Raw genomic sequence first — 81,527 nt, 5'->3', positions numbered from 1 at the left:
CATAGTGGCTGTGCAATACAATATTGTCGCATCCCAGCGCTTTACATACACGCAGGCCGGAAAGCATACGCTGTTTTGACAGATTACGGATACGCGTATCAGAACTTGCCGGGGCAAGGTCAAGAAAGGGCCCGTGTATCCTTTTTGCGGCCTTGACCTTTGCGAATTCCCTGTTTATCAGCTCTATGCTATCCTGGTTGTGGTTATCAATAAAATCTGAATTTATATAGATTTCAAAATTGACGCCTAAATCCAGATAATACCTTATATCTTTTATAAGACTGTGAACAGGCACGTGATAATAAATACTTCTTCCGTTCATATTCATGCGCTTTGTCCGGGCCTCTGGCTCATAAATATATCCCGTATATGATTAAATACGCTTACATATTCCGAACAGGCATAATCAGGATATGTCCACGTACGCGGCCGAAAAGAATGTTTTTGGTAAGAAAGCGTGGTTTCCGCATATATGCCTGACGAAAGATATATACGATGGCTGTAATCCTTTGTAGAGGCAAGCACAAGCTTGGCATCGGTTATATAACCTGGATCTATGTTCACTGTGCGTTTTAATACAAGCGCCTTCTTTGCCAGCCGTCTTTCCAGTTTATTTGTAATTACTTTTATACCGGCGAGCTGGCCGGGCTGTATAAGCCTCTTGAAACTTAAAAAAAACCTGCGTAAACCATGGCCCATCTCATTAGTATAATAATCCGTAAAGTTAAAATCCATCGGGCCGGTCCTGTAGTCAATCTTACCAAAAAACCTGATAAGCTGTTTTTCGGCAAGGCAGAATGAAGCATCGTGAGCAGACAAGATGCCGACAACCAGCTTTACAGGCAAAACAGGCTTGATGTTACCCATGGCCTATAAACTTTTTACCTCCCAAACCTCTTTATCAATAAGATGAGCAATATTGTCTATTTGGGCGATGGCGTGCTCAATAACCTTTCTGAAGTATTCCGCCTGCATATGAGACCTTTCCAGCTCATATAACCTGGCCTCCATCTCCTTAAGCTGTATATACATTTTCTTGAGCTTGACAGCGTGCCGGTAATTACGTAATCTGGCGCGCAGAAAATCCCGCAATCTCTTACTATCGCCTCTCCTGATGCTGACAATAGATACGCCCATGCCCGGATAATATCCCTGCTGTGACGGTTTGGCCCTCCAGGCGACTTTAGCATCAACGACAACAGGCGTATTACTGCCTGGAAGCCCAAACTCAAGGCGAAGTCTGGTGCCGAGAGGGAACGTGATATTACCACGCAAAAAGACCCCCTCCCTTGTCATGTTTTTAGTGTCAAGAAGATAAGCGCTTACGGTATGCTTGGTTTTTTTGTCAAGCCTATATACTTTAATATTTATGTTGACCGCCAGCCTCTTTAAATACCGCCTGTCTCTTCTGTCCATATGCCCTCTAATGCAAAAACACGCCTTAGGTCTTTTGCGCGGCGGGACTATCAACAACCAAAGGGTATCTGACCTTTAGCTCTCCATCCAATAATACCTCAACAGCATACTCTCCCGGCCGGTCAAAGCATATATTATTAAACTGCGCGACTATCCGGTGCTTGGATTTCAGATCAGCCAGGCAGAATTCAGTCTCTTTATCCTCAATAAGCCTCGTATTATCAGGGCGTATCAACCTTGTTCTTTGTCTAAACTTTCCCGTACCGCTGCACCAGCAGTTCATAACGAAAAGCCTGGGATGTGTGGCGGGAAAAACGCTTGAGGCTATGGTCTCAAAAAGCCCAAGCAGCATGAATTTGCCGTTATCTTCACGCCTTACATCATCGCAAAGGATGGAAAAAAGTAATGTCGGTTCTATGCGTTCCATATCCATAAACATCCTTTAGGCGGTTTTAGAGTTAACCGGGCCGCCTGACAGAACAAATTTTACTGTTTCATTATTTTCAAAAATGCCCGGGCAACAACAGGATCAAACTGGGTGCCGGCATTGCGCCTGATCTCATCAATAGCTTTTTGCCTGAACATGGATTTCCTGTAAGGCCTGTTTGATGTCATTGCCTCAAAGGCGTCAGCCACGGCAATCACTCTTGATTCAATGGGAATAGCATCACCCTTAAGGCGTGAGACATAACCCTGACCGTCAAAACGTTCATGCTCATGGTATACTATAGGAACCACGTCTTTGAGCCTGGGCAAATGCTTAAGTATGTTTACCGCGTAGATAGGATGCTTTTTAATAATATCAAACTCCTGGCTCGTAAGCCTTGAGGGCTTAAGCAACACGCTGTCAGGGATACCGATTTTTCCTATATCATGAAGCATGCTGGCAAGCCTGATCTTCTTAAGCGTGTCTTCCGGCAGTTTTAACTTCTTGCCTATTTCAACGGCGATATCGGTAACCCTGCTTGAATGTCCATGGGTATAATGGTCTCTGGCGTCAATCGCGGCCGCGAGCGAAAATATACTCCCCTCGTATAATTCATGCATCTCCTGGAAAAGCCTGCAATTGCTGATTGCCGTACCGGCTTCGTGGGCAAGTATCATAAGAAGCCCGGCATCATCCTTATCAAAGAGATGCTTGTTTTTATACTTACCCAGGTTTAAAACACCCAGCAAAAACCCGTTAGACATGATAGGCACGCTTAACGCGGACCTTAATTTCAACCCGCGCATATACCTTTTAACACCTTTTGGTATTTCGTGGCCTTTATTTATAATAATAGGCTCTCCTGTCTTAGCGACCATACCCGAGATGCCAGAGCCTATCCTGACCCTTGCCTTGGCCGCTATATTCCTGGGTATGCCAACAGAACTTTTAATACGCATATAATCGTCTTTCTCTACCAGCATAAGCGAGGCCCTGTCCGAACCGCTTTCCATAACAGCCGCTTTTAATATAAGCTCGCACAATTCATCAATATCCTGCATCCTTATCATCTTCTTACCGTACATCATTATGGTCTGAAGCCTGGCAAAATCCCTCTTTTTATAAATGTCGGAAACGCAGACGATATTATTACCCATAGCTTCTATAATTATCTTATTAGCTGTTTTTAGTTTTTCAATGTCATCACCGCAATGTGATGAAACCAGGTCAAGGAGCATGGAACGCAGGAGCATGAGCGCTTGTATGACATCAGCGGCGTTTGAGGCGCTAAGATAATCCTTGAGTATGAGCCTTTTAAAAACATATTCGCATCTTTTTAGTTTGGGGTTCATAATATCGCTGATAAGGTTTTTAAAAAACACACGCATGCCTTCGGTGTGGGCCTTTTTTGTAATCATGTCCTTGTCCCTTAAGAAACCCGGAACATTGAATACCGATTCGGACCATTTTTCTACAATAGCTGCCGACATGTTCTTCAATAAACGGCAGACCTCTTTTTTGGCATTTTTATACTGCATATACGCTTCTTTCTCCTCTCGCGGGTTTCTTTGACAACAAGCGCCTTATCCTTTCCTATTGCATCAATAGTCCCGATAAGGATATAAGGGTAGAATGCTGGTAGCCAAATTTAAAAAACTGCCTTACGCTAAAAAAAATACAAGATCTCTCTGCCGCGGCGGGCATTGTCACGCCTGCCTGAATAATAAACTAAAAAAATAATCTACCGGTAATGCCGCGATCATAACAAACCTCTTGCAAGATCCTTATCTGATTAAGCTAAGTTTTTTTAGGCCTGCTCTCGGACCTTCTGCGCTTGGAGAAAACGCATTTTTCATAGGCCGCCGCTTAAATTACCTAAAAAAACCCTTTATGCCAAAGCATCTTTCAAGGCCTGCGGGATACGTCTGGGCTTACCTAAAACATCCGTGCACACATGAACAGTACTGCCCTCGGCAAGCAAATCATCGCCGCGAAAAATATTGCAGGCAAATGTCACGCTGGTATTTCCCACTTCAGGTATAAAACAGTCAATGTCCAAAAGGTCATCATAACGCGCGGGCATCCTATAACAGCACTGGGCGCGGACAACCATAAGCCTCAAACCCATATCGCTCTCTATGCGCGTATAAGGACAGCCCGCTTTTCTTAACAGCTCCGTCCTGGCAACTTCAAACCAAACGAAATAATTAGAGTAATAGGCAACGCCCATCCGGTCTGTCTCTTTATAGCGAACTCTCAATTGCGCGGTATGCTTGGCCATCTAAATTATTTATATCCTATCAGCATATTTTATAATGAAGCATTACTATCTCAATATCGTTCAACATCAGCCGTTCGCTTTCCACAAAATTTTTCTTTTTTGTCAAAAGTTTTATGGCAGAGGCCATACCGGCAGTCGCCCTGAAAACGACAAGCTTGTACTTATTCATCTTACAAAAATCCAAAGCCGTATCAACAAGCATAAGGCCGATATTCCTGCCTCTATGGCTGGGGTGCACGAACAGCCTCCTCAAGAGGGCCGTCGTTTCGCTGTCTTGTTTTATCCCGACAGTGCCTATGATCTGACCGCCTTCTTCCATCACGAGAAATTTCTCTTTCAGGTTCCCGTATGCATGGGCAATGTTTTCCAGATCGCCATACTCATATGCCTTCTCATCCCCCGGGTATTCCTTTTTCATGACAGAACTTATAAGCGTTTTTATGTCCGGCGAATCCGGCGCCTGATATGATCTTATATGCATATAAAACTCCTTACCGTTTACCGGCAGGCTGTCCCAAAATACCGGTAAAACAAACGCAATCTCCGTTTATTTTTGGAGATTGCCGGGTTTAATATAGCCCCAGGACAGACCGGTTAATTATATCTTCGGGCACATCATGGCAAACAACCGCGTGGCCTATTCTTGCAGGCAGTATCCAGCGCTTTTTGCCTTTTATAGTTTTTTTGTCATACAGCGCCGCGGACAATATAGCTTGCGCCTTCACACCCTTTATCCTGACCGGCAGGCCGGCGCGGGATAATATACCCCTTAACCTGTCATAGGAGGATTTATCTGCCATGCCGAGTGAAACCGATATTGAAAACGCCGCAAGCATGCCTATCGCGACAGCCTCTCCATGATTGATTGAATTATCATAGCCTGCCGCCGCCTCTACGGCATGGCCTATAGTGTGGCCGAAATTTAACAGACTGCGGTAACCGTTCTTTTCGCGTTCATCAAGGCTGACAACCCCGGCCTTGAGCTTGCTGCAGCGCATTACTATATATTCAAGATGTTTCATGTCAAGGGCCAGTATGCCCTTCAAGTTTTTTTCAAGATACCGGAACAGCCGCTGGTCAAATATTACCGCGTACTTTATAACCTCCGAAAGGCCGTTTATTATCTGGCGCGCGGGCAGGCTTCTCAAAACGCTGATATCGCTTATAACAACCGCGGGCTGATGGAAGACGCCTATCAAGTTTTTGGCAAAATCCGTATCTATGGCGGTCTTACCGCCTATAGCCGCGTCAACCTGGGCGAGAAGAGTGGTCGGAATTTGCGCAAAACCGATTCCGCGCCGGTAGGTTGAAGCCGCAAAACCGCTAAGGTCGCCTGCAACGCCCCCGCCCAGCGAGGCCACGATGCAAGAACCTCTTGCCTTGTCAAAGTCCGCCAGCGCCCTGATTATTTTAATCCAGCTTGCCTGCGACTTGGCCGACTCCGAATCAGCGATATCAAAAAAAATAAATCTCAAGCCTGACTTTTCAAGCGCTCTCTTCAGCAAGGCCCCGTAAAAAGACCTTACCCTTTTGTTGGTAACAATAAAACAGCTGTCATAACCGTTTATCGCGCGCATAATATTTCCGGCATCCGCCAAAATGCCCGCGCCGATACGGATAAAATAACTTCTTGGGCCGAGGTCAACCTTTATCCTTGTCATAAAACCAATCCTCTGATTTTGTTTGAGTATAACAGTAAATATGAAAACTGTCAACACCCTAAGAACATTTGCGAAGACATTAAAAGGCGCCGGAAAGACAGCTTTTGCCGTCGCGAGGCATACGGCTGGACAGGCAAACACGTGCGGCATCACTTTTTTGCGGCCCGGCTTGAAACCATTTTAACGGGGCAGGGGTGTTTTTAAAAATAAGATGAAAATTGATATTTTATTAAAACATGGATATGGGAATATCAAGAAACCTGACCATGAAAAGAATTATACCGTAAAAAATCTTTCTGAACATACCGCTCCAGATTACGAGTATAACCAGCAAAAAACCATAGGGCTGAAGGCGGTCGTACAAGGCAAGATATCTGTATGGCAGGATAGAACTTATGATTCGGGAGCCGTCAAGGGGCGGAATAGGCAAAAGATTAAACGCGCACAGGAAACAATTTATTATCGCCGCCAACAGTATTACCTGGCCGGCAACTGTAGACGACAAAACCGGAAAAATTTTAAGCAGCGCGATAAGCGCGCACGCCACGGTAAAATTAGCCGCGGGCCCCGATATCCCAACCCAAAACATATCTCTTTTGGGGTTATTGAGGCTCATAAAATTTACCGGCACAGGCTTGGCCCATCCGATCGGGGGAAGCCGCAGGAAAAAAAGCATAAGGGGCAGTAATATGGTCCCGACAGGATCAATATGGGCTATGGGATTTAACGTAAGCCTGCCCATATATTTGGCCGTAGGGTCGCCTAATTTATACGCGGTCCATCCATGCGCGAATTCATGCACGGTAATAGCGAACATGAGGGTAATAAATTGCAGAACAATATAAAAAACCATATCACCTACCTGATCATAGCTCCCGCGGGCAGGTCTTTTTCAATTGTCAATATTGATAATTCATTCCCGCTTGACGCCGCCAAGAGCATGCCGTTTGACTCAATACCCCGTATAAGCGCCGGCTGAAGATTACAAACTACTGCTATATTCTTGCCTATAAGCTCCTGGATGGCGTAATGGTTCCTTATGCCCGCGACGATCTGCCTCTTTTCCCCGCCTAGGTCAATATCAAGGATGTACAACCTGTCGGCGGACGGATGTTCTCTGGCATCTATTATCTTTGCGATTTTAAGTTCAATTTTGCTAAAATCTTCATATGTAATCATTGAGCCCGGCCTTCTTGTTGGCAATTATTTTTTGTCTTTGCCTTTTGCCGCAGGTTCTTTTGCCTTGCTATCGGCGGCTTTGGCAGGAGCCGTTTGCGCCGCGCCCGGGGCGGCGGCAGAGGCGGCCTCGCCTTCGGCGGCTTCTTTCTTTTCTTTCTTTATTTTCATCTTGACTACTTTAACCTTAGGCAGGCCAAAAACCGAATCTTTATCCTCATGCCATTTGTCTTCTTTTTTAAGGACAAGTATCCTTGCCAGCCTTTTTAGCACACTCTTTTGCTGCTTGTTTTTACCGCTTTTAAAGCTCGGGTGAACTGACATTTTTTCCTCCTGAATATAACAGCCGGAGCTGTCGTTTGACCTGATAAACTGTGTTTACGGTATCATCAAAAAAACAGGCGGACCTCATTGCTTAAAAGGTCATATCTTTCTTGATATGCAGTCGGCGTATACTTTGCGCATTGTTTTTACCCGCGCATCCGCGTCCTGTTTATTCTTAAATCTGCCGACACAAACTATATAGTAATCCCCTTTTTTTAGCACAAAGGCCTCATTGCCCCTGGCCTTCAGTATGCCTACTTGTTTAACGGCGGTGTCTTCTCTGGCGTATGAAGCTATCTGGACAGTAAACAAAAAGACATCTTCGGGCACGGCAGGCCCGGACAAGGCGGAGGCATCTTCACGTATCTTTAAGCGCGGCGGAACAGGCTCGCCGGAAACGGCATTTTCCTCAAATTGAACTTTGCCGCCAGAAGACGGTAAAAGCTGGGTATCCACCGCTCCCAGAGGCGATAACGATTTGCCCTTCTCAACCCCTATTGAAAAGACGATTGCCGATAATACGATAAACCCTATAAAAACAAAGGTGATATGTTCAAGGCAGAGATTGATTGAAAATTTGGGTTTTTTTCCAAAAAACCCCTTTAAAGAGGCCTTTTTGCCTTCACTGACGAAATCATCAAAAAGTTCTTTTTGCACAAATTTTTTATCATCCATAGACAAACCGGTATCTTGAAATTAAATTATTATAGCATGAGAATCCAGCATTGCAAGCTAAAAAACCAAGCTGTTTTTAGCCGGACGCTCTTTAGCGGACATTTAATGAAAAAAGTTCTGTTCTGAAATTTATTGCAGGTTCTGAAAGGCTGCCGGTAATCTCTATATCCGCCTCAAACCAATCACCCGACTGCTTAAAAAAAACCTTGCTTATCACTTCAGGGATACGCGCTACCAAAAGCCTGGAAAACAATAGTGTTATCCTGTAGTCTGCGAGTTTTTCGTCCATGACGCCGTCCGCTTTTATCCTGATAAGCTCTCCATCGGCGTTAAACGAGCCTACCGTAAACCGCCCCGGCCTTTTATATAGCGTGCCATTGACCGAAGAAAATTCCAACACGCCGGTATCGGGAAGCGAGACGGCATTTAAGATTTTACCCATAATCCCGCAGCGGTCGCGCGGGATGCTGACATCGCGTAAATCAAATTTAATCCGCAGGCCTTTTTTCCAAAAATCTTTGAATTCCAGTTTTATGTTCCCGCCGGAGGCATAAAAACCTATATTGCCTTTGCCCTGCGCATCAAGCCCCTCAAGCCATATGCTTAAATCAGGGTTTATACCGGTTTTTTTTACCACGGCACTGCAACCACCGCGGGCCAGGGCGGATTCAATGGCATATTTTAACAAGGCGGACCTAAAGACAAATACGGCGCAGATAAAAGCAAGGAATACGACAATAAGGGTCGCCGTTTTTTTCATTAATATCATAATGCCTGTTTGAGTTCCTGGGCATACCTGCTTACGATAAGTTCAAGCCTGCCGTCTTTGGCTATAGCTACGAAAGAATCAACTATGTCCGGATCAAACTGCCTGCCGGACTGCCTTCTTATCTCCGAAACAGCCATCCTGAACGGCATGGGTTCGCGATACGGCCTGTGGCATATCATTGCCTCAAAGGCATCCACCACGGCCATGATCCTTGAGCCCAACGGGATATGCCGGCCCCTAAGCCGATCGGGATAGCCTGTCCCATTATATTTTTCATGGTGATGCAGTATTATAGGCACAACCGGTTTTAATACCCCTATATATTTAAGAACTTCTATGCCCCTGACAGTATGGGTTTTGATCATTTTTCTTTCTACTTTATTAAGGGCCTTCTTCTTTTGCAGTATCTCGGTAGGCACGACAAGCTTTCCAAGGTCAGGTAAAAGCGCGGAATAATAAAGCATCTTCAACTCCCTTTTTGCCAGGCCTATCTGCTTGCCTAATTCAAGCATAAGATCTTTAAAAAGGCCCGTGTGGGTATAGAGCCCGGGGAATTTGGCATCCAGAAGATATCCGAGTGATTTTATGGTTCCGGCAGTAAGGTCTTCCTGTTCTTTATATAATTGGGCATTCCTTATGGCTATCGCCGCCTGCTCGGCAAGCGTGGTAATGATCTCATGGTCAAATATGGAAAATTTTTTCTTGTCCGCCTTGTCCCTGACCGCGATGACACCGCATATTTCCTCGTCAACAAGAGGAACGCACAGGATATTTTTTTTATAGACAGACCTGCCTGTCTTAAAGACCCTGCTCTCAATCGGCGTCGGATGGGCATTAAGCTTGAAAAGGTCATTGCTCTTGCGATAATCTATTGAAGCGACGCACTCTAACTCTTTTGAATCCTGGTTCAAAATGCATATCCGCACTCTTTCTGCTTTTAATATCTGCAGGCTTAATCGCGCAATCTTTGGGAACAACTCTTTTATATCAAGCGTGGAGCTTATAAGCCTGTGTATGGTATGCACCGTTGAAAGCGCTATGGCCCTTGGCCTTACAAGTTCATATAATCTGGCCAATTCAGCTTCTTTGTCTATCAGCCCGGTTATTGACCTGCTATAAGCCAGCAGTAAGCCGAGCAATGAATCGCTTAATGGTGACTTGAGGCCGGACAAACCAAAAAACCCCGCGAGTTTTGAGCCCCTGACAACAGGTATGGCAACACCAAAAGCGGCGTCTTTGGGCAATTCAAAACTTACGGCATTCATAGACCTTGCAGCGCGCGCTATGGCACGTAATATATCGCTCTTGTAGTCAGCTAACCGGAGATAATCCTGCGCCTCCTTCGGCCTTTTAGCGCTCAAAAAAGGCTTGATATTAGACTGGGCCTTCTTTTCTAAAAACCACCACATCGGCCTTGCCAATAATCTGTCAAATAAAAACTGTAGTTCTTTAAAAGACCTGTTCTGGGTCAGGCTTTCCATAAAACCCGTATTTTTATCGCGCATATTCTTTTTTATCATCACACCCTCTCATATGGCTGAAAAAGCTTCTTATACTCGTCAAGAGCGTATCTGTCCGTCATGCCGGCTATATAATCGCATATCACCGCGCGCCGTAAGGCCTGATCCATAGCCTTTTTCGCGTATATACCGGGCAGAAGTACCGGATTGTCGCAATAAAGCTCAAATAATTTTTCAATAAAAAATTTTGCCTTGTTTGCCATGCGCATAACACGGTAATGCCTGTAAAAATTTTCAAAGAGAAAATCCCTCAACTCGGCCCTTTGCCTGTTTATGGGCGCCGAAAACTGCACTATCTTTTCAGGGCACTGCCTGGCCTTTTCGTAGGTGGATATATTAAACTTACTTATGCGGGTGTTTGTGTTATCAACAAGATCAGACACGAATGCGTTGATAATACCCTTGGCTAATTGGTATCTCTTCTGTTCGCTTTGCGTGTAAGAGTCCTGGCCTTTTACGTTAAAGTTTACCGACTTGCATATCTCCAGTTCTGAAATAGCCTGTTCGGACAATATCCTGCTGCGCAGGCCGTCATCTATATCGTGGCTGTAATATGCTATCTCGTCAGACAGATCAACTACCTGCGCTTCCAGGGTAGGCATGGGCGAACAGGCGAACTCTTCTTTCACCGGCGGATTATCAAACGAACTATTATGCCTTACAATACCTTCGCGGACTTCAAACGTAAGGTTTAAACCTTCAAAATCAGGGTATCTCTGTTCAAGGACGTCAACCACCCTTAGGCTCTGTATATTGTGATCAAAACCGCCGCAGTCTTTCATAAGCCGGTCTAAGGTCTCCTCGCCCGAATGGCCAAAAGGCGTATGTCCGAGATCATGGGCTAAAGCGATGGCTTCAGTAAGGTCTTCATTAAGAGAAAGCGCGCGGGCTATTGTCCTGGCTATTTGAGAGACCTCAATAGTATGCGTAAGCCTTGTGCGGTAATAATCGCCCTCATGGTTTACAAAAACCTGCGTTTTATATTCAAGGCGCCTGAAAGCTGTGGTATGTATTATCCGTTCGCGGTCTCTCTGATAAAAATACCTGTATCTGTGCTCGTCCTCTTTATGCCGCCTGCCTCTGCTCGTCGCGTAACTAGCGGCATAGGGGGCAAGGCGGCTTTCTGATAAAACCGTTATATCAGCTTTTTTTGACATTCTTCCTCAATCTGCAATAAAGCGCTTCAAGAGATTCGGATATCACCTTGGTATCAGACGAGACAGGCATAAAATTCGTGTCCCCCGTCCACCTCGGCACTACGTGTATGTGCAAATGCCCCGGAAAGCCCGCGCCCGCGGCCTTGCCTGTATTTATGCCTATATTAAAACCTTCGGGGAAAAGCGTCTTTCGCAGAAGGGCTATTGTCTTTTTCAATAATCCCATAATGTCCGTAAGTTCTGCGGGGGAAAGCTGTTCAAGACCTGGTTTGTGGGATTTTGGGGCAACCATCATATGGCCATTATTATAGGGATAAAGATTGAGCATGGAGAAAGAATATCTTGAACTGTCCACAATAAGATTTTTTTTATGATCCTTTGATATCGCCGCGCGGCAGAAGATACAGGCTTTTTTTTGCCTGCCGGCGCATATAAACTTGCTTCTCCACGGGGCCCATATCTTTTTCATGTAATACCTCTTTCACGTTCAATTTTCGCGCGGGCTTCATCAAAAAAAGGCTGGGCAAAACCGCTCTCCCATACCCTTTGGCTAAAATCGCGTTTTCGCGTCAGCTGGAGAAATCCTTCAAAACTGTCATAATAACTGCCGTAAATATGAAAACTGTCGGTTATGTCCGCGTAACGGCCGAGGCCTATCTTATTACCGGTTTTGTCCGATATTTTCTCGGCAATAATCCTTTGCAGGTCCGTCAAAGCGAACATATTCATAAAAGCCGCCTTGAAACCGTCCCTTGAACGCCAATGCGTATTCATATTAAGAAGAAGCTCCCCTTTATCTTCCGTTACCCTGAACCACACCCTCTGCAAGCACGGCGGATCGTCTGTTGATACATCCAATTCAGGATCCCATGTGATGGCCTGGGCCCTGCGGGAATGGCCGTTTTTGCTTAATTTCTCAACTATATAATCCATTTGATCAATAAAACCGCTTTCGCTTTTATATGAAAAAAGCCTTTGATGATAGGTATATGTCCACTTGCCTTCTTCCGGCGCTATCCAATGGTCGTGTATGCCGTAAACAACCTCTTGGCGATAGACTTCAAGGCTGTCAAGCCCTCCCGGGAAAGCCCTGTGTATACGCGGCTCCTTAAATGGGGCGTTGACGACAATCACCATTGTGCAATCTCTGCTCAACGGATCATTCGGCTTATCATACTCTGTCCTGACGGAAACGCCCTCCTGCCATGTCCTGATAACAGCCTCTTCCCACGCTTCGGGAAGAGTTTCCTTTTCAACCAGTATTATTGGTATGCCTTTTACGGTCATGTCAAAGCCTTATTATTTTAGGGTTAATCTGGCTTCCGAGCTCAAGCACGATATATGAATTGTAAGGCGCGAATACCTGATCCGTAGGACTGCCGGGGCATACATACAGCGCGTTACCGATACTTTCAATAGCCGGAATATGCGAGTGCCCGTGCACAATGCAGTCAAGATTTTCGCCCTTAAATATTTCCATAGCATAATCTATGACCTTGTCGGGGGCCCCGCAGCCGTGGATAAGGCCCAGCCTGAAATTGCCTATGTTGACTATTCTTTTTACAGGATATTTTCTTTTTATCGCGGGCGAATCCATGTTACCGGCTACGCAGATAAGAGGAGCAATTTTTTCAAGCTCTGTGATAACATATTCCTCTGTAAAATCACCGGCATGCAATATAAAGTCAGCGCCTTTAAGCGCCTCGGTTAAAGGCGCGGGTAAAGCCGGCGCATTCGCCGGCATGTGCGTATCCGATAATACCGCTACTTTCAATATGCCTGAATTGTCCATCCCTGCGGCTTTTCCTTGTGTCAAAAATACCCGTATCAAGCTATAAGATAATTATAACCTTTATAAAAATTAAATAACCTGGAGATGTCCGGTTTGTCCCAAACGCAAAACAATCTTTGCTTTGCCAAAAGCCGCGCGGCAGGCTCTATGCCCCAATACGCTATCAAAACAACTTTCGGCCTGCCGGTTTTGTCCTCTCTAAGAGTCTGCGCTATTTCCATGACAGCTTCTTCGTCTATTATTTTATAAAACAAGGCAAACACGCAGGCTTTTTTCATGGTCCTGGCCTTAAGCATATCATACCCTTGACGTTTTTTCAGGCCGATCTGTTCAATCCTCGGCAATAAACGAACTCTCTCGTCAATAAAAAACTGGTCATTATCAAATAAGCGCAATAACTCTACGACCCTGCTGCCGATGCTCTTTTGTTGTTCAGACCTAAAAACCGCTATCCTGTTTTCAATCTGTGCCGGGCAATCGTCCCATTCCTGTCTGGGCACAAAATCAAAACAAAGATTACGCGGGTTTGATTTGACCTCAACCCACACCCTGAACATCGGGTCTGTTATAGCGTAGAGACTGCCGCTTTTCTGCATAAAACCCAATTCCATAAAATTATCAACAATAGCGCAGAGTTGCGAAGCGGAGACTGTGTTTCTGTTCAAGATCTCTGAGAAACATCCGGTCTTGACAAATGTCCTTAATACATCCATGACGCTGATATCCGACTCTGCCGGAGCGGCTCTTTTTACAGTCTCATGAAAGAACTGATTAAAAAGTCCGGCCGGGGAAAAAAGTTGTTCGGAAATAATACTGCTTAAGGTTTTGGCCGTTATACTGCCAGCTCCGCAGGTATTGGCAAAACGTATTTTATCAATAATTATGCTTAAATAAAACGGATGGCCTCCGGTAAATAAAACAATAAAATCCACTAAGGTTTTAGGTATCTTTATGCCCTTGGTCATGGTAAGGATAAAGTCTTTGGACTGGGCCGTGTTAAAAGGGCCTATGTCAATTATCTTAAATCCGCCAAAGAGAAGTGAGAGTTTTTGATCTAATATCTTTTTGGCGCTGACGGAGGCTGAACTTGAAAACACAAAAAGTGTCTTCTGCTGGACCATTATCTTGCGGCCAAGTATTTGATACGGCCTGTCAATTCCGAAATAGGCGAAACGGTCAAACTCATCCACGACTATTACGATAAAACAACCTGACTCGGCGGATAAAAAAGCCGGGATATCCCATACCTCCGAAAAAGCGTCGTCAATATTACCCTCACCGGCAAGAGCAAATATCCTCTCCGCCAGGTCGCAACTCTTGGGGAATGCGCATCTGGATGCGGCAAGTATGCCGTCAATATCCGCGGACTGAATTATAACAGCTCGTTTTTTAAGCGCGTTGTAAAAAGCGCTTTTTATAAAATTCGCTATAAAATCCTTCGTGCCGCCTGAATGCAGGTCAACGTATACCGGCAATATGTCCCTGTCAGCACTTAATCTGTTTAAAAAATTGAGCAGTAGGGAACTCTTTCCAATAAGGCTCGTGCCAATAATAGAGATATTCTGCCTATAACCCATCTTAAGATTATGCGCGCTTTTCTCAAGATTGGATAAGATATCTTCTCTGGCGAAAAATTCCCTGCCTATGACCGGTTCGGTATAATGTTTCATGGCAAATAATAATAAGGGTTTACGGGTTCATGGCCTTTGCGTACCTGAAAGTGCAGGCTCGGTCGTCTGGATCTGGCCGAGCATCCGGACCTGGCTATCACCTGACTCTGCCGGACATTTTCTCCTGAACATACAAGATTTTCCGTATTGTAAGCGTAAAGGGTGGAGTAACCGTCACCATGGTCTATGATAAGCGTCTTGCCCATACCCTTGACTTTATCGTCAGAAAATACAACCCTGCCGGCGCGGGAGGCCACGACAGGGCTATTATGGTCTGCGGCTATATCAATACCTTTATTCTTCACATGGTTTGCAATTGAGCCAAAATACGATATCACGCCGCCATAGACAGGCCATACATAACCCGTCTTACTGACGCGGCCGGGAGAAACAACAGGTGAAGCCGTAATATGCTTTTTAGCGCCCGGTATAAATATATCCTGGCCCTGCCTAATAAGCGAAGGGTTATTGATTCCGTTGGCATCAACAATACAGTTTATATCAACATCATACGCCTTAGCGATACTCCACAATGTTTCGTTCCTGGCTGCGGTATGATATATGCCGCTTGGATACAATTCCAAAGAAGACAGTGTGCGCCCTGAAGAACTTGTTGAAGCGCATCCACTGCATAATATTGAAATGAATATGAACGCAGAAATATTATTCAGCATAAATTTTTCAAACGACATAATAAACTAATAGAATGCTTAAAAAACCTCTCTCCTAAAAATCAATGGAGCGGGGAACGGGACTCGGCGCCCTTTACTCACTTCGTTCGTTCCGGGTCGGCCATTCGCCCTTAAAATGCTTCTATTGTCGCATTTTATTACAGGGCTCTATTCGAGTCCCTTAAAAAACCTCTCTCCTAAAAATCAATGGAGCGGGGAACGGGACTCGAACCCGCGACGTCAAGCTTGGGAAGCTTGCATTCTACCACTGAATTACCCCCGCCTAAGATAGCGGATTCTTAAAAAGAACAACTCTTGATAAAAAACTTGTATCTTGCCGATATTGCCGTCTTATCCTGACTGCCGAGGCTTTTGACATCATAGTCCTCAACGGCAAACGAAGCCATGACACTGCCGTAAGCAAGCGACCTTTTGACCGCGGAATCATTAAACCTGTTCTCTCTGGCAAGATAACCCAGGACCCCTCCCGCAAATGTATCGCCCGCGCCGGTTGGATCTATCACATTTTCCATAGGAAATGCTGGGCATGAAAATGAGCAATTTTCCGATATGAAAAATGACCCGTTAGAGCCCTTTTTTATTATGACCCTGCCGGCGCCTAATGAAATGATCTTTCGGCCGGCTTTGAGCAAGTTGTTTTCCAATGTAAGCTGGCGCGCCTCGTGTTCGTTGATAAACAACATATCAAGCTTCTTCAAAACTTTCAGCAGGGCTTTAGGTTTATTCTTTATCCAAAAATTCATGGTATCAGCGGCAACCAACCTTGCCTTCGTCTGTGCCAATACGGACAATTGAAGTTCCGGATCAATATTTGCCAAAAAAAGAACGCTTTCATTTTTATAGGAATTGGGTATTTTCGGGTCAAAACTATTGAGAAGGTTTAAGTGGGTCGCTATGGTCCTTGCTCCATCAAGGTCTTTGTCATAGGCGCCCTCCCACCTGAAGCTTTTGCCGGGCATTGCTTCTAACCCTTCGGTATCAATATTCTTTTTTCGGAAAAGATTCAAATATTTACCGGGGAAATCATCTCCGACAACAGCTACCAGTTTCACTCCCGCAAAATAAGACGCGGACAGTGAAAAATAAGTCGCAGACCCTCCAGGGGCATTTTTATTCCTGCCATAAGGCGTTGTGACATTATCAATAGCTACTGTCCCTATTACCACAATAGCCATCAAATATCCTCCAATATCTTAAGCGGGCAATATTCTCCGCACATAGTACATAAGTCCGTCTTCCTGGTATAAAACCTCTTATGGAGCTTATCCGCTTTATCGGGATCAAGAGATAATTTTATATGCCTTTTCCAGTCTCTCTTCCTGCGGAAAACAGATATCGCCTTGTCCCATTCCATGGCCCCTTTTACCCCTTTGGCAATATCAGCGCTATGAGCGGCAATCTTATAAGCTATCAGGCCCTCTTTGACATCCTCAATCGTAGGAATACTTAGATGCTCGGCCGGAGTTACATAGCAAAGAAAATCAGCTCCATAATAACCTGCCATAGCGGCGCCTATCGCTGATGATATGTGGTCATAACCCGGCGATACGTCGGTCACAAGGGGCCCAAGCACGTAAAACGGCGCATTGTTGCATATCCTTTTCTGCATCTTCATGTTAAACTCAATCTGATTAATGGGGACATGGCCCGGGCCTTCTATCATGACCTGGACGCCGCAAGCGAGGGCTTGCCGGGCCAGAGCGCCTAATGTTTTCAATTCCGCGATCTGCGCCTTATCGGAGGCGTCGCATACGGAACCGGGCCGCAGTCCGTCACCTAAACTTAAGCATATATCAAATTCCTTTGCTATCGCTATAACCCTGTCAAAATGCTCATAAAGAGGGTTTTCTTTTTTATTCGCTGACATCCAATCGGCCATCAAAGCGCCGCCCCTGCTGACAATACCGGCGATACGCCTGTTTTTTTTCAGGATATTTATCACAGCCCTTGTGACCCCGGCATGGATGGTAAAAAAATCAACTCCTTCTTTGGCTTGAGATTCTATAGCATCAAGAATATCGCTTAAAGAAGCGTCGGAAAACCTAAGCCCTTTTGCTTTCATGTTCACTGCGGTTTCATAAATAGGCACGGTGCCGACAGGTATGGCGGACCGGGCAAGGATAGCGTTTCGTATACTGCGAAGGTCGGAGCTTGTGCTAAGATCCATTACAGTGTCGGCATAGTATTTGAGGCAGATATCCAGTTTTTTAAGCTCCTCTTTAACCGAACCCACATAGGAAGAGGCCCCTATATTGGCATTTATCTTTGTACGCAGTCCTGCGCCTATGGCGCAGGGACTCTTAAGGCGGCGTTTCTTATTGCACGGCATTACAATGGTGCCATTTTTAAGGCCGCTGGAAATAAACCTTCCGGAAACGCCCTCTCTTTTCGCTGCCAACCTGACAAGGTCTGTTATCTGGTTCTTTTTCGCGCGCTCAATCTGTGTCATTTAAAATATTTTTCCGTTAATCTCTTTTCTTCGGCGTAAAGTTCAAATCTGACGGATTTAAAACGCCTGCCGGCTGAAGTCTTATATAATTTCAAAAACTCCTCAAGAACACGCAATGCCTCCTTGGCCCTTTGCATATTAGCAAAAAAAACTCCTTCGCAAGACCGTCTGTTTTCAAGAACGGAAAAATCGCTACCGCAGTCACCCTTGGCATCTCGTGAATTATGCAATAAAGACCTGGATATGCCGGAAGAATTAATTATATCCAATACGCGGTGCCTTAATCTTTTCAAACCCTTCGTTAAGGCCGCGTCATTGAACATAAAACGTATAATGTCCTCACAGACCCTCAAGCCTTCGGCGGCCCTATTGATATTGGCGTCAATAATACGTAAAACATTTTTATCAATCACGATAATTTGCCGTAACGGGCCAATATCCGCTTGATTATGCCGCTGGCGGAGCATCCCTTTAGGTATCTGATCCTTTGGACTTTTCCGCCGTAGGATTTCACAAACCCGGCGCCGGCTATCTCTTTAATCTTATAGTCAGCGCCCTTCAAGATGATATCGGGCCTTAAATATTTGATTATGTCGCAGGGAGTATCCTGGCTGAAAGATGTCACAAAATCCACGCTTGACAAACCAGCCAGAACACCCATCCTTTCTTTCAATGGGCATATCGGGCGTTCAAGGCCTTTTAACCTTGTTACCGAGCCGTCATCGTTTACGGCAACTATCAATATATCAGCGTTTTTTTTTGCCTCTTCAAGATATTTTATATGCCCATAATGCAATATGTCAAAACAGCCGTTCGTAAAAGCCGTTTTTTTGCCTTGAAGTTTTAACCGCCTTATTATCGCCTTTAAGCTTTCGGCGCTTTTGATCTTTGCATCCGACATACCGGAAGGCCCATCCACGCTTTGTGACAAATCTGAATTTTTTTATTTACCGAACAGGTTCTGCTCGGCAAGTTCGCATATGATATGCCCTATTACTATATGCGCTTCCTGTATCCTGGCAGTATTATCGGAAGGCACTATTAATGCCAGATCGGCAATGGTCGCCATCTCCCCGCCTCCAGAGCCCGTCAAGGCTATGGTCTTAAGCCCCATTTTCTTAGCCTCTAAAAGGCCGGCGATAACGTTTCTGGCATTTCCGCTCGTTGATATGCCGATAACCATATCATCATCAGAGCCCACCGCCTCCATCTGCCTTGAAAATATTTCCTCATACCCGTAATCATTGGCTATAGACGTGATAATAGATGTATTGGTGGTAAGGGCTACCGCCGCCAACCCCTGCCTTTCAAGTTTAAAGCGGCCCACAAATTCCGCGGCAATATGCTGCGAATCAGCGGCACTGCCTCCGTTTCCAAACAATATAACCTTGCCGCCCTTCTTAAGGGTAACTGCTATCATACCGGAGGCCGTCTTTATCTGTTTTGACATTTTTTGCAAAACAGCTTCTTTTACCCTGATGGACTCCTTAATAATTTCTTTTATTAAATCAGCCATACAAAACTCCTGTCATATTTAACAATCCGGACCCCGAGCAATACAAAAATTCGCTTCAGCCGGATCAAAACTGTATCGTATAAACAATACCTGCTCTTTAAAACCAAACCGGAATATACCGTTTGGCAGAGTGAGTATTACCCAAAAAACACCTTGGCCACATCATAGAGGTCCATATCAACGGTCTTGAGCTCGGCAACGCCTTTGCTTAAAGGCACTGCAACAATTTTGCTTCCGCTCAAACTGACCATATTGCCAAACTTTTTACTATGGACAAGCTCCATGGCCATAACACCAAACCTTGTTCCTAAGACCCTGTCCATGGCCGTTGGGGATCCTCCTCTTTGTATGTGTCCGAGCACCGTGGCTCTTGTCTCAAAACCTGTTTGCTTTTCTATCATCTGGGCAAGCTGGTTTCCTATACCGCCAAGCCTGACATGGCCAAAGGCATCAAGAGCATTTTCCTGAAGCACCATATCGCCTTCTTTGAACTGCGCGCCTTCAGCTACAACAACAATACTGAACTGTTTGCCTTTCTTGTGCCGCTCATTAAGTATGGCGCAGACCTCTTTTATATCAATAGGCTTCTCGGGTATTAATATAACATCGGCGCCGCCGGCTATACCGGAATACGTGGCTATCCAGCCCGCGTGACGGCCCATAACTTCGCATATAATTATCCTGTGATGGCTTTCGGCCGTTGTATGGAGCCTGTCAATACATTCCGTGACTATATTAATCGCCGTGTCAAAGCCAAAAGTAAAATCAGTGGCATTCAAGTCATTATCTATTGTTTTCGGCACGCCCACGACATTGAGCCCTTCCTTGTTGAGCTTATTAGCTACGCCCAGCGTATCTTCTCCGCCCACGGCAATAAGAGCATCCAGTTTTAATTTTTTATAGTTTTCTATGACCTTTTTAACGTCTTCGGGTTTTTTGTAGGGATTGGTCCTGCTCGTGCCTAATATCGTGCCGCCTCTATGTAATATGCCGGAAGTGCTATTGGCATCAAGCGATATTGTGCTGTTTTCAATCAAACCCTTCCAGCCGTTTTTTACGCCCAAGATATCATAACCCAACTGCAAGCCTTTTCTTACAACCGCTCTTATAACAGGGTTAAGCCCGGGGCAATCCCCGCCTCCTGTTAATATTGCAACTTTCTTCATTCTCGTCGCTCCTTTGTTTTTGCGTCCGGTACCGGTCCTTATGGACTGCCGCGTTTGAAACGCGCGCGGTATAATATACCGCTATACAGGCCCAGTCTGGCAAGCCCGCGCTTTACGTTGTTATTAACTTTCGTTTTCGCCTAAAAGCTTTTCAACATAGCTCGTATCTATCCTTCCCCGGAGAAAGGCATCGTCAGACATTACCTTTCTATGGAATGGGATGGTTGTCTTCAACGGAGCTATGGAAAATTCATCAAGGGCCCTTTGCATTATATAGATGGCATCGTTACGCGTCTTGCCGTATGCTATTATTTTGGCAATCATGGAATCGTAAAAAGGAGGTATCACATAGTCCGTATATATATGGCTGTCTACCCTGACCCCTTTTCCGCCGGGAACGTGGAACCTTTCAATCTTGCCGGGCGAAGGCATAAAATTATTATCAGGGTCTTCCGCGTTTATTCTGCACTCTATCGCGTGGCCTTCAATCCTTATATCTGACTGGTCGTAGCCTAATTTTTCGCCCGCGGCAATCCTTATCTGCTCCTTGATAAGATCTATACCCGTGGTCATCTCCGTGACGGGGTGTTCCACCTGAATGCGGGCATTCATCTCCATAAAATAAAAATTATCATGTTTATCAAGCAGGAATTCCATCGTTCCCGCATTCATGTAACCGACCGACTTGGCCCCTTTGACAGCCATGTCTCCGATCTTTTTCCTCAATTTAGAGTCCAACGACGCGGAAGGGGATTCCTCAATAAGCTTTTGATGGCGTCTCTGTATGGTGCAGTCCCTTTCACCGAGATGAACAACATGGTCGTATCCGTCAGCAAGTATCTGGAATTCTATGTGCCTCGGGTTTTCTATGCACTTTTCAATATAAACATCAGGTATCCCGAACGCGGCCTCCGCTTCCGACTGGGCCATAAAAAAAGCGCTTGCCAGCCTTATATCGCTGTGCGCTACCCTCATACCCTTGCCCCCGCCGCCGGCGCTCGCCTTAATTATAACGGGGTATTTCATGTCCTTGGCAATTTTCAACGCTTCATCTTTTGATTTTACCACCCCTTTACTGCCGGGAATAATCGGTATGCCCGCCTTTTTCATGGCAACCTTGGCCGCCATTTTATCTCCGAGAAGTTTCATGCTTTCAGGCCTGGGACCTATAAATTTGATCTGGCACGATTCACACACCTCGGCAAAATGAGGATTTTCGGCTAAAAATCCATATCCCGGGTGTATGGCTTCAACATCCGTGATTTCCGCGGCGCTTATTATTGAAGGGATGTTCAGATAGGATTTTGAGGACACGGCGCTGCCGATACATATGGCCTCATCCGCGAATTTGACGTGAAGAGAATTAATATCAGCTTCGGAATAAACGGCAACCGTTCTGATACCGAGCTCTTTGCACGCGCGTATAATTCGTAAGGCGATCTCGCCTCTATTGGCAATCAATATTTTTGAAAACATAATTTTAAGATGGTTCTATCAGCATCAGTATCTGTCCGAATTCAATCGGATCGGCATTCTCAACCAGCACATCCACCACCTTGCCTTTTACTTCGGACTTTATCTCATTCATAAGCTTCATGGCTTCAATTATGCATACGACCTGGCCTACCTCTATCTCCTGGCCTACCTCAACAAACGGGGCCGCGTCAGGCGACGGGGCGCGGTAAAACGTGCCCACTATCGGGGCCTTTATCTCAATAACATTTGCGCTCTTTTTTTCCTGAAGATATTCCTGCCCGGAAGGCTCATTGGCCCTGGCGGGACCCGCTGCCACAGGGCTTTGTTGCGCCGCCATGAACAATTCAGGCTTAAGGGTCTTGCGCAATTTTATCTTTTGATCCCCTTTCTCTATCTCTATTTCGGCCAGGCCGTGTTCCTCCATCAAGCCTATAATTTCCTTGATTTCTTTTAAATTCATATGATCTCCTGATTTTTTTTAAAACCGGCAGAGGCTTCTAACTGGTTTGCAAAAATCACGCTAAAACCATGGTAAAATTTTTACGTCACGGCAAGGCTACGCTCTTTCCAGATACTCGCCTGTCCTCGTATCTACTTTTATGCTGTCGCCCTGGTTGACAAAAAGAGGCACCTGGACCGTTGCGCCTGTCTCTATAGTAGCCGGCTTGAAAGCTGACTTTGCCGTATCGCCTTTTATGCCGGGTTCGGTATGCTCAATCTTAAATACAACCGCGGCAGGCAATATCGCGTCAACAATCTGGTCGTTATGCCATAAAGAATTAATTTCAAGCCCTTCTTTTAAAAATTTACTATTATCACCCAAAACTTCACCGGGTATAGAGACCTCTTCGTAATCTTCGCTGCCCATAAAAAAATACAGGTTACCGTTTTTATAAGTAAACTGTATTTTTTTGGCTGTAATCCAGGCGTCCTGGACTTTTTCCCCGGCCCTGAACGTTCTCTCCAGCACCGCTTTTGTGCGCAGGTTTTTAAGCCTTGTTCTTACGAAAGCCCCTCCCTTACCGGGTTTTATATGCTGAAACTCAATAATCTGATAAAGCGCGCCGTCTAATATTATCGCTATGCCGTTTTTAAAATCACTCGTATCAATCATATCCCGCCAAAACCTCCTCTTACATATTAACAACTAAAGCCCTATCGCGTCAAAACCTCGCACCCCGCGCCGGTTACCATGACCATGTCCTCTATCCTGATGCCAAACCTGCCTGGCAGATAAATGCCCGGTTCTATTGAAAATACCATACCCTGCGCCAATCTTGAGTTATTCTTAGAACTTATACGGGGCAATTCGTGAACATCTATGCCTATTCCATGCCCGGTTGCGTGGCCAAAATATTTTTCAAAACCCTTACCGGCGATATACGACCTGGCCGCCTTATCAATATCTGATATCTTTACGCCCGGCCTGATCTTCTCTATGGCCTTTAACTGGGCTGTTTTCACTATATTATATATAGTATTAACAGATTTGGATATTTTACCCACAAAGAACATTCTTGTCAAGTCAGAACTATAGCCTTTCGCCCTAGCGCCAAAGTCAACCATTATCATGTCTGATACCTCAAACACCCTGTCCGAAGGCCTGCCATGAGGCAGGCTTGAATTTGGCCCAGATAAGACAATGGTGTTAAATGACGGCATATCGGCCCCAAACCTTGACATATAATAATTAACCCGTCCCGCCGTCTGCCTTTCACCCCTGCCGGGTATTATCTGGCTGGAAATTAATTCAAGCGTTTTCCTGGCTATAGACGCTGAACGCTTTATAGCCGCTATCTCATGGGCATCTTTAACCGCCCGTAATCTTTCAATAATATACGAGGTCTTGCGCAACTCAAGGCAGGAAGCACAGCCAAGCAGTTCGCTATCCCTTACCGGCATATAATGGGGTTCAAATCCCACCCTGCCGGCTTTTGACTTTTTAATAACATAAGCGAATTTTTCATAGATACTCGGGCCCTCTGATATTATCAAAAAGCCTTTTGCAGCGGCGAAAGCCTCTTCCGCATACCTGAAATCAGTAAGAATATAGCAATCGGAAAGAGTCAAAACAAGAAGCGAATCGCATCCTTCAAATCCGCTTAGATAAAAAATATTGGCCGGATTTGAAACAAGCAAAGCGTCCAGGCCGAGGCGTTTCATCGCTCGTCTGACTTTATCTAATCTGTTAATCATAATTGTATGCCGGTATTTCTTGAGGCAAGATATGCCGTTACCATAAATTAAGACGTAGTTTCTTGCAAACGTAACATTAAAACCAGGTTTACGCGAGGCGCGGGCCGGTTGTCTTTTACGGATTTCTTCAACAAAATACCTTATCTAAATAAGGCCCGCGGCGGCCTCTAAACCAAGAATATAACTATTTACCCCGAATCCAGATATCTGGCCTGACGCGACGGGGGCTATTACAGACTTATGCCTAAATTCTTCGCGCGCGTAAATATTTGATATATGCACCTCCACGACCGGCATATCAACAGCGCTTACCGCGTCTCTAATGGCCACACTTGTATGCGTATAAGCGGCGGGATTTATGATTATGGCTCCAAAATCCGAGGCCTTGGCGTCCTGTATCTTCTGGACAAGCTCTCCTTCGTGATTAGACTGAAAAAAATCAACCGCTACTCCCAGCGCCTGGGCTTTTTCGCGTAATAACTGGTTTATCTGTTCAAGGCTCATCTGTCCATAAACGGACCTTTCTCTGTCACCCAATAGATTCAGGTTCGGCCCATTAATCACCAGTATCTTTTTCATAAAAATCATCTCCTATCAGCTGTTATCCTGTTTTTTTATTTACCAGCCAAATATCACTGCGCCGGGCGCGCAGTATCTGCTGAAAATACCTTCCTCTGAAACCCGTATATCAGGCCCCCTATAAGGCTGTACATCAATAGTGAGGCAAGCACGAGGATAGACAGGGCCAGGGCTTTTTCAGCGGACATATAAGGGCTAAGAAGATAAACATAACCGCCCTCACGCACTCCCAGGCCGTTTAAAGATGGTATCAATGTCAATATGCCTACAATTGGAACAACGATAAAAAATACTCCCATACCCGCATCGTGTATGCCAAGGGCTCTGGCCAGAACATATGTCGCTATCACCGATAATACCTGCACTACGATTGACAAGGCGAGACTATGCAAAAGTATCGTCTTGCGGTTAGAATAGATATTTAAAAAATCATACCCGCTCTTTACTTTGTCATACCAGTATGTTTGCCTAAACGGCGACAATATAAACGACACGTATCTGGCCGCCTTTCTGCATAATAGCATCCAGACAAATACCGCGCTCGTCAGAAATATCAAATAAACGGCGGCAATGACCGGACGGGCGGATATCCTATGGTTAAAAAAAGTTATTGTGACTACCGGTATAAGCGTAAACGGTATCATCGCCAGGATCCTGTCCATAAAGACTCCTGCCAGGGCCGCTGTCTTCATACCGGTTTTTTTTCCGATATAATAGGCCTTAAAAACATCGCCTCCAAACGAGGTGGGCAGGAAATTATTGAAAAAATAACCGGCAAATGTCAGGCAGGCCGCTTCCTTCGCGCTGATACTTATTGACTGCGCGGATACCACGACCTTGAGCCTTAAGGCTATAAGATACGCCGTGACAAGAAAAAGCAGCATGGCACAACAGATCATGACCTTGTCCGCGCCAATTATAGCGGCATACATATCCGATAAACCCCGACGCATGAACCAAAACAGCAGGCCTAACAGGGAAAGGCTTACGAACATACGCAAGAGATTAAGGAATCTGGTTTTCACAAATTAATAGTATAGCAAATAGAGGCTTTAAAGTAAAGAAAATACAACCGTGGCAACACAGCGGTGGGACAGTTTACCTAAGAGTCTTTAAAAAAAACACAAGCAGCGCCTTTTTTACAGCCCTGCCGTTATATCCTGTCATTTGCATTCAGGCACCTGCCGCGTACGCGGTTTCTGCGTTTCCAACAGCGAAACCGAGCCCTTGAGAGAGCCGAGTATTTGGCGGTATTCGTCGGAAGCGCTTGATAGCAGGGCCCTTGCCCTTTCTATCCTGTTTTCAAGTATACCGGCCATCTGTTCAATATTTCTTTTGATATCAATAAGATAATGAGTAAGGTGTTCCGCGTCCACGGAAGAGGCATACTGAAGATGCAGGCTGAAAAACATGAGTATATACGGCAAAAGCATGCTATATGAAATCAATATAACATTTTTTGAATAGGCGTCAATGTGCGCCTGCCTGCAAAGAGAATACATTGAATCAGGTATCGCGCCTATGGCCCATGGCGTAGTGATGTTCGGGTCAAGGTACTGGCTGATTTCCGCCACCCTTCTGCCCACCTCTTTCTGCGCCTGATGCATAAGCCTTTCAAGTCTGGAGGGGTCCTGTTCATTTGAAACAGCTTCAAGTAATTCGGTGGAAGGCCACTTTGAGTCTATGGGCATGACCTTTTTATCAGATAATACGAGACCGAACTCAACCTCCTTGCCTTTAATTTTGAAATTGGATTTTATCATATCGGGCGGGAACACGCCAAGGGTCTGCCTTAGAATGTTTTCACCGGCAATACCTTTTTGCTTGGAACCTGCGATAATACCTTCAAGCCTCTTCAGGGATTGAAAATTTTCAACCTCCCTTTTTTTAGACTCCTCATACTGCTGTCTAATAATATCAACGGCGCGTGAAGTGGCCTCAAGATTGCGGTATATGGAATCTGACGTTTTGCAATCATCCCTGACCGAATCCTTGAGTTCCTGCACGGTCTGCTGATGCATTTTCTGGTTGTTTTCAATGGTAGCTATCAATGATTTTAAAGCGCCCACATCCGAAACAAGGCTTAAGCCTTCATGCCAAAAATTATCCTTTTTCCCTGCCGCTGAAACCCTGTACAAGACAATGCCCATAACGGCAATGCCCAAAACGGACAACAGCGCGATCGCCGCGAGTATCATATTCATTTCAAAGGCCCTTTTCCGGACGCTTCCACATACTGCATCCTTAGATTGCAAAGCATATCGGCTAAAACCTTGCCTTCGTTAGCGTCAAGATTGTTCTTTGTCTTACGGCTGATCATATCAAGCGTATCAATCATATATTTTGCATGAGTGAGGTTTTGCTCTTTCTTGTTATCCGCCGGATTAGGTATGTGCCCCAGGGCTATCAATACCTGCATGCCGAGGCCTGTTATAAAGAATACAAAATCCTCGCCTTTATCTTTTAAAAAATCCTGCATATCCTGTCCCGTTTTATCCATGGTAAATGTCCTTTTTAAGGTTAAATCTATACTATCAAAAAACGCCTTAACAGGCGTAACCGCGTTTTTTCATCAAGCCTAAGATATCGGGCACGGCGGCCTCGGCCGCTTTTTCTCCTTCCGATATAATGTACGCGGCCTTATCAAAAGCCATCTGGTCTATATCCTCCCCAAGGTCAACACGGATAACCACATCGGCAGACATGGTCTCGTGCCTGTTTAATTCGCTGCCGATGATTTGTATTGACTGGAAAAGCACCTGGAATATATTCGTGATCCTGCCTTTTCTGACGCAATAGCCGACATCAACGGCAACAATAAAATCAGCGCCCATAGCCCTGGCAACCTCTGAAGGCACGGTATTTCTCAATCCGCCGTCAACAAGAAGCCTTCCGTTGACACGCGCCGGGATAAACACTCCCGGTACCGAACAACTTGCCCTTATGGCCCTGACAAGATTCCCGGATCTTATTATTACTTCATCGCCGTTTTCAATGTCGGTAGCTATCACCGCAAACTCTTTCTTGACGTCAGGGAAGCTCTTCCCGTCTAAAAGTTTTTCTATTATACGCTCAAGGCTTCTGCCCTCAAGAAAGCCTGTTTTGGAAAGAGCGAAGTCGCTTAAGTCCTTCCATGTTGTCTTGAGAGCGGCCTCTTCCACCGCGTCAAAGGGTAGATCCAGCGCGTATATGGCGCCCATGAGAGAACCTATACTCGTGCCGGCTACTATATCAAAGGGTATATTGTAACGCCTTAAAGTTTTTAAAACACCTATATGCGCTATCCCCCTTGCCGCGCCTCCGCCCAGCACAAGGGCTGTCTTTGCTTTATTCATACGGACACCTTCTCCACTACCACGCCGGCATAACCGACAACGCTGTCATAATCGCCCGTGGCGTCTGCGCTTGTGGCATACCTTATAAGCCTTGCTAAATTAGCGCCCATCTTTTTGGCCGCGGATAAAGCTACGGCAACTCCTGGACAACCGCACATACTTATATCATAACGGCATACCGATTCATAAAGCAGGTTTTCGTCAAGCTTTAACATGGCCTCTATCGCGATACCATCCTTTCTGGCGGCGGTGTCATAGGACTCGTAATGTGTCATGTCACTGCTTGCTATTATCAATATATCCGTGCCGGTTTTCTCTTTCGCGTTTACTATAGCTTCAGCGATTTGTCTGCATTGCCCGAGACTGCCGCCTTGCAGGATAATAGGCACTATCTTGAAATCACGCCTGAAATACTGCAGTATTGGAAGCTGTACCTCTATGGAATGCTCGCGGCAATGGGCCGTCTTGTCATCCATTATCAAACCGCAGGCCCGGCATATGGCACAAGACATCTTCTCGTCAACAGCTATATCACCCAACGGTGTATGCCATTTACCGCTTCCGTAAACGGCAAAGGGACTGCCGATAGCGGCATGATTCGGGCCTATGATTACAACCGTATCGGCAATACGAATACCGGAAATAGTTTGCACTGCTATCGCGCCTGAATATATATAACCGGCATGGGGAGAAACTATTGCCAGCGCGTCTTTTTTACTTTTGGAAATTGGCCCTGTCCCGGACAGGAAAATCTCTATGCCTTTTTTATCAGCCGGATAAAACCTGCCTGCCGCAACAGGCTGCCTGTTCATTCAGCCACGCTCCTCTTCGGCAGTATTTTAGAAACCACGCATGAGCCGGGGGCCAGATACAGGTTGGACGATTGTATAACATCGTCTCTTGTGATATTATTAATGATATCGGGGTAAAGCAGATAGTACTGGAATCCTAACCCGTAGAGCTCATCGAGCGCCATCTTCTGGGCGAACGCCCCTGCCGTCTGTAATTCAATATGATATTGAGACAATAATAAGTTTTTCGCAGAGTCTATTTCCGCCGCGGTAATATCGCCCTGGCTAACCGACTCTATTTGAGCGAATATGCTTTCAGTTATCGTATCCGTATGTTCCGGCAAAGAAGCGGCGTAAAATATAAACGAACCTACGTCCATGCCCGTCATACCGAACACTCCGAGCGTGTATGCCATGCCCTGCTGGGTCCTTATCTTATTATACAATCTGCCGGAAGGCCCTGAAAATACCGACGATAGCACCTGGAGCGGGTATCTTTGCGGGTCTCTCATGCCGGGGACCCTAAAACCCGTCATTACTACCGCCTGTTCCTTGTCCATAACGGCAGACACTTCAACTTTTTTGTCAATAGGCTTTAAAAGATTTTGAATCACGCTTGAGTTGGGCCTGGGATTTACCCCCCGCAATTTCGCATCCATAAGAGAATAAACCTCGTCTTTGTTAACGTCTCCGCATACGGCAACCACGATATTAGGGCCTGTGCAAAAATCCCTGTAAAAGTTAAGCACCTCTTTGCGTGTTATTCTTTCAAGCGACTTGGGGCTGCCAAGCTGGTCCATCCCGTAAGGGCCGCCTTTAAATAGATTATGCCTTAGAGCTTTTTCGGCGGCAAAAAAGATATCGTCATTCTTTAAACTGATCTGTGCCAGGATTTCATCTTTAAGGGCCTTTAATTTGTCTTTTGGAAACGCGGGCCTTAAGATGATATCGGATAATATGTCAACCCCTTTTTTAAAATCCTCTTTCATAATCTCAAGAGACAGCCCGATGCTGTTATTACCGCTGTAAGATGTCAGGCTCCCGCCGGCCGATTCAATGGCAAAAAACAAATCAGCCTGGCTGCGGCCGGCAGTCCCCTTTAGCAGCATGCGTGAAACAACGTTTGATATACCGTTATTTTCTTCGCGCTCCACGTATAGGCCGGCTTTCATGCAGACCTGCATTGAAACGATGGGCAGGCTTTTATCTTCAGCCACAATAAGCCTGACACCGTTTTTAAGCGTCTGCATGGAAACCTTTCTCGCCTCAAGCTGCGCCAAAGCTTTTTCGCCGCGCGCCCCATCCTGCCCCGCGCCCGCCGGCTTAAGGCTAAGTTTCGTCATACTCGGCCTGTTAATATATTTATTTGCGACATAAGCCAGGTCCTCGGGCGTTACAGACATTACCCCTTTTACGTAATGAGCGGAAAAATCCACGTCCCCTGTCAACAGCTGGCTTGTGCCTAAATCAGCGGCCTGGCCCGACTGGGTTTGTTTACCAAATATATAAGAGCTTATAACTTGTTTTTTTGCCCTGTCAATGTCCTTTTTCTTGATTGGACTTTTCTTTACCGTTTCAAGCACGTTAAATATCTCATCTATCACCTTCTGCTCATTGTCAGGTTCCAGTGTCGCGCCTATCAAAAAAAGTCCCGGATGAAACGGTGTGTAATTGCAGACATCAACGGCATATACGAGGTTTAACCTGTCATGCAATGCCTCATACAATAAAGATGACTTGCCCGTGCCCATTATAACAGCCAGGGTATCAAGGGCAAATATATCGGGTTCTGACATGGATACGGAATGAAAACCGATAAGCAGTAACGTCTTTGACACCGGGTATTCTATGCTATTAAGCCGCGCGGTAATCTGCGCGGGTTCGGTGGCAATAGGCGCTATCACAACCGGCCTGCGTTTGAGTTTTCCAAAACTATTCTCTACCGCCATCCGCGCATTATCAAGTTCAAAATCACCAACAACGACAAGAACCATGTTATTAGGGACATAAAATTGCTGATAATAACCAATAATGTCATCTCTCGTAATCGTATCAAATATATCTTCGTAACCGATTATAGGGTTACGGTAGGGGTGTATCATATAAGCCTTCTGCCAAAATTGCGTTGACAGATATTTTTCAGGGTCATCATTGGTATAACGCATCTCGGTCCTGATGACCTCTTTTTCTTTCTCTAATTCCGAAGCGTCAAAACACGGGTCAGATATGATATTATAAAAAATCTCAAGCAGAGCCGCTATATTGCCGGAAGACCCCTGCATCTTGAAGGCTGTGTAATCAAGAGCGGTATAAGCGTCTATATCGGCACCGAACGATTTTACGCGGGCCAATAGTTCCTGCGAAGACATGGCAGAGGTGCCTTTAAATACCATATGCTCTATAAGATGGGTTATACCGGATCCGGCGTATTTTCCTTCTGTTGCCGAACCTGCCCGCACATAGACTTGCGCTGAAAAGGTCGGTGTTTTTCTGTCGGGTTTAAGCACAACGGTAAGGCCGTTGGCTAAAACGTATTTCGTAACTCCGGATGAGAAAAACTCATGCTCCTGGGGATAACAGGCGGGACAAAAAAACAGGGCCGTATATACCAAAAATAACAAGCATGATAATATAATGGCCCTGTATTTCATGAATGGTTAAAATCTTCTCTTTTTTTTACGCGCCTCTCTTATCTTGCGGCGCTTTTTGACGCTCGGCTTTTCATAATGTTTACGCGATTTGACCTCTCTGATAATACCCTCGCGCTCTATTTTTTTCTTGAACCTGCGCAGGGCCCGCTCAAGAGGCTCATTATCTTTAATGTTTATTTTTGGCACAGCCTGATTCACCCCCCTTGCTTTCGCTTGTAAAACGAATTTAAAAATACGCGGATTATGCGGCGCGATTTTAAGCACACGCGGAACAATTGCGCGGTATAACTTTGTATTAATGGTAAGAATTATCTAAATTATATCACAAGAGGGCCAAATTACAAGCATATTTTTAGTGTCTGTATTTCTGCGCGGTATCGCAAGAATTTGCGCGAAAAAAATTGTCAGGGTTAATCCGCGTGAAAAATTTTTCTTTTAAAAATTCGTAATATTGACGGCAGGCTTCAAACGGAAATCAAGAAGCTTAAAAACTATTTTTCAAAAGATATGCTGATTCTTAAGGTAAGCCTTTGTTCTTTCATGGATCCGTGAAACGCGGGAAAAGGAGACGATCGCTCTATGCTGGACAAGGCGTGTCTTTGGAGTATTGGGTTTCTCGTTGATTTTTCAGCTATAACGCCCGCGTCTAAAAGCTTTCCATCCCTGGACAGAATAAAAACAAGGCAAACCTCTCCCTCTAAAAAATAATCCGGCTTATTGGCCTGCGCGGTCTTATATATGCATGACCTTACAGCATTATAATAACTAAGATACACGGGTTGCGACGAAAGGTCCCTTTTGTCATCAGCTATAAGCATGGAGGCGGCATTGCTATAAGCTGTCCGGGACCGGTCAGTTCCTGATACGCGCAAAGGCCTGTCTTGGGCAGGATTAGCCGGCATGGGCGCTTTCTGCTTTACCGTATTGACAGGTTTTTCTATCAATAATTGCTGTTTGGCCTGATTTGATGAAGAGGCTTCAGGCAGGCGTTTTACGGCAGTATCCTGTCTTGGCGCGCCGCCATGAACTGTTTTTTGGCGCTCGGCAATAAGCCTTGAATCTATAGGCGCTTTCTTTTCGGGGCCATACACAAATTCGGTCTTTATATCAGGCTTCTTTACCCTTATAGCATCTTTTTCAAAAGGCAGAGGCGCCATCATAAAAATATGAAAAGCCAGCGAAACCGCTAAAGCATTTATAAAAACTTTATCTTGCAGCATTTTGACTTTATTATAATACCGCGCATTCATGCCTGTCAAGGCGTCACTTAAAACTCAAACTTTAGCCCGGCAACAAAATTCCTCTCCGGCGCGGGATAATAATTACGGGTATCATACATCGTGCTCCTTACCCCGTATTCCGAATATTTTTCATTAAACACATTATTCACTTTGCAAAACAGGGTAAGCTCTTTATGTGTAAATGCGGCGCCGGCATCCACTACCATATAACCCTTAAGGTAGCCTTTAAGATTGTCCTGATCGCTTATAAGCCTGCTTTTACCCGTATCTCTGCAGTCTATGTTAAATGAAAACTGCCCCAGGCGCAGTCCGGCTCCGGCGGCAAAAATATGCCTTGGAACAGCGGGCACATCATTACCGTCAAAACGCCCGCCGCTGAAATTCGCCTTTGTAAACGTGTAAGAGGCGTAAAGGCTTATGTGCTTATTGATAAACATATCCAGCCTTGTTTCAAACCCCTTTCTTTTCGTATCATCGTCATAATTTCTGTTTTCATACAAATACGGGTCAAAATATATTTCGTCTTTCATTTCCATCCAAAAACCCGACGCCTTGACGACGGCTATGTCCGCAAAAGCAATGTCAAGTCCGGCTGTGTAAGAATAACCTTCCTGCGGTCTTAAGGCCGTGTTTATAAATCTGCCGGCTGGCCAAATGGTCCAGTCGTACAAGAGAAATTCGTCCGTTGCCGGAAGCCTGAAACTTTTACTGAAATTCATATAGGCCTTGTTCGTCTCAAAAAACACATACGATAGGCCGGCATTTAGAGCCTGGGCGTCCATGGTCTTTTTATCATCAACATTCGTATAATAACCCTGATAGTCCTTATAGATAAACACGTATTCCGCCCGTTCATACCTGTAGCCGGCATTTACAAATAACGGTTTTACCGGATTGGCTTCAGCCTGGACATAATAACCCGTTGATCTTTTCTTAATATCGCTTTCTCCGGTAAGAGAGCCGGCGGTCCTGGCATAATCACGCGCCTCGTTTGCGTCTTTATAATAATCAAGACCGGCCACAACCTTGTATTTATCATAAATATTCAGCGCCATATTGGGCGTAATATTATACGTTTCTATTTCAGTTTTACCCGTGTCCTTGTTTGATGACGCCCAGTCGCTGGTGCTATTTTTCTGCCTCATTCCAAAACCGCTGGCAAGAAGTATGTTGTCATTTATCTTCACCTGAGGATAAGCGTAAAGATACCAGTCCTCCTGGTTTAAGCTGTCATCTTTGTATTTTGAGTCCCTGCGGGAACGGCTTTTCAAATCATCTTCGGAAAACGCTCCGGGAAACCCCAGGTCAAGCTCATTGTAATGGGCGTCAAAATCGCACATAATATTATCATTCATACTATACCTTAGAGAGCCGAAAAAATCAGTGCCTTTAAGACGCGAATTCTGTCTGTAGCCGTCTGTTTTGTCCCTGCGGGCATTTACCATGATACCGATATTGTCTTGCAGCAAACCAGCCTGGGCCAGACTGGTAAAACCGCGATAACTGGCAAACCTTTGTTCTAATTTCACGCTATACGGTTTAACGGATTTTTTGGTTATTATATTTATGACTCCGCCGGCGGCATTGTCCCCATAGAGAACAGACCCGGAGCCTTTCATTATCTCTATTCTCTCTATGACCTCTTTGGGTATCTGATACCAGTCAACACCGCTTAGATCCGATGAATTTACCCTCCTGCCGTCAACAAGGACAAGCGTGTTCATCTGCGCGGTTTCGCCAAAACCCCTCAAATCAACCGAGGCCTTGGCGCTGTTTCCATAGTAATCACTCACGTGCACGCCTGCCTGCCTGCGCAGTATATCAAGGACGGAACCGTTATCATTATTAATCTCATCACCGCTAATAACCGAAAAAGAACTCGTAATACCGGTCACTCCTGTCTCAAACCTGGAAGGCGTTACCACGATGGGTTCAAGCTGGATTGCCGGTGTTTCACCGGACGCGGCATTACCCGCGTAAACAATCAAAAAAAATACTGCAATCAATGTCCTGCGCATTGTCTTTCTCCTCCTTTTTAGGCATTCGGGCTTTAACCGCTGCGCGACAGCCGCGGAATTTCACCGCAGTTTCCCCTTGTTATTAAAAAACCCCGATACGGATACGCCTGTTTCAAACAGGCATATCCATACCGGGGTCAAACCCTGTCCGCCCCTTAATATTATCAAAGGGGCTATAACCCTGTATGCGAAAGACTACCTTTTCTCCGAGGCGTCTATTCATTATTATGCGGGCAGGTCTTCTGACTTATGGCCTTCTACTCACCATTCCTTCCCGGCATCAAGCCAGTGGATTATCATGGTTTTCGTTCCATACACAGCGGCGGGACCGTATCCGATTTAAACGGAATTCCCTTTTAAAGCTTTCGCAACCCGCATATCAAATTTTATCTCATTATAAACTTTATGGCCTTATTGTCAACTATAAAATCCTGATCCTATTATTTAAGCCAGGCAGTCCTATCGCGCCCGTCGCGAGAAAGGAACAATTAGAGGCCTTCCCGGTAATATCGTGTTATTAACCAGGCACGCCGCGTGAAAAACACTTTCAAGGACACCGCGCTTTAGGACACGTTCGGGAATATCAAAACCGGCGGCCCTGCCTTCGTCTATAAGAAGAAGCTTATCGCAATATTGGGAGGCGAGATTAAGGTCGTGCAAAACGCATATTACGCTAATCCCGGACTCCTGCTGAAGAGACTTGATCAAGTCAAGAATATCGGTCTGATAACCAATATCAAGGTGCGCGGTCGGTTCATCAAGCAAAAGCAGTTTGGCTTCTTGAGCAAGGGCGCGGGCTATTAACACGCGCTGGCCTTCCCCGGCGCTTAAACAATGAACGGGTTTATTTCTTACACGCGTCAAACCTGTCTGCTCCAGAACAAGCCTGACCTTTTGAAGATCTCCTTTTTTTTCGTGCCCGAAGAAACCGATATAAGGGTTTCTGCCCATGAGCACTATCTCTTCAACGGTAAAAGAAAATACGCTTAATATGTTCTGGCCTGCTAAGGCTATACGCCTTGCCAGGACATTTTTGCTTAGCCGGTGTATATTCTGCGACTCTAATAAAACCGTTCCCTTAAACGGTTTTATTATATGAGAAATGGTCCTTAAAAGCGTTGTCTTGCCTGAACCGTTAGGCCCTATAATACCGACAAACTCTCCCCTATCCAGGTTAAAGGACATGCTATGTATAACCGCCTTATCGTTATAACCGCTGTCTATGTCTTTAACCTGTAAAAAAATCATATGAAATTTTACCTTTTTTTTATAATCGCACGCCTTTAAAACTATACGCTGGCCCGCGGCCGGTCTATAGCCAGGCTGTAAAAGCCAGGCGCGAAAAACCCGGCTTAATCGGGGACTTTTGAGCGTTTAAGAAGTAATATAAAAAAGGGGCCGCCGCATATGGCCGTTATTATCCCAATAGGCAATTCCATTGGATACGCCAGTCTTCTTGCCGCGATATCGCACAACACAAGATATACACTGCCGCATAAAGCGCTGGCAGGTATAAGCTTTCTGTGGTCAGGGCCTGTTATCTTCCTTACAATATGGGGAACTATCAATCCGACAAAACCTATCATCCCGCACACGGATACGACGACGGCCGTCATAATGGATGAAACTATAAAAAAAAGCGCTTTAATTTTTTCCACATCAAGCCCCATTGTTATTGCCTCTTCTTCTCCGATACTCATAATATTAAGATGCCTTGCCATCATAATGCTTACTATCATGCCTGACAGGGATACCGCGGATACAACGGATAACAGGCGCAGGTCATAGACCTGGGTATTGCCAAGGAGCCACCATAAAGCGCTGTGCAATCCTTCGCGTTCAGTGGCAGAGACTATATACATGATTACCCCTGACAGCATTGACGTTACAATAACCCCGGACAACAAAAGATCTTCAGCCCCTACCCTGGAACCTTTTTTTGATAAAAAATACACAAACACAATGGAACAAAGCCCGAAAATAAAAGCCGATAAAGGAATTGAAATATCTCCTAATACCGAAATATTAAACCCCAGCATAATGGCAATAACGGCGCCGAGGCCTGAACCGCTTGATATGCCCAGCACATAAGGATCGGCCAGGGGGTTCTTCAAAAGCCCCTGCAATATCGCGCCGACGACAGCCAATGAAGCGCCTGCCGATACCGTAAGCAAAACCCTGCCGGCCCTTAACGCCAATAATCCTCTCATCTCCGGTTTAAACAAGCTTGTCAATGGGACCGGAACACTGCCTAAGGCCAGCGATAAAAAGACCGCGGCAATCAGCGCCAAAGCAAATAAAGACAATGTTTTCGCGTAATCAACACTCATAGAAAATCTCATATAATTTTTTCAGACCTTGCGTGACCCTGGGCCCGGGCCTTAATATAATATCAGGGTCTATATCAGCATATATTCTGCCGTATCTGACAGCCCGCATATCCTGCCAGCCCAGCCTGTTAGAAACATTATTTTTTATCCAGGAATCCGGTTTCATATAAGCAAGGACTATCTTATCGGGGTTTTTCAATATAATCTGCTCGGGGTCTATCCTTGAATATGAACGCTTAAGCCCTGATGTGATGTTTATTCCGCCCGCATGCCTTATCATATCATCCACAAAAGATCCCAAACCAGGGCACATCACAGGGTCATACCATATCTCCATATATATCCTTGGCCTGGCATCGTGGCTTCTTGCGCCAATGGAAACCCGTATCTGATCAATGGCTTTCTTTATGCCGGCATTTATTGCCGCGGCTTCAGGCATACGCCCTGTAAGCGAACCTATGAGAGCAATGCTGTCTGTAAGTTCATCTATGCTCTTCGGGTCCACGCTGACATAATCAATACCGAGGCCGTGAAGTATTAAAGCAAGCCGCGCCTGTTCCATGCCTGTTACCAGGACAAGGTCGGGTTTAAGAGATATTATTTTTTCAATATTGGGACTGCTGAAGGAACCGGCTTTTTCTTTTTCCGCCGCTCTTGGCGGCCAGGTACAAAAGCTTGAAACAGCAACAATCTCATGGTCAAGGCCAAGGGCAAAAAGTATCTCTGTTGTCGCCGGAGTAAGCGATATTATCCTTTGCCGCACTGGCCTTTCACGGGCAAAGCAATGCGGGGAAAACAAGCACGCCAGGCTTGCCGTTAAAAAACAAAAAAATACGATATGCCTGACGGCAGGCATACGGCCTTTGCCCGACGCGTTAGAAACAACCCTTTTCATTAATCCGCCTGCGAATGGCATCCGCGCAATTTTTTGCCTCATCATTAAAACATGCCACGCTCATGGTAAAAGCGCCCATACCCGTTACAAGATTTTTTATTTGCCTGTCATCGGTAACAACAGTGGCTTTTTGTTTATCGCCAAGCTTATATATGATAGACTCAATAACCGTATCTGCCGTTTCTCCGGATGAGGAAAACATAACAACGGGGTTTTTGCCCTCCATGCTTCTTCCGGCGTGATTTCCATCATAGACAATAACGCATTCAGCATGATGATAATCGCAATACGACTCGGCCATGGATAAAAGCATGTCACGGGCATGATCAATGCTTTTTCGCCCGGCCCTTATCAGGTCCGGTATCTTATTGACAAGATTATATCCATCAATTAATACGAGGCACGAATACATTATAGAACACGCCCCCTCCTGCCAGGCATAAAGCGGCCACAATAAGAGATGCTACACATATTCCAAGAAAAATAGCCAGAAACGAATGCCAGAAGCGCATCCTGAAAAGCCCTGCCGCGACGCACCCTGTCCACGCGCCGGTCATTGGCAGAGGTATTGCCACAAAAAGCATAAGCCCCAGGAATTCGCATTTGGCCATAAGCTGTGTCCTGCGTCTGGCGCGTTCGGATAGCCAGCAGAAAAACCGGTTAAAAAACCTGAACCGGCTCATATAGCCTGATACGGATTCCAGTGACAACAGTAAAACAACCGCGGGTATTAAATTACCCGCTGCAGAAAACAGCAGTACTCTCTTTATATCCATACCCATCAAAAGGCCTACGGGTATGGCCCCTCTTACTTCAAGGACAGGCAGGGCCGCCACAATGGCAACTATAATTTCATCGGGTAAAAAACGAATACCCTGGACCAAGGCCTGTATCATGCGCTTATTTCCTCGCGATCATATGCGTTATTATAAACCTGACAAACCGGAATGTATCCCTGACAGGGCGTATCTTGCTGGTCTCATCGGCATATATGGATTTTACGGGCACAGAATCTATGCGAAAGCCTTTTCTGGCTATCTTAATCAACATCTCCGATTCTATTTCAAATTTATGCGATCTTATTTCCATTCCGGAGATAGCCTCCCTTGTAAACAACCTGTAACCGCACTGGGTATCCAATACGCGCTGACGCGACAAGACCGATATTAAAAAAGACATAAACCTATTGGTAATAACCCTTATAAACGGCATACCTTTGGGCTGGCTCATCCTGTTACCTATGACAACCGAACAGCCGAGTTTTTTGATCTTGCCCATAAAACAAGGTATGTCTTCAGGGTCATGCTGGCCGTCCCCGTCCATCGTAAAAAAAAGTTCATAACCGCTGTCTAAGGCATAATCTAACCCGATTTTGAGAGACAAGCCCTTGCCGTTCCTCCGCCTGTTGCGTATAACATGAGCGCCGGCCCGTCCGGCAACGATATGCGTCTCGTCCGAAGATCCGTCATCAACAACTATGGCATCAACGCCAAAACGCTTAACCCCTTTTACCACATCGCCAATCGCCGAGGCTTCATTAAAAGCGGGGATTATAGCGCATATCTTCATAGTTATTCCGAACCCCATGCTATTTTTTGCCAGTATCTCCTGAATACAAACCACTGCTCCGGATATCTGCTAATTATATCCTCCAGGACCCGAACCACATCGTTTGTTATCATAATCACATCTCTATGCTCATCATGCGTAATAACGGGCTGGATAGGCTTCATAATCTTCAGTGTAAACGTATCATCCGTGTTTCTAAGCATAAAAATAGGCACTATAGCGCATTCTTTTTTACGGCTAAAAAGAGCCGGGCCTTTCGGTATAATAGCTTTATTGCCAAAAAAATCAACCTCAAAACCGTTATTAAAATAATCCCTGTCGGAAAGCAGGGCAACAGCCCTGTTTTCGGAAAGCGACTTAAAGCACCTGCGGACGGCCGCTCCAACCGGTATAACACGGACGCCTTTCGCGTTCCTCTGCCTGTTAAAAAAAGTATCTATATTTTTATGCTTATGTATAAGCGCGACCACATCAAGCGGCACGCCTATCGCGGCCAATATCATACCGCCGAGTTCCCAATTACCGATATGCGCGGAAGTCAGTATAACCCCTTTGCCTTTTTTAATCTCCTGGTCCAGATAATGCCTGCCTTCCACGCTGACATACCTATCTATGTAATTTTTATCTATAAGCGAAGACCTGAAAAAATCTACGAGGTATTTTCCAAAATTAATAAAAATACTGTTCCTGATATATTTAAGTGAAGCCATATCCCGCCCGGGAAAAATAGCCCTAAGATTATCCATAATAGCCTGGCTGTCCCCCAATGAAACAAACCTGTATAAAACAGAGGCGAAACCCGCTATCGCGTATCCGATCCTCAACGGGGTATTCAAGGCCAAAAAAATCCCTATTTTATAAAGCGCGAAAAGCATTATTCTATATCTCCAAAAGGGTCTTGGCTATGTCAATGGCGGAAGACGGCCTTGCTATGTTCTCAATGGCATTTTTCATATCATTGAGCTTAGCCTTGGCAGAACACAGATTATCAACCAGTATCGCTATGTCTTTTTCCGTCTTGGCCCGGACAGCGGCCCCCTTCTCTAAAAGGAATTCCGTATTTTTGGCCTCCTGGCCGGGTATCGGGTTTATTATGACAATGGGCAGGCGCTTTGCAAGGGCCTCGGAGACAGTAAGGCCTCCGGGCTTGGTAATGATCAGATCGGACGCGCCCATAAGCTCGTCTATGTTTTCAGCGTAACCTATAACAACGATCTTTTTATTCATCCTGTCAGTCCGGCGCTTAAGATATGAGTTAAGTTTACTGTTTGTGCCTGATACGACAATCATCTGAATATCGCAATTTATCCTGTCAAGTGAAAAAACGACCTTTTTAATAGGCCCGAGTCCGCCGCTGCCGCCCATTATCAAAACCGTTTTCTTATAAGGGTCAAGGCCAAGCGCCTTAAGCGAACAGGCCTTGTCACAGCTGACATTGAACTTAATATCAATAGGCACCCCGGTAATTTTTATCTTTTCAAACGGCACACCGTTTGAGACGAGCCTGTCCCTGGCGGCGTCCGAGGCTACCGCATAAATATCCACAGAATCGTATATCCAGTATGAGTGCGGGTAAAAATCAGTAAGCACGCCTACAAGGGGCAGGCGGCTATTGTGCGTAACCTTGTAATCAGCGATCATACCGCAGGGAAAGGCCTGGGTGCAGGCTACGGCATCGGGATTAAAATCATTGATAAGATTTTTCATCTTCAAACTGTTATGCCTGTGTATCATCTCTTTTAAGGCCTTGGTATTTTTGACAACCCTGGGATTATCGTAAAGATATTCCCAGACTTCAGGCGTCCTTTTTATAATTCCGCTGTATGTCCTGTTGATGATGCGTTCAAGTATTGGATTGGTATAATGGAATGAATTGATACTGTATATCTGCGTGTCCGGATTCAGATACCGCAAGGCCTTTTCTATGGCCATCGCGGCACGATGGTGCCCGGAAAGCACCGATATGTAAAGAAGAAGGATTCTCTTAGGTCTTTGCATCTATGGTCATGTTTTAAGGAATTTATCAATACGTTCAATAGCTGTCTTTAAACGTTCTTCTTTGTCTACAAGGGCAAAACGCACATATCCTTCGCCGTATTCGCCAAAACCTGTGCCGGGGGCAACTGCCACCCCCGCCTCTTCTATAAGTAAAGAGGCAAATTCCATGGAGGTAAGAGCGCTGTACTTAGGCGGTATATGCGCCCATATATAAAATGTGGCTTTCGGCTTTTCAACAGGCCAGCCTATCGCGTTCAGGCCGTCAACAAACAGGTCTCTTCTTCTTCTATAAGTCTCAACCAGTTCTTTTACGCAATCCTGCGGGCCTGTCAAGGCCTTCGCGGCGGCAAACTGGATGGCCCGAAAAATGCCAAAATCAACATATGACTTCGTTTTTGCCAATGAACCAAGTATATCCCTGTTGCCTACAACAAAACCTATCCTCCATCCAGCCATATTATAAGATTTGGAAAGCGTGTGGAATTCAATAACATTGCCACCCTTAGCGCCTTCAATTTCCATTATGCTGGTTGCCTTAAAACCGTCAAACACTATATCGGAATAGGCAAGGTCATGCGCTACTATCAGCCCAGGTTTGTCCTTGACCCATTCCAGGACATTACGGAAAAAATCCTTATCCGCTACAGCCGTCGTTGGGTTATGGGGATAACTAATAAAAAGTAATTTTGCCATTCGCACGACCTCCGGGCTCAATGCCTTAAGGTCAGGCTTGAAGTTATGCTCTATGGTCATTGGGATATTATACAGGATCCCGCCTGCCATAATCACGCCGTTAAAATGAACCGGATAAGCCGGGTTAGGCACTAAGGCTATATCATCCTGGTTTAAAAAAGCCAGCGATAAATGCGCTATACCTTCCTTTGAACCTATAAGAGGCAGGACCTCACTGCCGGCGTCAAGGTCTACATTAAATCTCTGTTTATACCACTGTGCAATAGCCTGCTTAAGGGTTTTTTCAGCATCCCCCCCGGGCCTGGAGTACCTGTGATTTTCATTGATACGGACCTGGCTGCAAAGTTCATCAATGATATGCCCCGGGGTTGGCAAGTCGGGATTGCCCATGCCAAGATCAATAATGTCAATGCCCCTGGCGCGGGCCTTGGCCTTTAAATCATCAATTATGGTAAAAAGATATAAAGGCAGTCTGCGCATCCTGTTTGCTTCATGCATTGACATATTATTTCCGGCCCTCATCAATACGAGCTATGATATCACCAACACGCACTTCCTGGCCTTCTTCAGCATCTCTTGATATAAGCGTGCCCGATGCATCTGCGGGCACATTGAATGTCGCCTTGTCGGTAAGCATCTCAACAAGGTCGTCTCCTTTTTCCACGAATTCACCGATATCCTTGTGCCAAAAAGAAACAACCGCTTTGTCTATTCCTTCGGCGAGCTTTGGTAATTTCAATTCCGTCATTATATTAGCCTCCTTAATTGTGTAATAATTATACTAAAACATTATATAGTTGTCACGGTTTTTTTAAAACAGATATTTTTATCTTTGCGCCGGGGATTTTTTGTGCCGGTAAACACGCCTGTATTGGCCCTTTCGTAACATTGCGGTAATCAAATGGGGTTACTTAAAAAGGCATTGCGGATATCTTAAAAACAGTCTCAAAACAATGAATCATTTCACGCTTCAGCCGCTCCATGGCAACAGGCGACTTTAATATTTTCTGCATTGAAGTTGTCTTAATGCCTTTATACCCGCAGGGATTTATCATATCAAAGTATTCCAGCCCGGTATTAGCATTAAGGGCAAGGCCGTGATACGTTATCCAATTGCTGGCCGCGATGCCTATTGAAGCTATCTTGCCCCACTCTGTCCAGCAGCCCGTGCGTCCGCTTATTCTAAACGACTCTATACCATAACCCCTAAGCAGGCTCATGACAACTTCTTCCATATCGCGCAAAAACTTATGCATATCCCTTGTCAGCATGTTCAGATTAAAAATCGGATAACAGACAAGCTGGCCCGGGCCGTGAAAGGTAATATCCCCGCCGCGGTCAGTGCGGACAATGTCTATGCCAAGCGCCTTTATCTTGGTGCGCCCGATCAGGATATTATCGTCACAGGCCAAGCGGCCCAGGGTAAAGACAGGCTGATGTTCCGCCAGTATAATCGCGCCTGGCAGTAAAGCTGATTTTACCTGGGCCAAAACCTCTTTTTGGACAAAAAAAGCCCTGTTAAAATCAATCAATCCGAGGTCTAATACCTTGTAATTCATTGGATTATTTAAACGTTATACGCGCGCGCTCTGTTTGAGGCCTCAAGCACTGATTCAGAAAACGTAGGATGGGCGAATATGGTTTTTGACAGGTCGTTTACCGTCAAACCATTATTGACGGCTATGGTAAAACCCGATATAATCTCGCTGGCAAGATATCCGAATACTGCCGCGCCTAATATTTTTCCCGAACGCGCCTCAAACAGCAATTTGACAAATCCATCCGGTTCACCCTGTATATGCGTCCTGCTTACCGCGGACAGCGGTAATTTGGCCTCTTTGAAATCAATGCCCTGCTCTTTGGCCCTGTCCGCGCTTATGCCTACAAAGGCGATTTCGGGATGCGTAAAAATAGCGCTTGGAACCGCTGAATAATTGACTTCCCGGACAGCGCCCAATGCTATGTTTTCAACGGCAAGCGCTCCTTCATATGAAGCAACATGCGCCAGCTGATATCCTGCTATCGCGTCGCCTATGGCATATATATTGGGAATATTCGTTCTAAGTGTTTTATCAACCCCGACAAAGCCGTTTGATACCCTGACACCCGCCTCCGGAAGGCCCAGGCCTTCTACATCGGGTTTACGTCCGACACAAAGCAAGACTTTGTCGCAGATAATCTGCTTCCCGCTGGCAAGCCCGATAGAGGAAACGGATCCGGCAGAAGCCGATATTACCGAATCATTCTTTAATACCTTAATACCCTGTTTTTGAAAATTTAACTCAAGCCTTTTAGACGTCTCTCTATCCGACCCCGGCATAAGCTGGCCGGCAAGTTCAATAATAGTGATATCAACGCCGAATTGATTATAAATAGAAGCAAATTCACAACCTATAAAACCACCGCCTACAATAACCATACTGCGCGGCAAAGCCGTCTGCGAAAGCATGTCCGAACTTGACAATATAAATTGATGGTCAAACTTGAGGTGGGGCAATTCGGACGGTATGGATCCGCAGGCAATGATTATATTTTTAGAAGAGATTATTTTATCGTTACAGCGAAGCCTGTCCCTGCCGGCAAACACAGCTTCTGCTTTTATAATATCCACGCCTTTTGACCTAATAAGGGATTCGGCGCCGGCGCGGAGTTTTTGTATGATAGACTCTTTTCTGTCAAAAAGAGCGGCATAATCAAAACCGCGCAATTCAGCCTTCAAGGCAAACATGTCCGACTGACGCAGCTGCCTTAACAAATCAGCGCTTCTGACAAGCGTCTTGGTGGGGATACACCCGCAATTAAGACATGTTCCTCCTAAGTGGGACTTTTCAATAACACAGCATTTAAGGCCTGCCTCACCCCCCCTGATGCAGGCGGCATAACCGCCTGAACCTGCCCCTATTATCGCGATATCATAAATTTTATCCATATAAATCTCTTTTTACGGTTATTGTTAATGTATCATTACCCGGCGCGCAAGCGGTCTTTGAAGGAAAAAACAGTATTATATATTCAATTGAGCTATTTGGCTGGAGATGGAATTTGAAGCGGCGTTCAAAAGCCTTTTTTCATCATCGCTCAATGACATTTGAACGATATTCATAATACCCTCTTTTCCTAATACGACAGGAACGCCAAGGAATATGCCGCTTACTCCGTATTCCCCGTTTAACAGGCAGGAGCAGGGCATCGTCTCCCGGCTGTCTTCAAGAATGGCCTTTACCATTCTAAAGACTCCTGCCGAGGGGGCAAAAAAAGCGCTTCCGGTACCCAGGTATGACACTATTTCCGCGCCTCGCGATTTTGTTTTTTCAACTATCCTGTCAATAGCATCTTTCGGGGCACGCCGGGCCAAAGGCTCTTTGCCTGCCTTACTGCTACCAGTCAGGCAAACCATAGTCTCTCCATGGGTCCCCATCACAACAGCATCAAAACTGTCAAGCGGGGCCTCTAAGAACCTTGACGAGATCAGATTCATTCTTGACGAATCAAGGCAGCCGGCCATGCCGACAACTCTCTTACCGCTTAAACCGCTTTCTTTATAAACAACATAGGAGATAACGTCAAGCGGGTTTGTAACGACTATTACTACCGGGCGGTGATTGAATTTCATGAAATTACGCGTAATATCTTTGACGATACACGCGTTTTTATTGAGCAGTTCCTCCCTGGTCATACCGGGTTTTCTTGCCAGGCCCGCGCAAACGACAACGATATCGCTGTCTTTGGTCTGGCTATAATCCGATGTCCCTGTTATCTTGCAACCGTGCCCGATAAGAGACGCCGCGTCCATAAGGTCTTCGGCTTTACCCTTGGCGATACCGCCGGCGATATCAAGCAGGACAATGTCGCCCAAGCCGGCTTCAAGTATCCTCATAGCGGATGCCGCGCCGACATTACCGGCGCCGATAACTGTTATCTTACTGCGTTTTTTGCTTTCCATCGGGCTAAAACTTGAAGTCTCCGTGCTTCTTAAAATGTTCAACTATACCGCCGTCTTCAATTATCTTTGTCATGAAATCCGGCAAAGGGGTGATCTTGACCTTCTGCCCGGTGCTGACATTAACAACATGCCCCTGCGCGGTATCTACCTGCAGGGTATCGGACTGCCTGAAGCCGCTCGTATCACACTCAATGAGTATCAATCCGAGATTTATCGCGTTTCTAAAAAAAATCCTGGCGAAGGATTTTGCTATGACAGCCGATATGCCGGAATACTTTATGGCTATCGGGGCCTGTTCCCTTGAAGAACCGCATCCGAAATTGGCCCCGGCAACGATAAAATCACCTTGTTTTATTGTTTTATAAAATTCAGGCTTCAGGTCTTCCAAAAGATGCTTTGCCAATTCATGCGGATCCTGTATCCTGAATTTATAGCGTCCGGATATTATATAATCCGTATTGATAGAGTCCTCAAACCTATGGACAGAACCTGTCAGCTTCAACCTATCATCTCCTTGGGTCGGTTATTTTTCCTTTTATGGCAGACGCGGCCACCGTAGCCGGGGAGGCCAAATAAATAAAAGCGTTCGGATTGCCCATTCTGCCTTTAAAATTCCTGTTGGCAGTTGATAAAACAACCTCATTATCCGAAGGCACGCCGTTATGCGTTCCCACGCAGGGCCCGCAGCCCGGTGTAACGACATTCGCCCCTGCCTGGACAAATACCTTGATAATACCGTCGCGCATAGCGCGCAAAAAAACGTTTCTTGATGAAGGCGCGACAATAAGCCTTACGTCAGGGTGGACCTTTTTGCCTTTGAGAAAAGAGGCCGCTATCTTGAGGTCTTCAATCCTTCCATTCGTGCAGGTACCGATAAACGCCTCGTCAATGCGTTTGCCAGCAATCTCGGAGATCTTGGCAACATTATCAACAGCATGAGGTTGAGCGGCCATAGCGGTTATCTTTGACGCGTCATAATGCCTCTCCGCCTTATACCGCGCGGCTTTATCGGCAAAGACAGTCTTAAATGATCTTTTCGCCCACCGGCCAAGCCATGCCAGGGTTTTTTTATCCGGTGCGATTATGCCGAATTTCGCCCCCATCTCAACAGCCATATTCGTTATGGTAAAACGAGCATCCATTGAAAGAGCGCTTATAGCGGGGCCATAAAATTCAACCGCGTCATACGTAGCGCCGTCGGCGGTAAGGTCGCCTATTATATGCAGTATAAGGTCTTTTGAGTAAACGCCTTTTTTGAGTTTTCCGTCAACAACGATCTTGAGCGTGTCAGGGACTTTAAACCAATTCCTGCCGCTTGCAAGACTGATGGCAAGATCGGTAGAACCAAACCCTGTTGACAAGGCGCCGAGCGCTCCGTAAGTGCACGTATGGGAATCAGCCCCCACTACAAGATTACCGGGCAGCACATTGCCTGATTCCAGGACGACTTGATGGCAAACTCCGCAACCGATATCGTAGATTTTCAGTTTATTGCCCTTGGCGAAATTCCTCATTTTCATGTGTATCGCCGACACCCCTATATTAGGCGACGGCGCGCTATGGTCAATAACCATGCAGAATTTTGATTTACCCGCAAGTTTTTTTACCCCCATCCTGGATATCGCGTCTATAATAAGCCCGCTTGTTCCGTCCTGGCCGAGGCAAAAATCAATTTTGCAAAGCGCGTAATCCCCGGCTTTCAAAACCTTGCCGGCATGGGAGCTTAAAATCTTTTCCGCTATTGTTTGAGCCATTTTTCTATCCTGTCCAGCCCCTCTTTAATAAGCTTCATGCTGGTTGCGAAACTTAATCTTATGTATCCGGGACAGCCGAAACCCTCACCGGGGACAACAGCCACCCTGGCATCTTCAAGCAGCCTGTCGGCTATCTTTAATGTGTCATGACCGATAACTGAAACATTAACAAAACAATAAAAAGCCCCTTTAGGCTCAAGGCATGAAACGGATTTCATTGCCTTAATCCTTTTTACCATATAATCCCGCCTCTTTTTAAACTCGTCTCTCATCATGCTGACAGAACTTTCATCTGAACTTATGGCCGCCAGGGCCGCTTCCTGGCTTATTGAACACGGATTGGAACTTGAATGATCCTGGAGATTAGCGATGGCGCTTGTAAGGGATGTGTCATTTGAAGCGATATAACCTATTCTCCATCCTGTCATGGCATAGGTTTTTGATACACCGTTAACTATAACAGTCATATCCTTGCCCTCCCTGCCCAGTGAGGCGCAGGAAACGGCTTTAAGCCCGTCATAAACAAGCCTGTTATAAATTTCATCACTAATAACCCTGATACCTTTGCCTTTTAAAAGACAAACAATATCGTAGAGTTCATCGCGGGTATATAAACATCCTGACGGGTTAGAAGGGGAATTAATAATGACTGCTTTTGTTTTTGAAGTAATCGCGCCCGCAAGACTTTCAGCGGTTATCTTGAAACCTTCGCCTTCGGCCGGCCTTAGTATAACAGGGATTGCTTCGGCAAGCCTAATCATTTCAACATAACTGACCCAATAGGGCGCTACGGTTATTACCTCATCACCCTTATCGCATATCGCCTGGAATATATTATACAATGAATGTTTGGCGCCGTTGGATACTATTATATCTTTTGGGGTATAATCAATCTTATCAATTGAGGAAAGCTTATCGCATATCGCCTGGCGCAGTTCAAGCGTTCCGGCGCTCTGGGTATATTTGGTCTTACCCGCCTTTATAGCGTCAAGGCCGGCCTGTTTAATATAATCAGGGGTATCAAAGTCCGGTTCTCCGGCTCCAAAACTTATGACATCAATACCCTGCTTGGCCATGGCCCGGGCCTTTGACGTTATACCCAAAGTAGCGGAAGGCTGTATCTGGCTGATTCTTTTTGATAAAGACATTATTTCTCCATGCCAACAGATACGGATCTTATACTATATCCGGTATGATATCAATAACGGCCCTTAAGCGCAATAGTCCGCGTTCAAGAACCGTTTATGAAAAACAACCCGCCTATTATTTATCAAAAAACCTCTTGAACTTGCCTATTATACCCTTGCCTTGCCTGGGCTGGTTTTTCTTTTCTATGTCCTTGGCGAGTTTGGGCTTTTTTGCCGGAGAAGGCTTACCGTCCTGCCTTGCGGGCTTGGGAGTAATTTCATCCTTACCGCTTGGCTTGGATTGCGCAGTTTTACGTCCATCGGATTGCTTAACCGCGCCCTCTACAGGCTCTGCCGGAGATTCAACAGCCGCCTGCGCCGCCTTCTTATCCTTAAGCTTCTTTTCCTTTTTCTTTTGTTCCGGGATGTCAGTAAGTTCCAGGACAGCTGTTTGCGCGCCGTCGCCTCTTCTAAATCCGAGCCTGATAATCCTTGTATATCCACCGCTTCTATTCTTAGACAGCGGTGCCAATACACTGACAAGCTTGCGCGTAAGCGCTTTATCCTGAAGAATGGCATCTATAGCCCTGATATCCTTTAGGGTCGCGGATTTAGCGTAGCTGATAATCTTGTCGGCCAGCCTGCGCGCCTGTTTCGCTTTTATAAGCGTTGTTTTAATGCTATGGGATATAAACAGCCCTCTTACCAAAGACCTTATCAGCTGTCTTCTCTGCGAATAGTTCCTGCCTAATCTCTTGTTCAGTTTAGCATGTCTCATACTCTATGTCTTTCTCCAATTTTATTTCTTCTTTACCTTCATCCCGAGTGAAAAACCCATACTTTCCAATACGCCGACTATCTCCGTAAGAGATTTTTTACCGAAATTCCTGTACTTGAGCATTTCACTTTCGGTTTTTGACACAACATCTCCAATGGTCTTGAGTTTTGCCTTCTCAAGGCAGTTCGCGCTTCTGACGGAAAGCTCCAATTCGGAAACAGGCATTTTCAGTTTTTCTATCAACTCGGCATCTTCCTGCGGTTCATCAACAATCTCCAGATCTTCAGGCAGTTTTCCAAAATTAACAAATATATCAAGGTGCCTTTGCAGGACATTGGAGGCATATAGCAAAGCCTCTTTGGGTGTGACAGCCCCGTTTGTCCAGATCTTAAGCGTAAGCTTGTCATAATCAGTTACCTGCCCGACCCTGGTGTCTTCAACAAGGAAATTGACCTTGGTAACGGGGCTAAATAGTGAATCTATCGCGATTACGCCTATCGCCTGGTCTTCTTTTTTATTACCTTCGGCAAGCACATAACCGCGCCCCTTTCCTACCTCCATCTCAATATCCAGCTTGGCATCCTTGTTAAGGGTTGCTATATGCAGGCCCGGATTTATAATGTCTATGGTTTCATCCGATATAATATCTTTGGCTGTCACAGCCCCCTTGCGGTGCACCTTTATAAACAACGGCTTCGGAACAGAAGTATGGCTTCTAAGAACAAGGCTTTTAATATTCAAAATTATCTGCGTAACATCCTCTACAACGCCGGGTATAGAACCAAACTCGTGAGCGATACCGTTAATCTTGATATTTGTAACAGCAGTTCCTTCAATGGATGAGAGCAGAACCCTTCTTAGGCTGTTGCCAAGCGTGGTGCCATAACCTCTCTCAAAAGGTTCGGCTATGAATTCGCCATATGTATCGGTAAGGGTATTGTCGTTTGCCTTTAAAAGTTTGGGCATCTCAAAATTTCTCCAGGCTATTCCCATATTATCCGCTCCTCTTGTTTAATATGCGTATTTTTTGGTATTTCTTATTTAGAATAAAGCTCAACGATAAGCTGTTCCTGCACGGGGAAACCTATATCGTCTCTTGAAGGAAGCTCTTTAACTGTGGCGGAAAATTGTGCGTCATTGAGAACCAGCCACCCCGGCACGCCCCTGTCCTTATTCAGTTTAAGGTTTTCCTCGGCCTTCTTGGCGCCTTCAGGCTGGACCTTCAGGCTGATAACATCGCCTTTCTTCACCTGAAACGAAGGGATGTTTACGACTTCGCCGTTAACGTGTATGGAATTATGTTTTACCATTTGCCTTGCTTGAGCGCGAGAAGATGCCAAGCACGCGCGAAAAACCACGTTATCAAGCCGTATCTCCAGGTTTTGCAAGAGGAGTTCTCCGGTAACGCCCTTTTGCCTCTCGGACTTTTTGAAATAACATCTGAATTGCCTTTCAAGTATTCCGTATATGCGCTTAACCTTTTGCTTTTCCCTTAGCTGTAAGCCATAATCCGATATCTTACCCCTTCTGTTGCGGCCGTGTTGCCCGGGGTTATAGCCCCTTTTATTAAAAGAACATTTTTCACTCACGCAGCGCGGGCCTTTCAAGAAAAGCTTTACGCCTTCTCTCCTGCACAACCTGCACATTGCTCCCGTATTTCTTGCCATTAACTACTCCTTGATTTTATGGGTATCAATATTTTCCAGACACGCATGCCGCCGGATAATGCCTTACGGCGTCAGATAAAAAAACAAATCACTAATTCTGTTATACCCTTCTTCTCTTGGGCGGCCTGCAACCGTTATGAGGTATGGGCGTTGTATCCGTTATGGAATTTACCTGTAGACCGGCCGCCTGTATAGCCCTGATTGTGGATTCCCTGCCGGCGCCCGGGCCCTTGACAAAAACATCTATTTTTTGCATGCCGAAGTCGCGGGCCTTCTTTGCGGCTTTATCGGCAGCTATCTGGGCGGCAAAAGGCGTTGATTTTTTGGAACCCTTGAAACCGCTTCCGCCGCTCGTTGCCCAGCACAATGTATTACCCTGCAAATCAGTTATGGTCACTATAGTATTGTTAAATGTCGCCAGTATATAAGCAAGGCCGTGCGGAACATTGCGTTTAACCTTTTTTTTCGCCTTAGGTTTTTTTGCCACTTTCATTTCTCCTATGTTTGTTTTCTCGTCACGCCTACAGTGCGCCTCGGGCCCTTACGCGTCCGCGCATTAGTCCTGGACCTTTGCCCTCTGACCGGCAGGCTTTTTTTATGCCTCTGTCCGCGATAAGTGCCTATGTCCATGTTGCGCTTTATGTTGGCGGCCGCGTCTCTTCTTAAATCGCCTTCAACCATATAGCTCTTATTAATAGCCGATGTTATCTTGGCAATTTCTTCCTCGGTCAAATCCTTGGCGCGCGTATTAGGGTCTATCTGCACCGTCTTCAAAACCTTGTTGGAAAGCGTCCTGCCTATGCCATAAATATAAGTCAACGAAATCTCAATCCTCTTCTCTTTTGGTACATCCACACCACAGATTCTCGGCATCTCTTTACTCCTTCATATACATCCGCATTGAAGGGCGAAAACCGCCCAATCTAACCCTGCCTTTGTTTATGCTTGGGATTTTTACAAATCACCCTGACCACATTATTCCTTTTTATTATCTTGCATTCGGAACATATTTTCTTGACAGATGACCTAACCTTCATAGTGTCACTTCTCCCTGTAAATAATCCTGCCCCTGGCCAGGTCATAGGGTGAAAGTTCAAGCTTGACCTTATCGCCAGGCAGTATCCTGATAAAATACATTCTCATCTTGCCTGAAACATGGGCCAGGACCTTATGCCCATTTTCAAGCTCAACCCTGAACCTGGCATTCGGCAATGCCTCTATTATCGTACCTTCAACCTCTATAGCCTCTTCTTTCATTCAATCCCTTCCGTAAATACTTCAGGGCCGTTTTTTGTAATCGCCACCGTATGTTCAAAATGGGCGCTTAGGCTTCCGTCCTGGGTAACAGCGGTCCAGCCGTCATCCAGGATCTCAACCCCCGGGCCTCCGGCATTAATCATAGGCTCTATGGCAAGCACCATACCCTCTTTTAACCTGACTCCGGCGCCACTTCTGCCAAAATTGGGCACAGGCGGGTCCTCGTGCAAGTTTAATCCGATACCATGGCCCACAAATTCCCTTACCACATTCAACCCGTTGTCAACAGCGCAACGTTCAACGGCGCAGGAAATATCAGATAACCTGCCTCCGCAGACAGCATAGCCTATCGCATCCAGGAGCGCCTTTCTCGTAACCTCTATAAGGCGCGCGGCCATATTAGCGATATTTCCTACCGCTACTGTCACAGCAGCGTCAGAGAAATAACCATCTAACCTCACACCGACATCAATACTGATTATGTCGCCGTTTTTAAGGATCCTCTTTCCGGGTATACCGTGAACGATCTGCTCGTTAACTGAAGTACATATAGTCTTTGGAAATCCTTTATATCCTAAGAACGCGCAATCAGCTCCCGAATCCAGTATCTTCTTTCTGGCCCAGTTATCCAGCTGTTCGGTAATTATGCCCGGGACAACCATTTTCTTAAGCCCTGTCAGCACGTCTACCAACAACCTTGAAGCATTTTTTATGCCTTCAAGCTGACTTGGGGATTTCAATTCAATCATAACAAACCTTCACTGCCAAAGAGCTCATAAAGCACATCATAAAGCTGTCTTACGTCAAGATCGCCTGAAACGGTTTTCAATATGGCACGCTTGCTGTAGTATCCAATCAATTCCTGCGTCTGCTGTTCATATACCTCAAGCCTCTTGAGGACAGTCTCTTCCTTGTCATCATCCCTTTGATAAAGTTCGCCTGCGCAATAATCGCACTTGCCGTCAGTTTTAGGCGGGATATTAGTCACGTGAAATATACTCCCGCACTTCCTGCATACCCTTCTGCCGGTAAGCCTGGTCAGTATAATGTCTTTGGTGGTCTTCATATAGATCACCATATCAAGGTTCATACCTATGCGATCAAGGGCCGCGTCAAGCACCCTGGCCTGGTTTTCCGTGCGCGGATACCCGTCAAGTATGAAACCCGACTTTTTCACGTCTTCTTGTTTCAGGCGCTCTATCATAACCTGATTTACGATATCGTCAGGCACAAGAACGCCTCTATTCATATAATCGGAAAGCTGTTTGCCGAGCTCGCTGCTGCTCTTCTTTGCCTGCCTGAATATATCTCCGGTTGAAATATGGACAAGATTCAATTTACCTGACAGGACCTTAGCTTGAGTGCCTTTACCGGCGCCCGGCGGGCCCAACAATACTATTCTCAACGCCTGCTCCTCATTTTGCCTTTTTTCAAGAACCCTTCGTAATGCCTCATTAAAAGCTGTGATTCCACCTGTTTCATGGTATCAAGCATAACGCCGACAGTAATAAGTATAGCTGTGCCTCCGAAGAAACTCGCCACCAGATACGGTATGTGAAGCGCCTTGCTTATCAGGTCAGGCAAGATAGCTATAACTGCCAGGAAAACCGCTCCGGGCAGTGTGACCCTGTTTAATATGTGCTCAAAATACTGGGCTGTCGGTTTTCCAGGCCTGATACCGGGAATAAAACCTCCGTATTTTTTCATATTATCCGACACCTCAACGGGGTTAAATGTAATTGCCGTGTAAAAGTAACAGAAAAAAACAATTAATAAGGAATATAAAATACTATAAATAACATTCTGCCTTACTAAAAAATTCGCCGCGTTTTGAAAAGCAGCGTTCGGTATAAATCCCGCAATAGTAGCAGGAAACATTAAAAGAGACTGCGCGAAAATAATCGGTATGACTCCGGCATGGTTTACCCTAAACGGTATATACGTATTTTGGCCCCCGTATATCTTTCTGCCTATTATGCGTTTGGCGTATTGAACAGGTATCCGCCTCTGGCCCTGCGTTATTATTATAACGGCCGCTATAACGGCTATCAACAAGACAAGCATAAATAAAAGTTTAAATACGCTTATCTGCGTCTGCGAAGTTGATGACGGCGATAAAAGCATGACAAGCTGGTGTATCGCAACAGGCAATCGGGAAATTATGCCGGCGGTTATAAGGATTGACATACCGTTGCCTATTCCGTATTCAGATATCTGCTCTCCAAGCCACATAATAAAAGCAGTGCCGCTGGCAAAGGTCAATATGGTAAGAAATCTGAAACCCCATCCGGGAAACTGCACTATTTGCATTCCTTGAAAATTAGCCGGATTTTCCACCCACAGGCTGATAAAGAACGACTGGACCACGGCCAGGACAATAGTCCCGTATCTCGTATACTGGGTTATGCGTTTTCTGCCCTCTTCGCCGCCTTCCTTGGCAAGTTTCTCAAATGAAGGTATAACCGTGGTAAGCAGCTGCATTATGATTGAAGACGATATATAGGGCATGATACCCAAAGCGAATATGGTGAGTTTTGATATAGCGCCTCCGCTAAAAAGATCCATAATGCCAAACAACGTCCCGCCTGATGTCCTGGCAATGTTTTCAAAGAACTGCGATAAGGCCGAACCGTCTATGCCCGGGGTAGGTATATAACCGCCTATCCTATAAACCGCGATCAGGGCTGAAGTCAGTAATATCTTTTTCCTAAGGTCAGGTATCTTGAATATATTGCTAAGAGCCGCCAGCATAATAAACCCCGGTTCTATAATCCGCGAATTGATTGATCTTGTTTTTTAGTATTTGATGACCTGCGCTTTATCGGAGAAGGTTTAACCAGCAAAACCGTCTTGCCTCCCGCAGACTCAATAGCCGCTTTCGCCGAACGGCTAAAGGCGTGGGCATGAACATCTATCTGTTTTTTTAATTTGCCCAAACCCAGTATTTTCACCAAGCCCGCCGCGTCCTTTATCATACGCCTGCTCTTCAGAAGGGCTGGGTTGATAATATCCTTGTCAGAAAAGACACTCAATCGCTCAACCTGCACAATCTGATAACAGCGCCTGTATTTATTCGTAAAACCTCTCTTCGGCACTCTTCTGATAAGCGGCATTTGTCCGCCTTCCATGCCCTTGTATTTTTTTGTGTTACCTCTGGCCGACTGGCCTTTGTGCCCCCTGCATGCTGTCTTGCCGTGGCCTGAACCCTGCCCTCTGCCTTTTCTTTTTTTCTTTTTGACCGCGCCTTTCGGCACCCTTAAATAATCAATGATTGTCATTTTTTACTCTTCTTTTATTTTGAATTAACATTTTTAAGAAACAACCTGGCCTTTTGGTTTCACTGTCAACTCCCTAAAGCCGCACGCCGTCGCTTTTACAATATTAAAAGGGTTGTTTGATCCCAGACATTTGGTCAATATATCCTTAATACCGGCGGCATCGCACATAGCTCTTGTAGCGCCTCCCGCGATTACGCCTGTTCCTTCTCCGGCGGGCTTAAGCAGCACCCTTGCCGCGCCATAAACACCTATAACTTCATGAGGTATGGTAGACCCCTTCAGCGCGATACTGAACATGGACTTTTTGGCGTCATTGAGGCCTTTTTTTATCGCGTCAGAAACTTCATTGGCCTTACCAAATCCAAAACCTACCATTCCCTTTCTGTCTCCGACAACTACAAGCGCGCTGAACCCTATCTTTTTGCCGCCCTTCGTTACCTTGGATGTCCTATTGATAGAGAGCACTTTTTCAAACATCTCATCAACAAATTGCATACTGCCGGCAATATCCGAGTCTTTTGAAATCGTCTTTTTCAAATCATCCTTTGCCCTTTCTTTGGGCATGGGTTGCTTCGTGGTTTTAGATATCTTTTTGTCAGCCAAAATCTTTGTCCTCCCAGATACGAACGGTATTTAAAACATTAAGTCCACATGGACCCTGATATCATCCTTAAACAATATACAATAACAATGTGTCCACGGCTAAAATCTGCCGGGGTTAAAAATCTAATCCGTTTTTACGGCATGATTCCGCGAAGGCCTTGACCCTGCCATGATACTTCCTGCCTCCCCTGTCAAAGACAACTTGCTTTATCCCCTTTTTGGAAGCCTGCTGGGCAAAAAGCTTACCGAGATTCTCGGCCGCCGGAACATTGCCTCCATATTTGACACCTGATTTCACGTCTTTATCATACGTGGATAAAGACATTATTGTCTTTGATTCAGTATCATTAACGAGCTGGGCAGAAAGGTTTTTTAAAGACCTGTATACACACAGCCTTGGCTTTTGCGCAGTTCCAATTATCTTTTTTCTTAGCCGTTCATGCCTTAGATGGCTTTGTAAAACACGTTTTCTTTGCATTTTGCATCATCCCTTATGCGTTATGATAGAACAAGACCCTTTTTAGGCAACTGTCTTTCCTGCCTTTTTCCTGACATACTCGCCCACATACCTTATACCTTTGCCTTTATAAGGCTCCGGTTTATAAAAAGCTCTGATCTGGGCCGCCACTTCACCGATAAGCTGCTTATCAATGCCCTTTATAATTATTTGCGTGGGTTTGGGCGACTGTATATCAACGCCTGTGGGCGCATCGTATTCAATTGGATGCGCAAATCCAAGGTTTAGGGTAAGCTTTTTACCGCTCACCTGGGCCTTGAATCCCACGCCCTGTATTTCAAGCTCTTTGGAAAAGCCCTCGGTAACGCCTTTAACCATATTATTTGTAAGCGACCTGGCTAAGCCATGATTCATTTTATGAATTTTTATATCTGATACCCTGTTCAGCAGTATTTCATCCCCGGTATGGGCAGCATTTATCCCATCAGGCAGATTAAGCGACAATTTACCTTTGGGGCCTTCAAGCGCGATAACCCTCTGGTTTATGTTTACCTTTACTCCGTTAGGCACTTTAACAGGCCTTTTTCCTATTCGTGACATATCTTATCCTTTTTGCGATTATAAAGTATCACACCTTTATGAGGCGCGGTTACCAGATATTGCAGAGCGGCTCTCCGCCGATTTTTAACTCTCTGCACTCGGAATCGGTTAATATTCCCTTTGATGTTGATAATATGGCTATGCCCCGGCCGCCCAAGACATGCGTTATATCTTTCATTTTTTTATACATACGCAGTCCGGGTTTGGATATTTTTTCCAGGCTAGTGATCGCCGGGGTCTTATTTTTATCCTTTGCGTATTTTAAATAAAGCTTCAGCATCCCCTGCCGCTCATCCTTAATAACGCGATAATCACGTATAAAACCCTCTCTTTTCAGTATCTCGCATATGGATTTACGCATACCGGAAAGAGGGCATTCAAGGCTCTCTTTCCTGGCGGAAGACGCGTTCCTTATGCATGTGATGAAATCAGCTATCGTGTCTGTCTGTGACATTATCCGCTCCTTAATTGCGCTCTTCGGCCGCTATCCTTAGCGTGAACAAAATAACGCCGGACGCGCGCCGTAATTATTACCAGCTGGCCTTTGTTACTCCCGGAATCTCTCCGCGTGAAGCCAATTCCCTAAAGCATATCCTGCAAAGTTTAAATCTTCTTATGAAACCGCGCGGCCTGCCGCATAACATGCATCTGTTATAAAAACGCACGCTAAACTTGGGCTTTCTTTTTTGTTTTTCTATTAGAGCTTTTTTTGCCAATTTTTACTCCTGTTCTTATGCGCCCGAAAATTTCCTGCCTGCCGGCAGGAAATTTTTCACCTGCCCCTTGCCAAACAGCCGGGCTATTGTGATGCTATTTTTGCGCGAACGGCATCCCCAGCCTTTTAAGAACCTCGTAAGACTCTGTCGCCTTTGAGGGCGTCATTGTTATTGTTACCGTCATACCTTTGACCTTGGTCACTTTGTCTATTTCAAGTTCCGGAAATATGGTATGTTCTCGCAGGCCGAGGGAATAATTGCCTTGTTTATCAAACGATTTAAACGATACGCCTCTGAAATCCTTTATCCTGGGTAAAGCGATATTGATAAGCTTGTCAAGGAACTCATACATCCTCACCCTGCGCAACGTGACACAACACCCTACAGGAGAGCCTATCCTTGTTTTAAAATTGGATATGGCTTTTTTTGATTTGGTAATTATCGGTTTTTGGCCGGTAAGCTGGGCAAGTTCTTTTTGCGCGTCTTCGGCTATCTTGTCATCATGCGCGGCTAAACCTATCCCCATATTAACGGTCACTTTTTTTATGCGGGGAACCTGTAATGTATTTTTATATGAAAATTTTTCCATCATCTCCGGGATAATCTCATTTTCATATTTTTCCTGTAATCTCGCTCTGCTGCGTTGTTTCTTTTCCATAATCATTCCTATAAGTTAATGTTTTTAAACCTTGACGATTGCCGGCGTTTAAAAAACCACGCTACAAAGTTTTAAATAATTTCCCGGCACGCCCTGCAAATCCTAACCTTGGATTTATCAGGCAGGACATTAAAGCCCGCGCGCGACGGTTTGCCGCATCTGGCGCACACAATGGAAAGTTTTGATATGTCTATAAGGCCTTCCCTGTGCACAATACCGCCCTTCGGGTTGTCCTGGGTCTTTCTGGCATGCTTAGAAACATAGTTTATGCCCTCAACAATGGCCTTGTTTTTTGAAGGAAATATCTTCAATACCTTTCCTTGCTTACCCCTGTCCTTGCCTGCCAGGACTTTTACGATATCATTTTTTTTAATTTTCATTTTTTGCCTTATAATTAGATTTTTTAAAAAAACCTGCTAAATAACCTCCGGAGCAAGTGAAACTATCTTCATGAACTCTTTGTCTCTAAGTTCGCGCGCGACAGGCCCGAATATCCTGGTCCCTCTGGGGTTGCCGGTTGTGTCAATGATCACGCAGGCATTACGGTCAAACTTTAACCTTGAACCGTCCTTGCGGCGTATCGGATTGCACGTCCTGACTACGACCGCCTTTACAACCTCCCCTTTTTTAACCACAGCGTCGGGGGTTGACTCTTTTATGTTACATGTAATAATATCACCGATATAAGCGTATCTCTTGCCTGACCTGCCTATTACTTTAATGCAGGAAGCCTTTCTGGCGCCCGTATTATCGGCCACATCCAGTATCGTTCTCATATGTATCATTGTATATTCTTCTCCAATATTTCAACCAGGCGCCACCTCTTATCCCTGGAGAGCGGCCTTGTCTCAACAATCCTTACCCTATCGCCCTCCTTCGCCTCGTTTCCTTCATCATGAACCTTAAACTTCACATATCGCTTCATGGTCTTTTTGTATTTCGGATGACGGGAAAAACTCATCACGCTTACAACTATCGTCTTGTCCATCTTGTCACTTGTAACGGTGCCGTCAAACATCCTGCGGACCTTGGCTTTCTCGGCATTATTTTGCATAGCTGTTTTCCTTTAATATAGTCTTTATCCTCGCGATGTCTCTTTTGATTTGCGATATCCTGGCCGGTTTCTCTATAGTGCCCGTCTTTTGCTGAAAAAGCAGGCCTGAAAGTTCTTCTTTGAAAGACGACATCTTAAGGTTCAACTCGTCCTTTGTCAAAGCTCTTAAATCACTGGGCTTCATTAAATATGTCTCCTTGAAACAAACTTGGTTCTAAAAGGCAGCTTACTGGCAGAGAGCCTCATAGCATCACGGGCCATATCCTCCGGAAGCCCCTCAATCTCCATAAGCACCCTTCCTCTTTTGACAACGGCAACCCAGCTCTCGGGCATACCTTTACCCTTGCCCATTCTGGTTTCTGCCGGCTTCTTTGTCACGGGTTTGTCGGGAAATATCCTGATCCAAACCTTGCCACCCCTGTTGGTATGCCTGCTAAGGGCAACTCGCGCGGCCTCTATCTGGGTATTTGTAAGCCATGCGTTTTCAAGCGCCTTCAGTCCAAATTCACCGAAATTTATTTCATTACCTGAACTTGCAATTCCGCAACGCCGGCCCCTTTGGGCTTTACGATATTTAACTCTTTTTGGCATCAAGGCCATCTAAATCCGCCTCCTTTTTATCTCTTGAACTCTGCTTCGCTTCGTCTTTGTATATCCAGACCTTAACGCCTATACTACCATATGCTGTATGGGCCTCATAAAAACCGTAATCAATATTGGCCCTGAATGTCTGCAAAGGTATACTGCCGCGTCTATAGCCCTCCGTCCTTGCTATTTCAGCGCCGCCTAATCGCCCGGCGCACTGCATCCTGATACCCTTGGCGCCGCCCTCCATTGCCTGCTGAATGGCCTTTTTCATGGCCCTTTTAAAAGCGATTCTTTTTTCCAGCTGGAATGCGATATTCTCGGCAACAAGCTGGGATTCCAAATACGGATTTTTAATTTCCTTGATGTCTATAAAAATCTCTTTGCCGGTGATCTTGTTTAATTCTTCTTTTAGCCTGTCTATATCAGCGCCTTTGCGCCCTATAATGATACCGGGCCTGGCACTGAATATTATAACCCTGACCCTCTCGCTAGCGCGTTCAATTTCAATCCTGGATACGGCAGCCGTCTGGAAAGTCTTCTTTATGTATTCTTTTATCTTATGGTCCTCCAAAAGCATTGACGGGTAGTCTTTCCTCTTGGCAAACCACCTGGATTTCCAGTTGTTTACGATGCCTACTCTTAAACCGTAAGGGTGTGATTTATGGCCCACGTTATACTCCTCAAATTTGTATGCGAATTTTACGCATTAGCCGATATGTTGTTTCATGCCGGCAAATGAACTCAACACATTAATAATCTATATTAAACTCTGGCCTTCTTTTTCGGGTCTGCCGCCTGTTTTACGTTTTCCTTGCCAGGCCTGCGCTTTCTTAGAACCTTGCCTGCGCTTTTTTTGTTTTTATCCGCCGGCATCACAGCCTTAGACGGGACTGCCTTGATATCCAGCTCTATGGTTATATGGGCGGTGGGTTTTCGCAAAACGCTAGCGCGGCCCATGGCCTCCGCCCTATAGCGCTTTAACAAGGGCCCGCCGTTGGCATATACATTAGACACGAATAATTGACTCTCATCTATATCAGGGAATCTTCCGGCATTAGCACAGGCTGATTTCAAAAGCCTTAATACTAAAGGAGCAATGCTATTATTAACGGAGCCAAGCAATCCTAAGGCATACTGCACGCTTTTGCCTTTTATAAGCCTCAACAACAACCTTGCCTTTCTTGGAGATACTCTTGAATATTTCAAAACAGCCTTTGATATCATTTTATGTCCCTTATGTAAGCGAGGCCGTCTTATCGGTATGCGCGCCGTGTTTTCTGAACAATCTGGTATGCGCGAATTCGCCGAGTTTATGCCCGACCATATTTTCTGTTATAAAAACCGACACAAAATTCTTACCGTTATGTATGGAGAAAGTCACTCCCACGAATTCCGGCAGTATGGTTGATCTGCGAGACCAGGTTTTTATGGGTTTCCTGTCACCGCTCCTCTTGAGCTTTTCAACCTTCTTTACGAGTTTTTCATCCGCGTACGGACCTTTTTTAAGCGATCTGCCCAATTTTTTTACTCCTTTTTAGATGCCCTTTTAATAATAAATTTATTTGAGCTCTTTTTCTTCTTTCTTGTCTTATATCCTTTTGTGGGCTTACCCCATGGAGTTGACGGATGCCTGCCGCCTGAAGATTTGCCTTCACCGCCGCCGAGCGGATGGTCTATCGGGTTCATCGCGACCCCTCTGACCCTGGGCCTTCTGCCCAGCCATCTGCTCCTGCCCGCCTTTCCAAGCGAGATGCTGCCATGTTCAATATTGCTTATCTGGCCTATCGTGGCATAACAATTTATGTCTATAAGCCGTATTTCTCCTGAAGGCAGTTTGACATGCGCATAGTTGTCGTCCTTGGCCATGATCTGCGCGCAAGAACCGGCACTGCGAACTATCTGGGCGCCTGCGCCTTTTGACATTTCAATATTGTGGATAGGGGTTCCCGGCGGTATCCTCCTTAGCGTGGTGCAATTACCGATATGTATGTCAGCCGAATCCCCTGACACCAATACTGCCCCCTTCTCAAGGCCTGCCGGGCATATGATATAACGTTTTTCACCGTCTTCGTATTGCACCAGGGCAATCCTGGCGGAACGGTTCGGGTCATATTCCACGGTCAATACCTGCGCCTGCATATCGTGTTTATCTCTTTTAAAATCAATTATACGAAGGCGCCTTTTATGCCCGCCGCCCCTGTACCGCATCGTAACCCTTCCCATGCAGTTTCTTCCGCCTTTGCTTTTCAAAGCAATCGTCAAAGGCTTATAAGGCCTGTCTGATGTCAGCTCCTCAAATGAAGAGACCGTTGTAAATCTTTGAGTAAATGTCGTTGGTTTCTTTTTAATTAGCGCCATTGATTTTTTTCCTTAAATAAGAACGTTTGCACCTTATATTCCGTTTTAGGGCCTTGAGGCCTCAAACGGCATCTAAAATTTTATAATCACCAGCAAGAGGGAAAATGCCCCGCTTAAAAACAAAAGCTTCCTGTCAGCTTGAAGCCATCTCTATGGTATTGCCTTTTTTAAGCGTAACTACCGCTTTTTTCCATGGAGAAGTTTTTCCCAGCTTAAAACGGACTTTTTTGGGTTTTGGTTTAACATTAGACGTATTAACGGAAACAACGCCTACTTTATACACACCCTCAACAGCTTTTTTAATCTGTATCTTATTGGCCTTTTTCGCGACCCAAAAAATATATTTATTCTCTGATACGAGCTTTGTCCCCTTCTCGGTCCTCAACAGGCTCTTTATGATGTCATACGGGCTATCATACATTTTATGCCACCTTTTTCCCCGCGCCGCGTTTAGGCCTATCCGGCGAGCTATGCGCGCTTAAACGTTTCTCTATTTTGCCGACTGCTGATTCCTCAAATAAAAGCTTTCCGCTTACCAGGACATCGTAAGCGTTTATATCCTCAACCCTGGCTATGTTCAGATTTCTTATGTTCCTGCCGGAGCGAAGCAGGTTTACATGCGGCTGTGAAGCAATGAGCAGTATTTTTTCGGAGGCGATTTTTAAGTTTTTCAATATATCAGCCATCTGCTTGGTTTTATGTGTTGCCGTATCAAGCTTGTCAATTACAATCATATTACCGCTTTTGAATTTAGCGCTTAATGACGATATCAAAGCCCTGCTTTTGACTTTTTTCGGAACCTGATAATGCCAATCCTTGGGTATGGGTCCAAACACAACGCCTCCGTGCCTCCACAAGGGCGAACGGATACTTCCCACACGCGCCCTGCCGGTCCCCTTCTGCTTCCATGGCTTTTTGCCTCCGCCTCTGACCTCGCTTCTGTCTTTGACCTTGGCAAAGGATTTGCGCTGATTGGCAAGATACATGTTCACAGCCTGCTGAAGCATAAAAGCATTGACCCTGGAATTGAATATTTTTTCATTCAACTCCAAAACACCCGTTTTTTTATTGTTTTTATCAATCACATCAATATTAGCCATTTATCACCTATTTCTTCATCATCTTCTTGCTTTGTTTCAGAGGATTGATCTTCTTAGCAGCAGGCGCTGCTGCGGGTTTGACTTTCTTCTTCTTCCTCGTAGACTTGTTAATAATAAGATAATTATTCGCAGGCCCTGGTACGGCGCCTTTAAGCAAAAGCAGATTATTTTCTTTATCAAGCTCAATCACCTCAAGCCCCTGGACCGTGCACCTCTTATTGCCCATATGGCTTGGCATACGCAGGCCCTTGATGGTACGAGGCGGCTCCGTCGGCCCTACAGAGCCCGGAGCTCTATGGGACATAGAACCGTGCGACATCGGCCCTCGCGACTGGTTCCATCTTTTGATACCGCCCTGGAAACCTTTGCCTATTGAAGTACCTATAACATCCACATATTCGCCCGGCGTAAATATGTCTACCGTGAATTTATCGGCCGGTTTTATGCCTTCAACGGTATCAGCAGTTACCTCCTTGATAAACGACATCGCTGGAACATTCGCCTTTTTAAATCTTCCCATAAGAGGTTTGTTGGTACGGGACTGCTTCTTTTCATCAAAACCTAACTGAACGGCTTTATAACCGTCTTTTTCATAAGACTTGACCTGTAAAACAACGCATGGCCCTGCCTGGACCACGGTTACAGGCAAAAACTCTCCGCCTTTGCCGTAAATCTGTGTCATACCCAGTTTTTTGCCTAATATACCGTTAATCATTTAATAATCCTATTTGTTTTCTATAATACTTTTTAGCCAAGCCAAAACTAATACGCCGTTATGATCTGTGTACTCCAAGAGGTATTGGTTTTACACGGGCATTTTATCAGCTAAGAGGCCTATTTTATTTCAACATCAACGCCGGCGGCAAGGTCCAATTTCTTTAACGCGTCAATAGTCTTGGCAGTAGGCTCATATATATCTATCAAACGCTTATGCGTTTTGATCTGATACTGGTCCCTGGACTTTTTATCAATATGCGGGCCCCTCAATACAGTGTAATCCTCTCTTCTCGTCGGAAGAGGTATCGGGCCTATTACCTTAGCACCCGTGCGTTTGGCGGTCTCCGTAATATCAGCCGTCGCCTGGTCCAATATCCTGTGGTCATAAGCCCTTAATCTTATGCGGATCTTCTGGTCTGTTTTCATCTCTCGCTTTTCCCGTCTGCCGGCAGACTCTTTCTAAACTGCCGGAACTGATAGCGGTTCTACCGCTTGATTAATTATCCGGTATAGTCACAAAATCCCGATCCGGATATGCCGGCCTTATTTTATTATCTCGCTTATGACGCCGGCCCCGACTGTCCTGCCGCCTTCCCTTATGGCAAAACGCAGTTCCTTTTCCATGGCTATCGGGGTTATAAGCGTTACTTCCATGGTGACACTATCACCAGGCATTACCATCTCAACGCCCTGGGGCAGTTTGGCTATTCCCGTGACATCGGTTGTCCTAAAATAAAACTGCGGACGGTATCCGTTAAAGAACGGGGTATGGCGTCCGCCTTCTTCTTTCGTAAGAATATAAACCTCGGCCTTGAACTGGGTATGCGGCGTGATAGAACCCGGCTTGGCAAGTACCATGCCTCTCTCAATGTCTTTTTTATCTACGCCCCTTAACAGTATGCCCACATTATCGCCTGCCTGGCCTTCGTCAAGGAGTTTCCTGAACATCTCAACCCCTGTTACAACAGACTTCTGGACTTCAGGGCGCATGCCTATTATCTCTATATTATCATTAATCTTAACAATGCCTCTTTCTATCCTGCCAGTGGCAACGGTGCCTCTTCCTGTTATGGAGAACACGTCTTCAACAGCCATAAGGTATGGCTTATCAATGTCTCTTTTCGGCATTGGTATAAAATCGTCAACTGCCTTCATGAGGTCATATATAGGTTTGCATTTGGGGCAGTCATCCTTACCGCAGGCGCATTCTATGGCCTTGAGAGCGGAACCTTTTACTATGGGTATCTTATCGCCTGGGAATTCGTATTTTGAAAGCAATTCTCTGATCTCAAGCTCAACAAGGTCTAAAAGCTCTTTGTCATCAACCATGTCAACCTTGTTAAGAAAAACAACTATGGAAGGGACATTGACCTGGCGGGCAAGAAGTATGTGCTCTCTTGTCTGGGGCATAGGTCCGTCAGCTGCCGAGACAACAAGTATAGCGCCATCCATCTGGGCGGCGCCTGTTATCATGTTCTTTATGTAATCAGCGTGGCCTGGGCAGTCCACGTGGGCATAGTGACGGTTTACCGTCTCATACTCAACGTGGGCTATGGCAATGGTTATGCCGCGCTCTTTTTCTTCAGGGGCCTTGTCAATGGAATCAAATGAACGAATTTCAGCCATACCCTTTTTATTAAGGCACATCGTGATAGCTGACGTAAGGGTCGTCTTACCGTGGTCCACGTGCCCTATGGTCCCGATATTGAGATGGGGTTTCGTTCTCAAGAATTTTTCTTTTGCCATTTGGACTATCTCCTTTTTTTAAAAATTTATTATTCTGCCTGCAATAAAAGACGGCACTTCGCTGTAATAAGCGGGCTCCATTATATATGTTCCACGGCCTTGAGTCAAGCTTCTTAATATAGTGGCATAGCCAAACGTTTCCGACAGAGGCACAAAACCTTTAACAGCCTGTATATTACCTTTGGGCTTTATGGATTCTATCTTACCTCTCCTGGCATTAAAATCGCCTATTACATCGCCTAAAAAACTTTCAGGAACCGTTATCTCTATTTTCATAATGGGTTCAAGCAGTATGGAGCCGCCTTTTCGCAAGGCGTCGTTTAAGGCAATGGATGCCGCTGTCTTAAACGCTAATTCCGATGAGTCCACATCATGGTATGAACCGTCAATCAGTTTAACATAAATATCCGTCACCGGATAACCGGCGAGAACACCGTTCCTTGCCGCGTCCATAACCCCTTCCTTGACGGATGGAATAAATTCTTTAGGTATCACAGCCCCTTTGATCCTATTCTCAAAAACAACACCCGAACCCCTTTCGCCTGTCTCCACGTCAAAAACAACGTGTCCATACTGTCCGTGCCCGCCCGTCTGTTGTATGAACTTGCCGACTGAACTTACCCTGTTACGTAATGTCTCCTTATAAGCAACCTCGGGCTTGCCGGTGTTTGCCTTAACGCCGAATTCCCTGTCCATCCTGTCAAGCAGAATATCCAGGTGCAGTTCTCCCATGCCGCCTATTATCGTTTGACCTGTATCTGAATTGTATCTGGCGTTAAACGACGGGTCTTCTTCCTCCAGTTTTTTCAATACAATGCCAAGCCTGTCCTGGTCTTTTGTTGATTTCGGCTCTATTGCCACAAAAAGAACAGGTTCAGGAAAATGTATGCTCTCTAAAATAACGGGCTGTTTTTCTTCGCATATGGTATCGCCCGTCTTGGTATCCTTAAATCCCACGGCCGCGGCTATATCGCCGGCGCTGACTGTATCTTTTATTTCCTGCTTGTTCGCGTGCATCTTAACTATCTTGGTGACTTTTTCCTTGAAACCCTTGGCCGCGTTATAGACATTCTGACCCTGCTGTATAAAACCCGAATATACCCTGAAATAGGCTAACTTACCGACATACGGATCTGTTGCTATCTTAAAAACAAGCCCGGCAAACGGTTCGTTTTTTGACGGTTTACGTTTTTTAACAGACCCATCCCGCGGATCTACGCCTTCAATGGCAGGAACGTCAACAGGCGAAGGCAAATAGTCGCAAACCGCATCAAGCAATAAACCAACGCCTTTACCCTGGAGCGAACAGCCGCACAATACGGGCACTATCTTAAGCCTTAATACGCCTGTCCTTAAGGCCTGCCTGATCTCGTTACCTGATATTTCGGACTCATCATCCAGGTATTTGTTCATAATATTCTCATCTATATCTGAAACAGCTTCAAGCAGTTCACGCCTTAGACGGCAGGACACCTCCTTATACTCATCCGGGATATCGGTCACATCATAGGGCTTTTCATTAATATCGTCATTTTTGAATATATAAGCTTTTTTCTCAATCAAATCTATCATACCCTTAAATCCCGCTTCCGACCCTATAGGCACTTGAATGGGCACCGCCTTGGCCCCAAGATATTCGCGGATCTGTTTTACCACCGAAAAAAAATCAGCACCTAAGCGATCCATCTTATTGATATAAGCGATCCTGGGGACTTTATACGTATCGGCCTGTCTCCAAACGGTCTCGCTTTGAGGTTCAACCCCGCCCACAGCGCAAAAAACCACAATCCCGCCGTCTAACACCCTCAATGACCTCTCAACCTCAACGGTAAAATCCACGTGCCCGGGGGTATCTATAATATTTATATCGCAGTCTTTCCATTTGCAGGCAGTACTTGCCGAGGTTATCGTGATGCCTCTTTCCTGCTCCTGTCTCATCCAATCCATGGTTGCCGTTCCATCATCAACAGCGCCTACCCTGTATATCCTGCCCGCGAGAAACAACATCCTCTCGGTAGTTGTTGTCTTGCCGGCATCTATGTGCGCCATTATGCCTATATTGCGCAGATTATGCAAGGTATTTATCTGTTTCATTTTACCTGCCTGTACGGGCTTGTCCAATACTGTCAACATAATAAGGTGTCCGGTTCCAAAATTATCAGCCGGAAATAGATATCCATAACCGGCAACCTGTATTTTATTTCACCATTTAAAATGGCTGAATGCCTTATTGGCTTCTGCCATCTTGTGCGTGTCTTCTCTCTTCTTTATAGCCGAGCCTTGTTTTTGATAGGCATCCACAAGCTCGCCGCCTAATCTTTGGCTCATAGGCCCGCCCTTGCGTTGTCTGGCGAAATTTCTAAGCCACCTCATAGCAATGGCAATGCCTCTGGCCTGCGTCACCTCAACCGGAACCTGATACGTGGCGCCTCCCACGCGCCTAGATTTTAATTCAAGCATAGGCCTTACGTTATCAAGGACCTGCTGGAACAATTCAAGGATATTTGGCTTACCGGCCTTTTCTTTCAATATCTCAAAAGCATCATAAACAATGGTTTCGGCGGTCGCTTTCTTGCCTCTCTCCATAACAATATTGATAAACTTTGAAACCATCTCTGATTTATATTTAGGATCAGGTAATACCCTTCTTTTTTCAGCCCTTCTTCTTCTCATTGTTCACCCTTGTCAATTCGGTTTTTACTGTTTTAATGAAAAAAATTTCAAACACCGTCAAGCCGCCGTAGTCGCCTTGGGTTTCTTGGCGCCGTATTTGGAACGGCTCTTTTTTCTATTTGATACCCCCTGCGTATCAAGTATACCCCTTACAATATGATAACGCACCCCAGGCAGATCTTTTACCCTGCCGCCTCTTACCAGGACTATTGAGTGTTCTTGAAGATTATGGCCTTCTCCGGGTATATATGCCGTAACCTCTATATTATTGGTAAGCCTGACCCTGGCAATCTTTCTAAGCGCCGAGTTAGGCTTCTTCGGGGTCTGGGTCTTCACCTGGAGGCAGACGCCTCTTCTCTGCGGCGACGACTTAAGAGCCGGAGATTTTGTCTTTGATGTTACGAGCCTTCTTCCGTTTCTTATAAGCTGGTTAATTGTCGGCATATATCCCTCATGTGTTTACCGTATCGGCCTTGGCAAGTCTTACGGCCGTCAAACCTGTTATAACAACACTTCATAACCCTTTGGCAATACGTATCGCGAAAGGCGTGTTAGACTGTCTCTTTAGCCTCTTTCTCAAGCTCTTTTCTGGCGCTTTCCATAATATCAATATTCTTAACGATATCAATTTCCTTATTATCAGGAAAACCCGTTCCGGCCGGTATAAGATGGCCCATAATAACATTTTCCTTAAGTCCGGTGAGATGGTCTATTTTGCCTCCGGTGGCGGCCTCCGTCAATATGCGGGTGGTTTCCTGGAAACTTGCCGCCGATATAAAACTCTCCGTGCTTAAAGACGCTTTGGTTATACCCAGTAGTATCGGCGTAGCCTTGGCAGGTTTAAATTTTTTCTTGCTCGCCTTCTGATTTGCTTCATAGAACTCTATTTTATCCACATGAGATCCGACCAGTAAGTCCGTGTCTCCCGAGTCATCAATCTTTACTTTCTTAAGCATCTGCCTTACGATAACCTCTATGTGTTTGTCATTTATCTTAACGCCCTGCAGCCTGTAAACCTCCTGGACCTCATTTACCAAATACTCTTGCAAAGCCTTGTCTCCTGAAACCCGGAGTATGTCTTGAGGCACAATAGGCCCGTCCACAAGCTGCTGTCCGGCATAAACCCGGTCGCCTTTATACACGTTAAGATGTTTGCCGTGGGGAATCAAGTATTCTTTTTTCATTCCCGTCTCGCTCTTAACAATAATACGCCTTTGGCCTTTTTTGGAACCGCCAAATTCCACCATGCCGTCAATCTCACTTATAATAGCGGGGTCCTTTGGCCTTCTTGCCTCAAAAAGCTCCGCTACCCTGGGCAGTCCACCGGTAATATCCCTGGTCTTCGTAACCAAGCGCGGTGTTTTGGCAAGCAAGTCACCTGCCTTTATATGCTGTCCGTCTTTTACCAGTATGTGCGCGCCTGCCGGTATAGGATAGAGGGCCACAACTTCCTTCTTGTCATTTTGTATAACGATCTGGGGATGGTATTCGCCCTTGTGCTCTATGATGATAGTATCTGTCAACCTCGTATTGGGGTCTGTTTCCTGGCGCATGGTCAAACCTTCTCTGATGTCCTCAAACCTTACCAGGCCTGCCATTTCGGTAAGTATAGGAGACATATAAGGGTCCCATTTCACAAAAATCATGTCTTTTTTGACCTGCTTATTTTCCTTAACGGTTATGACGGCTCCGTGAGGAACGGGATAACGCTCAAATTCCCTGCCGGATTCATCATTAACCGATACCTGGCCGTTGCGATTCAAAACTACTATATCACCGGTATCAGCCTTCTCCACTATTCTAACATTATGATATTTGACGATACCGTTATTCCTGCTTTTTATAAAAGCCTGCTCCACGACCCTGCTTGCCGTACCCCCTATATGGAATGTCCTCATTGTAAGCTGGGTCCCCGGCTCACCGATAGACTGCGCGGCGATGATTCCTATAGCCTCTCCTTTTTCAACAAGCCGGCCTGTGGCAAGGTTTCTGCCGTAGCATTTAACACATACTCCCTTTTTTGCTTCGCAGGTCAGAACGCTCCTGATTCTGATACGTTCAATACCGGCAGTCTCAATTAGGTCGGCTTTTTTCTCGTCTATTTCCTGTCCTGCCTCAACTATCAATTCATCCGTTATTATATCAACGATATTATCACAGGCAACCCTGCCGATAATCCTTTCTTTAAGGCTGACAACTACTTCATCGCCTTCAATAATGGCGCCTATCAATATACCGTTTAATGTCTTACAGTCATCTTCGTTGATAATAACATCTTGCGCTACGTCAACAAGTCTTCTTGTTAAATACCCTGAATCGGCTGTTTTAAGTGCCGTATCGGCAAGCCCTTTTCTGGCGCCGTGCGTGGAAATAAAATACTCCAACACGGTTAGGCCTTCTCTGAAATTGGCGGTAATAGGATATTCTATAATATCTCCCGACGGCTTGGCCATAAGCCCTCTCATGCCCGCAAGCTGTCTGATCTGCTGTTTGGAGCCGCGCGCGCCGGAATCCGCCATCATAAAAATAGGGTTAAAATCGCCCAGGTTATCAATAACCTTCTCCGAAACAGTGTCTGTTACGTGAGTCCAGATATCAACTATCTTATTATATCTCTCCCTGTCGGTTATAATACCTTTACGATACTGCGCCTGGACATCGTTGACCTGTTTCTGCGCTTCAGCAATAATCTGTTTCTTTTCAGGCAAAAGTTTTAGGTCATTAAGCGATATAGACAACCCTGCCCTAGTGGCCCATTCAAAACCGAGGGCCTTTAATTCATCCAATAGCATTACGGTGCTGGTATGGCCGAACTCCTTGTAACATGACACTATAATCTTTGATATCTTGCTCTTGTTAATAGTGTCATTGATAAAGGACAGGCCTTGAGGCAATGCCTTGTTGAATATTATCCTGCCGGGCGTTGTCTCGATGATCTTGTCCGTCATCTTTACCTTGATCATGCCATGTATATCAAGTTGTCCGTCGTCATAGGCCGTTATTACTTCATCAGGAGAAGCAAATACCATCCCCTGGGTCTTTTTGTTCTTGTCTTCTTTGGTTATGTAATAAAGGCCCAATACGATATCCTGCGTGGGCGATAAAACGGGGAAACCGCTTGCCGGAGAAAAGATATTGTTTGACGCCATCATCAAAAGCTTTGACTCCATCTGCGCCTCAATAGATAAAGGGACGTGGACAGCCATTTGATCGCCGTCAAAATCCGCGTTAAAAGCTGAACATACCAGCGGATGCACCCTTATGGATTTCCCTTCAATTAAAACGGGCTGAAATGCCTGTATGCCAAGCCTGTGCAGGGTTGGGGCCCTGTTCAGGAGAATCGGGTGATCAGTTATGACGGAATCAAGTATATCCCAAACCTCAAGTTTGGCTTTTTCCACCATCCTTTTGGCGCTCTTAATTGTGTGGACAAAACCGCGTTCTTTAAGCTTCTTTATAATAAACGGCTCAAAAAGTTCCAAAGCCATTTTTTTAGGCAAACCGCACTGATGCAGTTTGAGTTCAGGCCCTATAACAACAACGGAACGGCCCGAATAATCCACTCTCTTTCCCAAGAGGTTTTGCCTGAATCTTCCCTGTTTGCCTTTGAGCATATCGCTTAAGGATTTTAAAGGCCTGTTACCCGTACCAAGGACCGGCCTGCCGTGGCGGCCATTATCAAAGAGCGCGTCAACGGATTCCTGAAGCATGCGCTTTTCGTTTCTTATAATAACCTCCGGGGCCTTAAGCTCCATCAGCTTTTTAAGCCTGTTGTTCCTGTTGATAACCCTTCTATAAAGGTCGTTCAAATCACTGGTCGCGAAACGCCCGCCGTCCAAAGGAACTAAAGGCCTGAGATCAGGCGGTATAACGGGAATAATATCAAGGATCATCCATTCGGGCTTATTGTCGCTCTGTTTGAATAATTCAATTATCTTCAAAATCTTGGCCAGCCTTTTCTGCGACTGGTCGCCTTTTGAGTTCTTTATGTCCTTGGTTATCTTTGACGATAATTTTGGCAGGTCAACTTTTTCAAGCAGTTTCTTTATCGCTTCAGCCCCCATCATGGCCTGGAAACCGTCTTTATACTGCTGACGGTACTGACGGTATTTCTCATCGCTTAAAAGCTCTTTTTCCTTTAAGCCCGTTTCTCCGGGATCTAAAACAATATATTCCTCATAATACAATACCTTCTCAAGTTCTCTTAAGGTAATCCCAAGCAGTGTCCCTATCCTTGACGGCACAACCTTAAAAAACCATATATGGGAAACGGGTGTGGCCAGTTCTATATGGCCCATCCTCTCCCTCCTTACCTTTGAAAGAGTAACTTCAACTCCGCACCTGTCACACACAATACCTTTATGCTTTATCCTCTTGTATTTACCGCAGCTGCATTCCCAGTCTCTTGTAGGCCCGAATATCCTTTCACAGAACAAACCGTCTTTTTCAGGGCGCAAAGTCCGGTAGTTAATAGTCTCAGGCTTCTTTACCTCGCCCTTGGACCACGCTTTGATGGTATCAGGCGAAGCTATCTTTATGCTGACTGAATCAAAATTTAAATCCATCGGTTACTCCAAATGGTAAAGTTATAATACCCTTATTTCTTTTCAACGGCACTTTTATGTTTAAGGGATTCTGTCCTTATATCCAAACACAAGCTCTGCAGTTCTTTAACAAGCACATTAAACGATTCAGGCGTGCCCGGCTGCAAAGCGTTTTCTCCCTTAACGATTGATTCGTATATCCGTGTCCTGCCCATCACATCATCGCTCTTGACAGTTAATAATTCCTGCAATGTGTAAGCGGCACCATAAGCCTCTAATGCCCATACTTCCATCTCGCCGAATCTTTGCCCTCCAAATTGCGCTTTTCCGCCTAAAGGCTGCTGCGTTACAAGTGAATATGGCCCTATAGAGCGGGCATGTATCTTATCATCCACAAGATGCGCCAATTTCATCATATAAATATAGCCGACCGTTACCTTCTGCGCGAACGGTTCTCCCGTAAAGCCGTCATAAAGCGCCACCTTGCCGTCTTCCGGTATGCCCGACTTAACCATCTTTGCCCTGATCTCATCTTCTGTCGCCCCGTCAAAAACAGGCGTTGCTATCTTTATGCCTAAGATCCTGGCGGCCCAGCCTAAATGAGTTTCCATTATCTGGCCGACATTCATTCTTGAAGGCACGCCAAGAGGGTTAAGAACCATCTCAACAGGCGTTCCGTCTGCAAGATAGGGCATGTCTGCCTCGGGAAGTATCTTGGCAATGACGCCTTTGTTCCCGTGGCGGCCGGCAACCTTATCTCCGACAGAAGCCTTCCTCTTGCTGGCAATATTAACCGTTACCTTCTTTAACACGCCTGCCGGTAATTCATCACCGCGTTTTATCTTGTCTATCTCTCTTTCCTCTTCGTAAATCAGTTCCTCTATCTGCTCGTCAAGTATTTTAATAATCCGTTTAATGTCTTCCTCGGCCTCAATATCTTCCTCATGCAATTTCAGGCTGGATATATCACACTTTTGCATCTTTTTAATATCCGACTTTTTGATTACCTTGCCTGAAGCTATGATAATTGAACCGGTATGTTCATCCAAAAGAGCGCTTGATATCTTTTTACCCACCAAAAACTTAATCAATTTATGGATTCTTTCCTGTTCCAGGGTATCTATCTGCGAACCATAATATTGCTTGACCTCATCAATCTGCGCTAATTCCTTGGTTAATTCTTCCTTTTTTTTAGGCCTGTGCTGTTTCCTGGAAAAAACCTTGACGTCAACAACAACACCCTCAATACCAGGGGGCACGGTAAGAGAGGCGTCCCTGACATCTCCGGCCTTTTCTCCGAATATGGCCCTTAAAAGTTTTTCCTCGGGCGAAAGCTCGGTCTCGCTCTTAGGCATGACCTTGCCTACGAGAACATCTCCGGGTCCGACTTCCGCTCCTATTCTTATAATACCTTCATCGTCCAAATCCCTTAGGGCTTCCTCGCCGATATTCGGTATATCCCGGGTAATCTCTTCAGGGCCAAGCCTCGTATCGCGGGCTTCTATTTCAAATTCTTCAATATGAATGGACGTAAAGATATCATCTTTGACAAGTTTTTCGCTTATAAGAATTGCGTCTTCAAAATTATAACCTCTCCACGGCATAAAAGCCACCAGAAGATTTCTGCCTAAAGCAAGCTCTCCGTTTTTCGTGGCAGCTCCGTCAGCAATAACATCGCCGGCCTCCACCCTCTGGCCGAGAGCTACGAGAGGCCTTTGGTTAAGGCAGGTAGAAGCATTGGACCTTTGGTATTTTCTAAGTTTATAGACCCGCTCTCCGATCTGTATCTGGTCCGACTGGACATTCCTCACCATGCCCGGCGCCTCGGCAATCACCATTGCGCCTGAATCCTGCGCGACCTTTGATTCCATACCGGTACCGACTAATGGTTCTTCAGGTTCAAGCAATGGAACAGCCTGCCTCTGCATGTTTGAACCCATCAGAGCCCTGTTGGCATCGTCATGTTCAAGAAAAGGTATCAGGCAGGCGGCAACACTTACAAGCTGGGTGGGTGATACGTCCATATACTGGACTTGTTTTGCTTCTATTTTTAAAAAGTCTGATTTATACCTGCAAAACACAGCATCCTCAATAAAACGGCCTTCATCGTCAATCTTGGAATTGGCCTGCGCTATATAGTAAGTATCCTCTACGTCGGCTGAAAGATACTCAACCTTCTTTGTCGCCCTGCCGTTCTCAACCTTAACATAAGGGGTTTCAATAAATCCGAATTCATTAACCCTGGCATAGGTTGACAAAGAGGCAATAAGGCCTATGTTCGGGCCTTCCGGAGTTTCTATAGGACATACGCGCCCGTAATGGGAATAGTGGACGTCCCTGACCTCAAAGCCGGCTCTTTCCCGCGATAAACCTCCGGGGCCTAAGGCGGATACGCGCCTTTTGTGCGTCATTTCAGCTAACGGGTTTGTCTGATCCATAAACTGGGACAACTGGCTCCTTCCAAAGAAATCCTTGATAACGCTGGAGACCAGTTTTGAATTTATAAGGTTATGGGGCATTATGTTTTCCAGGTCATAAATAGACATTCTTTCTCTTATAGCCCTTTCAAGCCTTGTAAAACCTATCCTGAATTGATTAGCTAAAAGTTCGCCTATGGTCCTTACCCTTCTGTTGCCAAGGTGGTCTATATCATCAGTCATGGCTTCAGTATGCCTTAGATATAAAAGCTGTTTTACGCCCTCCACTACCGTATCCCTGTCCAACACCCTGTTTTCAAGCGGAACATTCATATGGAGCTTTTTATTAAGCATAAAACGCCCCACCGAACCGAGGTCATAACGCTTGTGGTCAAAAAACAGATTATCAAGGGCCGCCTTGGCGTTTTCTATGGTTGCCGGATCGCCGGGACGAAGTTTTCTGTATATGTCCGTCAAGGCATCGTCAGTAGACCTGCTGTGGTCTTTTGACAGGGTATTTAAAATCTCCTCAATAGGGTCTTTGATCAGGCGTATTTTATTGACTTTGGCCAAGGTAATCTGTTTGACGATTTCGCGGGTAAGTTTTTCTTTCTTTTGTAATATGGTAACGCCTGTCTCTTCATCAATAATATCGGAAATCGTAACCGAACCGACATACTGTTCTAAAACTTGCGCGGTAGGCGATTTCAGTTCCACAATTTCGCTGAATAGCCTTAATATATCTTCTTCAGTGGAAAATCCGAGGGCCCTTAAAAACACTGTGGATAAAACTTTTTTCTTGCGGTCAATATAAACATAAAGATTATCATAGGCGTCAAACTCAAATTCAAGCCACGCCCCTCTGTATGGAATAAAACGGGCCGTATAGATTCTTTTCCCGTTCGGATGCATGGATGATTCAAACGATATACCGGGAGAACGGTGCAGCTGGCTGACCACGACCCTCTCATCGCCGTTTATGATAAAAGTCCCGACAGGAGTCATCAATGGCAAATCGCCTATATATACCTCCTGCTCTTTTATATCCTTGCTTGATTTAAGCCTTAATTTCACCTTAAGCCCGGACGCATATGTCATACTCCTGATCTTGCAGTCTTCAATCTCGTATTTGGGCTTGCTTAACGAATAACCGGTAAATTCCAAGCGGTAGTTCTTGTCATAACTCTCAATAGGAAAAACACTGGTAAAGACTTCCTGCAGGCCGATATTTTTTCGCTTTTGTTTAGGAACGCCGGACTGTATGAAGTCGTTAAACGAGTTTAACTGTATCTCTAAGAGATTGGGTATAGGATACAGCCGCTTTAACTGCGAAAAGCTTTTCCTTTTGCTTTGCATATTTTCTTCTTTCTAATTTTTACCCTTTGGATTGCCGGTAACCGGCTGATACTGCCGATTTTAAATATTTAAAAACAAAAAAACCCATAAAGGCCGCGGCTTTAAAACCCCGGTAAAAAACAAAGGCAATATAAAACTACTTTAATTCTACCTTGGCGCCCGCAGCTTCAATCTTTTTCTTCATATCTTCAGCTTCGGCTTTTGCCACACCCTCTTTAATGGTCTTGGGAGCGGCTTCAACAAGATCCTTTGCTTCCTTCAGCCCGAGATTCGTAATTGTCCGTATCTCTTTAATGACTTGTATTTTATTAGCGCCTACATCCTTCAAGACCACGGTAAACATGGTCTTCTCTTCCTGCGCCGCGGCCGCGCCTGGCGCGCCTGGCGTCTGCGGCATTCCGGCTTGGGCCATCATCACAGGGGCCTGGGCAGATACTCCAAACTTTTCTTCCAGCGCTTTTACAAGAGAGGCCAGCTCCATCACGGACATCTTCTCAATCTTTGTTATAAAATCGTCCTGGTCTTTTGAGACAGGCGCTTTTTTTTCGGCTTTTTCAGATTTTACAGCCTGCTGGGCCGAAACCGTTTCGCGTTGTTTTAAATCTTCAGACATTTTATTCCTCCTTATTTTCTTCTTTCTTTTTAATTACCGCATTGAGCGCGTACAAAAATTGTTTTAAAATCGCCGAGCAGGTTGTTACTAAACCGACAACAGGCGAATTCATCGCCGAGACAAGCCGCGCGAGCAAAACCTCCCTGGAAGGCATTGCGGCAAGCTGCTTGAGCATGACGGGGGTAAGGATATCGCCGCTTAGATAACCGGCTCTCAACTTAAATTTATCATTGGCATTGGAAAAATCCACCAATATTTTAGTCGCTTTGACAGGGTCTTTATCCGTATAACTTATTGCGCAGGCCCCTTCAATTACCTCTGTCAGGGCTTCTATGTTCAAAGCCTTGAAAACCGTCCTGCATAAAGAATTCTTCACGACAAGATATCCGGCCGAAACAGACTTTAGTTTGAACTTAAGGTCTTCTATTTCCTTATTAGTAAGTCCGCCAAAATTTGCCACAAAATACGAAGAAGCCGGCTTGAAGGCCTGCTCGTATTCCTTTATTATACGCGTTTTCAGAAATTTACCCGGTTTTAGTTCTTTGGCCATAATAACCTCTATTTTGTCACTTAAACGGAATACGCGGCTAAATCCAGTTTAACGCCGCAACCCATAGTAGTGGATATGGACACACTGCGAAGGAATTTACCCTTGGCATGAGCGGGCCTGGCGTGGGAAACAGCCTTCAAAACGCTTTCGGCATTTTCAACAATAGCGTTATCATTGAATGACCTTTTTGCGACGGTCATGTTTACGCATCCCAGCTTATCCATTTTAAATTCCACTTTACCTGCCTTGATTTCAGCTATTGCCTTCTCAATATCGTTTGTCACGGTTCCAGCCTTTGGGCTTGGCATCAGGCCCCTTGGCCCCAATACCTTGCCAAGTTTGCTTATGTCTCTCATGATGTCAGGCGTGGCAATGACCACATCAAAATCAAGATAACCAGCCAGGACTTTTTGCACAAGGTCATCCGCGCCGGCAATATCCGCGCCGCAGGCCTTGGCCTTGTCCGCCATATCCGCCTTGCAAAAAACAGCTACCTTGGTCTTCTTGCCTGTCCCGTGAGGCAAAACCACAAAACCCCTCACCGACTGGCTAAGTTCCTTTGTGTCAATATTCAGTCTGATGGAAAGGTCAACGCTTTCATCAAACTTTACCACCGGGCATTTTTTTATTATAGCAACGGCTTCATCAAGTTTATACGCCTGCGCTTTATTATATAAAGTGCTTGCCTGTTTCAAACGCTTATTCATTACCACTCCTGTATCCGGACATTTTTAAGCAAACTCACGCGCCGTTTGATTATCATAGTACAAGCCCGGTTATATTATCAATTTACGTCAATACCCATACTGCGCGCTGTCCCCATGACTACCCTCAAAGCGCATTCTATATCCTTTGTGTTCAAATCCTGCATCTTCGCCTTAGCTATTTCTATGGCCTGTTCGCGCGTTATCTTCGCGACCTTTTCCTTATTAGGCGTGCCTGATGCCTTGGCTATATTTGCCGCCTTTTTAAGCAAGACAGAACACGGAGGGCTTTTGACAATAAAACTAAATGTCCTGTCTTCATACACGCTTATAACAACAGGCAGTGTAAGCCCCTGCCTATCTTTTGTCTTTTCATTAAAAGACTTGCAGAATTCCATAATGTTTAACCCGTGCTGTCCTAACGCGGGCCCTACAGGAGGAGCCGGATTGGCCTGGCCGCCGGGACAATATAGCTTGATCTGCACCTTAACTTTTTTTGCCATGACTGTTTTACTCTTTCCGTTATAATCTCTCTACCTGCCAATACTCAAGCTCAACGGGTGTTGATCTGCCAAATATCATCACCAACACCTTGAGTTTGCCCCTGGCAGGGTTCAATTCCTCTATCGTTCCATTAAAATTAGTAAAAGGCCCTTCTTTTATTCGGACGCTTTCGCCCTGATTAAACGTTACCTTGGGCATGGGCTTTTCTTTTTTTTCTTCGCTCTGCTTGAGTATATTGTCCACCTCTTCATTCAAAAGGGGCGTAGGCTTGTCCCCGGAGCTGATAAAACCCGTAACGCCGGGCGTATTCTTTATAAGATACCAGCTCTCATCCGTAAGTTCCATTTCCACAAGCACATAACCGGGGAAGAATTTTCTTTCGGAAATCTTCTTTTTGCCGCTCTTGACCTCGGAAACAACTTCAGTGGGGATCAACACCTGCGAGATTTTATCCTTTAAATTGCTAAGCTCCAAACGGTTTAAAATATTCGCCTTGACCTTTTCTTCCTGGCCTGTAAGGGCGTGTATGACGTACCAGTGTTTTTCCATAAACTATTTTACTGCCTTATTATAATGTGCACGGCCTTTGAAAATACAAAATCGCATACACCAATAAATGCCGACATGGCCAGAACGCTGATTATCACAACTATCGTTGAGCCTATGAGTTCGTTTTTTGTCGGCCATGATACCTTTTTGAGCTCAACCATGACTTCGCTTATAAAATTGCCAATCTTACCGAACATATTCTACCGCCCATCAAACTATGCTATTGCTTCTATAAAGCCGCGGCCTTGAAAACCTGGCAGGCCTGGAGGGATTCGAACCCCCAACACGCGGCTTTGGAGGCCGCTGCTCTAGCCAATTAGAGCTACAGGCCTTTGTTTGTTATTAATAAACCTGCCATCCTGCCGGCAGGTCTGATTATATTTATTGATGATTCTTTATTTTATTTCTTTGTGCGGGGTCCTTTTATGGCAATTGCGGCAAAACTTCACCAGCTCAAGCCTGGCCGTCGTATTCTTTTTGTTTTTAGACGTAGAATACCACCTGATCTTGCATTCACTGCACGCTAACAATACCTGTTCCCGCATTCTATTATACCTTCACCGTTATATCTTTTATAGTTACTGCCGCGTATTGTTTTATTAAAAAAATCCCGCGGCTTTAAAATACTTATTTTATTATCTCGCTTATGACGCCGGCCCCGACTGTCCTGCCGCCTTCCCTTATGGCAAAACGCAGTTCCTTTTCCATGGCTATCGGGGTTATAAGCGTTACTTCCATGGTGACACTATCACC

The 81,527-nt window shown here is 45.4% G+C and carries 99 protein-coding genes, 2 tRNA genes, 1 pseudogene and 2 riboswitches; all 102 genes and pseudogenes read right to left on the bottom strand.

Going from position 1 to position 81,527, the window contains the following annotated elements; genetic code table 11:
* The coding region (locus tag PHV77_04485; protein MDD5504555.1) for a hypothetical protein at window positions 1-322 on the bottom strand (322 nt) is incomplete at its 3' end.
* Window positions 323-324: 2 nt separating this feature from the next.
* Entirely contained in the window at window positions 325-867 is a 543-nt protein-coding gene (locus PHV77_04480; GenBank protein MDD5504554.1) for a DUF4416 family protein, read from the bottom strand.
* Window positions 868-870: 3 nt separating this feature from the next.
* Window positions 871-1,416, bottom strand: coding sequence for a hypothetical protein (locus PHV77_04475; protein ID MDD5504553.1), 546 nt, complete (start codon window positions 1,414-1,416; stop codon window positions 871-873).
* Between the two features lie 25 nt (window positions 1,417-1,441).
* On the bottom strand, window positions 1,442-1,843 hold the full coding sequence (locus PHV77_04470; protein MDD5504552.1) for a hypothetical protein: 402 nt from the start codon (window positions 1,841-1,843) through the stop codon (window positions 1,442-1,444).
* 59 nt (window positions 1,844-1,902) lie between these two features.
* Entirely contained in the window at window positions 1,903-3,381 is a 1,479-nt protein-coding gene (locus PHV77_04465) for a GAF domain-containing protein (GenBank protein ID MDD5504551.1), read from the bottom strand.
* A gap of 350 nt (window positions 3,382-3,731) precedes the next feature.
* Window positions 3,732-4,124 (bottom strand): thioesterase family protein, encoded by a 393-nt coding sequence (locus tag PHV77_04460; GenBank protein MDD5504550.1) that lies wholly within the window; start codon window positions 4,122-4,124, stop codon window positions 3,732-3,734.
* Window positions 4,125-4,143: 19 nt separating this feature from the next.
* Window positions 4,144-4,605, bottom strand: coding sequence for a GNAT family N-acetyltransferase (locus PHV77_04455; GenBank protein MDD5504549.1), 462 nt, complete (start codon window positions 4,603-4,605; stop codon window positions 4,144-4,146).
* A gap of 88 nt (window positions 4,606-4,693) precedes the next feature.
* The gene (gene aroB / locus PHV77_04450) at window positions 4,694-5,785 is read right to left on the bottom strand and encodes a 3-dehydroquinate synthase (GenBank protein ID MDD5504548.1); all 1,092 of its coding nucleotides are present in this window, start codon (window positions 5,783-5,785) and stop codon (window positions 4,694-4,696) included.
* A gap of 229 nt (window positions 5,786-6,014) precedes the next feature.
* Window positions 6,015-6,638 (bottom strand): site-2 protease family protein, encoded by a 624-nt coding sequence (locus PHV77_04445; GenBank protein MDD5504547.1) that lies wholly within the window; start codon window positions 6,636-6,638, stop codon window positions 6,015-6,017.
* A gap of 5 nt (window positions 6,639-6,643) precedes the next feature.
* Window positions 6,644-6,964, bottom strand: a complete 321-nt coding sequence (metG, locus tag PHV77_04440; protein MDD5504546.1) for a methionine--tRNA ligase subunit beta — start codon at window positions 6,962-6,964, stop codon at window positions 6,644-6,646.
* A 24-nt stretch (window positions 6,965-6,988) separates the two neighbouring features.
* Window positions 6,989-7,285 carry a small basic protein gene (locus tag PHV77_04435; protein ID MDD5504545.1) on the bottom strand — a complete coding sequence of 99 codons (297 nt, stop codon included), beginning with the start codon at window positions 7,283-7,285 and terminating at the stop codon, window positions 6,989-6,991.
* 99 nt (window positions 7,286-7,384) lie between these two features.
* Window positions 7,385-7,960, bottom strand: a complete 576-nt coding sequence (locus PHV77_04430; GenBank protein MDD5504544.1) for an SPOR domain-containing protein — start codon at window positions 7,958-7,960, stop codon at window positions 7,385-7,387.
* Between the two features lie 91 nt (window positions 7,961-8,051).
* Window positions 8,052-8,720, bottom strand: a complete 669-nt coding sequence (locus PHV77_04425; protein MDD5504543.1) for a hypothetical protein — start codon at window positions 8,718-8,720, stop codon at window positions 8,052-8,054.
* Between the two features lie 5 nt (window positions 8,721-8,725).
* Window positions 8,726-10,249 carry an HD domain-containing protein gene (locus tag PHV77_04420; protein ID MDD5504542.1) on the bottom strand — a complete coding sequence of 508 codons (1,524 nt, stop codon included), beginning with the start codon at window positions 10,247-10,249 and terminating at the stop codon, window positions 8,726-8,728.
* Window positions 10,249-11,406 (bottom strand): deoxyguanosinetriphosphate triphosphohydrolase, encoded by a 1,158-nt coding sequence (locus tag PHV77_04415; GenBank protein MDD5504541.1) that lies wholly within the window; start codon window positions 11,404-11,406, stop codon window positions 10,249-10,251. The genes PHV77_04420 and PHV77_04415 overlap by 1 nt, the downstream gene beginning before the upstream one ends.
* On the bottom strand, window positions 11,390-11,875 hold the full coding sequence (locus PHV77_04410) for an HIT domain-containing protein (GenBank protein ID MDD5504540.1): 486 nt from the start codon (window positions 11,873-11,875) through the stop codon (window positions 11,390-11,392). The genes PHV77_04415 and PHV77_04410 overlap by 17 nt, the downstream gene beginning before the upstream one ends.
* Window positions 11,872-12,693: a thymidylate synthase gene (locus PHV77_04405; protein MDD5504539.1), complete on the bottom strand. Its 822-nt coding sequence runs from the start codon at window positions 12,691-12,693 to the stop codon at window positions 11,872-11,874. The genes PHV77_04410 and PHV77_04405 overlap by 4 nt, the downstream gene beginning before the upstream one ends.
* Window position 12,694: 1 nt before the next feature.
* Window positions 12,695-13,198, bottom strand: a complete 504-nt coding sequence (locus PHV77_04400) for a YfcE family phosphodiesterase (protein ID MDD5504538.1) — start codon at window positions 13,196-13,198, stop codon at window positions 12,695-12,697.
* A 35-nt stretch (window positions 13,199-13,233) separates the two neighbouring features.
* A complete protein-coding gene (locus PHV77_04395) occupies window positions 13,234-14,868 on the bottom strand; it encodes an ATP-binding protein (protein MDD5504537.1) in 1,635 nt (544 codons plus the stop codon).
* Window positions 14,865-15,560 carry a LysM peptidoglycan-binding domain-containing M23 family metallopeptidase gene (locus PHV77_04390; protein ID MDD5504536.1) on the bottom strand — a complete coding sequence of 232 codons (696 nt, stop codon included), beginning with the start codon at window positions 15,558-15,560 and terminating at the stop codon, window positions 14,865-14,867. The genes PHV77_04395 and PHV77_04390 overlap by 4 nt, the downstream gene beginning before the upstream one ends.
* A gap of 187 nt (window positions 15,561-15,747) precedes the next feature.
* Window positions 15,748-15,822, bottom strand: a tRNA-Gly gene (locus PHV77_04385).
* Between the two features lie 16 nt (window positions 15,823-15,838).
* Entirely contained in the window at window positions 15,839-16,735 is an 897-nt protein-coding gene (locus PHV77_04380; GenBank protein ID MDD5504535.1) for a PfkB family carbohydrate kinase, read from the bottom strand.
* Window positions 16,735-18,009 carry a phosphomethylpyrimidine synthase ThiC gene (gene thiC / locus PHV77_04375; GenBank protein MDD5504534.1) on the bottom strand — a complete coding sequence of 425 codons (1,275 nt, stop codon included), beginning with the start codon at window positions 18,007-18,009 and terminating at the stop codon, window positions 16,735-16,737. The genes PHV77_04380 and thiC overlap by 1 nt, the downstream gene beginning before the upstream one ends.
* On the bottom strand, window positions 18,006-18,422 hold the full coding sequence (locus PHV77_04370; protein MDD5504533.1) for a thiamine-phosphate pyrophosphorylase: 417 nt from the start codon (window positions 18,420-18,422) through the stop codon (window positions 18,006-18,008). The genes thiC and PHV77_04370 overlap by 4 nt, the downstream gene beginning before the upstream one ends.
* Complete coding sequence (gene rfaE2 / locus PHV77_04365; GenBank protein MDD5504532.1) at window positions 18,419-18,910, bottom strand: D-glycero-beta-D-manno-heptose 1-phosphate adenylyltransferase; 492 nt, start codon at window positions 18,908-18,910, stop codon at window positions 18,419-18,421. The genes PHV77_04370 and rfaE2 overlap by 4 nt, the downstream gene beginning before the upstream one ends.
* 42 nt (window positions 18,911-18,952) lie before the next feature.
* Window positions 18,953-19,525 carry a D-sedoheptulose 7-phosphate isomerase gene (locus PHV77_04360; GenBank protein ID MDD5504531.1) on the bottom strand — a complete coding sequence of 191 codons (573 nt, stop codon included), beginning with the start codon at window positions 19,523-19,525 and terminating at the stop codon, window positions 18,953-18,955.
* Window positions 19,526-19,662: 137 nt separating this feature from the next.
* Window positions 19,663-20,691, bottom strand: a complete 1,029-nt coding sequence (locus tag PHV77_04355; GenBank protein MDD5504530.1) for a 6-phosphofructokinase — start codon at window positions 20,689-20,691, stop codon at window positions 19,663-19,665.
* Window positions 20,692-20,814: 123 nt separating this feature from the next.
* Window positions 20,815-22,167 carry an acetyl-CoA carboxylase biotin carboxylase subunit gene (accC, locus tag PHV77_04350; GenBank protein ID MDD5504529.1) on the bottom strand — a complete coding sequence of 451 codons (1,353 nt, stop codon included), beginning with the start codon at window positions 22,165-22,167 and terminating at the stop codon, window positions 20,815-20,817.
* A gap of 4 nt (window positions 22,168-22,171) precedes the next feature.
* Window positions 22,172-22,627, bottom strand: a complete 456-nt coding sequence (gene accB / locus PHV77_04345) for an acetyl-CoA carboxylase biotin carboxyl carrier protein (protein MDD5504528.1) — start codon at window positions 22,625-22,627, stop codon at window positions 22,172-22,174.
* Between the two features lie 96 nt (window positions 22,628-22,723).
* Window positions 22,724-23,281: an elongation factor P gene (gene efp / locus PHV77_04340; protein ID MDD5504527.1), complete on the bottom strand. Its 558-nt coding sequence runs from the start codon at window positions 23,279-23,281 to the stop codon at window positions 22,724-22,726.
* A gap of 41 nt (window positions 23,282-23,322) precedes the next feature.
* A complete protein-coding gene (locus PHV77_04335) occupies window positions 23,323-24,363 on the bottom strand; it encodes a Xaa-Pro peptidase family protein (protein ID MDD5504526.1) in 1,041 nt (346 codons plus the stop codon).
* Between the two features lie 144 nt (window positions 24,364-24,507).
* Window positions 24,508-24,942 (bottom strand): type II 3-dehydroquinate dehydratase, encoded by a 435-nt coding sequence (gene aroQ, locus PHV77_04330; protein MDD5504525.1) that lies wholly within the window; start codon window positions 24,940-24,942, stop codon window positions 24,508-24,510.
* A 53-nt stretch (window positions 24,943-24,995) separates the two neighbouring features.
* Entirely contained in the window at window positions 24,996-25,967 is a 972-nt protein-coding gene (locus PHV77_04325) for a lysylphosphatidylglycerol synthase transmembrane domain-containing protein (GenBank protein MDD5504524.1), read from the bottom strand.
* 138 nt (window positions 25,968-26,105) lie between these two features.
* Entirely contained in the window at window positions 26,106-27,146 is a 1,041-nt protein-coding gene (gene rmuC, locus PHV77_04320; protein MDD5504523.1) for a DNA recombination protein RmuC, read from the bottom strand.
* Window positions 27,143-27,442: a DUF1844 domain-containing protein gene (locus PHV77_04315; GenBank protein MDD5504522.1), complete on the bottom strand. Its 300-nt coding sequence runs from the start codon at window positions 27,440-27,442 to the stop codon at window positions 27,143-27,145. Before PHV77_04315 ends, rmuC begins: the two co-directional genes overlap by 4 nt.
* 46 nt (window positions 27,443-27,488) lie before the next feature.
* Window positions 27,489-28,277, bottom strand: coding sequence for a patatin-like phospholipase family protein (locus PHV77_04310; GenBank protein MDD5504521.1), 789 nt, complete (start codon window positions 28,275-28,277; stop codon window positions 27,489-27,491).
* Window positions 28,274-29,089, bottom strand: coding sequence for an AmmeMemoRadiSam system protein B (amrB, locus tag PHV77_04305; GenBank protein ID MDD5504520.1), 816 nt, complete (start codon window positions 29,087-29,089; stop codon window positions 28,274-28,276). Before amrB ends, PHV77_04310 begins: the two co-directional genes overlap by 4 nt.
* The gene (locus PHV77_04300) at window positions 29,086-31,719 is read right to left on the bottom strand and encodes a pitrilysin family protein (GenBank protein ID MDD5504519.1); all 2,634 of its coding nucleotides are present in this window, start codon (window positions 31,717-31,719) and stop codon (window positions 29,086-29,088) included. Before PHV77_04300 ends, amrB begins: the two co-directional genes overlap by 4 nt.
* A gap of 6 nt (window positions 31,720-31,725) precedes the next feature.
* Window positions 31,726-31,905, bottom strand: a complete 180-nt coding sequence (gene rpsU, locus PHV77_04295; protein MDD5504518.1) for a 30S ribosomal protein S21 — start codon at window positions 31,903-31,905, stop codon at window positions 31,726-31,728.
* Window positions 31,906-32,210: 305 nt separating this feature from the next.
* Window positions 32,211-32,939, bottom strand: coding sequence for a hypothetical protein (locus tag PHV77_04290; GenBank protein ID MDD5504517.1), 729 nt, complete (start codon window positions 32,937-32,939; stop codon window positions 32,211-32,213).
* A 47-nt stretch (window positions 32,940-32,986) separates the two neighbouring features.
* Window positions 32,987-34,978 carry a TonB-dependent receptor gene (locus tag PHV77_04285; GenBank protein MDD5504516.1) on the bottom strand — a complete coding sequence of 664 codons (1,992 nt, stop codon included), beginning with the start codon at window positions 34,976-34,978 and terminating at the stop codon, window positions 32,987-32,989.
* A riboswitch (adenosylcobalamin-variant (AdoCbl-variant) riboswitch) is annotated at window positions 34,947-35,067 on the bottom strand. Its footprint overlaps the gene before it by 32 nt.
* 125 nt (window positions 35,068-35,192) lie before the next feature.
* A riboswitch (cobalamin riboswitch) is annotated at window positions 35,193-35,369 on the bottom strand.
* A 68-nt stretch (window positions 35,370-35,437) separates the two neighbouring features.
* Complete coding sequence (locus tag PHV77_04280; protein ID MDD5504515.1) at window positions 35,438-36,226, bottom strand: ABC transporter ATP-binding protein; 789 nt, start codon at window positions 36,224-36,226, stop codon at window positions 35,438-35,440.
* 104 nt (window positions 36,227-36,330) lie between these two features.
* Window positions 36,331-37,308 carry an iron ABC transporter permease gene (locus PHV77_04275; protein ID MDD5504514.1) on the bottom strand — a complete coding sequence of 326 codons (978 nt, stop codon included), beginning with the start codon at window positions 37,306-37,308 and terminating at the stop codon, window positions 36,331-36,333.
* Complete coding sequence (locus PHV77_04270) at window positions 37,298-38,203, bottom strand: cobalamin-binding protein (protein ID MDD5504513.1); 906 nt, start codon at window positions 38,201-38,203, stop codon at window positions 37,298-37,300. The genes PHV77_04275 and PHV77_04270 overlap by 11 nt, the downstream gene beginning before the upstream one ends.
* Window positions 38,184-38,615 (bottom strand): NYN domain-containing protein, encoded by a 432-nt coding sequence (locus PHV77_04265; protein MDD5504512.1) that lies wholly within the window; start codon window positions 38,613-38,615, stop codon window positions 38,184-38,186. The genes PHV77_04270 and PHV77_04265 overlap by 20 nt, the downstream gene beginning before the upstream one ends.
* Window positions 38,590-39,099, bottom strand: coding sequence for a small multi-drug export protein (locus tag PHV77_04260; GenBank protein ID MDD5504511.1), 510 nt, complete (start codon window positions 39,097-39,099; stop codon window positions 38,590-38,592). The genes PHV77_04265 and PHV77_04260 overlap by 26 nt, the downstream gene beginning before the upstream one ends.
* A 4-nt stretch (window positions 39,100-39,103) precedes the next feature.
* Window positions 39,104-39,772 (bottom strand): glycosyltransferase family 2 protein, encoded by a 669-nt coding sequence (locus tag PHV77_04255; GenBank protein ID MDD5504510.1) that lies wholly within the window; start codon window positions 39,770-39,772, stop codon window positions 39,104-39,106.
* Window positions 39,773-39,774: 2 nt separating this feature from the next.
* Window positions 39,775-40,647 carry a lysophospholipid acyltransferase family protein gene (locus tag PHV77_04250; GenBank protein ID MDD5504509.1) on the bottom strand — a complete coding sequence of 291 codons (873 nt, stop codon included), beginning with the start codon at window positions 40,645-40,647 and terminating at the stop codon, window positions 39,775-39,777.
* A 4-nt stretch (window positions 40,648-40,651) separates the two neighbouring features.
* Window positions 40,652-41,770, bottom strand: coding sequence for a glycosyltransferase (locus PHV77_04245; GenBank protein MDD5504508.1), 1,119 nt, complete (start codon window positions 41,768-41,770; stop codon window positions 40,652-40,654).
* 6 nt (window positions 41,771-41,776) lie between these two features.
* Window positions 41,777-42,961, bottom strand: coding sequence for an aminotransferase class I/II-fold pyridoxal phosphate-dependent enzyme (locus PHV77_04240; protein MDD5504507.1), 1,185 nt, complete (start codon window positions 42,959-42,961; stop codon window positions 41,777-41,779).
* A 7-nt stretch (window positions 42,962-42,968) separates the two neighbouring features.
* Entirely contained in the window at window positions 42,969-43,211 is a 243-nt protein-coding gene (locus PHV77_04235) for a lipoyl domain-containing protein (GenBank protein ID MDD5504506.1), read from the bottom strand.
* 163 nt (window positions 43,212-43,374) lie between these two features.
* Window positions 43,375-44,022: a lipoyl(octanoyl) transferase LipB gene (gene lipB, locus PHV77_04230; GenBank protein ID MDD5504505.1), complete on the bottom strand. Its 648-nt coding sequence runs from the start codon at window positions 44,020-44,022 to the stop codon at window positions 43,375-43,377.
* Between the two features lie 8 nt (window positions 44,023-44,030).
* Window positions 44,031-45,392 (bottom strand): dihydrolipoyl dehydrogenase, encoded by a 1,362-nt coding sequence (lpdA, locus tag PHV77_04225; GenBank protein ID MDD5504504.1) that lies wholly within the window; start codon window positions 45,390-45,392, stop codon window positions 44,031-44,033.
* A 75-nt stretch (window positions 45,393-45,467) separates the two neighbouring features.
* Complete coding sequence (locus PHV77_04220) at window positions 45,468-46,448, bottom strand: malate dehydrogenase (protein ID MDD5504503.1); 981 nt, start codon at window positions 46,446-46,448, stop codon at window positions 45,468-45,470.
* A complete protein-coding gene (locus tag PHV77_04215; GenBank protein ID MDD5504502.1) occupies window positions 46,411-46,908 on the bottom strand; it encodes a 3-isopropylmalate dehydratase small subunit in 498 nt (165 codons plus the stop codon). Before PHV77_04215 ends, PHV77_04220 begins: the two co-directional genes overlap by 38 nt.
* 4 nt (window positions 46,909-46,912) lie before the next feature.
* Window positions 46,913-48,160 carry a 3-isopropylmalate dehydratase large subunit gene (locus tag PHV77_04210; GenBank protein MDD5504501.1) on the bottom strand — a complete coding sequence of 416 codons (1,248 nt, stop codon included), beginning with the start codon at window positions 48,158-48,160 and terminating at the stop codon, window positions 46,913-46,915.
* Window positions 48,145-49,308, bottom strand: coding sequence for a pyridoxal phosphate-dependent aminotransferase (locus PHV77_04205; protein MDD5504500.1), 1,164 nt, complete (start codon window positions 49,306-49,308; stop codon window positions 48,145-48,147). The genes PHV77_04210 and PHV77_04205 overlap by 16 nt, the downstream gene beginning before the upstream one ends.
* Window positions 49,309-49,423: 115 nt before the next feature.
* The gene (rplQ, locus tag PHV77_04200; GenBank protein ID MDD5504499.1) at window positions 49,424-50,065 is read right to left on the bottom strand and encodes a 50S ribosomal protein L17; all 642 of its coding nucleotides are present in this window, start codon (window positions 50,063-50,065) and stop codon (window positions 49,424-49,426) included.
* Between the two features lie 21 nt (window positions 50,066-50,086).
* Window positions 50,087-51,058: a DNA-directed RNA polymerase subunit alpha gene (locus tag PHV77_04195; GenBank protein MDD5504498.1), complete on the bottom strand. Its 972-nt coding sequence runs from the start codon at window positions 51,056-51,058 to the stop codon at window positions 50,087-50,089.
* 44 nt (window positions 51,059-51,102) lie between these two features.
* Complete coding sequence (gene rpsD / locus PHV77_04190) at window positions 51,103-51,732, bottom strand: 30S ribosomal protein S4 (protein MDD5504497.1); 630 nt, start codon at window positions 51,730-51,732, stop codon at window positions 51,103-51,105.
* A 100-nt stretch (window positions 51,733-51,832) separates the two neighbouring features.
* Window positions 51,833-52,225, bottom strand: coding sequence for a 30S ribosomal protein S11 (rpsK, locus tag PHV77_04185; GenBank protein ID MDD5504496.1), 393 nt, complete (start codon window positions 52,223-52,225; stop codon window positions 51,833-51,835).
* 5 nt (window positions 52,226-52,230) lie between these two features.
* Window positions 52,231-52,605: a 30S ribosomal protein S13 gene (rpsM, locus tag PHV77_04180; protein ID MDD5504495.1), complete on the bottom strand. Its 375-nt coding sequence runs from the start codon at window positions 52,603-52,605 to the stop codon at window positions 52,231-52,233.
* A gap of 50 nt (window positions 52,606-52,655) precedes the next feature.
* A complete protein-coding gene (gene rpmJ, locus PHV77_04175) occupies window positions 52,656-52,769 on the bottom strand; it encodes a 50S ribosomal protein L36 (protein ID MDD5504494.1) in 114 nt (37 codons plus the stop codon).
* Window positions 52,770-52,773: 4 nt separating this feature from the next.
* Window positions 52,774-52,989 (bottom strand): translation initiation factor IF-1, encoded by a 216-nt coding sequence (gene infA / locus PHV77_04170; GenBank protein ID MDD5504493.1) that lies wholly within the window; start codon window positions 52,987-52,989, stop codon window positions 52,774-52,776.
* Window positions 52,986-53,738: a type I methionyl aminopeptidase gene (gene map / locus PHV77_04165; protein MDD5504492.1), complete on the bottom strand. Its 753-nt coding sequence runs from the start codon at window positions 53,736-53,738 to the stop codon at window positions 52,986-52,988. The genes infA and map overlap by 4 nt, the downstream gene beginning before the upstream one ends.
* Window positions 53,735-54,394: an adenylate kinase gene (locus tag PHV77_04160; protein ID MDD5504491.1), complete on the bottom strand. Its 660-nt coding sequence runs from the start codon at window positions 54,392-54,394 to the stop codon at window positions 53,735-53,737. Before PHV77_04160 ends, map begins: the two co-directional genes overlap by 4 nt.
* Entirely contained in the window at window positions 54,391-55,740 is a 1,350-nt protein-coding gene (gene secY / locus PHV77_04155; protein ID MDD5504490.1) for a preprotein translocase subunit SecY, read from the bottom strand. Before secY ends, PHV77_04160 begins: the two co-directional genes overlap by 4 nt.
* An 86-nt stretch (window positions 55,741-55,826) precedes the next feature.
* Window positions 55,827-56,267, bottom strand: a pseudogene (gene rplO, locus PHV77_04150) (50S ribosomal protein L15).
* A 33-nt stretch (window positions 56,268-56,300) separates the two neighbouring features.
* Window positions 56,301-56,762, bottom strand: coding sequence for a 30S ribosomal protein S5 (gene rpsE / locus PHV77_04145; GenBank protein ID MDD5504489.1), 462 nt, complete (start codon window positions 56,760-56,762; stop codon window positions 56,301-56,303).
* 223 nt (window positions 56,763-56,985) lie between these two features.
* The gene (gene rplR / locus PHV77_04140) at window positions 56,986-57,348 is read right to left on the bottom strand and encodes a 50S ribosomal protein L18 (GenBank protein ID MDD5504488.1); all 363 of its coding nucleotides are present in this window, start codon (window positions 57,346-57,348) and stop codon (window positions 56,986-56,988) included.
* 42 nt (window positions 57,349-57,390) lie between these two features.
* Window positions 57,391-57,927: a 50S ribosomal protein L6 gene (gene rplF / locus PHV77_04135; protein ID MDD5504487.1), complete on the bottom strand. Its 537-nt coding sequence runs from the start codon at window positions 57,925-57,927 to the stop codon at window positions 57,391-57,393.
* 49 nt (window positions 57,928-57,976) lie between these two features.
* The gene (gene rpsH, locus PHV77_04130) at window positions 57,977-58,381 is read right to left on the bottom strand and encodes a 30S ribosomal protein S8 (GenBank protein MDD5504486.1); all 405 of its coding nucleotides are present in this window, start codon (window positions 58,379-58,381) and stop codon (window positions 57,977-57,979) included.
* Between the two features lie 76 nt (window positions 58,382-58,457).
* A complete protein-coding gene (locus tag PHV77_04125; GenBank protein MDD5504485.1) occupies window positions 58,458-58,643 on the bottom strand; it encodes a type Z 30S ribosomal protein S14 in 186 nt (61 codons plus the stop codon).
* A 94-nt stretch (window positions 58,644-58,737) separates the two neighbouring features.
* The gene (gene rplE, locus PHV77_04120) at window positions 58,738-59,301 is read right to left on the bottom strand and encodes a 50S ribosomal protein L5 (protein ID MDD5504484.1); all 564 of its coding nucleotides are present in this window, start codon (window positions 59,299-59,301) and stop codon (window positions 58,738-58,740) included.
* A 71-nt stretch (window positions 59,302-59,372) separates the two neighbouring features.
* Window positions 59,373-59,681: a 50S ribosomal protein L24 gene (gene rplX, locus PHV77_04115; protein ID MDD5504483.1), complete on the bottom strand. Its 309-nt coding sequence runs from the start codon at window positions 59,679-59,681 to the stop codon at window positions 59,373-59,375.
* Window positions 59,682-59,717: 36 nt separating this feature from the next.
* Complete coding sequence (rplN, locus tag PHV77_04110; GenBank protein ID MDD5504482.1) at window positions 59,718-60,086, bottom strand: 50S ribosomal protein L14; 369 nt, start codon at window positions 60,084-60,086, stop codon at window positions 59,718-59,720.
* A complete protein-coding gene (gene rpsQ, locus PHV77_04105) occupies window positions 60,083-60,355 on the bottom strand; it encodes a 30S ribosomal protein S17 (GenBank protein MDD5504481.1) in 273 nt (90 codons plus the stop codon). The genes rplN and rpsQ overlap by 4 nt, the downstream gene beginning before the upstream one ends.
* Window positions 60,345-60,539 carry a 50S ribosomal protein L29 gene (rpmC, locus tag PHV77_04100; GenBank protein ID MDD5504480.1) on the bottom strand — a complete coding sequence of 65 codons (195 nt, stop codon included), beginning with the start codon at window positions 60,537-60,539 and terminating at the stop codon, window positions 60,345-60,347. Before rpmC ends, rpsQ begins: the two co-directional genes overlap by 11 nt.
* Window positions 60,539-60,955 (bottom strand): 50S ribosomal protein L16, encoded by a 417-nt coding sequence (gene rplP / locus PHV77_04095; protein MDD5504479.1) that lies wholly within the window; start codon window positions 60,953-60,955, stop codon window positions 60,539-60,541. The genes rpmC and rplP overlap by 1 nt, the downstream gene beginning before the upstream one ends.
* Window positions 60,930-61,613, bottom strand: a complete 684-nt coding sequence (gene rpsC, locus PHV77_04090; protein MDD5504478.1) for a 30S ribosomal protein S3 — start codon at window positions 61,611-61,613, stop codon at window positions 60,930-60,932. Before rpsC ends, rplP begins: the two co-directional genes overlap by 26 nt.
* A 92-nt stretch (window positions 61,614-61,705) precedes the next feature.
* Entirely contained in the window at window positions 61,706-62,167 is a 462-nt protein-coding gene (rplV, locus tag PHV77_04085) for a 50S ribosomal protein L22 (protein MDD5504477.1), read from the bottom strand.
* A 10-nt stretch (window positions 62,168-62,177) separates the two neighbouring features.
* Window positions 62,178-62,462 (bottom strand): 30S ribosomal protein S19, encoded by a 285-nt coding sequence (gene rpsS / locus PHV77_04080; GenBank protein MDD5504476.1) that lies wholly within the window; start codon window positions 62,460-62,462, stop codon window positions 62,178-62,180.
* Window positions 62,463-62,467: 5 nt separating this feature from the next.
* The gene (rplB, locus tag PHV77_04075) at window positions 62,468-63,301 is read right to left on the bottom strand and encodes a 50S ribosomal protein L2 (GenBank protein MDD5504475.1); all 834 of its coding nucleotides are present in this window, start codon (window positions 63,299-63,301) and stop codon (window positions 62,468-62,470) included.
* 133 nt (window positions 63,302-63,434) lie between these two features.
* Entirely contained in the window at window positions 63,435-63,722 is a 288-nt protein-coding gene (rplW, locus tag PHV77_04070) for a 50S ribosomal protein L23 (protein ID MDD5504474.1), read from the bottom strand.
* Between the two features lies 1 nt (window position 63,723).
* Window positions 63,724-64,401 (bottom strand): 50S ribosomal protein L4, encoded by a 678-nt coding sequence (rplD, locus tag PHV77_04065; GenBank protein MDD5504473.1) that lies wholly within the window; start codon window positions 64,399-64,401, stop codon window positions 63,724-63,726.
* Window positions 64,402-64,408: 7 nt separating this feature from the next.
* Entirely contained in the window at window positions 64,409-65,116 is a 708-nt protein-coding gene (gene rplC, locus PHV77_04060) for a 50S ribosomal protein L3 (protein ID MDD5504472.1), read from the bottom strand.
* A gap of 119 nt (window positions 65,117-65,235) precedes the next feature.
* Window positions 65,236-65,544 (bottom strand): 30S ribosomal protein S10, encoded by a 309-nt coding sequence (rpsJ, locus tag PHV77_04055; GenBank protein MDD5504471.1) that lies wholly within the window; start codon window positions 65,542-65,544, stop codon window positions 65,236-65,238.
* A gap of 117 nt (window positions 65,545-65,661) precedes the next feature.
* On the bottom strand, window positions 65,662-66,864 hold the full coding sequence (tuf, locus tag PHV77_04050; GenBank protein ID MDD5504470.1) for an elongation factor Tu: 1,203 nt from the start codon (window positions 66,862-66,864) through the stop codon (window positions 65,662-65,664).
* Between the two features lie 18 nt (window positions 66,865-66,882).
* Window positions 66,883-68,958 carry an elongation factor G gene (fusA, locus tag PHV77_04045; GenBank protein ID MDD5504469.1) on the bottom strand — a complete coding sequence of 692 codons (2,076 nt, stop codon included), beginning with the start codon at window positions 68,956-68,958 and terminating at the stop codon, window positions 66,883-66,885.
* 108 nt (window positions 68,959-69,066) lie between these two features.
* Window positions 69,067-69,537: a 30S ribosomal protein S7 gene (rpsG, locus tag PHV77_04040; GenBank protein MDD5504468.1), complete on the bottom strand. Its 471-nt coding sequence runs from the start codon at window positions 69,535-69,537 to the stop codon at window positions 69,067-69,069.
* Between the two features lie 57 nt (window positions 69,538-69,594).
* Window positions 69,595-69,981, bottom strand: a complete 387-nt coding sequence (gene rpsL, locus PHV77_04035) for a 30S ribosomal protein S12 (GenBank protein ID MDD5504467.1) — start codon at window positions 69,979-69,981, stop codon at window positions 69,595-69,597.
* Window positions 69,982-70,088: 107 nt separating this feature from the next.
* Entirely contained in the window at window positions 70,089-74,102 is a 4,014-nt protein-coding gene (rpoC, locus tag PHV77_04030) for a DNA-directed RNA polymerase subunit beta' (protein MDD5504466.1), read from the bottom strand.
* A gap of 32 nt (window positions 74,103-74,134) precedes the next feature.
* Complete coding sequence (gene rpoB, locus PHV77_04025; protein MDD5504465.1) at window positions 74,135-77,854, bottom strand: DNA-directed RNA polymerase subunit beta; 3,720 nt, start codon at window positions 77,852-77,854, stop codon at window positions 74,135-74,137.
* 136 nt (window positions 77,855-77,990) lie between these two features.
* Entirely contained in the window at window positions 77,991-78,467 is a 477-nt protein-coding gene (gene rplL, locus PHV77_04020; GenBank protein ID MDD5504464.1) for a 50S ribosomal protein L7/L12, read from the bottom strand.
* 1 nt (window position 78,468) lies between these two features.
* A complete protein-coding gene (gene rplJ / locus PHV77_04015; GenBank protein MDD5504463.1) occupies window positions 78,469-79,017 on the bottom strand; it encodes a 50S ribosomal protein L10 in 549 nt (182 codons plus the stop codon).
* A 20-nt stretch (window positions 79,018-79,037) separates the two neighbouring features.
* On the bottom strand, window positions 79,038-79,724 hold the full coding sequence (rplA, locus tag PHV77_04010) for a 50S ribosomal protein L1 (GenBank protein ID MDD5504462.1): 687 nt from the start codon (window positions 79,722-79,724) through the stop codon (window positions 79,038-79,040).
* A gap of 77 nt (window positions 79,725-79,801) precedes the next feature.
* Complete coding sequence (gene rplK, locus PHV77_04005) at window positions 79,802-80,224, bottom strand: 50S ribosomal protein L11 (protein MDD5504461.1); 423 nt, start codon at window positions 80,222-80,224, stop codon at window positions 79,802-79,804.
* A gap of 19 nt (window positions 80,225-80,243) precedes the next feature.
* Window positions 80,244-80,774: a transcription termination/antitermination protein NusG gene (gene nusG / locus PHV77_04000; protein MDD5504460.1), complete on the bottom strand. Its 531-nt coding sequence runs from the start codon at window positions 80,772-80,774 to the stop codon at window positions 80,244-80,246.
* An 8-nt stretch (window positions 80,775-80,782) separates the two neighbouring features.
* Window positions 80,783-80,971: a preprotein translocase subunit SecE gene (secE, locus tag PHV77_03995; protein ID MDD5504459.1), complete on the bottom strand. Its 189-nt coding sequence runs from the start codon at window positions 80,969-80,971 to the stop codon at window positions 80,783-80,785.
* A 57-nt stretch (window positions 80,972-81,028) separates the two neighbouring features.
* Window positions 81,029-81,106: transfer RNA gene (locus tag PHV77_03990), tRNA-Trp, on the bottom strand.
* A gap of 63 nt (window positions 81,107-81,169) precedes the next feature.
* Entirely contained in the window at window positions 81,170-81,319 is a 150-nt protein-coding gene (rpmG, locus tag PHV77_03985; protein MDD5504458.1) for a 50S ribosomal protein L33, read from the bottom strand.
* Window positions 81,320-81,401: 82 nt separating this feature from the next.
* Window positions 81,402-81,527 (bottom strand): elongation factor Tu (tuf, locus tag PHV77_03980; protein ID MDD5504457.1); only part of this gene is annotated, 126 nt, incomplete at its 5' end.

Source organism: Candidatus Omnitrophota bacterium, from assembly GCA_028716165.1.
GTDB lineage: Bacteria > Omnitrophota > Gorgyraeia > JABMRG01 > JABMRG01 > JAQUQI01.
This window is presented reverse-complemented; position numbering and strand designations above follow the sequence as displayed.

What these genes read in the sequence shown, in the direction of transcription:
- PHV77_04480 (MDD5504554.1), bottom strand. Translation starts at nt 867, where the DNA reads ATGGGTAACATCAAGCCTGTTTTGCCTGTAAAGCTGGTTGTCGGCATC.
- PHV77_04475 (MDD5504553.1), bottom strand. Translation starts at nt 1,416, where the DNA reads ATGGACAGAAGAGACAGGCGGTATTTAAAGAGGCTGGCGGTCAACATA.
- PHV77_04470 (MDD5504552.1), bottom strand. Translation starts at nt 1,843, where the DNA reads ATGGAACGCATAGAACCGACATTACTTTTTTCCATCCTTTGCGATGAT.
- PHV77_04465 (MDD5504551.1), bottom strand. Translation starts at nt 3,381, where the DNA reads ATGCAGTATAAAAATGCCAAAAAAGAGGTCTGCCGTTTATTGAAGAAC.
- PHV77_04460 (MDD5504550.1), bottom strand. Translation starts at nt 4,124, where the DNA reads ATGGCCAAGCATACCGCGCAATTGAGAGTTCGCTATAAAGAGACAGAC.
- PHV77_04455 (MDD5504549.1), bottom strand. Translation starts at nt 4,605, where the DNA reads ATGCATATAAGATCATATCAGGCGCCGGATTCGCCGGACATAAAAACG.
- aroB (MDD5504548.1), bottom strand. Translation starts at nt 5,785, where the DNA reads ATGACAAGGATAAAGGTTGACCTCGGCCCAAGAAGTTATTTTATCCGT.
- PHV77_04445 (MDD5504547.1), bottom strand. Translation starts at nt 6,638, where the DNA reads ATGGTTTTTTATATTGTTCTGCAATTTATTACCCTCATGTTCGCTATT.
- metG (MDD5504546.1), bottom strand. Translation starts at nt 6,964, where the DNA reads ATGATTACATATGAAGATTTTAGCAAAATTGAACTTAAAATCGCAAAG.
- PHV77_04435 (MDD5504545.1), bottom strand. Translation starts at nt 7,285, where the DNA reads ATGTCAGTTCACCCGAGCTTTAAAAGCGGTAAAAACAAGCAGCAAAAG.
- PHV77_04430 (MDD5504544.1), bottom strand. Translation starts at nt 7,960, where the DNA reads ATGGATGATAAAAAATTTGTGCAAAAAGAACTTTTTGATGATTTCGTC.
- PHV77_04425 (MDD5504543.1), bottom strand. Translation starts at nt 8,720, where the DNA reads ATGAAAAAAACGGCGACCCTTATTGTCGTATTCCTTGCTTTTATCTGC.
- PHV77_04420 (MDD5504542.1), bottom strand. Translation starts at nt 10,249, where the DNA reads ATGATAAAAAAGAATATGCGCGATAAAAATACGGGTTTTATGGAAAGC.
- PHV77_04415 (MDD5504541.1), bottom strand. Translation starts at nt 11,406, where the DNA reads ATGTCAAAAAAAGCTGATATAACGGTTTTATCAGAAAGCCGCCTTGCC.
- PHV77_04410 (MDD5504540.1), bottom strand. Translation starts at nt 11,875, where the DNA reads ATGAAAAAGATATGGGCCCCGTGGAGAAGCAAGTTTATATGCGCCGGC.
- PHV77_04405 (MDD5504539.1), bottom strand. Translation starts at nt 12,693, where the DNA reads ATGACCGTAAAAGGCATACCAATAATACTGGTTGAAAAGGAAACTCTT.
- PHV77_04400 (MDD5504538.1), bottom strand. Translation starts at nt 13,198, where the DNA reads ATGGACAATTCAGGCATATTGAAAGTAGCGGTATTATCGGATACGCAC.
- PHV77_04395 (MDD5504537.1), bottom strand. Translation starts at nt 14,868, where the DNA reads ATGAAACATTATACCGAACCGGTCATAGGCAGGGAATTTTTCGCCAGA.
- PHV77_04390 (MDD5504536.1), bottom strand. Translation starts at nt 15,560, where the DNA reads ATGTCGTTTGAAAAATTTATGCTGAATAATATTTCTGCGTTCATATTC.
- PHV77_04380 (MDD5504535.1), bottom strand. Translation starts at nt 16,735, where the DNA reads ATGGCTATTGTGGTAATAGGGACAGTAGCTATTGATAATGTCACAACG.
- thiC (MDD5504534.1), bottom strand. Translation starts at nt 18,009, where the DNA reads ATGACACAGATTGAGCGCGCGAAAAAGAACCAGATAACAGACCTTGTC.
- rfaE2 (MDD5504532.1), bottom strand. Translation starts at nt 18,910, where the DNA reads ATGTCGGATGCAAAGATCAAAAGCGCCGAAAGCTTAAAGGCGATAATA.
- PHV77_04360 (MDD5504531.1), bottom strand. Translation starts at nt 19,525, where the DNA reads ATGGCTGATTTAATAAAAGAAATTATTAAGGAGTCCATCAGGGTAAAA.
- PHV77_04355 (MDD5504530.1), bottom strand. Translation starts at nt 20,691, where the DNA reads ATGAAGAAAGTTGCAATATTAACAGGAGGCGGGGATTGCCCCGGGCTT.
- accC (MDD5504529.1), bottom strand. Translation starts at nt 22,167, where the DNA reads ATGTTTTCAAAAATATTGATTGCCAATAGAGGCGAGATCGCCTTACGA.
- accB (MDD5504528.1), bottom strand. Translation starts at nt 22,627, where the DNA reads ATGAATTTAAAAGAAATCAAGGAAATTATAGGCTTGATGGAGGAACAC.
- efp (MDD5504527.1), bottom strand. Translation starts at nt 23,281, where the DNA reads ATGATTGATACGAGTGATTTTAAAAACGGCATAGCGATAATATTAGAC.
- PHV77_04335 (MDD5504526.1), bottom strand. Translation starts at nt 24,363, where the DNA reads ATGATTAACAGATTAGATAAAGTCAGACGAGCGATGAAACGCCTCGGC.
- aroQ (MDD5504525.1), bottom strand. Translation starts at nt 24,942, where the DNA reads ATGAAAAAGATACTGGTGATTAATGGGCCGAACCTGAATCTATTGGGT.
- rmuC (MDD5504523.1), bottom strand. Translation starts at nt 27,146, where the DNA reads ATGAATATGATACTCGCGGCGATCGCGCTGTTGTCCGTTTTGGGCATT.
- PHV77_04315 (MDD5504522.1), bottom strand. Translation starts at nt 27,442, where the DNA reads ATGGATAAAACGGGACAGGATATGCAGGATTTTTTAAAAGATAAAGGC.
- PHV77_04310 (MDD5504521.1), bottom strand. Translation starts at nt 28,277, where the DNA reads ATGAATAAAGCAAAGACAGCCCTTGTGCTGGGCGGAGGCGCGGCAAGG.
- amrB (MDD5504520.1), bottom strand. Translation starts at nt 29,089, where the DNA reads ATGAACAGGCAGCCTGTTGCGGCAGGCAGGTTTTATCCGGCTGATAAA.
- PHV77_04300 (MDD5504519.1), bottom strand. Translation starts at nt 31,719, where the DNA reads ATGAAATACAGGGCCATTATATTATCATGCTTGTTATTTTTGGTATAT.
- PHV77_04290 (MDD5504517.1), bottom strand. Translation starts at nt 32,939, where the DNA reads ATGCTGCAAGATAAAGTTTTTATAAATGCTTTAGCGGTTTCGCTGGCT.
- PHV77_04285 (MDD5504516.1), bottom strand. Translation starts at nt 34,978, where the DNA reads ATGCGCAGGACATTGATTGCAGTATTTTTTTTGATTGTTTACGCGGGT.
- PHV77_04280 (MDD5504515.1), bottom strand. Translation starts at nt 36,226, where the DNA reads ATGATTTTTTTACAGGTTAAAGACATAGACAGCGGTTATAACGATAAG.
- PHV77_04275 (MDD5504514.1), bottom strand. Translation starts at nt 37,308, where the DNA reads ATGAGTGTTGATTACGCGAAAACATTGTCTTTATTTGCTTTGGCGCTG.
- PHV77_04270 (MDD5504513.1), bottom strand. Translation starts at nt 38,203, where the DNA reads ATGAAAAGGGTTGTTTCTAACGCGTCGGGCAAAGGCCGTATGCCTGCC.
- PHV77_04265 (MDD5504512.1), bottom strand. Translation starts at nt 38,615, where the DNA reads ATGTATTCGTGCCTCGTATTAATTGATGGATATAATCTTGTCAATAAG.
- PHV77_04260 (MDD5504511.1), bottom strand. Translation starts at nt 39,099, where the DNA reads ATGATACAGGCCTTGGTCCAGGGTATTCGTTTTTTACCCGATGAAATT.
- PHV77_04255 (MDD5504510.1), bottom strand. Translation starts at nt 39,772, where the DNA reads ATGAAGATATGCGCTATAATCCCCGCTTTTAATGAAGCCTCGGCGATT.
- PHV77_04250 (MDD5504509.1), bottom strand. Translation starts at nt 40,647, where the DNA reads ATGCTTTTCGCGCTTTATAAAATAGGGATTTTTTTGGCCTTGAATACC.
- PHV77_04245 (MDD5504508.1), bottom strand. Translation starts at nt 41,770, where the DNA reads ATGCAAAGACCTAAGAGAATCCTTCTTCTTTACATATCGGTGCTTTCC.
- PHV77_04240 (MDD5504507.1), bottom strand. Translation starts at nt 42,961, where the DNA reads ATGCATGAAGCAAACAGGATGCGCAGACTGCCTTTATATCTTTTTACC.
- PHV77_04235 (MDD5504506.1), bottom strand. Translation starts at nt 43,211, where the DNA reads ATGACGGAATTGAAATTACCAAAGCTCGCCGAAGGAATAGACAAAGCG.
- lipB (MDD5504505.1), bottom strand. Translation starts at nt 44,022, where the DNA reads ATGAATTACAAGGTATTAGACCTCGGATTGATTGATTTTAACAGGGCT.
- lpdA (MDD5504504.1), bottom strand. Translation starts at nt 45,392, where the DNA reads ATGGATAAAATTTATGATATCGCGATAATAGGGGCAGGTTCAGGCGGT.
- PHV77_04210 (MDD5504501.1), bottom strand. Translation starts at nt 48,160, where the DNA reads ATGGCTCAAACAATAGCGGAAAAGATTTTAAGCTCCCATGCCGGCAAG.
- PHV77_04205 (MDD5504500.1), bottom strand. Translation starts at nt 49,308, where the DNA reads ATGTCTTTATCAAAAAGAATCAGCCAGATACAGCCTTCCGCTACTTTG.
- rplQ (MDD5504499.1), bottom strand. Translation starts at nt 50,065, where the DNA reads ATGAGACATGCTAAACTGAACAAGAGATTAGGCAGGAACTATTCGCAG.
- PHV77_04195 (MDD5504498.1), bottom strand. Translation starts at nt 51,058, where the DNA reads ATGGGAATAGCCTGGAGAAATTTTGAGATGCCCAAACTTTTAAAGGCA.
- rpsD (MDD5504497.1), bottom strand. Translation starts at nt 51,732, where the DNA reads ATGGCAAGAAATACGGGAGCAATGTGCAGGTTGTGCAGGAGAGAAGGC.
- rpsK (MDD5504496.1), bottom strand. Translation starts at nt 52,225, where the DNA reads ATGAAAGTGGCAAAAAAACCTAAGGCGAAAAAAAAGGTTAAACGCAAT.
- rpsM (MDD5504495.1), bottom strand. Translation starts at nt 52,605, where the DNA reads ATGCCGAGAATCTGTGGTGTGGATGTACCAAAAGAGAAGAGGATTGAG.
- rpmJ (MDD5504494.1), bottom strand. Translation starts at nt 52,769, where the DNA reads ATGAAGGTTAGGTCATCTGTCAAGAAAATATGTTCCGAATGCAAGATA.
- infA (MDD5504493.1), bottom strand. Translation starts at nt 52,989, where the DNA reads ATGAAAGAAGAGGCTATAGAGGTTGAAGGTACGATAATAGAGGCATTG.
- map (MDD5504492.1), bottom strand. Translation starts at nt 53,738, where the DNA reads ATGATTGAATTGAAATCCCCAAGTCAGCTTGAAGGCATAAAAAATGCT.
- secY (MDD5504490.1), bottom strand. Translation starts at nt 55,740, where the DNA reads ATGCTGGCGGCTCTTAGCAATATATTCAAGATACCTGACCTTAGGAAA.
- rpsE (MDD5504489.1), bottom strand. Translation starts at nt 56,762, where the DNA reads ATGCAATTTGTTGATGAGATGTTTGAAAAAGTGCTCTCTATCAATAGG.
- rplR (MDD5504488.1), bottom strand. Translation starts at nt 57,348, where the DNA reads ATGCAAAGAAAACGTGTTTTACAAAGCCATCTAAGGCATGAACGGCTA.
- rplF (MDD5504487.1), bottom strand. Translation starts at nt 57,927, where the DNA reads ATGTCACGAATAGGAAAAAGGCCTGTTAAAGTGCCTAACGGAGTAAAG.
- rpsH (MDD5504486.1), bottom strand. Translation starts at nt 58,381, where the DNA reads ATGTCACAGACAGACACGATAGCTGATTTCATCACATGCATAAGGAAC.
- rplE (MDD5504484.1), bottom strand. Translation starts at nt 59,301, where the DNA reads ATGGAAAAGAAACAACGCAGCAGAGCGAGATTACAGGAAAAATATGAA.
- rplX (MDD5504483.1), bottom strand. Translation starts at nt 59,681, where the DNA reads ATGAAAATTAAAAAAAATGATATCGTAAAAGTCCTGGCAGGCAAGGAC.
- rplN (MDD5504482.1), bottom strand. Translation starts at nt 60,086, where the DNA reads ATGATACATATGAGAACGATACTGGATGTGGCCGATAATACGGGCGCC.
- rpsQ (MDD5504481.1), bottom strand. Translation starts at nt 60,355, where the DNA reads ATGCAAAATAATGCCGAGAAAGCCAAGGTCCGCAGGATGTTTGACGGC.
- rpmC (MDD5504480.1), bottom strand. Translation starts at nt 60,539, where the DNA reads ATGAAGCCCAGTGATTTAAGAGCTTTGACAAAGGACGAGTTGAACCTT.
- rplP (MDD5504479.1), bottom strand. Translation starts at nt 60,955, where the DNA reads ATGGCCTTGATGCCAAAAAGAGTTAAATATCGTAAAGCCCAAAGGGGC.
- rplV (MDD5504477.1), bottom strand. Translation starts at nt 62,167, where the DNA reads ATGATATCAAAGGCTGTTTTGAAATATTCAAGAGTATCTCCAAGAAAG.
- rplB (MDD5504475.1), bottom strand. Translation starts at nt 63,301, where the DNA reads ATGGCGCTAATTAAAAAGAAACCAACGACATTTACTCAAAGATTTACA.
- rplW (MDD5504474.1), bottom strand. Translation starts at nt 63,722, where the DNA reads ATGTATGATAGCCCGTATGACATCATAAAGAGCCTGTTGAGGACCGAG.
- rplD (MDD5504473.1), bottom strand. Translation starts at nt 64,401, where the DNA reads ATGGCTAATATTGATGTGATTGATAAAAACAATAAAAAAACGGGTGTT.
- rplC (MDD5504472.1), bottom strand. Translation starts at nt 65,116, where the DNA reads ATGATTAACGGTATATTAGGCAAAAAACTGGGTATGACACAGATTTAC.
- rpsJ (MDD5504471.1), bottom strand. Translation starts at nt 65,544, where the DNA reads ATGAAAACAGACCAGAAGATCCGCATAAGATTAAGGGCTTATGACCAC.
- tuf (MDD5504470.1), bottom strand. Translation starts at nt 66,864, where the DNA reads ATGGCAAAAGAAAAATTCTTGAGAACGAAACCCCATCTCAATATCGGG.
- fusA (MDD5504469.1), bottom strand. Translation starts at nt 68,958, where the DNA reads ATGAAACAGATAAATACCTTGCATAATCTGCGCAATATAGGCATAATG.
- rpsG (MDD5504468.1), bottom strand. Translation starts at nt 69,537, where the DNA reads ATGAGAAGAAGAAGGGCTGAAAAAAGAAGGGTATTACCTGATCCTAAA.
- rpsL (MDD5504467.1), bottom strand. Translation starts at nt 69,981, where the DNA reads ATGCCGACAATTAACCAGCTTATAAGAAACGGAAGAAGGCTCGTAACA.
- rpoC (MDD5504466.1), bottom strand. Translation starts at nt 74,102, where the DNA reads ATGGATTTAAATTTTGATTCAGTCAGCATAAAGATAGCTTCGCCTGAT.
- rpoB (MDD5504465.1), bottom strand. Translation starts at nt 77,854, where the DNA reads ATGCAAAGCAAAAGGAAAAGCTTTTCGCAGTTAAAGCGGCTGTATCCT.
- rplL (MDD5504464.1), bottom strand. Translation starts at nt 78,467, where the DNA reads ATGTCTGAAGATTTAAAACAACGCGAAACGGTTTCGGCCCAGCAGGCT.
- rplJ (MDD5504463.1), bottom strand. Translation starts at nt 79,017, where the DNA reads ATGGCCAAAGAACTAAAACCGGGTAAATTTCTGAAAACGCGTATAATA.
- rplA (MDD5504462.1), bottom strand. Translation starts at nt 79,724, where the DNA reads ATGAATAAGCGTTTGAAACAGGCAAGCACTTTATATAATAAAGCGCAG.
- rplK (MDD5504461.1), bottom strand. Translation starts at nt 80,224, where the DNA reads ATGGCAAAAAAAGTTAAGGTGCAGATCAAGCTATATTGTCCCGGCGGC.
- nusG (MDD5504460.1), bottom strand. Translation starts at nt 80,774, where the DNA reads ATGGAAAAACACTGGTACGTCATACACGCCCTTACAGGCCAGGAAGAA.
- secE (MDD5504459.1), bottom strand. Translation starts at nt 80,971, where the DNA reads ATGTTCGGTAAGATTGGCAATTTTATAAGCGAAGTCATGGTTGAGCTC.
- rpmG (MDD5504458.1), bottom strand. Translation starts at nt 81,319, where the DNA reads ATGCGGGAACAGGTATTGTTAGCGTGCAGTGAATGCAAGATCAGGTGG.